Consider the following 111,022-nt stretch of genomic DNA (forward strand, 5'->3'; position numbering starts at 1 on the left):
ATCAGGGCCTCGACGACCGCGTCGGGCACCTCCGCCGCAGCAACGACGGTCGGGCTCCGCATCCGAATGTCATCCGCGTAGAGCGATGCCGCCAACGAGGCTCGCAGCGGCAGGCGCGCGCCGCGGGCCGCCGCCGCAGTGCAGAACGCGAGCAGATCCTCCCGGGGTTCGACGACGATGCCGAAGCCGGCATAGAACGGGCCGGCATCGAACAGCCTCATCCCAATCACGAGATTCTCGGGCGCCGAGGCTTCGAGGCCCTCGTCAAGAAGCCAGAGCCGGCGACCCGAGCAGAGCAGGTCCTCAAGCCACACGCCGGCGTGCTCGTGCCAGTCGGCCACCCGGAAGAGTGAGACGAATGCGCTGCCCATCCTGCCGGCGACGTGCTGCTCGGATGGCGCCAGAGAGGCAAGGCGGTCGCGGAGGAAGCCGTCGAACACCCGCCGTCCGCGCTGGTTTGGCTCGAACAGCGCGACGTCGCACAGCATGTCGAAGACCGTCTCGTCTTCGAGCAGCGCGTCGTCGACGAGGCCGAGCTGCTTGGCGGCCCGATCGAGATCGGATTTCTTGCAGGAGCGAACGGCCTGCGCGAGGACGGCCTGTATTGATCGCCGGATCGGTCGATACTGAGCAAGGATCGCGTCTCGCGTCGTCGCACTCTCACCGGTCATGATCTTCCTCCATCCGCCAGGAGATAGGTCGAATGAGCAGCATCCGGGAGCGGCTCCAGGGCCGCTGGCGCATCACCGAGACCGGGACCTGGGACAACGACTATCTCGACCTCGTCGAGCCGGCCTTCATCGCCTTCGAGCCGAACGGAGCGGGTGAGTTCCGCTTCGGGGCGATCGTCGCGGCTCTCGACTGCGCCTACAGCCAGACCGATGTCGGCTTCCGGTTCGAGGGCTCGGACGAGGGAGACGAGATCTGGGGTGACGGCTGGGCAGAGTTCGACGGACCCGACACCATCCACGGCGAGATCGCGTTCGAGAACAGCGACGAGACCACCTTTAAGGCTCGTCGCTGGCCGAGATCATGACGCGGCCGGGCGGCGCTTGGTGGCACGACACGCAGCCGCCAAGCTGCTTGGCACCACCACCGAGTGCCTGCAGTGGGGAAAAATATCTGGAAATCATCAGGCAGTTGCATCGTTCGTCTGGCTGGCCTCCGATCGCCTTCGCGGCAACTACAGGCAGTTCGGGCATGGCTGGGCGACCCTGACCTTCGCGTTTCCGCGCCGTCCCGACTGCGAGCTTGAGCCAACGGAAGCCGCAAATCTAGCCGAGATCAAACCGAAATCTGTGACGGCCTCAAAGATAAGCAAATTATACATCTGAAATTAAAGTAAAATGGCATATCTTTGCAGCAGAACTTCGTCGCCCGGCTCAACCGTCTTGCCGATAACCGGATATCCTACTAGGTGACCGAGAAGCCTACGCGCATCGACATTCCCCGAGAAGGCCGACAAGGCCGCGATGGGCATCGCTTTCGAGGAGCTAATCCTGACGAAGCCCGGCAGCGTGCGACCATCGATGAGCCGACGGCCGGCACCGGCGGCCTGCTGCCGATCGCAGGCGAATGTCTCGCACGATCCGCGGAGCCACCTGGCCATGTTCGGCCAGGAGCCGAACCCGGAACCCTACGCGATCGGCAAGGCGGAGATGCTCATCAAGGGGCGCCTACGGGTTTGCCGGCCGGAATGACCCGTGGCGCCTCGGCGGCCGGTGTGCGAGCCGTGATGCGCTCGCCCGCCCCTCGTCGAAGCAGACGAGCGGCGCCTATGGTAACCGGCCCTCTGTCACCCGAGATTGATTCGTGTCCCTGATCCAGATCACCCACCACGATCTCGACGGCTACGGAGCCTCGACCATCGTCGCATCCTTCGCCCATCCGGACCGCATCGTGCACGTGCCCCGCTACGGCGACGTGGGACCCGTGGTGAACGTCGAGCTGAAGCGGCTGAGCCGCGCGCCCTCCGCCGAGACGCTGCTCCTCACGGATCTCGGGCTTGAGGAGGCGACGATCGCGTTCCTCCGTCGCTTCGCGGCTCTGAACCGGCGTCGCGAACCAGGCCAAGCTCACCGTCTGATCGTGCTCGACCACCACGCGTCGTCGATCGAGCAACTCCAACGCCAGGGCCTGGAACATCACTGCGATCCGGAGCGTCCGGCTCTGCGCCGGTTCGACTTCGACGATCCGAACCTCGTCGTGCTGATCGACGAGGCCTCAAGCGCGACGCGGATGGCTCATGAGCACCGTGCTCTGTTCGCGGGCCAGGAGGCGGAACCGGATCACGCCGCCGACCTCGCCACTCTCGTCGGCGCCGTGGACGCACTCGATCTATGGCGCAAGGGTGATCCGCTCTTTCCGAGCGGGTTGGCGCTCGACGAGATGTTCTGGGACAACGTGGCGACGCTGGTGCCGGCCGGGCATCCCGATCACGACCGCTTCATCGCGCGCCTGCTCATCGACGCGAGCGCAGCCATTCGCGGCGGCGCGACACCGGCCGAACTCGAACGTCTGGTCCCGCAGATCCGTCGCCGCATCGTCGATGATCTGATGGCCGGCGCGTCTGAGGACGACCCATCGCTGACGACCCGCATGCGCGTGGCCCGCCTGCTGGCACGCTCCGATGCGCTGTTCCATGCACTCCCGGACGGCACGCTGCTCTCGTTCGGCCTCGATCCCGGCACGTTCCAGCGCGTGTCCGACCTGATCATGGCCGAGGGTCGGGCACCGCGGCTGGTCAACGTGCAGCGCACCGGCACCTTGTCCTTCCGCTCGAACAACGGCACGGCGCTGGCCGGAGCGCGGCTGTTTCACGGTGGCGGCCACCGGGACGCCGCCGGCGGCAAGCTGCCGAGCGGGTCGGCCTTCTCGCTTCAGGACGCTGTGAGCCAAGTCGAGCCCGTCCTGGTGCCGCCCAAGTCAGCCCCGGAGGACAGCCCCTTCGCGGCGCTTCGAAGCTGGAAGGGCTGAGGTGACGGCCTCAAGCGGATCCGCCGTCGGTCCGATCCTCGATCGTGCGCTCCAGAGCTTCGGGAAAGGGGTCGCAACGTTCTGCAGCCCGTGCGGGTTCTCTGGCGGAGCGGGGCCGCGAGCGTGCTCACGCACCGCGATGGGCCTTTCAACGGGAGGGCAAGGTGAGCGCCAAGATCCTGGACGTCCACTTCGTGCATGAGGGCTGGAGCCGGTTCGGGATCGCGAAGGTTCGGCTGGCCGACGGCGCGGAGGTCACTCGGGAGATCGAGGATCACGGCAACTCCGTCGGCGTGCTGCCCTACGACCCCGACCGGCGTGTGGCCGTGCTCGTGCGGGAGCTTCGTGTGCCGGCCCTCTACACCGCGGGAAGTCAGATGCAGCTGGAAGCGCCTGCCGGCATCGTCGATGATGGGACGCCCGAGGAGAACGCCCGGCGCGAGGTGCTGGAGGAGGTGGGGCTTCGGCTGCACGAGCTGGAGCCCGTCGGGACGACCTACTCGTGCGCGGGCATCTCGACGGAGCGGATCCATCTCTTCCTCGCCGCCTACGGAAACGGGGATCGCGTCGGCCGAGGGGGAGGAGCGCCGGGAGAGCACGAGAACATCAAGGTCGTGGAGATGTCGCTGCACGAGCTGGGCGGTCTGGTGGATCGCGGCGAGCTGACCGACCTGAAGACGCTGGCTCTGGCGCTTGCACTCCGCTCGAGACACCCCGACCTGTTCCGTCCCTGATGAGCACCGGGTCGTGACCTCCGTGGCCTCCACGAACCCGGCCCTGGCCTCGATCGAGCCGAGCCGGCAGCGCGCCCGCTCCAAGGCCGGCTGGCACTCCCGCGAGCTGGAGCAGCGCCCGATCACGCCGCAATCGGTCCCTGTTACAAGTCTTTGATTTTAGGGATTTTTCAGACGAACCGGCATCCCCTTCGTCGGGACATGCTCTGTGCCGCACGACGTCGCGGTGCCGATGCCCGAGAAGGTCATCGCGGTGCGGGCGGGCGCAGGCTGGCTGGCGCGGCTCCGAGCCTGGCGACGCCGTCCGGGACGGACATACCGGCTCGCCGCGTCGCCCTCGGGCGTGGAGATTGCGCCGTGTGCGCCACGGGCCGCATCGCCAAGGATCGGGCCGGGCTCGTCGTGAGCACAGAAGGCGCCTCGAAGCGCGTCGAGCCGCGTGGACGCAGGCACGCCGCCGAGCCGTGATCTGGTCCTCGCCGACCGAAGCGAGGGTCAGGTCCGTGCTCCATCGTGTCCACCGTCTCAGGGACGATCATGCCGCCGTGGTCGTGCGGATCGCTTGGCGAAGGGAGAAGCGGGTCGGCTCATGGTCACGACCTCCCGCCGAAGGCCGGAGCCGCGCGCCTCCAGGGTGGTGCTCGATGCAGAACCCGTCAGCACCACAGAGCCGCGACCTTGCCACGCACGAGCGATCGGGAGAACGGCATCCACTCGCTGTGAACGGATGCCGCCTCCGATCCTCGATTTCATGGACCTTCCGCAACGAAGCGGAAGCCGCCTCGTTCGGCTCAGAGCCTGTTTGAGGTCTTGAACTCATGCGGGATTGTTGAGGGCGTTGGCGGCCAGGAGGCTGGCGACGCAGGCGAGCCTTCCGGTGGCAACGTCGAGGCGACCGGCGCGCTCACGGTGCAAGCCGCCCCAGTGGCTGAGCCAGCCGAAGGTCCGCTCCACGAGCCAGCGCCGCTCCAGAACGACGAAGCCCTTCTGGTGCGGATCCTTGTCGACGACACGGTGGCGCATGCCGTGGAGGTTGCACCACTCCCGGCAGCGTTCGGCCGTGAAGGCGCCGTCGAGAAGGGCCAGACGCAGGCTGGGCCACTTCTCCTTACCATCGTCCAGCGCTGGCCGCGTGTCGCGATCCTGCACGTTGGCCGGTACGACGGCCAGCGCCAGGATGTGCCCGTCGGCATCCACCAGCGCCACGCGTTTGCGGAGCTATGCGGGACTTTGGGTGACGGAGGCGGTCAGGCGGCGCGGTGATCTGGGCTGGCGACGACCTCGGTCCCATCCCGGAAGATGACGCCCGCCACCATCTTCGGCAACTGGTTCTCGCCCTTCAGTCGCCGCCAGGTCTTCGCGGCCGCCATGACGAGCTTGAACACCATCAGCTTGGCGGTCGTGGGCGAGAGCGCCCCCTTGGTGCGCACCGTGCGGTGGCGGACCGTGGCGAACACGCTCTCGATCGGGTTCGTGGTCCGAAGGTGATCCCAATGCTCGGCGGGCATGTCGTAGAAGGCCAGCAGGGCGTCGCGGTCCTTCGTCAGGCACTCGCTCGCGCGGGCATACTTGGCCCCGTACTTCTCGACGAAGACGTCCAGGGCCGCCTCGGCCTTGGCCCGGGTGGGCGCGCCGGAGATCTCGCGCAAGTCCTCCTTCATCGCCGACTGCAGCGACTTCGGCACCTTGTTGAGGGCGTTGGCGGTCTTGTGCTGTCAGCAGCGCTGATGGCGCGTGCCCGGTAACCCCTCGTCGAGCGCCTTCCAGAAGCCCCATGCCCCGTCGCCCACCGCGATCTTCGGCGCGATCGACAGCCCGCGCCGCTTCACGTCCACCAGCAACTCCCGCCAGCTCTGGGCACTCTCGCGCACCCCGACCTGGAAACCGACCAGTTCCTTCTTGCCCTCCGGCGTGGCGCCGATCAGGACCAGCATGCACTCGGCCTGCTCCTCCATCCGGGTCTGCAGGTAGACGCCGTCAGCCCAGACGTAGACGGAGTGACGGGCCGCGAGCTCACGGGCCTGCCAGCGGGCGTACTCGTCCGCCCAGCTCGCCGTCAGCCGGGCGATGACGGCCGGCGAGAGGTTCGGGGCGTCCTTACCCAGGAGGGCGGCGAGCGCCTCCTGGAAGTCGCCGGTGGAGATCCCGCGCAGGTAGAGGACCGACAGCAGGGCATCCAGGCTGCGGGTGCGCCGCGCCCACTTCGGCAGGAGGGCCGAGGAGAACCGGATCCGTTCTACGGGGCTCGTCGCGCCGCGATCCCGGATGCGCACCCGTGCGACCGGCACCGGGCCGATGCCGGTCTGGATCGCGCGCTCGGGGCCGTACCCATGGCGCACCAAGCGGGCGCGTCCGTCCGGCAGCCGCAGGTCCTGCATGGCCGCGAGGAAGGCCTCGGCCTCCAGCTCGACCGCCTGGGCGAGCAGGCGGCGGGCGCCGGCCCGCAACACCTCGGTCAGGGGATCGTCGATCTCATCCGGCTGACGAAGCCGCACGATGTTGGTAGGGCTGTTCATGGCGTATCGCTCTCTCTTGAGAGGTTCTGGCAGGCTCGACACCCGCCTCGATACGCCGCCTTCACACCCAGCGCGTCACCCAATCTCCCGCATTGCTCCCTGGACGAAAGAGCCCGAACGCTTCAGACTCGATCCGTCATACCGGCGCGCGATTGAGGTGACTCGGCTGGGTGTTCCCCGGGAACGAAGCAGCTGATTCAATTGGCTCCTGCCTGAGCGGGAGGTCGGAATGGGACGCGGTTTGCCAATCCGGGAGGATGTCGCGACGCCGACTGAGTTGAGGCGGCGGGCCAGGAAAGAGCCTCGCCGTTCGACAGCGCAGCGGATGCTGGCGATCGCCAATGCGCTGGAAGGCATGAGCCGCGCCGAGGCGGCGCGGGCGGCCGGGATGGAGCGCCAAGCTCTGCGCGATGCGGTGATCCGGTTCAATGCCGAGGGGCTGGCCGGGCTGGTGGATCGTCCGCACGGCCACAGGCGAGAGATCCTCAGCGAGGGTGAGCAAGCAGTTCTGGTGCATCGGATCCTGGTTGGGCCAGATCCCGAGCAAGGGGAGCCGTCGAGTTGGACGCTGCCGGACCTCTGCCGTTTCATCGAGGAGCGGTTCGACAAGACGATGTGCCCGCAATCCATGTCGCGGGTCGTGCGTCGGCTCGGGCTGTCGAAGCAGAAGGCCAGGCCCGTTCACCCGAAGCGGAACGCCCGTGCGGCGGCCGCTTTCGCCAAAGGGGGCTTCGCACCGCCGTAGCGGCGGCGGCCCAAGCCCATCCGGACAAGACGATCGCGCTCTGGTTCATGGACGAGGCGCGCGTGGGCCAGAAGGGCCGGACCGGCCATCGCTGGTGGGTGCGCGGCCAACGCCCACCAGGGCTGTGCGACAAGCGCCTCGCCTCAGCCTACATCTTCGCAGCCGTGCGGCCCGCCACAGGCGAGGAGTTCGCCCTCGTGCTGCCGCGGGTCTGCACTCAGGCCATGGATCGCTTCCTGGCCGACTTTGCGGCCAGCATCCCAGCCGACACCCACGCTGTGATGGTGCGGGACGGTGCGGGCTGGCACGATCCGCGCGCGGTGACGCTCCCGCCCAACCTCACCCTCGTGCCGCTGCCGCCCTACAGTCCCGAGCTGAACCCGGTCGAGCGTGTCTGGCTCTACCTGCGCGAGCGCTACCTCTCCCATCGGCTCCTCGCCGACGACGAGGCCGTCGTCGAGGCGTGCTGCCGGGCCTGGACTGCGCTCGCGGCAGAGACCGGCCGCATCAAGTCCCTCTGCGCCTACCCCTACCTGAAACAGATCAGTTCATAAGCGCGGCGGTATCACATCCTCCTCTACTTCGAGCATCGGTACACCTCAGCGTATATCGAGCGGCTGAACGGCTTGATCCGAAAGATGAACGTCCAGGGTGCGGGCTATGACTTCAGCACCTTGCGCGCCAAGGCGCTCTTGAAGCACCGGCGGGTCGAGCGCGATGTGGAGGGCCAGAAGCTCACCAACCGCCTCGCACGCACCCTTCCTCTTGGGCCCAGATTGATCCCCGTCTACGGACCCTGGCGCTACTACGGGATGCCGCTATCAACCCTGGAGGCCGATTTGGAGGCGGGGCTGCTGTAGGCCCCCATCAACCCCGAATGACGAAGAACCAAAAAAACTTCGCCGCGACGCTGACCGCCCCTCTCGCCAGGGTCGGCTCTGACAAACCCGTCGAGATCTGGTTCCAGGACGAGATGCGCTTGGGCCAGAAGAACGGCCTCGTGCGGGTCTGGGCGCGACGGGGATCGCGGCCGCGCCAGCCGGCTGACCAGCGCGACGAGAGGGCGTACCTGTTTGGAGCGGTCTGTCCAGCCCGCGGCACTGGAGCGGCCCTGGTCATGCCCCATGCCGATCTTGCCCCATGCCGATCTGGGGGCCATGCAGCATCACCGCGACGAGATCGCCCGCACGGTGGCGCGCGGCGCCCATGCGGTGCTGCTACTCGACCGCGCCGGCTGGCACACGAGCGCTCAGCTCGTCGTGCCCGCGACCCTGACGCTGATCTTCCTGCCCTCACGGGCACCTGAGCTCAATCCGGTGGAGACGATCTGGTTGTATCTGCGCCAGAACTGGCTCTCCAACCGAGTGTTCGACGGCTACGAGGCGATCGTCGAGGCCGCCTGTGACGCCTGGAACAAGCTCCTCGCGCAACCCGCAACCATCACCAGCATTGGCCGGCACGACTGGGCTTAATTCGGTCAAACCTAAAGGCCGTTGGTATAAGCGGGGCGGTATGATGAGACCTGTGCGCGAAGTGCTCGAAACACAACATCTTGGGTGTACCTGAGCCAAAACGATACCAGGGATGGTAGCTCCCCGGGCTCGCGCACAGGTCTCATGAGATATCCCATACGTCTTCGTTGGTATGGAGGCCGGCACAGCAGCGGCACGCGCCGACAACGGTGCCGCAAACCGTTCGCACCCGGGGCGCAATGCCGATCACCGCCAGCCCCATCTCCCCTCCCCCGGCGCACCCGACACGATTCGACCATGTGACCTTTGCCTTCAGAGCCCTTGCATGGATCCCGTTGGGGGGACTCGATGATCCAGGGGAATCGCTTCAGCTTTTTGATGGGTTTGCGGGTGTGCGTCGGAGGAGGGCTTCGAGGTAGTCGGGGTTGAGATTGGCGAGCTTTCTGCGGGTCTTGAGGCTGTGGCGATCGTGGGGTTCACGCACGAGGTTGACGGCCATGTGGCGCACCACCGCCATGTTCTGCGGGCCCGATCCGGTCCGCAGCCGCACGAGGTCGTCGTGGAAGACGACGTCGAGCACCCAGTGCAGACGGTTCTCGATCTGCCAGTGCGCGCGCACGGCGGCTGCAAAGGTCTTGGCGTCGAGCTTGGCCGAGGAGAGATAGTAGCGTTGCTCGCGTTCGATCTTGCCGGCGCGTTCGACCCTTGTCTCGATCATGCCGATCATCGCCAAGTGGGGCATGTGTGGCTCATCGGGGTAGCGGCGATCCGAGGTGAGCCAGCTGACGTCATGGCACACGCTGGCACGGCGGCGTTCGAGGCGGCCATGGTCGTTGTCGAGGATCTCGTGGGTGTCCGCGATTCCGTCGCCTGGATCGGCAAAGAAGCGCACGACGTCGTGGTGGGTGGCGGGGCGGTTGGCCTTGAGCGCCAGCAGATAGTCGCCGCCTCGGTTCACGATGGTCTCGGCGATGGCGGTCTGGGTGCCCATCGCATCGATGGTGACGAGGGCGCCCCGGAGTTCGAGCCGTTCCAGAAGGCATGGGATGGCGGTGATCTCGTTGTTCTTGTCGGCGACGGCCTCCTGGCCGAGCACGAGGCGCTGGCGAGCGGCCCAGGCCGAGACGGTGTGCAGGGCAGCCCGGCCTTTGGTCTTGGCGTGGCAGCGCCGGGAGGTCTTGCCGTCGATGGCGATGAGGTCGGGTTCGGCCTCGCGCAGGCTCGCGACCCAGGCCGTGAAGCAGTCCTTGAAGAGGTTGGCGTCGAGCGCGTTGACGACGTCGTTGAGGGTATCGTGGGCAGGCAGGCCGCGCGCGTAGGGCAGGAAGCGGCGCAGGAAGTCGAGGCGCTGCTCGCCCCACAGCCGGATCTCGACGAAGTCGTCCATGCCGCACAGCGTGGCGCACAGCACCAGCAGCAGGATCTCAGGGAGCGGGTAGATCACCCGCCAGTGCTGGCGCGGATCCTCCAGGGCTGAGAAGTGGGCGAGGATCGAAAGCGATGACGGCATGGGAGCCTCGCAGAACGCCAGGCCCCCGATGAATCACGATCCTCCTCGTCGCGCAGCCCAAACCCACTCCAAGGCTGAAGCGATTGCCCTGCTCGATGATCCAGACCCCGTTGCGTCCCGCGACGGCTTGCGCTACTGAGGCTTCGCGATCAGCACCCGTAGCTCAGCTGGATAGAGCGTTGCCCTCCGAAGGCAAAGGTCACACGTTCGAATCGTGTCGGGTGCGCCAACAACCTCAATGACTTAGCTTAGGTTGTAGGCTTGGTGATCGGTAGAACCGGAAGCACACCGGAAGCAGCTGCCACTCTCAGACGTTTTCCCCGCCGCGTGGTCGCCTTGGCGCAGAAGCGAATGGTGGTGCGGATTGCGATCCTGTTGGCGCGGCCAACTTGAGGCTGCACTGCGCGAAAAACCCCCAGGGACTGTCCGGAATTTCGTGTGGGGGCGGCGGGTTGAACATTAGGCCGCCATGGCCCGGGTGAAGCGCTCGCCGAAGATGACGGCGAACTGCGCCTTGGCCATGACCCACTCACGCGGTCCCATCTTCCACGCCTTCTCGGAGCGGTTCAAGACCAGGAAGAGCAGCTTCAGCGCAGCCTCGTCGGTTGGGAAGTGCCCGCGGGCGCGTACAGCCCGGCGCAGGGTGGCGTTCAGAGCCTCGATGGCATTCGTGGTGTAGAGGATCCGCCGAACCTCGCTGGGGAAGGCGTAGAACGGGATCACCTCGCCCCAGGCCCGTCGCCAGCTTTGGGCGATGGCCGGGTAGCGCCGACCCCACTCGCTCGCTTCGAAGGCCGCCAAGGCCGCCTCGCCGGCGGCGGCATCCAGGGCTCGATAGATCTCCTTCAGCGCGGCCGCCACGAGCTTGCGGTCCTTGTAGGAGACGAAGTCGAGGCTGTGGCGCAGGAGGTGGACGATGCAGGTCTGAACCAGCGCCTCGGGGAACACCGCCCGGATCGCATCGGGGAAGCTCTTCAGGCCGTCGAGCACGGCAAGCAGCACGTCCTCGACGCTGCGGTTCCTGAGTTCGTTCATGACCCGCAACCAGAACTTGGCGCCCTCGTTCTGCTCCAGCCACAGCCCGAGGATCTCTTTCGATCCGTCGGCGCGCACGCCGAGCGCGATGTGGACGGCCTTGTTCCGGACCACGCCCTCGTCACGCACCTTGATCCGTAGGGCGTCGAAGAACACGATCGGGTAGACCGGCTCCAGCGGCCGGGCCTGCCAGGCGGCGACCTCCTCCAGGACCGCGTCCGTTACCGCGCTGATCAGGTCGGGTGAGACCTCAATACCGTAGAGCTCGCGCAGGTGCGCGACGATCTCCCGAGTGCTCATGCCGCAGGCGTACATCGACACGATCTTGTCGTCGAAGCCGGGAAAGCGGCGCTGATACCGGGCGATCAGCTGCGGATCGAACGTCGCCTGCCGATCGCGCGGGATCGCCAGCGCGATCCGGCCGGTCTCGGTCGTGACCGTCTTGCGACCGTAGCCGTTGCGTGTGTTGCCGGCGTCCTCGCCCGCCAGATGATGGTCCATCTCGGCGTTGAGCGCTCGCTCGGCCAGGGCCTTCTTCAGCTCGTCCAGCAGGCCATCGGCCTCGAAAGCCGTCTTCGGATCAGCCCCGGCTAGGAGCTGGTCCAGGATAGCGTCAGGGATGTGGGGAGCTTTACGTCGTGCCATTGGGAACCTCCTTCGGGTCCACTATGGCAGCACCCACACGGAATTCCTGACAGTCCCAAACCCCCATCACTACGATCACGTTTTCACCGAAGAGGCCGTTCAGCTGGCGGCCATGTAGTCGGCCAGGGTCGTAGTGGTGTTGATCAGGCAGCGGGTCGAGGGGTAGCAGCCTGTAACCGCCACACCCGCCGTCCCCGCACTTTCGCGACCTCGAACCGGCTATCCTTGGACAGGCTGGACGAGAGGCTCGACTCGGGATGGTTCAGGCTGACGCGCGCACCCTTCGCCCGCACCGGCTCGACGAGGTCGATCGTCCGCATCGGCTTACCGTGCTCGCGCAGCACCTCCGCAGCGGCATCGGCTTGGCTGATCGTCCGCGCCGGGAGCGCCGCCGGCACGTGGGCCTCCTCGGCGAACAGGCCTTCCTCGATGGGTGTTTCCTGCAATCTCCTGAGCGCCCGGATGGCCTGCTCGTAGACGCCGATCCGAACGAAATCGGGGTTCTGCCTGAGCCGGTTCTCGGCCGCCTCTTTGAGGCGGATCAGCGTCTCAAGCTCGTTCCCTAGATGTTCGGTCCCGGCATGTGATGGTACAACTGCTGCCGCATGGAGGGACGCGCTATGGGACAGGTTCTCCACGGCAGCGCCACAACGACTGAGGCAGTCCGTCGGGCAATCCAAGCTCGTCAAGAGAGCGTGAGAGCCGCCGCCAAGCGCTACGGGGTCAGCCCGACCACCGTGCAGAAGTGGCGCTCCCGCCAGACCAGCACGGATACGCGAATGGGCCCGAAGGAGCCCCGCTCCAGCGTGCTGAGCCTGGAGGACGAGGCGGTCATCGTCGCCTTCCGGCGGCATACCCTGCTGCCGCTGGACGACTGCCTCTACGCGCTTCAGCCGACCCTTCCGCATCTCACTCGCTCGTCACTGCACCGCTGCCTGCAGCGTCACGGCATCAGCCGCCTGCCGGATGTCGACGGCGACAAGCCCAAGCGGTCGCGCTTCAAGGCCTACCCTATCGGCTACTTTCACATAGTCGCCGCCGTGCCTTACACGATCCACACGGTGCTGACTGATAACGGCATCCAGTTCACCGACAACCACCCGGTGAACGAGGAGGCCGAAGCCAAGGCTGCCGCCTATTGGGCAGAGCACGACTAGGGCGTCTCTGCAAAGGGGTTCACACGGTCGGGCCGAGCCCCCACGTGATCGGGATGCGACGCTTTGAACTGACCGACGCGCAGTGGGAGCAGATCGCCCCGCTGCTTCCGCCGCAGAAGCCGCGCACCGGCCGTCCTGCGGTGGATCACCGCCAGGTGCTCAACGGCATGCTCTGGATCCTGCGCACGGGCGCGCCCTGGGAGGACCTGCCGGCGCGCTACGGGGCGGTCGGAACCGTCTCGAGCCGGTTCTACCGCTGGTGCAAGGCCGGCGTATTTGACCGGGTACTGCAGCGCCTGCAGGCGCAGGCGGATGCCCGCGGCGACCTTGACTGGGACCTGCACTTCGTGGACGCGACGGTGGTGCGCGCCCACCAGCACGCCGCCGGCGCACGCCGGTCCGGCGCCATCGGGGGGTGAGGGGACGGTCGAGGGTGCGGGCGAGGCGCTCGGGCGTAGCCAGGGTGGGTTCTCGACCAAGCTGCATCTGCGTGCCGAGGGCGGGGGCAAGCCGATGGCGGCCGTCCTGACGGCTGGCGAGCGGCACGAGCAGTTTGCGCTGGACGCGCTGATGGACAAGGGCGCGGTGCGGCGGCCGGGGCGTGGCCGGCCCCGCCTGCGTCCGCGCCGGGCGGCCGGCGACAGAGGCTACTCCAGCCCATCCGCCCGCCGCCGGCTCAGGCAGCGGCGGGTCGAGCCGGTGATCCCGACCCGCAAGGATCAGCCGCGTCAGCCCGACTTCGACAAGGCCGCCTACCGGGAACGCAACAGGGGCGAGCGGCTGATCAACCGGCTCAAACAGTATCGCCGCATCGCCACCCGCTACGAGAAGCGGGCCACCAACTACCTCGCTATGGTCACCCTCGGCATGACAATGCTCTGGCTCACATGAGTTTGCAGAGACGCCCTAGCCGCGCATCTACCGCTGGCATTCCTTCGAATGGGCCTGCGAGCAGACCAAGATCGAACATCGCCTGACCAAGCCGCGCTGCCCGTGGACGAATGGTCAAGTTGAGCGCATGAACCGCACCATCAAGGACGCGACGGTCAAGCGCTACCATTGCACCAGCCACGACGAGCTGCGGCACCACATGCAGCTATTCGTGGAAGCCTACAATTACGGTCGTCGGCTCAAGACCCTGCGCGGCCTCACGCCCTACGAGTTCATCTGTCAGAGCCTGTTTGAACTCCTCCGCCGGGCGTTCCCATCTGTCTCATGTGCCAACACAACTTCCGCCTGGCAGGGCGGAGTGGAGAGCAGATGTGGACGGACCGACATCGGACGCGCCATGAAACGCGCCTGAAGGAGATGGTGCTGCAGGTGGGGCTGGACGAGGTGGCCCGCTTTCTGGAGCGAGGCGATCCGCCGAGCCGAGCGGATGCGACCCCGGCCCGCCACGTGTCGGCCGGGATCGCCTGGCACCTGCGGACGGGCGGCGGGCGCTGCCGGCCGGCTTTCCGCCCTGGCGCACGGTCTACGGCTGGTTCCGGCGATGGATCGCGAAGGGGAGCTATGCGGGACTTTGGGTGACGGAGGCGGTCAGGCGGCGCGGTGATCTGGGCTGGCGACGACCTCGGTCCCATCCCGGAAGATGACGCCCGCCACCATCTTCGGCAACTGGTTCTCGCCCTTCAGTCGCCGCCAGGTCTTCGCGGCCGCCATGACGAGCTTGAACACCATCAGCTTGGCGGTCGTGGGCGAGAGCGCCCCCTTGGTGCGCACCGTGCGGTGGCGGACCGTGGCGAACACGCTCTCGATCGGGTTCGTGGTCCGAAGGTGATCCCAATGCTCGGCGGGCATGTCGTAGAAGGCCAGCAGGGCGTCGCGGTCCTTCGTCAGGCACTCGCTCGCGCGGGCATACTTGGCCCCGTACTTCTCGACGAAGACGTCCAGGGCCGCCTCGGCCTTGGCCCGGGTGGGCGCGCCGGAGATCTCGCGCAAGTCCTCCTTCATCGCCGACTGCAGCGACTTCGGCACCTTGTTGAGGGCGTTGGCGGTCTTGTGCTGTCAGCAGCGCTGATGGCGCGTGCCCGGTAACCCCTCGTCGAGCGCCTTCCAGAAGCCCCATGCCCCGTCGCCCACCGCGATCTTCGGCGCGATCGACAGCCCGCGCCGCTTCACGTCCACCAGCAACTCCCGCCAGCTCTGGGCACTCTCGTGCACCCCGACCTGGAAACCGACCAGTTCCTTCTTGCCCTCCGGCGTGGCGCCGATCAGGACCAGCATGCACTCGGCCTGCTCCTCCATCCGGGTCTGCAGGTAGACGCCGTCAGCCCAGACGTAGACGGAGTGACGGGCCGCGAGCTCACGGGCCTGCCAGCGGGCGTACTCGTCCGCCCAGCTCGCCGTCAGCCGGGCGATGACGGCCGGCGAGAGGTTCGGGGCGTCCTTACCCAGGAGGGCGGCGAGCGCCTCCTGGAAGTCGCCGGTGGAGATCCCGCGCAGGTAGAGGACCGACAGCAGGGCATCCAGGCTGCGGGTGCGCCGCGCCCACTTCGGCAGGAGGGCCGAGGAGAACCGGATCCGTTCTACGGGGCTCGTCGCGCCGCGATCCCGGATGCGCACCCGTGCGACCGGCACCGGGCCGATGCCGGTCTGGATCGCGCGCTCGGGGCCGTACCCATGGCGCACCAAGCGGGCGCGTCCGTCCGGCAGCCGCAGGTCCTGCATGGCCGCGAGGAAGGCCTCGGCCTCCAGCTCGACCGCCTGGGCGAGCAGGCGGCGGGCGCCGGCCCGCAACACCTCGGTCAGGGGATCGTCGATCTCATCCGGCTGACGAAGCCGCACGATGTTGGTAGGGCTGTTCATGGCGTATCGCTCTCTCTTGAGAGGTTCTGGCAGGCTCGACACCCGCCTCGATACGCCGCCTTCACACCCAGCGCGTCACCCAATCTCCCGCATTGCTCCCTGGACGAAAGAGCCCGAACGCTTCAGACTCGATCCGTCATACCGGCGCGCGATTGAGGTGACTCGGCTGGGTGTTCCCCGGGAACGAAGCAGCTGATTCAATTGGCTCCTGCCTGAGCGGGAGGTCGGAATGGGACGCGGTTTGCCAATCCGGGAGGATGTCGCGACGCCGACTGAGTTGAGGCGGCGGGCCAGGAAAGAGCCTCGCCGTTCGACAGCGCAGCGGATGCTGGCGATCGCCAATGCGCTGGAAGGCATGAGCCGCGCCGAGGCGGCGCGGGCGGCCGGGATGGAGCGCCAAGCTCTGCGCGATGCGGTGATCCGGTTCAATGCCGAGGGGCTGGCCGGGCTGGTGGATCGTCCGCATGGCCACAGGCGAGAGATCCTCAGCGAGGGTGAGCAAGCAGTTCTGGTGCATCGGATCCTGGTTGGGCCAGATCCCGAGCAAGGGGAGCCGTCGAGTTGGACGCTGCCGGACCTCTGCCGTTTCATCGAGGAGCGGTTCGACAAGACGATGTGCCCGCAATCCATGTCGCGGGTCGTGCGTCGGCTCGGGCTGTCGAAGCAGAAGGCCAGGCCCGTTCACCCGAAGCGGAACGCCCGTGCGGCGGCCGCTTTCGCCAAAGGGGGCTTCGCACCGCCGTAGCGGCGGCGGCCCAAGCCCATCCGGACAAGACGATCGCGCTCTGGTTCATGGACGAGGCGCGCGTGGGCCAGAAGGGCCGGACCGGCCATCGCTGGTGGGTGCGCGGCCAACGCCCACCAGGGCTGTGCGACAAGCGCTTCGCCTCAGCCTACATCTTCGCAGCCGTGCGGCCCGCCACAGGCGAGGAGTTCGCCCTCGTGCTGCCGCGGGTCTGCACTCAGGCCATGGATCGCTTCCTGGCCGACTTTGCGGCCAGCATCCCAGCCGACACCCACGCTGTGATGGTGCTGGACGGTGCGGGCTGGCACGATCCGCGCGCGGTGACGCTCCCGCCCAACCTCACCCTCGTGCCGCTGCCGCCCTACAGTCCCGAGCTGAACCCGGTCGAGCGTGTCTGGCTCTACCTGCGCGAGCGCTACCTCTCCCATCGGCTCCTGGCCGACTACGAGGCCGTCGTCGAGGCGTGCTGCCGGGCCTGGACTGCGCTCGCGGCAGAGACCGGCCGCATCAAGTCCCTCTGCGCCTACCCCTACCTGCAACAGATCAGTTCATAAGCGCGGCGGTATGACGCGCCAGAAATCCGGCGAATTGAGCATGCCTCCGCAAGGTCGTTTTTACAGCGTCACAAATCGATGATGGCATTGTTCCATCAGGAGAAAATGCCTTCAATTCAACGATCGCATTAGGCGGGCTCGTTGGGCTTCTATCAACCAAAACATCCGATCGGACCTGCGAATGCGTTGATTTTATTTCTTGCTCGTGAGCAGCACTAGGGCCTGTCGTCACTTGATCCAGTCGAGAGTGGCGGCCAGACAAAGGATGCCCATGAAGCTGACGGCGGTCTTTTCGTAGCGGGTGGCGACGGCGCGCCACTCCTTGAGCCGGGCCCGGAGCCGCTCGACAATGTTGCGGTTGCTGTAGATCCACTCAGGACAGGCGAGCGGGGCCTCGTTGCCCTTGGTCGGGATCGCTGGCCGTGCACCGGCGGTCCAGATCGCCTCGCGAAAACGGTGGCTGGAGTAGCCGCGGTCACCCACCACCCACTGCGGCACGCCGGGCAGCTGATCGAGCAACGGGAGAGCGTGCGGCAGTTCATGCGCCTGGCCGGGCGCGAGGCGGAACGCGATCGCGCGTCCTCGCCCGTCGGCGATCACGCAGGCCTTGGTGCCATAGCCGCCACGCGAACGGCCAAGAGCTTCACGATGGTCTCGCTCGGCTCCAGATCCCCCCTTTTGGCCGCGCCCGCCGCCTTCTGGTGAGCCCGAATGCTCGTGGCGTCGAGAAACACCATGCCGAGCGCGACGCCGCGGGTCTGCACGAGGTCGAGCAGCCGCTCCCAGACACCGGCGCGCGCCCAGCGGATGAAGACCTGGGCGGCTTGCCACCAGGGACCCAGCTCGGCCGGGATGGCGCGCCAGGAGGCGCCGTTGTGATGCCGCCAAAGGATGGCTGAGATCGTGCGGCGCAGTTCAAGGGGCGGCGTCTTGCCTTTGGGCCGGCAGGCTTCCACCAGCGGCTCCAACTCGGCCCACTGGGCGTCCGTCAGCATCGCGTCTCCTCACTCAAAGCGGAGAAACGATCAACCACGCAATGAGTTCAAGCGACAACAGGCCCTAGCCGCCATGGCCGAGGCCGAGCGCGACATCATCACCGAGCGCACCAAGGGTGGGCGCGTGATGAAGGCCGGCCGCGGCGGCATCGCCTGCGGGCGGCCACCCTACGGCTACGTCATCGACCGTGAGGGCGGGCTGCAGGTCGTGCCGGAGCAGGCCGCGGTGGTGCGCCGGATCTTCGCCGAGCGCGAGGCCGGCCGGATCTTGCAGCAGATCGCCGACGGCTTGAACGCGGACCAAGTCCCCTCCCCTCGCGGGCGCGCCTAGCGCACGGGGCAGGTTAGCTACATCGTCAACAACCCGAAGTATCGGGGCGTCGTCGAATATCTCTTCTTCAACGGATCTGGCGAGACCTACGTCAAGACGGACAGTCTTCACGTCGCGATCGTCGATCATCCTCGCAAATCCGGACGCAAGAGAGCGCGATGAGCAACGACGCCGAAGCGTAAGGTGCGCACGAGCTGCCGCGTCGTGGCGGCCATCCTCGACCGCAAGCGCGTGCCGTGCATCTGCCCCGCTCAGCATGACGTGCGGGATGCGCGCGGCCGGCCGATCCGCGGGACGGGCGCTGTCGCCCGGACCACGGCTTTCAGCCTGGTGCGGGGCCGGCTGCACGAGCGGGCCGCCTGCGAGCGTTGCGCCCAGTGCTGGACGCGCATCAATGCCTGAGGTGGCTGAGATCGACGCGATCGACGCGCGGCTTGAGGAGCTGCGCCGGCAGCGGGCCGCTCTGGAGTACGTCGACGACTTCACCTTCTGGGGTGCGCAGAGCCGGGCGATCGATGCCGAGGTGCGCCGCCTGCAGGGCCGGCGCGTGGAGCTGAACGCCACCATCGAGCAGCGCCAGCACGTCCAGGGCTCGCCCTCCGAGATCGCGGGCTCCGTGGAGCGGACCGATGTCCGGCGAGGCTGACATCGCAACCCTGCTCCAGCTGCAGGCCTACGCCTGGGAGATCTGGTGGCGCGCCGCGTGGCAGGTTCCGGCCGCGCTGGTGCGTGAGGCCCGTCCTGGGTTGCGCGATGAAGCCTGACACGCTGTTCCGGCTCGTCCGCCTCGCCAAGGCGGCCCGGACCGCATAGAGTCCTCTCGCTCTGTAAAGAGGCGGGAGCCGGGGTGGGTTCAGCACCCCGAACCGCGAGGTGGTGGCCTCGCATGACCGCAGCCGGCCGGACAACGGTCACCCCGCCACCGCGCGCAGCGGCCGGGGCACCCTGCATCAGGTTATGCCCGAACACCATTCCGAGGCCGTGAAAAACCGGCCGAACCGCGACGTGCCAGCTCCCGGCGCGTCCCGGTGCCCCGCACCGGCCCTCCCTGGCCGGTGCGGGGCTGCCCTTGCTCACTTCCGCGAGGTGGTCCGCATCGGGTCGGCGACGCTGATCCGGGCGGACGCGCCCGACGTCCTGGCGGCCCTCGCCGCGCAGGCGCCGGGCACGATCGGCGGCGTGCTCGCCGATCCGCCCTATTGCAGCGGCGGCACCGCGGCCCGCGACCGAACATCTAGACGCTCTACGGGATGAGAGCGTCTTTGTAGAGGACACCGCCCTTCATGATGATGAGGAAGTGCTTGGCCGGGTCCGCCACAAGCGCGATGTCTTCGACGGGGTTGCCGTCGACGAGCAACAGATCGGCAAGAGCCCCTTCTTCAACCACTCCGAGTTTGCCCGGATAGGGGTTGCGCGGACCGGATAGTGCAAGGAGGTCGGCGTTGGTACCGGTCGCCATGCGTAGGATCGCGGCGTTGCCGTACCAACGGGCCAGGTGGGTCAGCATGGTTCCCTGTCGCACCGTCAGCGTGTCGGAGAACAGCAGGTCCGACCCAAACGCCGTCCTGACGCCGTGCGTCTTCGCCAGCCGGTACGCGGTGTCCGTGCCGGCGAAGACCTCGAGCAACTTGGCGCGACTCGGTCCCGTCAGCGGGACCGAGTCCTCGTCCCCGAGGAATGGCTGGATGCTCAGCCAGATGCCCCTCTCCGCCATGAGTGCGGCCGTCGCATCATCCATCAGATGCGCATGCTCGATACACCGCGCGCCGGCGGCGATCGCCCGCTGGATCGTCCGCGGCGTGTAGGCGTGCACGGCCACGTAGGTGTTCCAGTCCTCAGCGACCGCGACCGCTGCGCGCAGATCGTCCAAGCTGAACGTCGTCATGTCCAGCGGACTGCGCGGCGAGGAAACGCCGCCGCCGCCCACGACCTTGATCTGCGAGGCACCCTGCATGAGTTGCTCGCGCGCGCGAAGCCGGAGATCGGCGGCAGCGTCGGCAATTGCGGCAGCACCGGTCCGCTCCAGCGCGCTCACGGGGCCACCGGCACTCCTCGGCAGGTCGGATAACGGCCGCATGTCGCCGTGCCCGCCGGTCGTGGTCAGCATGGCGCCCGATGGATAGATGCGAGGGCCGACCGCCAATCCTTGGTCGATCGCCTGCTGCAGCGGGAAGGCAGGGCCGCCAAGGTCTCGGACCGTCGTGAAGCCCCGCATCAAGGTGCGCCGGGCCTCCGCGGCGGCGGCCAGGACGATGTAGCCGGGGTCTGCTGCCACTGCGGTCGCCAGAGGCAATCCAGCGAACAGGCAGTGCCAATGCGCGTCGATCAGGCCCGGCATCAGGACCCGGCCCCCACAATCGATCACGCGCGCGTCGTCCGGGGCGGGTTGGTTGCCGCTTGCGACAGCCTTGATCCTGTCCTTCTCGACGAGGACCTGGAGCCCGTCCCGCAATGCGTCCGACTGGCCATCAAACACGCGGGCATTCGTGAACAGGATGGGCGGCTGAGGCCGTGCCAGCGCTGGCTGTGCGAGGGCGGGACTGGGCAAGCCAGCAACCGAGACCGCAGCGGCCATGCCCGTGACGAAGCCGCGGCGCGACAGGCCCGCGCCGATCCGCCGCGCGAGGAACCGGATCTCTGGCCGATGGCAGAGGCACCCGAGGGGGAGGACTGGACCGGTCTCGCTGCCCGACGTGCATGACAGCATGTCGACCTCGCGCTTTGCCCGATGCGGCTGCGTCGCTGCACCTTATCCCATCGCTTCAGCGGCCGGACCAGCAGGATTACAGCGCGCTTCATCACACGCCTGTCGCCGTGACGTCATCCGCGCCGGGCTGCCTCGATCGCCGCGACGTCGTTCTTGCGCATGGTCATCGTTCTTGCGCATGGTCATCATGGCCGGATCGGCGCGTTTCGCCTCCTCGCCGCCCACGCGGCGGCGAGCCCACGCGGAGATAGTACCCCAGCGATCGTGCGGCCGAAGGCGCTATCCTGTGCGCCATTGCTGACGATCGCGTTCCCATTGATGGGCCCTTGCACCCCAGCGGCAATCCCGCGCCGCACCCGCGCGGCCGCGCCGGCGGATGCGCGCGCGGCCGCGGCAGCGGGGCCGATCGCCCGGTCAGATGCCGCCCGCGAGGTAGCCGCCATCCACGTTCAGCACCGTCCCGGTGGTGAAGCCCGCGGCCGTCGAGGCGAGGTAGACGGCCGCGCCCACCAGCTCCTGCAACTCGCCGAAGCGGCCGGCGGGCGAGCGCAGCAGGGCCGCGTCCTTGCGGGCCTGGGGCATCTTCTCGCGGTTGAGTTCGGTCATGAAGAAGCCGGGCGAGATCGCATTGACCCGCACTCCGTGCCGCGCCCATTCGGCAGCGAGCGAGGTGGTGAGACCGACGATGCCGTGCTTGGCCACCGCATAGGGGCAGGCGTTCGGCCAGCCGCGATGCGCAGCGAGCGAGGCGATGTTGATGATCGTGCCCGCACCCCGCGCCACCATCGCCCGCCCGAAGGCTTGGCAGGAATGAAACACGCTGGTGAGGTTCGTGTCGATCACCTGCCCGAACTCGTCCGGCGTGAAGTCGAGGGCGGGCTTGATGATCGTCATGCCCTGGCAGTTCATCAGCCCGTCGACCGTGCCGAGATCCGCCAGCACGGCGTCGGCCAAAGCCGCCACGGCGCCGGGCGCGGTCACGTCGACCTCATAGGCGCGCGCCTCGGGACAGAGGCGCTTGAGGCGCGCCAGCGCCGCGTCGAGCTTCTCCGGGCGTCGCGCCGCGATGGCGACGCGGGCGCCGGCCTGCGCGAAGCCGTGGGCCGCGGCCTCGCCGATGCCGCTGGAGCCGCCGATCACCAGGATCGTCATGCCGGCGAGGGAGAGGGAGGTCGAGCCGACGGGGAGCATGGTCAATCCTTCACTGCGGAACCGGCAAAGCCCTGCACGAGGTAGCGCTGCAGGACGACGTACAGGCACGAGGGAATCGCGGTCGCCACCAGGGTGGCGGCCATGATCTGCGCCCACTCGACCCGGAACTGCCCGAACATCTTGAGCACGCCCAGGGTCATCGGCTGCCGGGCCTGGTCCTGGATCAGGCAGAGCGCCCAGAGCACGTCGCCCCAGGCGAGCAGGAAGGCGAAGGTGACCGTGGCGACCAAGCCGGGCATCACGTTCGGCAGGATCACCCGCGTGAGCACCTGCAGCCGCGAGGCGCCGTCGAGCATCGCCGCCTGGTCGATCTCCACCGGGAGCGTGTCGATGTAGCCCTTCAGCATCCAGACGCTGAAGGGGAGCGTGATCGTCGACAGCGCGAGGACGAGGCCGAGGCGCGTGTCGTAGAGGCCCGCCCGGCTCAGCAGCTCGAAATAGGGCCCGACCAGCAGGACGCCCGGCAGCATCTGGCTGGTGAGGAGGATGGCCATCAGGGCGAGCTTGCCCCGGAAGGCGAAGCGCGAGAAGCCGTAGGCCGCGAACACGCCCACCAGCGACGAGACCAGCGCCGTACCCGAGGAGGTGATCAGACTGTTCAGGAAATAAACCGGGAATCCCTCCTGCTGCCAGATCTTGCGGTAGGCCTCGACGGTGGCCTGCCGCGGCCACAGCGTCGCCGGAAAGTCGATCACCTCGAGCGGCGGCTTCAGCGAGGACGAGATCACCCAGTAGAACGGGGCGAGGTTGTAGAGGAGCATCAGCCCCAGGATCAGGACCACGAAGGGCCGGCGCAGGCGGGGCATCGTCAGGCGTTCCTCGACATCGTGACCCGCAGGTAGGGGATCGCGACGATCAGCATGGCGAGCGCCAGCACGACTGCCATCGCCGAGGCGTAGGCCGGATTGAAGAACTCGAAATATTGCTTGAACGTCATGGTGGAGATGAGCTGCGTCGCGTCGCCCGGCCCGCCGCCGGTCATGCCGTAGACGGTACCGAACAGGCGCGCCTCCCAGATGAGGTCGAGCACCAGGGCGATGATGAGCATGTTGCGCAGGCCGGGCAGCGTCACGTAGCGGAACGACTGCCACGCCCCGGCCCCGTCGATCGCCGCGGCCTCGTAGAGGTGGCCGGGAATGGCCTGCAGCCCGGCGAGCAGGATCAGCATGACGAACGGGTAGCCGCGCCAGACCTCGGCCGTGACGACGCCGAAGAAGGCGAGCGACGGCGTGCCGAGCCAGTCGACCGGCTGGTCGATGGCGCCGAGCTGGAGCAGGACCGCGTTCGCCATCCCGGGCAGCGTGTCGAAGACGAAGCGCCAGATGATGCCGCCGATCACGTCCGGCACGGTCCAGGGCAGGATCGCGGCGACCCGGAACAGCCACTGCGCCGGCAATTCCGCGTTCAGCGCCAGGGCGACCGCGAGCCCGATGGCGAGATGGAGCGAGACGACGAGGCCGACATAGAGGAGCGTGGTCCAGAGCGTGGCGCCGAACTGGGGATCGGTCGCGAGCTGTCGGTAGGCGTCGAGGGAGAAGCCCGGCTCGCGGACCCAGACCAGGTTGAAGCTCTGAAGCACCGCGGTCACGGCCGGGAGGCCGAGGACCAGCAGCAGTAGCAGGATCGCCGGCCCGACGAACAGGAAGGGGAGCCAGCGCTCCCCCCGGCCGGCGGCATCCGCACCGGGAGATGGCCGCATCGCCTGGCTCAAGTCTTGCGCTGCAGGATCGCCTCGACCTGCTTGTGCGCGTCGGCGAGCGCCTGGTCCGGCGTCTTCGACCGCGTCACGGCCGCGTGCAGGCTCTGGCGGAAGGTCTCGTTGATCTCCGGCCATTGCGGAATCAGGGGCATGAAGGCGGCGTGGTCGAGTTCCTGCGCCATCAGCTTGGCCGAGGCGCTCGCCTGGATCTTCGGGAATTCCGCGTTCACGGCCCGCCGGGGCGAGAGCAGGTTGTTGTCGAGGTACCACTTCTCCGCCCTCTGCCGGTCGGTGAGGAAGCGCACGAGCCGCCAAGCCGCCTCGGCATTCGGGGTCTTCGGGTTGATGTGGAGGGACTTCATGTTGAGCGTCGTGCGGATGTGGTCCGCGGCGGGATCCTTCATCGGCACCGGGGCGACCTGGAGCGTGTTCCAGGCGTCGAGATCCTTGTTCATCTCGGCAGTGATCGGGTAGGCCCAGGCCGCCTCGAAGGCCATGCCGATCCGCTTGGTCGCCAGGAGCTGGCGGGCGGCATTGGCGTCGACCTGCAGCACGCCGGGCGGCATCACCTTGTCGTCGTTGATCAGGCCGACCACGAAGCCGAACGCCTCGCGCGCCGCCGGCTCGTCGAGGCGCGAGCGGGTGTAGTCGGGGTTGAGGATGTCGCCGCCGAAGCCGCGCAGCACCACCGGGAAGCGCAGGTCGAAGCCGCCCTGGCCCAGCACCATGGTGGTGCCCCAGCGGTCGACCTGCCCGCCGGGCCGGCTCGGCGCCGTCAGCCGCCTGGCGGCGTCGCGGAACTCCGTCCAGGTGCCCGGCGCGGCCGTCACCCCGACGCTCTCCAGCATCGGCCGGTTGTAGAACAGGACGATCGGCACGTAGGTCTGCGGCGCGCCGAAGAGGCCGCCTTTCTCGCCCACCACCTTGATCGCGGGCTCGTAGAACTGGCTCGCCCAGGCGGCCGCGCCCCCGTCCTTCTCCAGGAACGGGGTCAGGTCCATGAGCCAGCCCTCGCGGATGAACTGCTTGACCGGGTTGGAATCGAGCGAGAACACGTCCGGCCCCCGCCCGCCGCGGAAGGCCGTGGCGTAGCGCACGTCGCGCTGGCCGTAGGCCACCGGCTCGGGCCTGATCTTCACGTCCGGGTTCTCGCTCTCGAACTGAGCGAAGGCCTCGGCAAGGGAGCGTCCCCAGACCGGCTCGGCCAGGTGCCAGTCGGAATAGGTCAACGTAACCGGTGCGGCGGCGCGCACGACGGCCGGCGCCGCGAGCGCCCCGGCCACGAGCCCGAGCGCGTGGCGGCGCGTCAGCGTCCCTGGATCTCTCATCGCGTCCTCCCTGGGCCCGGTCCCGCGCGCCCACCCGAGCGCCACGGCGCTCCTCCCGGCCTTGTTGGCTGGTGTATACATTGACCAATCGCATCTCAGCAGAGCGCGGCGGTCCTGACAAGCGCGATCGTGCTGCCGGCGGCGATTCGGTCAGCCGGCGGGCGCCGGCATGCGCAGCCCGTGGGCGGCGGCGAGCGCGGCGAGCGCGTCCAGCGTCGCCGGATCGACCGGGATGCCGTCGCGGTCGCGGCGCTCGGCCTCGGCCCATTCGCGGTCGCCAGGCGCCATCACCGGACCGCCCGCCGCCGACGAGCCGCGCAGGGCCGCCAGGTAGCGCGCCATCCCGTCCCGGAAGACGTCCGGATCGATGAAGGCCGCCGGGCGCAGGGCCAGCACGAAGGCGCCCATCTCGCGCGGGCGCGTGAAGTCCGGGCCGGCCATCGGAGCGATCTCGTGGCTCAGGCGCATGCCCGACAGGACCGCGCTCAGGATCTCGGCGAGGCCCGCGAGCCCCGCGCCCTTGAAGCCGAAGGCGGCGCCGAGGGGGGCGAGCATCTCCGCCCGCTCTGCATCCGTGGTGTCGCGCCCCTGCGCGTCCGACGCGGTGGCCTCCGGCAGCGCCCATCCCAGGCTGCGGTAGAGCAGCACGCGATTGTAGGGGATCGCGCTCGTCGCCATGTCGAGCAGCCAGGGGCGGCCGCCCGCGACCGGGACCGCAACGGCGAGCGGGTTCGTGCCGTGGAACCGCTCGGCGCCGTCGTGCAAGCGCACGACGCTGTCCGAGTTGCAGGTCGCGAGCCCGATGCAGCCCGCCTCGGCGGCGGCGAGCGCGAAGGCACCCGCCGCCCCGAAATGCGACCCGTTGCGGATGGTCACGGCGCCGATGCCGAAGCGGCCCGCGAGATCGACGGCGCGGTCCATCGCCGCGTAGGCGGCCCGGGCGCCCTGCGCGTGGTCGGCGTCGAGCTGCGCGACCGCCCCCGCCTCCGCGAAGCGCAGATGCGGATGCCCGTTCACCCGGCCGCCCCGGATCGCGGTCTCGTAATGCGGCAGCAGACGGATGCCGTGGCTGTCGATGCCGAGCCGCGAGGCGTGCACCATGGCCCGCGTGGCCGCCGCCGCGCTCGCCTCGTCGGCTCCGGCCGCCGCCAGGGCCGCGTGCGCGAACGCGGCCAGATCCGCCATCGCCAAGCGCGGCCCGGCGGGGGACGGCCCCGATGCCGGCGCGGTCACGGCCGACACCCTCCGCGGAGCGGCCCGATCCCGGCCGCGGGGCATCCCGCAGGTTGACCCGCCATCCCTTCCTCCCGATCCATGTCTGATGCATGCATTCGACATTGCATCACACCGCACCGCGAGGATCTTGGCAATCCTCCCCGGGACGGCGAAGCTGGCGGGGACGGCTTGGGACCTGAGGAGCGCGCCATCACCCCGGTCGACGATGTGCGGCGGCAGGACCCCTCGCGGACGGTTGCGGGCGGGGCGGCGCGGCTTCACAGCCAAGCCTTCGAGATTCTGGCCGGGCGCGTGCGCTCGGGGAGCCTCCCGGCGGGCACGCGCCTCCTCGAATCGCGGGTCGCCGCCGAGTTCGGGATCAGCCGGGCCCCGGTGCGCCAAGCCCTCACGGCCCTCGCCGAGGCCGGGCTCGTCGCCCGCGGCGAGGGCCGCGGTTACGTCGTGCGCGGCCGCGACGGCGAGGCCGCGCCGGCGCGCGACGCACCCGCGCCGGTGCGACTCCGCTCGCAGGCGAGCTGGGAGGGAATCTACGGCGACGTCGAGATGAACATCGTGTCGCGCACGGCCCTGTGCGCGTGGCGGGTGGTCGAGGCCGATCTCGCCAAGCATCACGGCGTCAGCCGCACCGTCGCCCGCGAGGTGGTGGCCCGCCTCCACCAGCGCGGCGTGATCCGCAAGGACGCCCGCTCGCGCTGGTACGCGCCCGGCCTGACGCCGGACTACGTCGCCGAACTCTACGAGATGCGCTGGACGCTCGAACCCCTCGCCCTCGCGAAGGCCGCTCCCCTGGTCCCGCGCGACGTCGTGGCCGGGGCGCGCGCGCGGATCGCGGTGGCGGTGGCGCAGGCCGGCACGCTGGACGGACCCGCCCTCGACGCCCTCGAAGCGGATCTGCACGACGTGATCCTGGGCTATTGTCCGCACCGCACCCTGCTCGAAGCAGTCCGCCTGTACCAGTCGCTCCTGGTCGCCCACCGCTTCCTCTACCGGTGGAACCCGGCGCTCTACCCGACCGAGCCGTTCCTGCCGGAGCACCTGCAGGTTCTGTGCGCCCTCGACGCCGGCGACGCCGCGCACGCGGCGGTGGCGCTCGAAGCGCATCTGCGCGCCTCCCTCGCCCGCGCCAATGCCCGGCTTCAGGCGGTGAAGCGGGGATCGCGGCCGGAGCCCCTCCCCTACCTCAAGCCGCTCCCGGGATGAGGCCGGCCGCGGCGGGCACCCGCGGGGCGGGCCCGGGTTCCCGCTGGTCGCCCGCTCGTGGAGCAGCGCCCGATCACGCTGCAATCGGGCGCTGCTCCAGGTTTTTGATGTTGCCGCATTGTCTGCGACGAACCGGGATCCCTTCGTCGGAAAATGCTCTCGCCGTCGGCGGCGGACGCGGTGGTTTGAAGCCCATCCAAGGTCGCCGTGTCGCCCCCGGGCATTCCGCCCGGCGCGAACACGCCGGCAGGCGTCAGAGGAATCCGGTGGAGAACCAGGGCACGAAGGTCAGCACCAGCAATCCCAGGAACAGCGCCCCGAGATAGATCCAGATCCGCCGCATCCCGGATTCCGGCGAGACCTGCCCGATGATGCAAGCCGCGTAGTAGCAGAGGCCGAAGGGCGGCGCGAACAGGCCGAGCCCCATTGCGAGGATCACCACCATGCTGTAATGCACCTCGTGGATGCCGAACTGGTGGGCGATCGGGAAGAGCAGCGGCCCGAACAGCACGATGGCCGGGATGCCCTCCAGCAGGCTGCCCAGCACCATGAAGGCGACGACCGAGATCAGCAGGAAGCCGACCTGCCCGCCGGGCACCGCGGCCATCGCCCGGGCGAGATCGTGCGAGAACCCCGACTGGGTCAGCGCCCAGGCCATGGCGCTCGCCGCGCCGACGATGAACAGGATGGCGCCCGAGAGCGACGCGGTGCGCGTCAGCATGGGCAGCACCATCCCCCAGCGCAGGCCGCCCCGGTAGACGAGGAGCCCGAGCAGGAGCGAGTAGGCGATGCCGATGGTCGAGACCTCGGTGGCCGTCGCCACGCCCTCCACCACCGCCGTGCGGATGAGGAACGGCAGCAGCAGGGCCGGCAGCGCGACGAGCAGCGTGCGGCCCACCACGGAGGCGGGCGCCCGCGCCACCGTGACCGCATCCTCCTCGGTCCCGGCGCGGTAGCGGGCGACGACCGCCAGCACCAGGGCGAGCACCAGGGCGGGCAGGATGCCGGCGGTGAACAGCGCCGCGATCGACACCCCCGTGACCGAGGCGATGGCGATGAGGACGATGGAGGGCGGGATCGTCTCGCTCATCGCGCCCGAGGCCGCGAGCAGCGAGAGCAGCTCGCCGTCCTTCATGCCGCGGCGGCGCATCTCGGGAAACAGCACCGGGGCGACCGCCGCCATGTCCGCCGTCTTGGAGCCGGAGATGCCGGAGACGAGCAGCATCGCCCCCAGCAGCACGTAGGACATGCCCGCCTTCACGTGGCCGAGCAGCGAGGCCAGGAACTCCACCATCACGCGCGCCATGCCGGTGACCTCGACGAGCTGCCCGAGCAGCACGAAGAGCGGGATGGCGAGCAGGATCAGGCCGCTCATTCCCTCGTCCATGCGGCCGACCACGATGGTCAGCGGCGTCGACGTGACGGTGAGCAGGTAGGCGGAGGTGGCGAGCGCGAAGGAGAACGCGATCGGCACTCCCGCGAGGATGCCGAGGCCGAGGAGCCCGACGAAGAAGACGAGGAGGGCCCCGTTGCCCATGCCCGTCAGGAGCGGTGCGCCGAGGGCGAAGAGAGCGACGATCCCGGCGAGGACCAGCGCGACGCCGACGAGGTCGGCGAGGCCGTGGCGGGCGAGGCGCAGGGAGCAGCTCAGGAGCGCCGCCACGAAGCCGACCGGCACCGCGAGGGCGCGGATCGTCCCCGGCCAGCCGAGGGCCGGCGTCTCCACGAAGGACTGGTCCTCGGTGTAGTCGTAGGCCGCGTGCAGCAGCAGGACCAGGAAGACGAACACCGTTCCGACGGCGAGCGCCTCGCACCACGCCTGCACGCGCGGGGAGAGCTTGCCGACCACGAAGGTGAGCCGCATGTGCTCGCCGCGCTGGATCGCCACGACGGAGCCCAGCATCGCGAGCCACAGGAACAGGATCGAGGCGAGTTCGTCGCTCCAGATGATCGGGTGGCCGAGGGCCCGCGCGACGATGCCGGCGAACAGGATCACGACCTCGGCGGCGACGAGGAGGGCCGCCGGCACCGCGACGGCGCCGCGCAGGGCCCGCTCGGCGAGGGCGAGCCAGTCGGATGAGGAGGCGCAGGCCGCCCGGACCCCGCCCGGCAGGTCGGCCGCGGCGCTCATGCCAGGGCTCCCGTGACGGATTCGAGGGCCTTCCAGGCCTCGGGCCCGAACTTCGCCTTCCAGTCGCGGTAGAAGCCGGTCTGGGTGAGGCTCCGGCGGAACGCCTCCTTGTCGGCGCTCTCGAAGACCAGCCCCTTGGCGGTGAGCTGCGTCTTCAGGGTGCCGTTCAGCCGCGCAACGTCCTCGCGCTGCTCCATCGCGGCCCGGTCGAGTTCGCGCCGCACGATTTCCTGAAGGCCCTCGGGCAGGCGTCCGAAGGCGCGCCGGTTCGCCACGATCCAGAACGGGTCCCAGATGTGGTTCGTCTCGGAGACGTATTTCTGCACCTCGTAGAGCTTGCCGGCATCGATCGCCACGAGCCCGTTCTCCTGGCCGTCGACCAGCCGGGTCTGCAAGGCGGTGTAGAGCTCGTTGAAGTTGATCGAGGTCGGGCTCGCCCCGAGCGCCGAGAACAGCGAGGTGAAGATCGGCGAGACCGGGACGCGGATGCGGTAGCCCTTGAGATCCTCCGGCGTCCGGATCGGCTTTGCGGCCGAGGTGATCTGCCGGAAGCTGTTGTCGGCGGCCTTGGCGGCGATGACGAGACCGGCCTTCTCGATCTGGACGCGGACGTACTCGCCGATCGGCCCGTCCGCCCCGCGCCACGCCTGATCGTAATCCGCGAAGGCGAAGCCGACATTGGTGATCGCGGCCCCGGCCGCGACGGTCGAGATCACCGAGCCGGCGATGTTGAGGAACTCGATCCCGCCCGTGCGCACCTGCGTGATCAGGTCGGTGTCGGAGCCGAGCTGGCTCGCGGGGAAGAACTTCAGCTCCAGGCGGCCGCCGGAGGCCTCGCGGATGCGCTGCGTCGCCTGGTCGAGGCGGGCGTTGATCGGCTGGGTGAGGGATTGCCCGGTCGCGAGCTTGTAGGTGAACTCGGCGGCGAGCGCCGGCCGCGTGCGGACCGCGACCAGCGGGACGGCGGCGGCCGCGGTCAGGAAGCTGCGGCGCGACAGGGCGCCGCCCGGCTTGGATTCCGTCTCGTTCGACATGGTGTTTCCTCCGGCGCGCCGTCATCCGCCGAGGGGGCGGTGCGGCATCGTTTCTGTGCGGGGTCGGGGCCGCGGGCCGGTTTCGGCTCGGCGGCACGGGATCGGCGGGCGGTGCCGCCCTCGCGGAACGCGGCCGCGCGCTCCTCGTCCTCCCTGTCGGCGCCCCATGGCGAGGGGGCTCTTGTCGTTTCCTGCCCGACACTAGGAAGGGCGTTCATGTAGGACAATCCAGATTGTTTGCGCGTTCGTGTAGCGCAGCTAAACTGTCGGGATGCTGGTCCCTCTCCGCTCGATCATGGTCTTCCACGCGGTCGCCCGCTCGGGGAGCATCACCCGGGCGGCGGAGGAGCTCGGCGTGACGCCCTCCGCGGTGAGCCAGCAGATCCAGACCCTGGAGGTCGGCCTCGGCACCGCGCTGATCGGCAAGGCCGGCCGCAACGTCGTCCTGACCGAGGCGGGCGAGCGCTACTTCGAGATGATCGGCGGCGAGATCGACCGGATCGTCGAGGCGACGCAGCGCATCCAGGGCTTCCGGTCCGTCACCACGCTCACCGTGCGGGCGACGCCGAGCCTCTCGACGCAGTGGCTGCTGCCGCGCCTCGCCCGCTTCCTGGACGCGCATCCCGACATCGAGCTGCGCCTCGACGGCACCAACGAGCCGACCGCCTTCCAGCGCGAGAGCGTGGACATCGAGATCCGGCACGGCACCGGGGGCTGGCCGGGCCTCTACGCGGAGGGGCTGGTGGAGGAGAGCTTCCGGCCGGTCTGCGCCCCCGCGCTGGCGGGGGCCGGCAGCCTCGCGCCGGAGGATCTCGCCCGGCACCGGCTCATCCACTCGGTGAAGTCGCAGATGCAGTGGCCGCACTGGTTCAAGCTCGCGGGCGTCGCCCCGGCGCGCTGGCGGCGGCTGCTCTTCGACCGCACCCACATGGCCATCGACGCCGCCACCCGCGGGCTCGGCATCGCCCTCGAGAGCGACCTGATGCTGTGGGGGGCGCTGCGCGAGGGGCGCCTCGTCTGCCCGGTGCGCGAACCGCCCCGGATCACCCTGGTGACCCAGTGGGTCACCTGCCCGCCCGAATACCTGCGCCACCGGAAGGTCCGGGTCTTCCTCGACTGGATCCGGCAGGAGCGGGACGCCTGGGCGGAGGAGCGGGCGGCGACCCTTTAGCCGAGCTACACGATGCGCTCGGAAATCTGGATTGTCCTTCAAGAAGCGCGCTTCTAGCGTCCCCCCGTCACGACCTCGCCGCGCGGCGCCAGAGACCCGCCGAGGTTGCATCGAGGACCACCCCGCCGCACGGGCGCCGCTCCGGCCGCCCAGGCGCCGCGGCGGATAACCATCCGGTCCTCGCGGAGGAGGAACGCATGAACCTGTCCACCCTGCTCACCGCCCGCGCCTCGGCCGGACGGCCGGTCCGCGTCGGCCTGATCGGCGCCGGCAAGTTCGGCTCGATGGTGCTGGCCCAGGCCCAGCGCATCGAGGGGCTGCACGTCGTCGGCGTCGCGGATCTCAACGTCGGCCGCGCCCGGGACTCCCTCGCGCGGGTCGGCTGGCCCGCGGAGCGCTACGCCGCTCCCAGCCTCGGCGACGCGGTGCGCAGTGGCCGGACCTGCGTGCTCGAGGATGCGGGCGCCCTCAGCGCCTGCGACGAGATCGAGTGCATCATCGAGGCGACCGGGCACCCGATCGCCGGCATCCGGCACGGGCTCCAGGCCATCGAGGCCGGCAAGCACGTCGTCATGGTCAATGTCGAGGCCGACGTGCTCTGCGGCCCGCTGCTGGCCGAGCGGGCGCGCCAGAAGGGCGTCGTCTATTCCATGGCCTATGGCGACCAGCCGGCCATCATCTGCGAACTCGTGGACTGGGCGCGCTCCTGCGGCTTCGAGCTGACCTCCGCCGGCAAGGGCATGAACTTCGAGCCGCGCTACCGCTACTCCACGCCCGACACGGTCTGGGGCTTCTTCGGCTGGTCCGAGGAAGAGGTGCGCAAGGGGGATTTCAACCCCAAGATGTACAACTCGTTCACCGACGGCACCAAGGCGGCGATCGAGATGGCGGCGGTCGCCAACGGCACCGGGCTCGATTGCCCGGATGACGGCCTCGCCTTCCCGCCCACCGGCCTGCACGACCTCGCCCGCGTGTTCCGCCCGGTGGCGGATGGCGGCCGCCTGCCGCGCAGCGGCCTCGTCGACATCGCGGCGAGCCAGGAGCCGGACGGGCGCGAGGTGTTCAACAACATCCGCTACGGCGTCTTCGTCACCTTCAAGGCCACCAGCGAGTACACCCGGGCCTGCTTCCGCCAGTACGGCCTGCTCACCGATCCGTCCGGCTGGTACGGCTCGATGTGGCGGCCCTTCCACATGATCGGGCTGGAGACGAGCGTGAGCGTGCTCTCGGCGGTGCTGCGCCACGAGCCCACCGGCTGCTCGAAGGAGTTCCGCGGCGACGCGGTGGCCACCGCCAAGCGCGACCTCAAGCCCGGCGAGATGCTCGACGGCGAGGGCGGCTACGCCGTCTGGGCCAACGCCATCCCGGCCACGAAGAGCCTGGACCTGGGGGCGCTGCCGATCGGGCTCGCGCACAACGTCAAGCTCAAGCGCCCGGTCGGCAAGGACCAGGTGGTGCGCTTCGACGACGTCGAGCTGGAGAGCGATCTCGACGTGGTGGCTCTGCGCCGCCAGATGGAGGACGCCGTCCGCCAGGCGCCCTCGAAGGCGGCCTGACGCAAGACCGGGGGATCCCGGCTCCCCGGCATCCCCCGGCGCCGGACGAGGCACGGGCTTCCCCTCGCCCCGCAAGCGGGGCGAGGATACTCGCCACCCGGCAGGTGACTCCGCCGTCTCGATCTCCGGAACCCGCCCCGCTGCCCCCGCCATCCGACGCAGGACCAGCCCCATGCCCGCTCCCCATCCCGGACCCTTCGTCGTCATCGCCGAGTTCAAGGTGAAGCCCGGCGCCCTGAGCGACTTCCTCGCCCTCGCGCAGGACGATGCCCGCTCCTCGGTCGCCCATGAGCCGGGCTGCCGCTGCTTCGACGTGGCGGTGAGCAGCGACGACCCGCAGACGGTGGTGTTCTACGAGGTCTACGACGACCGCGCCGCCTTCGACGCGCATCTCGAAACCCCGCATCTCGCCCGCTTCCGGGACGGGTTCCCGGCGCTCGTCGCCGAGGAGCGGCCGGTGCGCTTCCTCCATCGCTCCTGCTGCGGCGCGGAGACGGCCTGATGGCACCCGCCGCGATCGGTTTTCTCGGCACCGGCATCATGGGCGCACCGATGGCGCGCCATCTCTGCCGGGCCGGTCACGCGGTCCGGGTCTGGAACCGGTCGGCGGACAAGGCCGCTCCCCTCGCAACGGACGGCGCCGTGCTCGCAGCGGATCCGCGTGCGGCGGTGCGGGAGGCCGAGGCGGTGATCTGCATGCTGAGCTCCGGCCCGGTCTGCGGCGAGGTCCTGCTCGGGCCGGAGGGCGCGCTCGCCGCCATGCGGCCGGGCAGCCTGCTCGTGGTGATGAGTTCGATCCCGGTCGAGACCGCGCGCCAGCAGGCGGAGATCGCCGCGGAAGCCGGCATCCTCTACGTCGATGCCCCGGTCTCGGGCGGCGAGGCGGGGGCGGTCGCCGGAACCCTCGCCATCATGGCCGGCGGCAGCCCGGATGCCGTCGCGCAGGCACGCCCGATCCTAGCCGCGATGGGCCGCCCGACCCATGTCGGCCCGGCCGGCAGCGGGCAACTTGCCAAGCTTGCCAACCAGGTCATCGTGGCCTCCACGCTCGTCACTGTGGCGGAGGCAGTCACCTTCGCGGAGCGCGGCGGCGCGGATTCCGCGAAGGTGCGCGAGGCCCTGCTCGGAGGCTTCGCCGACTCGACGATCCTTAAGCAGCACGCGTTGCGCATGATCGCGCGCGACTTCACGCCCGGCGGTCCGGCGAAGTACCAGCTCAAGGACACCGGCACGGCCCTCGCCCACGCGGAGAGCCTCGGCCTGAGCCTGCCGCTGCTGTCGCTGGTCGATCGCCTGTTCGCTGACCTCGTCGAACACGGCGACGGTGACCTTGACCACAGCGCCATCATCCGTGAGCTGTGGCGTCGCAACGACCTGCTCGGTTCAGTTTGACGGGCTGCTCGTCGCGTGTGACAGCGAATGCGGGGCGGGCCGCATGAGCGTGAACCCGAACGTGTCCGGGTGCACCTCCGACGCCGGGACGGCCTCTGACCGATCTCCGTCGTTGGCCCGATACCACGCTCGGCTCACATCGTCTTGCCTCGAGGCATATTTGCATCAAGGGCACTGATGTGAGCCGGCCTTTTCAGTGCGCCGCACAACGACACCAGCCAGCGGATGGGCCATATCGCCCGCAGGGTGCAGACGGAGAGAACGGCCAGGCAATCGAGTGATTGCGCCTCACAACAGCCGATCAACATCGACACTCTATCGGGGCTCCAATTAATTGCTGGATTGTTCGGACGATTGGGATTTTCTCCCGCAACCGCGGGCGTACCGTCATCGGAACTGATTCCATGCGCGAGCCACATGCGAAACGGCGGCGTGGGCAGAGGTGTTCGCCGAGTTCAAAAGGTTCGCTATCGGGTGACAAGCAGCCATTCCGCTGGCCCGTCTGCGTTCCTCGACCGGACAGGACGTCTGCGACTGTGAAGGCTGGGAGTTCCGGTCGGAAGATGCCCTGAGCGTGCAGGTCGGTCCGGCGAATCGCGAAAATCCGTTCCCCTCAATGTCACATCGCCTCGGCAAGCCTCGTCATGCCCCTGAAAGCTCATCGGGGGACGGGGTGATGACCAGCGCTGTTCCGGTGTTTGCCGGACTCTTCGGGGCGGGATTGGCCGCGAATGGGATCATGATGCTCTCGGCTCCAGAGGCATGGTACTTCGCCGTGCCGGGCGTGACATCGACAGGACCTTTCAACCAGCACTTCCTGCGGGACATCGGACTGATCTTCGTGCTGCTCGGCGCGACCTTTGCCCTCGGCGCTGCACGTCCCGAGACCCGGACGCTGCTCTGGAGTATGGCTGCCATCTGGCTCTCGGGTCACGCCTTGTTTCACTTCTGGGAGGTTGCTGTCGGCATCTGCGGACCGGAGGTACTTCCACGCGACTTTCCGGCAGTGACCCTGCCCGCGCTGATCGCGATCGCACTCAGCCTCTGGAGTGTCCGCCATGTCGAACGCTGACGATCCGACTGACGTCTTCGAGGCGGAGCGCCCGCGGCTCGTCCGACTCGCCTATCGCATGCTCGGATCGCTCAGCGAGGCGGAAGACATCGTCCAAGACGCCTGGCTCCGCTGGCGCAAGGTCGATCATGCGTCCGTCACCTCGCCAAGCTCCTTCCTGTCTCGTACCGTCACCAGGCTTTGCCTCGACGTCATGAAATCCGCCCGAGCGCGGCGCGAAACCTATTTCGGGACTTGGCTTCCCGAGCCCGTCGACCTGTCGTTCGATCAGGATCCGCAGGACGACCTCACCCTGACCTTGATGCTGGCGCTCGAACGTCTCTCCCCCCTGGAGCGTGCAGCCTTCCTTCTCCACGACGTGTTCGGCGTCCCGCTCGACGAGGTGGCGGAGACGATCGAACGGGAGGCCGCCGCCGTGCGCCAGCTCGCCTCCCGGGCGAGGAAGCATGTTCAGGCCGCTCGGCCGCGGTTCCCGGTGGACCCGAAAGAGGGCATGCGGATCGCGAAAGCCTTCTTCGAGGCGTCCTCGACTGGCGATGTTGCGGCGCTCCGAACCCTGCTTGCCGATGCCGTCGTCGTTCGCTCCGACGGCGGTGGCAAGGCACACGCCTTCCCGCAGCCGATCGCCGGGATCGACCGCGTGATTCGCCTCTATCAAGGCATGAAGCGCAAGGCGTGGATCCAGAAGGCGCAGAAGCTCCAGGATCTCTGGATCGACGGGCTGCCGGGCTACTTCAGCTTGGAACCCGGCGGAACATATCAAACCGTTGCCCTCGAGATCGAGGACGGTCTCGTTGTCGGCGTCTACTTCACGCGCAACCCGGACAAGCTGCGTCGGCTTGTGGACGTTTTCGGCGGCCGTGCTGCGACACCGACCGCTCACTGAGGGTCAGCGCCGCGCGATCGCGAGTTCGGTGCGGCAAGCGTTCGAGAACGCGCAGAGCGGGTCGAGTTCGCCCGCGTGGCGGATATCTGCGAACGCGGACAGATCCTTGTTCGGCGAGAAGTAGGTCTCGCCGATGCGATGCATGACGCGCTCGGCCTCGTCCAGCGTGCATGGATCGCCGAACAGCCTGATCGTGTTGACGATCGCGTAGAGGTTCACGAGCTTTGCCGGGTCGTCGAGCTCGTTCCGGAAGGCATCGGCGAACAGCTTGGATGCCTCCCGAATGAACTCGCCGTAGAGTGCCTCGCGACGAGCGCGGTCCTGTACGAGCTGCGTCGCCCTTTGTTGGGCATGCTGCGTCATCCAGGTCGACGCGAACGACGCCAACGCGCCGATGGCGGAGCCCGCGAGAGCCGCGAGGGCCGAGACATAGCCCGCATCCACTGGCGCGTTCCTTCTCAGGCGGAGCGCTTCGGCTGCGATGCGAGCCAATCGCCGAAGCGCTCGACAGTGATTCGAGCGCCGTCAGCGGGGGTCAGCGAGCGATCGTCGATGACGACACCGAAGTAGGGTGCCGTGTCGTCGGTCAGAACCTCCCGCTCTTCGCCCTTGCTCTGGAAGTAGCGCCTGACGAGTTCGGCGAGCGGCAACCGCTCCGGACCGGCGACCTCGACCATGGCATTCAGAGGCCGAGCCAGGGCAGCTTCCGCTACTCTTGCCGCCACATCAGCGGAAGCGACGGGCTGGATCGCGGCGGAGGTCGCGCGGGTCACACCATCCACGGTCGCTGCGCCGGCGATCGCGCCGACGAACTCGAAGAACTGGGTCGCACGCACAAGGGTCCAGGGAATACCGGCCGATGCGACCAGCTCTTCCTGAGCGAGCTTTGCCCGGAAATACCCGCTGTTCTGCAGACGTTCCGTCCCGACCACCGAGAGCGCAACGTGATGCGCGACCCCCGCGGTCTTCTCGGCCGCGGCGAGGTTGCGGCCGGATCGCGTGAAGAACTCCATCGCGGGCTCGCTCTCGAAGGAGGGCGAGTTCGCAACGTCGACCACCACTCTTGCGCCCCTCAGCGCGTCCGCGAGTCCTTCGCCCGTCACGGCGTTGACGCCGGTATTGGGCGAGGCGGCGAGGACCTCGTGGCCCTTGCTCTTCAAGTCGGCCACGACCTGCGATCCGATCAGTCCGGTTCCTCCGATGACAACGATCTTCATGTAGCCCTCCGTGCCCTGACTCGGCTCCGACCGGAGCGAACATGGGCCATGACGAGGAAGCCCCCGCGCCGTGTGACGTCGGCTTCGAGAAACCTGCGCACCGGCGGATCGGAGGCGGCATCAACACGAGTGGAAGTCTCAGGTCCGCGCGATCGCGCCCGTCGGAAATCGTTGGCAGCCGTGTCACAGGCGCTCCCGCCGACATCGTCCTGCTCGCATGGCGCGCATGTTGTTGTTCGGACAGGCCGGGCACCTGCGCCATGCAAAGGACTGAATATGACGAACATGGCGATCAGGGGCGCTGAGCCGGGAACGGCAAGGCCTCGGCGTCAGGGACCGGACGAGCTGGTTCCATCGCGCTACGCGCTGCGCATCGGCGAGATCGACGTGCTGGTGGTCAGCGACGGGGTGCTGCCGCTCCCAACCGCGATGCTGGCGCACAACGCAGACCCGGCCGTGCGGGCGGCTTGGCTGAACGACATGTTCCTGCCGGCGGACGCCTTCGACTGGCCGCTGAACGTCGTCGTGGTGCGCAGTGGCGGGCAGACCGTCCTCCTCGACGCTGGTCTCGGTCTGGACCCGAACTTGGATCTGCCGCGGGCCGGGCAGGTCGCCAAACGCCTGGAAGCCGCCGGCATCGATCTCGCCTCCGTGACCGACGTGGTGCTGACCCACATGCACATGGACCACATCGGCGGGCTGCTCGTTGACGGGGTGAAGGCCAGGCTGCGGCCGGACCTGCGGATCCACGTGGCGGCCGCCGAGGTCGAGTTCTGGGAGGCTCCCGACTTTTCCCACACCTCCATGCCGCCGGGTTTCCCGACCGCGCTTCGGTCGTCCGCCACGCGCTTCATGCATGAGTATCGCGGGTACCTGCGACCGTTCGAGGAAGAGGCCGAGGTGGCACCGGGCGTCGTCGTCCATCGCACCGGCGGCCATACTCCTGGGCACAGCGTGGTCCGTCTGGCGTCGGGCAATGACCGGCTGACCTTCGCGGGTGACGCCGTGTTCCCGGTCGGGTTCGAGCAACCCGAATGGCATAACGGTTTCGAGCACGACCCAGAGGAGGCCGCGCGCGTTCGGATCCGCCTTCTGCGGGAACTCGCCACGACCGGCGAGACACTGGTGGCCACGCATCTGCCATTCCCCTCCGTTGGCCGGGTGGCAAGGGACGGCGACGCCTTTCGGTGGGTGCCGGCCTTCTGGGACTACTGATCAGCTGCGAGGTTCGGTCCGAATGAGCGGGGCTACTGGAAACCCGCGCGTGGTGTTCAAAGGAGATCGGCATCCCCGGGACGATCCCGGGGATTGCCCCTGACGCAGCAAGCCGGTCCGAACTGGACACCCATCGCTCAGGCATCCTGATCCAAGAAGGGGGCACCGGCAGGCGACATGGCGCGAACCGAGCCGTTGCGCATGACAGCGCCCACCCGCGGTTCGGTTCCCGACGTCGGAGGAGCCCGCTCCGCCGTGCACGTGGCGCGCGAACGCCTGACCCGAAGCGGCCACACGCGGCGCCTCGGGCCGATGTCCGGTTCGGCGAGAGGCACTTCCTGAATACGATCCCCGAAATCCGTCCGGGTGACACCGGGATCTCACCGGTCCTGACACATCAATCCTGATCCTCCGCCAGGCGCGGCCGACAGCCTGACAGGCACGGCACCTAAGGGTCGTCCCGTGCCTGCAGCAAGCCGCTGGCGAGACAGCGGAAGGCTTCGATGGCCTTGGCGAGGACGGCGCGGGGGTCATCGGATGCTGCAACCCACAGGGCGGCGTTGAGTGCCGCTCCGTTGATCAAGCGGGCGGCGGCCTCGGCGTCCACCGGCCGCACCGTTCTCGCCTCGATGAGGGCCTGGATCGTCTCCGTCGTCGTGCGAAGACAGGCATTCTGGCCCGGCCACTGCGAGGGGTCGCCGAGGACCGCAGGTCCGTCCAGCAGCATGATCCGCTGGATCTCGGGCTCCAGCGCCAACTCGATATAGGCGACCCCTTCCTCCATAAAGCCGAGCCAGGGAGTCGCCGCCCGGTCCCGTACGGCACGCGCCTTGGCCAGCATCTCCGCGTCGAGCTCCTCGATCACGGCGCGCAGCAGACCCTTCTTGTCGCCGAAGTTGTGATAGAGCGCGCCGCGGGTCAGCCCGGCGGCGGCAGTCAAGTCGTCCATCGACGCCGCCGCGTAGCCCTTCGCGGCGAAGGCCGCCCGCGCCGCCCGGATCAGCTTGGCCCGGGTCTCCTCCATCTTCAGCGCACGCCGGCCCGCCGCCATCCCTGCCTCCGATGAAGCCCATACGGCGCGGATGTGAATTGACATACGCACCGTATGCTGAAATCCTCTCACATACGCGCCGTATACGACAGAGGCCCGGGTGCTGGAAAGGGCGGCACGGTGCGGATTGACCAGGAGACAGATCATGGCAAAGCGCGACGCAATCGTTCCGCCCGGTCGGCAGGCGCTCTACGAGAAGCATCGCTACTCCGCCGCGATCCGCTCAGGCGACCTGCTCTTCGTCTCCGGACAGGTCGGCAGCCGCGAGGACGGCTCACCCGAGCCGGATTTCACGAGGCAGGTCCGGTTGGCCTTCGACCGGCTGAGCGTCGTCCTGAAGGCGGCCGGCTGCAGCTTTGACGACGTGGTGGACGTGACCACCTTCCATACCGACCCGGAGACGCAATTCGAGACGGTGATGGCCGTGCGCGCCTCGGCGATCGGCGAACCGCCCTATCCCAACTGGACGGCCGTGGGTGTGACGTGGCTCGCCGGCTTCGACTTCGAGATCAAGGTCATCGCCCGCATTCCCGAGCTGATCTGATCGGGGATATGCAGGAGCCACTCTTGTGTGGTCCGGACGGGAGACGCGCTCGATCTGACGGCCGGCGAAAGCACGCGCCGATAGAATTCCGGCGACCCGGACGGTGTTGCACATGACGGTCGCCGCGGTTGCGGCGCCGGCGCACCCTCGTCTGAAACGACGACGGCACCGGCAATGCTCGTTGCGGTAGAGATTCGCGTCGGTCTCGCCCGCGCGATCCAGCCAGGCGTCGACTTCCGCGGCCAGCGCCGGCTCGGCGAGCTTCCTCCGCCCGTCGCCGAATGCCGTGTGGCGCGAGGCGTGCGCCTTCAGCGTGGTGCCGTCCACCGCCACGTGAGCGAACGGGACCAGTCCGGCCGCCCGCTCCTGGCGCAGCACCCGCACGAACAGGTCCGACAGGGCCAGGCGGTGGCGCTTGCGGGACTCGGCGATGGTGCGGGGAAGTCCGGTCGGTTCAGCCCGGTCACCGCCATGAGGTCGACGCGCTCCTCGCAGGCGCGGGCGCGCCGGCGCGAGGAGTACGGGCCCCGGCTGTCGCCGTAGAGCAGCAGGGCCACCATCATGCCCGGATGGCAGGGCGGGTAGCCGCGCTCTTGCAGGCCGGTGTCGAGGATGGCCGAGAGGTCGAGCGCCTCCCGCTCGCGGACGCCTCTGGTCTCATGCGCCCCAAGGTTGGCTTCGACAGGTTCACCGACCCACCCTGCTGACCCACCCCGCGTCCGATCCTGGGCCGGCTGGACCTGGAGACGCGACGCGTCGGCGGGATCGTGTCGAACGTCCCGCCGGCCGCGGTCTGCAAGATCGCGCGGCGCAAGCCTCTGCCGGGTGCCTGACCGACCTTCCCGGATGGCTCGCGCCCCACCCTGCCCTGCCCTGCTGCGAAGGCGCCAAGACGGGATGAGGGAGCCTGACCGCTTCAAGCTCGATCCGTCACCCACATACCGGCCCCCTCCCCCTGCACCAGACCTCGGTGCGTGGCCGCTCTTTTTGGAGCGTGGTTGATGGCCGGCTCTGCGGATGAAGTGCCGAGCGGGCTTGCCGTCAGGAGGCCGGCGAGGTGCCCGCCGCGCTCACGCTGGCGAGGGTCCGCGTTGTCTGGCGCTGCGACCGCAGCGGTCAGAAGACGGAGACGACGCGGATCCCGTACAGCTTCCATGGTTGGCAGCTGCCAATGATCCTCCTTGCCATGCCGGCGGCTCGGCCGAACGCCTTCACGACCGGCTGCAGGTCACCGGAGCGTGCCCGAGCACGGATTCACCATGATCCCAGTCTGGGCGAGTGGGATCGCATGCGCTCCGCCGGCATGGCTGGGATCCTGTGCAGCCGGCTTGGTTGGTAGCTGCCAACCGCCCTCCCCTTCACCTCGATGGCTCGGCCGCACGCTGCCTGGATCCCGCGGCCAGGACAGCGCGCCGTCGCGCCAAGTCGAACCGGCTCTGCCGCACATGGGACGCCTCATCAGCGTGAGCTGGTGATCCACGCCCCGGTCCGGCCGCTACTCCGCCGCGTGGTTTGCGTGGGCCATGCCGACAGCCCTTCGTGTCCGAGACCTGAAGCGAAAGCTTCGCCTGCGCGACTCCAGCACGCGCCCAACCCGAGCATGACGCGGGCATCGCGCAAAGCTCGAGCATTGTCCAACGACGTGGATCCCGGTGCGTCGCAGGACATGCGGCGAAATCAAAGACCCGGAGCAGCGTCCGGTTGCAACGTGATCGGGCGCTCTCTCGGCGCGGCTCTCTCGCCAGAGCCGCACGGCGTTCTCCGGCAGCCGCGGTCATGCGCCAGTTGAAGGACGATCCGGATCGAACAACCTTCGCCCCGAACCTTGGTGGCTCGCGTGACGAAGGAGTCGAGGAGGGCGCTCTTCCACCCCATCCGGAGGGCTAGCCTCGCTCCCCCCGCGACGTTTGAGAGCACGGCGCCATCTTGCGTCGCTGGCACATCTCCTCGTGCGGGTCCTGCCCGGCTCGCCCCCGACACGGCTCTGTGCGACGGTGCGGACGGGTGCCCTTCCTTTATCCCGGCGCGGGGCGGTCGTTGGGAGCGACGTCGGCGAGCGGCCCGGCCAAGCCCGAGCCTCGTGCCATCGGCACTTGGCGGCTCGGCGCAGGTTCATCATCACGCGCCAGCGATCCGACACCTGCTGGACCTCCGAAGCGTCCTGTATGCCTCCATCGATCGCATCGGTCGAACGATCCCGGGACGTCATGGTGGCACCCTGGCTGACGCCCAAGCCACGCGGCGAACGCGGACGCGCCCGTGGCATGGGCGACGCACGCGATCGTCCGCTCTCAGGGTGCCCAGCGCGTCGGGGGGCGGACCAGACATCCGCCGCCGGAGCCTGCCGGCACGTGCCGTCATGGCACAAGGGGCAGCCGGCGCGGCCTGGGCTCGCGCCGGCGCCAAGCATCGCAGGTATCCGGCCTCGATGGCGGCAAGCGCCCCGGGGTCTCGGTGAAGGTCTGTCGCGGCCAGTGCGGGTGGCAGCCGGACAGGCCGCGGAGCCGCGAGGCCGTCGGCGCGGTCCGTCCCGGCCCGGCAGGTCCACGCGGGGAGCGGCCATGAACGGGCGCGCGGCGGCGCAGCATCCCGGGACATCAGGTGCGAGGATGGCGGGCGTGGGCAACGATGATGACCCACTCAACGCACCGACGACGGATCCGGATCGCGACATGGACAGGCTCGGGCCGTCCTGAAGCAGCACACCGCCCCGTCTCCCTGCGGTTTCCGATGCAACGAGCGGGAGAGCCACGTTGCTTCACCGCTCACGCGCTTACCCCTTAAGCCTTGCCATTCGCAGCCGAATCTGGCCTCTTCACGGAATCTGGCAGGATAGGGTGCAAAATCCGTGACGAACGCCGCCACCGTGCGAAAGACTCGGCACCGTTCCACCGAGTCTGTCAGCGCCGCAATCGGTGCGCATGCCGACAGCCTGAGCTCCCAGCTTCAGGCTTTGTCGGAAGCGCTCTTCCCGCCCGTATCCCAGAAGACCCTTCGCCGATTCACGTCCGGCGAGGCCGCGAAGCTCCTGAAGGTGTCCGACTCGACGCTTCGGAAGATGACGCTGGCGGGCGAGGGCCCCATCCCGGAAACGACTCCCGCCGGGCGCAGGCTCTACACCCTGGCGCAGATCAACGAACTCCGCCGGCACCTTGCCACCGGGGTCCGTGGCCGGGAACCGCATGAGTTCCTCCCGCGCCGCGGCCGGGAGGACCATCTTCAGGTCATTTCCATCACGAACTTCAAGGGTGGCAGCGCCAAGACGACGACCTCGGCACATCTCGCCCAATATCTCGCGCTGCAGGGCTTTCGCGTCCTCGCCGTCGATCTGGATCCACAGGCCAGCATGTCGGCGCTGTTCGGCATCACGCCCGAAGCCGATGTGAAAGCCAACGAGACGCTGTACGCGGCGGTCCGCTACGACGAGCACCGTCGCCCCATGGCAGAGGTCATCCGCCAGACCTACTTCGATGGTCTCGACCTTGTCCCGGGCAACCTCGAGCTGATGGAATTCGAGCACGCGACGCCGATGGCGCTGCGGAGCAAGGGCACGCACGACATCTTCTACACCCGGATCTCGGCGGCATTGGACGAGGTCGCGGACGCGTACGACGTCGTGGTGATCGACTGCCCGCCGCATATGGGCTTCCTGACCTTGAGCGGCTTGTGCGCGTCGACGTCGATGATCGTGACGGTCCATCCGCAGATGCTCGACGTGTCGTCGATGAGCCAGTTTCTCCTGATGACCAACGATCTTCTCTCAGTCGTGGACGAGGCCGGCGGCGGTCTTCAATACGATTTCATTCGCTACCTCGTGACCCGCTACGAGCCGCAAGACGGCCCGCAGACCAAGGTGGTCGCCCTGCTTCGCAACCTCTTCGGCGACTACGTGATGACCAGTCCCATGGTGAAGTCGGCGGCGATCTCGGATGCCGGTCTGACGAAGCAGACCTTGTACGAGATCGGCCGGGAGAACATGACCCGCTCGACCTACGACCGGGCCATGGAGTCCCTCGACGCCGTGAACGGGGAGATCGCAAGCCTCATCAACGAGGCGTGGGGTCGCTGAATGTTGGTAGCTGCCAACCGGAGCACGGGACATTGAGCCGCAAAGCCACCATCGACAATCTCTTCATCCAGAAGCCGGCGACGCCGACAGGGTCTGTGGCCTCATCCCCGGATCGCGTCCGTACGGGCGCGATATCCGCCATGGGATCGTCGCTGAAGGAACTGACGGAAGGCGCGCGTGCCGCGACACGGCTGCAGGAACAGCTCGCCGCCGGCACTGCCGTCATCGAGATCGACCCGAAAGACATTGCTGGCTCGTTCGTGGCGGATCGCATTGCGACCGATGCCGATCCCCATTTCGATGAGCTGGTCGACAGCTTGCGGATGTCGGGACAGCAGGTGCCGATCTTGGTTCGTCCGATGGAGGGCGGGCGGTTCCAGATCGCCTATGGCCATCGCAGGGTGCGCGCCTGTGCCAAGCTCGGCATCAAGGTCAAAGCCGTCGTCCGCGACCTGACCAACGACGAGCTGGTGGTCGCTCAGGGCAAGGAGAACCTCGATCGCAAGGACCTGTCCTTCATCGAGAAGGCGTTGTTCGCGCGCCGCCTGGAGGATCAGGGCTTCGACCGCGCGGTCATCATGGCCGCATTGTCGACGGAGAAGGGCAATCTCAGCCGCTACATCACCGTCGCCCGTGCGATCCCGGAGAAGCTCGTGCAGGCCATCGGTCCTGCCGGAAAAGCGGGGAGGGCGCGCTGGACGATTCTCGCCGAACGGCTTCCCGGCCGGGAGCATCTGGCCGATGCCGCGACTGAAGCCCCGGAATTCACATCGCTCGACAGCGACGGCCGCTTCGCTGCCGTGCTGCGCGCGCTCAGTCAGCCCGGGCAGAAGGCGACGTCCTGGGCCTGCGGCAAGGCGGCCCGGATCGATCGCCGAGACGACAGAACCGTTCTGACGATCGACGAATCGATCGCGCCCGAATTCGGAGCGTACCTCGCCGATCGGCTGGAGGACCTGTTCCGCGATTATGTGAAGAGGAGAGACGAAGCCATCTGATCGGCGCCGGCACCGCCAGCTCGTAGCGGAGATCAATCCGGCAAAAGAAAAAGGCCCCCAGAACGTTAGTCCCGAAAGCCCTTCTCGACGTTTGGCGACTCAGAGAATCGCACTTCCGAACATGGCCGTCAAGAGTCGGACGCCGTTTTGGCGAGCGGATTTCCTTTGCCCGAACGAAGGCAAGGAACATGGCACACCCGACGGCGCCGTTTCGGCGTCGAACGATACCGCTTGGCCGGATGACGGCCCGAGCGACGGCCGTCGCATGCCCGGATAGTAATCCGGCCTGCGGGCGGAGGCCCTTCAGGCCGCTCGCAAGGCGCGACGATCCATCCCGCGCTTCCGGCTGCCCATGGCCGGCTGCGAGGGCGCTTCCCCTCCTCAAGCCCGGCCCTGCGGAAGCGCAGGGATCGGGTCCCGCCGCAGCCAAGTCAGACCGGCGGCACTCGCCCCCGGTGCTTGGCATGGCAGCCTCTGCCCTCCGGTCGCACCTCGGTGGCGCGGCGCAGACCACGCATCGGATCGAGCACAGCGCCCGGAATGGCGAACGCCATCGTCGGAACAATCAGGGTCGTCGGCTCGCGCCGGTGCCCGGCTTCGGACCCTCGTCGTCCGCGCACGCCCATGCCTCTGCCAACGCTGCCGGTCGACGTCCCCGCCCATCGCAGCGCCGGCTTGATGCGCGTCCCAGCCAGGGAGCGGGCCGATGATCACGCATGCGGTATCCGAACTGCTCCGGGACAGGCTCGTGCGGGCGGCTGGCAGGATCCAAGGCCGTGGCTGGCTCGTCTGTCTCGACGAACTGAACGCCCACGCGATTCAGGCGTACGGGGCGGGTCAGCTTCTCGACGAACATGCCGACCAGGTTTTTCAGGCCATCCAGAGCCGCAAGGAGCGGATGGCCGCATCCACGGCGGCGCATCGGTCCCGGAATAGGGCAGGGGGGGTCAAGGGCTGCGTCACGCCGCTGGGTGCCTTCGCTTACGACACGCTGGCGACGATGAGAGCGTCCCCGTCGTCCTCGCCGCAGACCGAGCCTCGCGGCGACCGCCCGACCGAGCCGCCAGGGACCGTCTCGGTCCCGTCGGTCCCGCGCAAGCGCCGGTTGCGGGTCTCCCACGAGGAGCGTCTCCAGCATCAGGCGCAAACCCGGCGCCGCTACTACAATGGCCACCGGCCTCCCTGGCCTGGAACTGTCAAGCAGGACTTCCACCCCGCGGAACTCAGCGCGATCGGCATCATCTTCCGCGACATCCAGGAGCATGACGTCTGCGACCTCGCCCTCGGGACGATCGCGGCACGTGCCCGTTGCTGCCGCCGCACGGTCCAGAGTGCCATCCGGTGGGCGGCTCATCGCGGCCATCTCTCGATCGAGGAGCGGGTGAAGGACACCCATCGCATCCGCCTCGCGAGCGATGCCATCCGTGCGTGGCTCGCTCGAGTGCGTCCGCTCGGTAGCGGAAATCGCAAAGAGACAGACGATCTTAATGTCCCTGACAAGGTGGCAGCCGCCCCCCGGCTTCCAGCGGACGACGTCCCGGAACGCCCACGGGAGGCCGCCTCGCCTGTGCTGCCGGCCATGACGAGATCGGCCGAAACAGCCTCCGCGCCCGCCCCTCGCCAGGACACCGCGGTGCCATCAGGATCTCCGGATCAGCCGCCCCGGCTTGACGCGATCATCGCCCGGTGGCGTGAGGCGATCGCGTGCAGGAAGTCCGAACGGACCGCCCGTGATCTGGCGCCGCTTGAGCCCGATGCGGTGCTCCAACCCGGCTAGTACCTTGTCAAGGATCAATTGATGGGTAGAGACTGCGCAGCTTGTCGCGAGCTTGACCGGCGGTGAAGTGCCAGTCCACCTTGGTCTGCCCGGCGTTGCGGGCCTCCTCCCAGCGGGCCAGCTGTTGAGTGAGCGTGTCCACCTGGGCGATGCGCCGGGCCAAACATTGCTGCCCCAGCGCGCTCAACTCGATCTCGGCCATGTTAAGCCACGAGCCGTGCTTGGGCGTGTGATGAAGCTCGATGCGCTCGGCCAGGCGGCGCGCCTCGGCGGCTGGGAAGGCCTCGTACAGGCTGGCCAGGGCATGAGTGTTGAGTTGATCCATCACCAGCACCACCCGCTCGGCCTCGCGATAGCGGCCGTCGAGCAGGTCGCGCACGACGCGCGCCCAGTCCACGCGGCGTCGCTGGGCGGTGACGGCCACGTGCCGCCAGCCCGCCAGCGGCTCACAGGCGAGGAACAGGCTCGCCACGCCGTTGCGCACGTAGACGTGATCGTGGCGCGCCACCGCCCCGCGGCGCGGGGGCAGCGCCGGGCGGGTCTCACCGATCAGTTGCTTGAAGCTCTCGTCCAGGCACACCACCGGCCGACGCGGATCATAGGGTCGGCAGTAGACCTCCAGCACGTCCTCCATGTGGAAGACGAACTCCGCCGAGTGCTTGGGCGGGATACACCACATCTTCCTCAGGTGCGGCTTGAGAGTGTTTTTTTGAGTGTCTGACGCACCGTCTCGTGAGACACGCCCGGCACGGGCTGCAGTTCGACCATGCGGCTGGCCAACAGGCGCAGCGTCCAGCGCGCCCGTCCTTGAGGCGGCGATGAACAGGCCAGGGCGATCAGGTGAGCCTCCGCTTCGCCGTCGAGCGCGCGGGCGTAGAGGCGCTGGCCCTTGCGGTAGGGGCTCAGCGCCCGCTCCAGCCCCTCCTCGACGAAGCGCCGTCGCACCCGCTCCACGCTCGCCGTTCCGACCCCGACCCCTGCGGCGATCCGCTCGTCGGGCCAGCCCGGTCCCGCGGCGCTCGCGTCAGCCTTGAGCAACACCTGCGCGTGCTTGAGACGGCGCACCTCGGCCTTGCCGCGCGACACCAGCCCAGAAAGCTCATCCCGCTCCGCCGCCGTGAGCGTCACAACGTACTTCTTCATCGCGCGCCTCCCGGGATCGCTCCCCACCAACGCGCAACTCATCAAATCAGCCCAGACAAGCCACTAGAGCGGCGCCCGATCACGCTGCGATCGGATTCGGGTGGCGATGCGGATCCCGACATGCCACTCGACCCGCTTCACGCATCGAGTGCCTCTACTTCACGCTGTCCGGGCTTGGTGCGATGGAAGGCCGTTCCGGCGGCGCGAGGCACGTTCGGATTCGGAATGACCGCGTAACGTCTGCGCACGGGGCAGTCTTCCGCCTGCGGACGAGCGGTCACAGGCGTCCCGGCGCGGTCGACGCCTCGTCGGGCGGCTCGCCGTAGGTGGTCGGATCGTAGCACATGCGGTAGCGCATCGACCGCGAGTCGATCGGCTGCCGGCACGCGCTGCAGACGACGACCGGCGTGAAATCCCGTCCGCAGGTCCGGTGCGTGAGCAGAAGCGGCGGCTCGTCGCCGGCGAGCCAGCGGTCGCCCCAAGCCATCATCATGATCATCGGCCCGTAGAGATCGCGTCCCATCTCGGTGAGCCGGTATTCGAACCGCTCCGGGCTCTCCTGGTACTTGTGCCGCTCGAACACGCCGCTCCCGACCAGGCGCGCCAGCCGGTCCGTCAGGATGTTGGGCGCGATGTTGAGCTCGGTCTGCAGTTTGTCGTAGCGCCGGCGCCCGAAGAAGGCTTCACGAATGACGAGGAAGCTCCAGCGATCGCCGATGATCTGCAGGGCCTTGGACACGGAACTCGGGCGCCCACGGTCGAACTGCGCGGGATCCGAGGCGCGGCGCGACCGCCGCGAGCCGTCGACGGGCGTCTTGCCGGCGCCCGGGCCGTCCCGATAGGCAACCTCCCGGACGCGGACCGGCTCCGAGCAGGCCGAGCAGGCCACGTACGGCCTCGACTCGCAGCCGCATCCCGCATGGATCAGGCGCAGGGGCGGACCCTCGGCACCGGCGAGCCAGCGGTCGCCGAACTGCATCAGGGCGATGAAGCTCGGGTAGAGGTCGAGCCCGGCCCGGGTCAGCCGGTACTCGAACCGCGTCGCCGCGTCCCCTGCCTGCACCTGGCGGAACACGCCGTCGCGCGTGAGCGCCTTCAGGCGCTCGGTCAGCGTGGCCCGCGGCATGTCGAGGGCAGCCCGGAAGGTCTCGAACCGCCGCGCGCCGAAGAAGGCCTCCCGGATGATCAGGAAGGCCCAGGCATCCGAGAGGATGCGGACCGTCCGAGCCACCGAGCAGTTGCGCTCGCGCAGGGTGGACGCGCTGCGCGTCTCCGCCCGCACGGGCTTCGCACGGCGTCCTTCCGGTTCCGGGGCGTCGTCCAGCACGCTCGCACTCCTCGCTCCGCCCGCCGCCTCGGGCGATCCTGCCCGGTCGCCGGGTCCTGCCGCCATCCCGGCGCGGGGCCGGAATCCCTCGCTTACGGCATCTTGGGTGCCGGCGCACGGTTGCACGGCCGCGCAGGGCCTATTGACGCCCTCCGCAAAATCAGTTCAGTTATGCAAGTTACGATCAGCGAGCCGATCCGAAACGGCGGCGCGGAGAGCCTTGCACAGGCCGGCTGACGATCAGGGAGGTGAACGATGGGACGGTTGGGTGCGTCCGTGTTCGCGCTGGCGCTCGTCTGGGCCGCGGGCCCGGCATCCGCAGAGCAGGCCGGGATCTCCGACGGCGTCGTGCGGATCGGGGTCCTCACCGACATGTCGGGGCAGTTCTCCCACGAATCCGGCGAGGGCTCGGTGACCGCCGTGCGCATGGCGATCGAGGATTTCGGCGGCAAGGTCCTGGGCAAGCCGATCGAGCTATTGACCGCGGATCACCAGAACAAGACCGACGTCGCTTCGTCGAAGGCGCGGCAATGGTACGATGTCGATAGGGTCGACATGATCGCGAACCTGATCAATTCGGGCGTGGCGCTGTCGGTCGTCAACGTCGCGAAGGAGAAGAACCGGATCGCCATCGTGAACGGCTCGGGCTCGTCGCGCCTCACCGGCGACGCCTGCACGCCCAACAGCATCCACTACGCCTACGACACCTATGCGCTGGCGAAGGGCACGGGCAGTGCCATGGCCAAGCAGGGCGGCGACAGCTGGTTCTTCCTCACCGCGGATTACGCTTTCGGCCACGCCCTGGAGGCGGACACATCGAGCGTCGTGAAATCGCTCGGCGGCAGGGTCGTCGGCAGCGTCCGGTATCCGGTCACCACCCTCGATCAATCGGCCTTCCTGCTCCAAGCCCAGAGCTCCGGCGCCAAGGTCGTGGCGCTGGCCGGGTCCGGAACGGTCTTCGTCAACGCCGTCAAGGCCGCGCACGAATTCGGCCTGACGCAGGGCACGGGTCAGTCCCTCGCGGGCCTGCTCGTCTGGATCACCGACATCCGCGAGCTGGGTCTCGAGACCGCGCAGGGACTCATCCTGACCAACGCCTTCTACTGGGACAGGGACGACGAGACGCGGGCATGGTCGAAGCGCTTCTTCGCCCGCATGAACCGCATGCCTCACATGGGCGATGCCGGCGACTACTCGTCGACGATGCATTACCTGCGCGCGATCGAGGCCGCTGGCACCGACACGGCGGGCGCCGTCATGGCCAAGATGCGCGAGCTGCCGATCAACGACTTCTTCGCCAAGGGCGGCCGCATCCGCGAGGACGGGCGCATGGTCCACGACATGTACGTCTACGAGGTCAAGTCGCCGGCCGAGTCGAAGGGCGAGTGGGATTATTACAAGCTGCGGGAGATCGTTCCCGGAGAGCAGGCCTTCCGGCCGCTGCGCGACAGCACCTGCCCGCTCGTTCAGAAAACGAACTGAGAACGCAGTCTCGTTCTGCAAGCGAGTGGGCCTGCCGGCCCCGTGACCCGGCGGCCGGATGCGTTCGCCGGGCCTCCCTGACACCATCGGATCCGCGTCATGCAGGGTTTCACCTTCCAGACGACCCCTTCGGTCCTCCTCGAGGCAGGCGCCTCCGCGAAGCTCGGGCCGCTGTTCCGGGATCTTGGATGTCGCGCGATCCTGCTGGTCTCCGACCCGGGCATCGCGCGGGCCGGCCTCCTCGACCAAGCGCTCGCCAGCCTGCGCGAGGCCGGGATCGAAGCGACGGTCTTCACCGATGTCGAGGCCGATCCGCCGGAGACGGTGATCGAGGCGGCGGTCGCGGCCGCTCGCGACGCCCGTGCCGACGGCATCGCCGGCCTCGGGGGCGGCTCCTCTCTCGACGCCGCCAAGCTCGTGGCGCTGCTCGCGCGCGGCGGTCAGGCCCTCGACGAAGCCTACGGCGTCGGGCTCGCCAAGGGCCCCCGCCTGCCCCTGATCCTCGCACCGACGACCGCCGGCACCGGCTCGGAGGTGACGCCGATCGCGATCGTGACGACGCGCTCGGGCGAGAAGAAAGGCGTCGTCGCGCCGCCGCTGCTGCCGGACTGGGCGGTGCTTGATCCGGACCTCACGCTCGGCCTGCCGCCGCACGTGACGGCCGCCACGGGCATCGATGCGATGGTGCATGCCATCGAGGCCTATACCAGCCGGCACCGGAAGAACCCGGTCTCCGACGCGCTCGCGCGCGAGGCCCTGCGGCTCCTCGCCGGCAACATCCGGGAGGTGTGCCGGAACGGGCAGAACCGGGACGCGCGGACCGCGATGCTGCTCGGCGCGATGCTGGCCGGCATGGCCTTCGCGAATGCTCCGGTCGCCGCCGTGCACGCGCTCGCCTACCCGGTCGGGGCGCAGTTCCACGTTCCCCACGGCCTCTCGAACGCCATGGTCCTGCCGGCCGTGATCCGGTTCAACGCGCCGGCCGCGGAAGACCTCTACGCCGAGCTGGCGGGGATCGTCGTTCCGTCCGCTCGCGGCTCGGCCGGGGAGCGGACCGCCTTCCTGGTGCAGGCCCTGTCCGACCTTGCGCCCGCCCTCGGCCTCGACGCCTCGCTGCGGTCGGCCGGCATCACGTCGGACCACCTGCCGCGCCTCGCCGAGGACGCGATGAAGCAGACCCGCCTCCTCGTGAACAACCCCCGCGCGCTGACCTACGACGACGCCCTCACGATCTACGGTGAATCGCTGTGAGCGCGCGCGCCTCGCCCCGGAGCCGCGCCGCCTTCAGGGCGTTCCGCGCGATCACGACCCGCTGGATGGACAACGACGTCTACGGGCACGTCAACAACGTGATCTACTACTCGTATTTCGATACGGCGGTGAACCAGTACTTGATCGAGGAAGGCGCGCTCGACATCGCGTCGAGTGCGGTGATCGGGCTCGTGGTCGAGACGCAGTGCCGCTACGCCCGGCCGATCAGCTTCCCGGACCGGGTGACGGCGGGGATCCGGGTCGGCCGCCTCGGGACGTCGAGCGTCCGCTACGAGATCGGGCTGTTCCGCAACCACGAGGACGTGGCCTCGGCGGAGGGACACTTCGTCCACGTCTACGTCGACCGCGCGACGACGCGGCCGGTGCCGCTGCCGGACGACCTGCGCCGCGCCCTCGCCCCGCTCGCCGATTGAGCATCCAGTCAGGGAGATTTCATCATGGAGATGTCGGGCGAGCGCCGCATCGAGGCCCCGCAGGAAGCAGTCTGGCGGGCTCTGAACGATCCGGAGGTCCTGAAGGCCGCGATCCCGGGATGCGACAGCCTGGAGAGGGTCTCGGACACCGCCTTCGCCGCGAAGGTCACGACCAAGCTCGGGCCGATCAAGGCGACGTTCAGCGGCCAGGTCAGCCTCTCCGACATCGTGCCGCCGAGGGGCTACCGCATCGCGGGCGAGGGGCAGGGCGGCGTCGCGGGCTTCGCCAGGGGCGGCGCGACGGTCGCGCTCGCGCCGGACGGCGACGCCACCATCCTGCGCTACAGCGTCGATGCGGCGGTCGGGGGCAAGATCGCCCAGCTCGGGGCGCGGCTGATCGATACCACCGCGCGCAAGCTCGCCGACCAGTTCTTCGCGCGCTTCGCCGCGATCGTGTCCGGCCCGGACGCGGGCGCGCCCCGGCAGGTCGCGTGACCCGGGGCCGGCCATGAGCGACATCGAGATCGGGATCGCGGACCGTGTCGCGACCGTGACGATCAACCGGCCGCAGCAGCGCAACGCCATGACGCTCGCCATGTGGCGGGAGATGGCCCGGCTCTTCGGCCGGCTGTCCGCCGACGCGCAGGTGCGCGGCATCATCCTCACGGGGGCCGGAGCGGACTTCTCGACCGGCGCCGACATCGCGGAGTTCGATCAGGTCCGCGGCGACGCCCGGCAGGCCGAGGCCTACGAGGTGGCGGTGGATGCCTGCAGCGACGCGATCCAGGCCGCCCGGCAGCCGACCATCGCGGCCCTGCACGGCTACTGCCTGGGCGGCGCCAACCACATGGCGATGGCCTGCGACTTCCGGGTGGCGGACGCGAGCGCGCGGATCGGCATCCCGGCCGCCCGCCTCTCGATCGTCTACGGCGTGCGCTCGACGCAGCGGCTGCTCGCGCTGGTGGGGCTTCCCGCGGCCAAGCGCCTGCTGTTCGGCGCCGAGCGGATCGACGCCGAGGAGGCATTCCGGCTCGGGCTCGTGGACCGCGTCGGCGCCGAGGCCGGCATCGAGGCGCGGGCGCTCGCCGCCACCATGGCGGAGAACGCGCCGCTCTCGATCGCCGGCGCGAAGGCGATCCTGAACGGTCTGGCGATGGGAACGGGGTCGCTCGACCTCGGTCACGCGGAGGCGCTGATCGCCGAGGCCGCTGATAGCCGCGACTACCGCGAGGGGCGCGACGCCTTCGCGCAGAAGCGCAAGCCCGCCTTCAGGGGGTGCTGAGGTGAAGCCCGCCGCGTTCGACTACCTCCGCCCCGCGAGCCTCGACGAAGCGGTCTTGCTCCTGGCACGACACGGGAGCGATGCGAAGATCCTGGCCGGCGGGCAGAGCCTGGTGCCGCTCCTCAACTTCCGCATGCTGCGGCCCTCCATCCTCGTCGACATCAATCGCGTCGCGGAACTGTCCTTCCTTCGCGCGGAGGGAGCGGGCCTGCGGATCGGCGCGCTCACGCGGCACCACGCCCTGGAGACCTCGCCGCTGGTGCGCGAGCGCTTCCCCGTCCTCACCGCCGCCATGGGGCACGTGGCGCACCTCGCGATCCGCAACCGCGGCACGACGGGAGGGAGCCTCTCCCACGCGGATCCCGCCGCCGAGCTGCCGATGATGGCGATGCTGCTCGACGCCGCCATCCACACCCGCTCGGCGGGGCAGGAGCGCGTCCACGCGGCGGAGGCGTTCTTCCTCGGTCCGCTGACGAGCGCGCTCGAGGAGAACGAGGTCGTCACCGAGATCGTCCTGCCGGGCCTCGCAGCCGGGACCGGCTGGGCGTTCGAGGAATTCGCTCAGCGCTCGGGCGACTTCGCGATCGCGGCCGTCGCCGCGACGATCCGCCTGGAACGGGGCCGGATCGCGGAAGCGCGCCTTGCGCTCATGGGCGTCGACGAGACGCCGGTCCGCCTGCGGGGGGTCGAGGCGGATCTGGCCGGCCAGGCTCCCTCGGCGGATCTCGCGCGGCACGCCGCCGAGGCCGCCCGCGACGCCGTCCGCCCCAACACCGACCTCAAGGCCTCGGCGGAGTACCGCCGGCACCTCGTCGCGGGCCTTGTCGAGCGCGCGCTCGCGACGGCCGTCGACCGGGCCAGGAACGCGCCACGATGAGCAACACCCGCGCCATCACCGTCACGGTCAACGGCCGTGTCCACCAGCGGAGCGTCGAGCCACGGCTCCTCCTGCACGATTTCCTGAGGCAGGATCTCGGGCTGACCGGAACCCATGCGGGATGCGAGCACGGCGTCTGCGGGGCCTGCACGATCCTCCTCGACGGCCATAGCGCGCGCGCCTGCCTGACCCTCGCCGTCCAGGCGGACGGGACGAGCGTCGAGACCGTTGAGAGCCTCGGCGGCCCGGAGGCGCTCTCGCCGCTGCAGGAGGCGTTCCGCGAGTTCCACGCGCTCCAGTGCGGGTTCTGCACGCCCGGCATGCTGATGACCTGCGTCGATCTCCTGCGGAAGTACCCGCTCGCCACCGACGACGAGATCCGCGAGGGCCTGTCCGGGAATCTCTGCCGCTGCACGGGCTACCAGCACATCGTCGAGGCGGTCCGGGCCGTCGTCGCGCGCCACGAGGAGATCCGTCGATGAAGATGCACGCCCTCTCGGGCGGCCGCCTCCGGATGCGCAGGAGCATCTTCGAGCCGGGCGCCGACCGCAGCGAGACGATCGAGCTTCCCGTCTCGGCCTTCCTGATGCGGCATCCGCAGGGAAACGTGCTGTTCGACTCGGGCTGCCATCCCTCGGTCGCCGAGAATGCCGAGGCACGCTGGGGCGGGATGGCGAAGCTGATGACGCCGGTCGCGCCGAAGGGCGACACCGTGATCGAGAACCTGCGCTGCGTTGGTCTCGGTCCCGACGACATCGACGTGGTGGTGTGCTCCCACCTGCATTCCGATCATTGCGGCTGCAACAGCTTCTTCCGGAAGGCGACGGCGATCTGCCACGCGCGGGAACTCGCCGCGGCACGGGCGCCGGACGCGCCGCAGATGGGCTACGTGCCGGCCGACTGGGATCCCACGCTCACCTTCCAGGAGATCGAGACTCAACACGACGTGTGCGGGGACGGACGCATCGTGCTCGTCCCGGTGCCGGGCCACACGCCCGGAACCATCGCCGCCCTCGTCAACCTCGACCGCGACGGCAGCTTCCTGCTCGCCTCCGACGCCGTGAGCGTGATGGCGACGCTCGAGCGGGAGGTCATCCCGAGGAACACGTGGAGCACCGAGGAGGCGCTCGCCTCGCTGGCCGAGATCCGGCGCATCGCGGCCGGCGGCGCCACGGTGCTGTGCGGCCACGACGACACGCAGTGGCGGACGCTCAGGAAGGGGGCCGACGCCTATGAGTGACCGCGCCCGGACAGGCCCGGATCTCCACGCGGAAGGCCTGCGGCCCCGCAACGTCGGCGCCCGCGTCAGGCGCGTCGAGGATCCCCGCCTCCTGACCGGCCAGGGCAGCTACACGGACGACCGGGTCGTCCCGCATGCCCTCCACGTCGCCTTCCGGCGCAGCGATCGCGCCCACGCCCGCATCCGGGCGATCGACACGCAGGCCGCCGCCATGATGCCCGGCGTCGCGGCCGTCGTCACGGCCGCCGATCTCGGCGACCTCGATCCGGTGCGCGCCGTCTCGCGCATGCAGGATTACCACGCGACAGCCCTGTACCCCCTCGCGAAGGACAAGGTCCGTTACGTCGGCGAGCCCGTCGTGGCGGTCCTGGCCGAGAGCCGCTACCTCGCCGAGGACGCCCTCGAACAGGTCGAGATCGATTACGAGGAACTCGGCACCGTGATCGACCCCCTGGCGGCGGCCCGGGACGACGCACCGCTCCTCCACGAGGAGGCCGGGACCAACGTGCTGGTCCGGCGCAGCTTCGGGCGGGGCGACGTCGACGCCGCGATGGCCGCCGCCCCGATCCGGGTTGGCGGCTGTTTCCGGATGCACCGCAAGACCCCGGTCGCCATGGAGAACCGCAGCTACCTCGCCGAGTACGACCGCGGCCGGCGGCAGATCATCCTGACCTCCTCGACCCAGATCCCCGGCATCGTGCGCGACCTCCTCGCCGAGCTCCTGGCGCTTCCGGCGCACGGCGTGCGCGTGGTGGCACCGGATGTCGGCGGCGGCTTCGGCGGCAAGGGATCCCTCTATCAGGAGGAGATCCTGCTCGCCGTGCTGGCGCGGCGCCTCGGACGCCCGGTGCGCTGGACGAGCGACCGGCTCGAGGACCTGATCTCGACGAGCCACGGCTTCGACGAGCGCGTGGAGGCCGAGCTCGGCCTCGATCGCGACGGGCGCATCCTCGCCCTGACGGCCGACGTGATCGGCGATACCGGGGCCTACTCGATCTATCCCTGGACGGCCGCGATCGAGCCGGTCCAGGTCGCGAGTTTCCTGCCCGGCCCCTACAAGGTGCCGGCCTATCGCGGATGCACGCGCGCCGTCTGCACCTCCAAGGCCCCGACCGGCCCTTATCGGGGCGTCGGGCGGCCGATCTCGACCTTCGTGATGGAGCGGCTGATCGACATGGCCGCGCGTCGGCTCGGCCTCGACCCGGCCGAGATCCGGCGCCGGAATCTCGTCCAGCCGGACGAGTTTCCCTACAAGATGGCGAGCGGCATCGTCTGGGACCGCTCGGCCTTCACCGAGAGCCTCGCGGCAGCCCTGGAGGCCGCGGATTACGAGGGCCTGCGGGCTGCGCAGGCCGCGGCCCGGGCCGAGGGCCGTCTCGTCGGGATCGGGCTCGCGACCTATGCCGAGCTGACCGGGATCGGCTCGCGCATCTCGGCCGCGCCCGGCATGCCGATCAACACCGGCACCGAGCAGGCGACCATCCGCCTCGACTCGACCGGCGCGGTGACGGCTGCCTTCGGGGTCGCCTCGCACGGGCAGGGCCTGGAGACGACGCTGGCCCAGGTGATCGCGGACGAGCTCGGCTGCCGGATCGAGGACGTGCAGGTCCTGCAGGGCGACAGCGCGGTCGTGGCGCACGGGACCGGCACCTATGCGAGCCGCAGCGCGGTCCTGGCGGGCGGCGCGGCGACGCTGGCCTCCCGCGACCTCAAGCTCAAGCTCCTGCGCGCTGCCTCCCACTTGCTGGAGGCCGGGGTCGAGGATCTCGACGCGCGCGACGGCGTGATCCGGGTGGCGGGGACCGACCGGAGCGCGAGCTTCCGGCAGGTCGCCAAGGCGGTCTATTCGGAGATGGGCCGTCTGCCGCGGGAGGCCCGCGAGGAACTCGAGAGCACGAAGGTCTACGACCCGTTCTTCGGCACGGCCACCTCGGCCACGCATCTCTGCCTGCTCGAGATCGATCCGGTCACCTTCAAGGTGCGCCTCGACCGCTTCGTGGTGGCGGAGGATTGCGGGCGGATCATCAACCCGATGATCGTCGACGGGCAGGTCCACGGCGCCGTCGCGCAGGGGATCGGGGCGGCCCTCTCCGAGGAGGTCGTCTACGACGAGAGCGGCCAGGTTCTGACTGCGAGCCTCGCCGACTACGTCATCCCGGGCGCCAGCGAGATCCCGCCGATCGCCATCGTGCATCTCGAAGCCGAACTGCCCGCCACGATGGGCGGATTCCGCGGCATGGGGGAGGGCGGGACGATCGGCGCGCCCGCCGCCATCGCCAACGCGCTCGCCGATGCGCTGTCCCACCTGCGCGTCGAGATCGATGCGCTTCCGGTCACGCCGGAACGGCTGTTCCGGCTCATCACGACCGCACAATCCCGGGGAGACTAGAATGGACCTGAACCTGAACGGACGCGTCGCTCTCGTCACCGGCGGCGCGAACGGCGTCGGCCGGGAGATCGCCCTGGCGCTCGCCGCCGAGGGCGCCGCGATCGCTCTGAACTACCGCTCTTCTGCCGAGGACGCCCGCACAGTCGCGGCGGAGATCGAGGCGGCGGGCGGTCGCGTGCAGACCTACGCGGCGGACGTCGCGGACCACGAGGCGGTCAAGGGAATGGTCGCGCAGATCGTCTCCGACTTCGGCTCCCTCGGCATCGTCGTCAACAATGCGGGCCTCGCCCTGCGCAACCGCTTCGTCGACACCACGCCGGACGAGTGGAAGCGCCAGATCGACACCTGCCTGTATGGGGCTATCCACACGGCCCACGCGGCCGCCGCCCATCTCGAGAGGAGCGGCCACGGACGGATCGTCAGCCTGATCGGGGATTCCTCGCGCGTCGGCGAATCCGGCCTGTCGATCGTCGCCGCGGCGCGAGCCGGCGTGATCGGCCTGATGAAATCCCTGGCGCGCGAGATGGGCCGCTCCGGCGTGACGGCCAACACCGTGTCCCTTGGCCTGGTCGAGACCGCGCACGACAAGGCCTGGGTCGACGCCAACCGCGAGAAGCTCGTCAAGTTCTATCCGACGCGCCGCCTCGGCCAGCCCGCCGACATCGCCCCGACCGTCGCGCTGCTCGCCTCCGACCACGGCGCCTGGATCACCGGGCAGGTCGTCAGCATCAGCGGCGGCTTCAGCATGGTCTGAGCGGCGGCGAACGAACCAACGGTCACGGGAGGATTCCATGCTGCGAACCGACCTGATCGCCCCGGTGCCCGAGCTGCTGAGACGGCAGGCGGAGGCACGGGGCGACAAGACGGCGTTCAGCGACGCGCGCGGGTCCATCAGCTACGGTGAACTGGAGGTGACCACCGCGCGTCTCGCCGGCCATCTCCAGGGATTCGGCGTTCAGCCGGGCGACACGGTCGGGATGATGCTTCCGAATTCGGTGGCGTGGGTCCAGGGCTGCTGCGCGACCCTGCGGGCCGGCGCGACCAGCGTCCCGATCAGCTACGAGGCGGCCGAGCCCGAGATCGCCTACCGTCTTGCCGATGCGGGGTGCGGGACGGTGATCACCACCGACGAGCGGGCGGAGACGGTGCTCCGCGCCGCGGCCGGGCGCCCGACCCGCCTGATCCTGGTCGACCGGGGGGCGGAGCGCCGCGACGGGATCCGCTTCGCAGACCTCGTCGGGACCGCGCCCGCCGAGGCCGTGCGCGACCCCGCGGCGATGCTCGACCCGTCCTTCATCATCTACACGTCGGGCACGACGGGCCGCGCCAAGGGCGTGAAGCTGTCGCAGCACAGCATGCTCTGGGTGACCGCCGCCTGCTGGGCGCCCATCGCCGGCCTTTCGGCCGAGGACGTGGTGCTCTCGCCGCTGCCCCTGTTCCATTCCTACGCGCTCAACCTGTCGGTCCTGAGCATCCTGGCGAGCGGCGCGACGGAGCATCTCTGCGAGAAGTTCTCGACCCAGGAGACGCTCCGGATGCTGGGGGAGGGGCGCTTCAGCCTCATGCCGGGCGTGCCGACGATGTTCAACTACCTCCTTCAGGCGTCCGGGCCGGACATCGCGGCCCTGCCCGGCCTGCGCCTGTGCGTCTCGGCCGGCGCCATCATGCCGGCGGCCCTCAATCGCGAGTTCGAGGCCCGCTTCGGGGTTCCGCTGCTCGACGGCTACGGGATCACCGAAACCTCCACCATGGTGACCATGAACTGGCCGACGGGCGGGCGCGTGCCCGGCTCGTGCGGGCTCCCGATCCCGGGCCTCGCCGTGCGGATCGTCGACGCGGTCGAGAATCGCGATGTGCCCATCGGCCAGGAGGGCGAGCTGATCGTCCGCGGGCCGAACCTGATGCTGGGCTATCACAACAAGGCGGACGAGACCGCGGCCGTCCTGCGCGAGGGCTGGTACCACACCGGCGACCTTGCGCGCAGCGACCTGAACGGCTTCCTGACGATCACGGGTCGGCTCAAGGAGCTCGTGATCCGCGGCGGGCAGAACATCGCCCCGGCGGAGATCGAGGAAGCGGCCGGCCTCTTCGAAGGGGTCGGCGATTGCGCGGTGGTCGGCATCCCCCACGACAGCCTCGGGGAGGTGCCGGTCCTGTTCATCGTCGTCAAGGAGGGGCACGACTTCGCGCTGCAGGAGCTGCACGACCACTGCCGGCAGCGGCTCTCCTCCTACAAGGTGCCGGAGGCGATCCACGTCGTCGACGAGATCCCGCGGACCGGATCGGGGAAGGTCATGCGCTTCCGGTTGCGCGAGCAGCTCACCTAGGAGCTCGCCCGCGCGGAGCGCTTCGACTGCCCTCGCGATCAGGCTCGGCTCGGCGGCAGCACCTGCGCCTGATCGAGGCGCGGACTGCGTGTTAACCTCGGCCCTGGATCAGAGTCGAGGCTCCCTCATGCGAATGGCTTTCGCTGCGCTGACCTTTGCCCTCGTGGCTACGACGGCCCCGCATGCTGCGGACGACCCAATCCTCACCGCAGCGGCCGACCTTGCCGGAGAGGTCATGTTCCGGGAATCGGGGGCTCCCGGCATGGTCCTGGTCGTCGTCCGCGGCGATCAGGTGCTGATCCGCGGCTACGGTGAGAGCGAAAAGGGGAAGGGTGCCAAGCCGGATGGCGCGAGCCTCGTGCGGCTCAACTCGATCGCCAAGGTTTTCACGACAGAAGTACTCGCCTCGCTTGCGGCCGAGAGAAAGCTCGCGCTGAGCGACCCTTTGCAGACCTTCGCCGGCGACGTGCGCGTGCCCGCCTTCAACGATCGGCCAATCACCTTGCTCGATCTGGCGACCTACTCGGCAAGCCTGCCACGCGAGATGGGCGATGCACCCGATGGAGCCAATCCCCGGGCCTGGCCGACCTCCGCCGACCGTTGGGCGTGGCTACCGAGCTATCGACTGCCATGGGCACCGGGCACCATCACCTCCTACTCGAACATCGGCTTCGACCTTCTGGCGGATGCCCTCGGGAAAGCCGGTGGCACTTCATATGCCAATCTGCTGCGACGCCACGTCACCGAGCCACTCGGCATGGCCGATACCGGGCTGGCCCCGACGCCCGAGCAATGCTCACGCCTGATGATCGGCTCGGGTCTCGGAGGGGCGGCGAGCTGCATCGATACGCAGGCCACCGGCGGGAGCGGCGGCCTGTACAGCACGGGCAACGACATGGCTCGCTGGCTGCGCCACAACCTCGACCCCACGAACGCGACGCTGGTCGTCAGCCACGCCGTCTACCGGCAGCGTCAATCGATGCCCGCCGCAATCGGCTTTGACGAGGGAGCGCCGATGGCTGGCCTCGGGCTCGGCTGGGTCGCCGTGGCAGCACGAGGTCTTGAACCGATGCTTCTCACCAAGAGCGGTGGCGGCGTTGGTTTCATGAGCTACTTAGCCTTTGCTCCCGGTCGAAACGCTGGCGTGTTCGTTGTTGTCAATCGCGCCGACTTCGGGATGTTTTCGCCCTTGACGGATGCTGCCAACAAGTTGGTCTCCAGCCTCGTCACGCGCTGATCGTCGAGGCCGGCCGCCGGCACGGCCGCTCTCCAACCGATAGCAGCCCTTGGAAGCGCGCCGATCGAGCCCGTAGCTGGTCGGCGCCTCGCCATATCGAGCCAAGCGAAGAGACCCTCGGCCGCTCAGCCTCAGAGACGAACAGCCTGACTTCTCAAGGCGCCGACACCCTTGGCTGGAGCTGCTGTCCGGCAGCGCCGGCCCTCGACTGTTGGGCCAGTGCGCGGTCGAGTTCGTGCAGAACCCAGCACTTCGCCCGTGCTTCGCGTGAGCGTTTCATGGCCGGCCCCCATGTAGGGTTGGAGCGCGGATGGGGAATGATAACGGCCGGGACCGGCTTCAGTTCACGGCGCGCAGCCGGAACCCAGATCCTCGCCTGCGTGCCGGCATCGCAATCGAAGACCATGCAGGTCATCGGTCCGTCCCTGCGACCGGAGAGCGAGGCCGCCTGATCCCGATGATATGCACTCATGGCCGAAGGCGTCTCCGCAAGGCCGCTCGCGAAGATCCTGGGCGCAGCAGGGGTGCGGTCAGCAGGGCGCTGAACGCCAAGCGGATCGAGCGCCGGCCGAGCTGATCCCGAGGGCGCGGCAGCGTGATCGGGCCGGTTCCGGCTCCTACGGGCGCTTGGCGATCCGCGATCCGTGCGACAGGAGCCGGCTCAGGGTCGCCGCCGCCTTGTCCAGGCTGGCGATGCGGACCGGCAGGTCGTCGTTGAAGACGCGCTGGACGGGGCCGGTCAGGCCGATGCTGTAGAGGACCGAGCCGTCGTCGAGGCGCACCGGAAAGCCGAGCGCCCCCAGCCCCTCGTCGATCTCCGAGATGCAGGTTCCGTAGCCCTTCGCGCGGACCCCGGCATAGTCCGCGAGGATCGCTTCGCGCGCCGTCCGGGTCTGGCTCGTCAGCGCGGTGAGGTCCCGCTCCAGCGCCCGCCGGATCAGGGCCTGATCCTGAAAGGCCAGGATCGCCTTCGCGGTCGCCGCGGCGTGCGGCGGCATCTCCAGGCCGGGCTGAACGTAGCTCCGCCACTGCACCTCGGGCGAGACGCTGAACACGACCCGCACCCCGTGCCCGATGAGCCGGGTGAGATAGCAGGTCTCGCCCCGCTCCGCCGTGAGCGCTTCGAGGGTCGGGCGCGCCAGCGCGATGATCCAGCCATCCTCCGCCGAGGTGTGCAGGAGCCGCACCAGACGGGTGCCGAGGCTGTAGGTGCGGTGCCGGCCCCCGCCCTCGATGAGCCCGGCCCGGAGCAGGCCCGCGAGCAGGCGGTGGGCGCTCGTCTTCGGCAGATCGAGGAGCGTGCAGACGTCGCTCATGGTGATCGCGTCCGGGAAGGTCGCGACCAGCTCCAGCACCGTCATGTAGCGGTCGAGTGGTCCGGCGCCGCTCGGCACCTCTTCCGTCCCGGTCTCCACGGCGGTCCGGATCCCGGACGGTGCGGCCAAATCGGGCAAACTGCCTGCCGAAGCGCGATTGACAATCTTCCGGGGCATCGTACCCTCAAACCGAAATACGGAACTAATTCCCGTTTATCGGAACTTATAGACCGGATCACCGGTCGTGTGAAGCTGCCGGGAGGGCGGATCATGGCTCAGACACGCAGGACGGCGCTCGCGCTCGCCGCCGCATTCCTCGCCGCCAACGCCGTCCGGGCCGCGGAGGAGCCGATCGCGATCGGCGCGACCGTTCCGACGACCGGGCCGCTCTCCCTCACGGGCAAGCTCTACTTCAACACGCTGACCATGGCGGCGGAGGACATCAACAAGGCCGGCGGCATCAAGGGACGGCCGATCAAGCTCGTGATCGAGGATGCGGGCGCCTCGAACAGCACCGCCGTGTCGGCCTTCGTGAAGCTCGTGCAGGAGACGAAGCCGCCCTTCGCCTTCCTGACGAGCTATTCCACGCAGAACCTCGCCGTCGCCCCCGAAGTCGCCAAGGCGGCGATCCCGGTGATGTATTCCGGCGGCGCGGACGCGGTCGCGGAGAACGGCAATCCCTGGATGTTCCGCATCCGGCCGACGGACAGCATCGCGGCCCGGGCGATGGTCCAGTTCATGACCGCCCGGCTCAAGGCGACGAAGCCCGGCATCCTCTCCATCCAGAACGATTTCGGCCAGGGCGGCGCCCAGGTCGCGGCGAAGCGGCTGGAGGATGCCGGCCTGACGGTGGCGGCGCGCGAGGCCTACGGCCAGAACGACAAGGACTTCTCCGCCCAGCTCCTGCGCCTGCGCTCGGCCGGGGCCGACGTGATCTTCGTGTTCTGCTACCCGGCGGACGGCGCGCTCCTGCTGCGCCAAGCCAAGGCGCTCGGCCTGAAGATGCCGATCGTCGCCTCCTCGGCGGCCTTCGTTCCGGCCGCCCTCCAGCTCCTCTCCCCGGCCGATCTCGACAACGTCTGGGGCGTGGTCGACGCCTTCGTCGATCCGAGCGTCGGCGGGCGCATGAAGGACTTCGCCGAGCGCTACAAGGCCAAGTTCGGCACCGACGCCGACGCCTACGGGCTCGCCTACTACGACGGCGCGATGCTGATGGCGGACGGGATGCGCGAGGTCGGCACCGATCCCAAGGCCCTGCGCGACTGGCTCGCCGGGGTGAAGACTTGGCCGGGCATCGGCCACGCCTACGCCTTCGACGCCAAGGGCAACGGGGTGCGCGACGTCGCGGTGGTCAAGGCGAAGCCCGGCAGCAAGACCCTCGAGGCGATCACCAGCGTCAAGCTCGATTGACGATGTCCGGAGGGCGGCGACGCGCGGCAGCGGCTCATGGCTGATCTCATCCAACTCATGACGAACGGGCTGGCTCTCGGCAGCGTCTACGCGCTCGCGGCGATCGGCTTCGTGATCGTGTACTCCGCCACGGGGGTCGTGAACTTCGCGGCCGGCCAGTTCGTCATGCTGGGCACCTTCGCGGGCGTGGCGACCCTGGTGAATGCGGGCTGGCCGCTGCCGGTCGGCTATCTCGGGGCGCTCGCCGTGATGGCGCTGTTCGGCCTCCTGTTCTACGCCGCGGTCTACCTGCCCCTGAGCCGCAGCCCGGTCGTCACCATCATCATCGGCACGGTGGCGATCGGCATCACGCTCCAGAACGCGGCCCTCCTCACCTTCGGCTCCTGGCCGTTCCGCCTCACGTCGCCCGTCGAGGGGATGATGCTGGAGGTCGGCGGCGCGGTGATCCCGCTCCACGCGGTCGCGGTCGTGGTCGCGACGGCGCTGCTGATCGGGCTGCTCTGGCTCCTTCTCAACCGCACCGCCCTCGGGATCGCCATGCGGGCCGTCGCGCAGGACGCCCGGACGGCCCGCCTGATGGGCCTGCGGGTCAACGCCCTCCTCGCCTTCACCTGGGTGCTGGCGGCCGTGCTCGCCGGGATCGCCGGGCTGATGCTCGGGCCGATGTGGTTCGCCGACGTCAACATGGGCGACCCGATCGCGCTGAAGGCCTTCGCGGCGACGATCATCGGCGGCTTCGGCAGCCTGCCGGGCGCCATCGCGGGCGGGCTGTTCGTCGGCCTCGCCGAGGTTCTGGGGGCCTCCTACATCTCGTCGGCCTACAAGGACCTGATCGCCTTCGGGGCCATGATCCTGTTCCTGCTCGTGCGCCCGCAAGGGGTGTTCGGCGAGCGCATCCAGGACCGGGGGTGAGGCTCGTGCGCTCCGTCCTCGCCCTCGCCGCGCTGATCCTCGCCGGCCTCGTCCTCTCCTTCACCGTCTCGGAATACACGCTGCGGCTCCTCAACATGGCGGTCATCGCCGCCGTCGCGGTGATCGGGCTGAACTTCGCCTTCGGCTATGCCGGGCTGATCTCGCTCGGTCATTCCGCCTTCGTGGGCCTCGGCGCCTACGGGCTCGCGATCCTGACCACCCGGGCCGGCTGGTCGCCCTGGCTCGCCGCCGTCCCGGCGGTCGCCGGCACCGGCCTCGTCGCCGCGGCCCTCGGCTATCCGCTCCTGCGCCTCAAGGGGCATTACCTCGCCCTGGCGACCCTGGGGCTCAACGTCAGCTTCAGCATCGTCGCGGCGAACTGGATCGAGCTGACCGGGGGCACGAACGGCATCGCCCAGATCCCGGGCCTGAGCCTCGCCGGCCACGCCCTGGACGGGGAGCGGACCTTCCTGTGGTTCGGGCTCGCGGCCCTCGCGCTGCTGGCCCTCGCCGCCCTCGCGATCCACGCCTCCCGCCTCGGCCGGGCGATGATGGCGGTCCGCGACGACGAGACCGCCGCCGCGATGACGGGGGTCAACGTGACGGGCGTGAGCGTCACCGCCTTCGCGCTGTCGGCGGTCTACGCGGCCATCGCCGGCTGCCTGTTCGCGGTCCACGTCCACTTCGTCTCGCCGGACGACTTCAACTACGCCCACGCGATCACCTTCCTGTCGATGCTGATCGTCGGGGGCGAGGGCACGGTGGCGGGCGCCATCATCGGGGCGGCCCTCCTCACCTTCCTGCCGGAATGGCTGCGCGTCCTCGGCGAGGGCTACCTCGCCTTCTTCGGCCTGATGATGCTGGCGATCCTGGTCTTCCTGCCGACCGGCATCGTCGGCCTCCTGCGGCGCTGGCGCCGCCCCGTCCGCCCGCCGGAGCCCGCGGCCGCCGGCCTCGACGGAGTCGTCCGGCCATGATGATGCCCGCCGGCACGAGCGCCCTCGACGCGACCGGGATCACCAAGCGGTTCGGCGGCCTCGTCGCCCTGGCCGAGGTCGATCTCAGGGTCGGGAGCGGCGAGTTCGTCGCCCTGATCGGCCCGAACGGCGCCGGCAAGTCGACGCTCCTGAACGTCCTCACCGGGCTCTCCGTCCCCACGGCCGGGCGCATCCTGCTGGAGGGGCGGGACGTCACCCGCCTGCCGACCCATCACCGCATCCGCGCCGGCCTCGGGCGGACCTTCCAGCACGGGCGCCTGTTCCCGCGCCTCAGCGTGGTCGAGAACATCATGGTCGGGGCCGCCAACCGGAAGGGGCGCAGCGAGGCGGCCCTGCGGGAGCACGCGCTCGCCCAGCTCCGCCGCATGGGGCTCGAACGCCTGGCCGAGCAGCCGGTCTCGGCCCTGTCCTACGGCAACCGGCGCATGGTGGAGCTGACGCGGGTGCTCGCCTGCGAGCCCCGGGTGCTGCTCCTCGACGAGCCGGCGGCGGGGCTCAACCTCGGCGAGGTCGAGGACCTGATGGCGCGCCTGCGGGCGATCCGCAGCGAGGACCGCAGCGCCATCGTTCTCATCGAGCACAACATGGGCATGGTCATGCGGCTCGCCGAGCGCGTCGTCGTGCTGAATTTCGGCCGCAAGATCGCCGAGGGCACGCCGGCCGCGGTGCAGGCCGACCCGGCGGTGCTCGCCGCCTATCTCGGCGAGGGGGCTGCCCATGCTGGCCGTTGAGGACCTCTCGGTCGCCTACGGTGACATCGTCGCCCTGCACGGCGTCAGCCTGGAGGTGGGAGCCGGCGAGACGGTGGCGCTGATCGGCGCGAACGGCGCCGGCAAGACGACGCTGCTCCAGACGATCTCGGGACTGAACGCGATCCGCGGCGGGGACATCCGCCTCGCGGGGGCATCCCTCGGGAGCGTCTCCTGCGAGAAGCGCGTCCGGCTCGGCATCGCGCACGCGCCCGAGGGCCGGCGCATCTTCCCCGGCCTCACCGTCGAGGAGAACCTCGTCGTCGCCACCGCGCCCTGGCGCCGGCCCGGCGGCTCCTACGCGGACGAACTCGCCTTCGCGTTCGACCTCTTCCCCCGCCTCAAGGAGCGGCGGCGCCAGCTCGGCTGGTCCCTGTCCGGCGGCGAGCAGCAGATGCTCGCCATCGGCCGCGCCCTGATGGCGCGCCCGAAGCTCCTCCTCCTCGATGAGCCCTCCCTCGGCCTCGCGCCGCGCCTCGCCGAGGAGGTCTACGAGCGCGTCGGGCGCATCCGGGCGAGCGGCCTCACCATCCTCGTGGTGGAGCAGAACACCGTGCTGGCCCTCGCGGTCGCCGACCGCGGCTACGTCCTCGAGACCGGCCGCGTGGTCCTCTCCGGCCCGGCGGCGGATCTGCGGAGCGATGCCCGGGTGCGCGAGGCCTATCTCGGCCGCTGACCCCTGCCGGACCGAGCGGCACCGCCCCGCGGCGATCCGGTTCCCATCCCGCCCGCCCGCCCGGCGCAGGCGCCAGGTCCAGGAGCTGACCCATGACCTATCCCGATCCGGCATCGCGCTCGAAGGCGATGCACGACCGCGCCCGCGCGAGCCTGCCAGGCGGGAACACGCGCACCACCGTGTTCATGAAGCCCTACCAGCTCTACGCCGAGCGCGGCGAGGGCTGCCGCGTGATCGATCTCGACGGCGTCGCCCGCATCGACTGCATCAACAACTTCACCTCGCTGATCCACGGCCACGCGCATCCGGTCGTGGTCGAGGCGGCGTGCAGCCAGATGCGCCTCGGCAGCGCCCCGGGGCTGCCGACCCTGTCGGAGGTCGAACTCGCCGAGCTGCTCTGCGGGCGCGTCGCCTCGGTGGAGCGGATCCGCTTCAGCAATTCCGGCACCGAGGCGGTGATGAACGCGCTGAAGGCCGCCCGCGCCTTCACCGGGCGGCCGAAGATCGCCAAGTGCGAGGGGGCCTATCACGGCTCCTACGATTATGCCGAGGTCAGCCTGGAGACGCGTCCGGAGACCTGGACCCAGGCGCCGCCGGCCTCTGTCGCCTATGCGCGCGGCACCCCGCAGGGCGTCCTCGACGACGTGATCACGATTCCCTTCAACGACATCGACGGCGCCGTCAGCCTCATCCGCGCCCACGGCCCCGACCTCGCCTGCGTGCTGGTCGATCCGATGCCGAACCGCGCCGGCCTCGTCCCGGCGGACCGGGCCTACATCCAGGCCCTGCGCGAGGTCACCCGCGAGGTCGGCGCGCTCCTCGCCTTCGACGAGGTGATCACGTTCCGCCTCGGCCACGGCGGCGCCCAGCCGCATTGGGGCGTCGAGGCCGACCTCACGACCTTCGGCAAGATCATGGGCGGCGGCTTCCCGGTCGGCGCCACCGGGGGCCGGGCCGAGGTGATGGCGGTGTTCGACCCGAGCGACGGCAAGCCCGCGCTTCCCGCCGGCGGCACCTTCTCGGCGAACCCGGTGACCATGCGGGCGGGTCTCGCCGCGATGGAGCTGCTCGACGAGGCCGCCTTCGCCCGGCTCGACGCCATGGGCGAGCGCGTCCGCACCGGCATCGACGAGGCCTTCCGGCGGAGCGGGGTGCCGGGCGGCGCCACCGGCCTCGGCTCGCTCCTGAAGATCCACTTCACGGACCGCCCGGTCCGCGACTACCGCTCCGCCCATGCGGGGCCCGCCGAGGCGGCGCGGCAGGCGGCCTTCTTCCGCGCGCTCCTCAACGAGGGCGTGCTGATGGCGAGCTACGGCCTGATGGCCCTCTCGACCCCGATGACCGACGACGACCTCGCGGCGATCCTCTCCGCGGTCTCCGCCGCCCTCGGCCGCGCCGCCGCGGCCTGACCGGCCCCCGTCCCGCCCCGGAAGACCGCCATGCCGCGTCCCGTCGATCCCATCACCCGCTCGGTCGTCGAGCACCGCCTCTCCTCCATCGTCACCGAGATGGGGGAGGCGATGCTCCGGACCTCCTACTCGCAGATCCTGAACTCGAGCCGCGACTTCTCGATCGGCATCACCGACACGCAGGGGCGGCTCGTCGCCCAGGCCGACCACATCCCGGTGCATGTCGGCGCGCTGCCCTGGGCGACCCGCGCCGTCGAGGACCGCTTCCGGGACGTGGTGCCCGGGGACGTGATCCTGATGAACGATCCCTATCACGGCGGGTCGCACCTGCCGGATCTCACCGCCTTCGTGCCGGTCTTCGACGGGGGCGAGCGCCTGTTCTGGACCGTGGTGCGCGCGCACCAGAGCGACATCGGCGGCTCGACCTACGGCGCCTACAACCCGGATGCCCGGGACATCTGGACGGAGGGGCTGCGGGTCCCGCCGATCCGGCTCGCCGAGGCCGGCCGCCTGCGCGAGGACCTCGTCGACCTCCTGGCGCTCAACACGCGCAACGGCCACGATTTCCGCGGCGACCTCGCCGCGATGGTCGGCGCCGCAACCCTCGGCGAGCGCCGGATGAAGAAGCTCTTCGCCGAGTTCGGCGGGCCGGTCGTCGTGCGGGCGGTGGAGGGGCTGTTCGATGCCGCCGAGCAGCGCGCCCGCGCGATCGTGTCGACGTGGAAGGACGGCGTGTACGAGGGCGAGGCGTTCCTCGACGACGACGGGCACGGCCGCCAGGACATCCGCATCCATGCCCGGGTGACCAAGCGCGGGAGCGACGTCGCGGTCGATCTCTCCGCCTCGGACCCGCAGACCACCAGCTTCGTCAATTCCTCGCACGCCAACATGCAGTCGGCCTGCGCGATGGCCTTCGCCTACCTGCTCGATCCGGACGTTCCCAAGAACGCGGGCGCGTTCCGGCCCCTCACGGTCAAGGCGCGCGAGGGCACCATCGTGTGGGCCGAGCCGGGCCGGCCGGTGACGATGTGCACGAGCCACCCCTCCGACGAGATCGTGGAGGCGATCGTCAAGGCGCTCTCGGGCGCCTGCCCCGAGCGGGCGATGGCGGGCTGGGGCCGGCGCTTCCGCATCGCGCTCCAGGGCGAGGATCCGCGCACCGGGCGCGGGTTCATCTGGCACATGTTCCACGCCCGGCCCGGGGGCGGCGCCTCCGCGGGCGGCGACGGCTGGTCCTCCGCCGGCGAGTGGCACACGGTCGGCGGCCTCAAGTTCGGCAGCGTCGAGTTCGCCGAGGTCCGCTTCCCCCTGCATTTCCGCCGCCACGAGTTCCTGCCCGATTCCGGCGGCGAGGGGCAGTTCCGCGGCGGTCTCGGCGCGGCCCTCGACCTCGTGGTCGAAACGGCCGGGCCGGCGCTCGCCAACACCGCCGGCGACGGCGTCCGCTACGGCGCCTGCGGCATGCAGGGCGGCCGGGACGCCGCCCCGCACGCCTACCGGCTCCTCTCGGAGGGGCGCGAGCCCCGGGTGCTCAGGACCAAGGAGACCGGCATCCCGGTCCGGCCCGGGGACGTCTTCGAGGTCCGCTCGGGCGGCGGCGGCGGCTGGGGCCCCCCGGAGGCCCGCGAGCCGGCCGCCCGGCAGCGGGACCTGGCCGAGGGATTGGTGAGCGCGCAGGGAGGCCGCTGAGGTGACGGAGTTCAGGATCGGGATCGACGTCGGCGGGACCTTCACGGATCTCGTGGCGATCGACCGCACCGGCAAGACCGTGTTCGCCAAGTCTCCGTCCACCCCCGCCGACCAGTCGCTCGGCGTGCTGGCCGGCCTGGAGGAGCTGGCCCGGCGCCTCGGCCTGCCGCTCCGGGAGATGCTGGGGCGGACCGAGCGGATCGTGCACGGGACGACGGTCGCCACCAACGCGCTCCTCGAGCGCAAGGGCGCCAGGGTGGCCCTCCTCACCACGGAAGGGCACCGGGACGTGCTGGAGATGCGGGAGGGCCTGAAGGACGACCGCTACGACCTTCGCTCGCCCCCGCCCGAGCCGCTCGTGCCGCGCTCCCTGCGCATCGGCGTCCGGGAGCGCCTGCGGGCGGACGGCTCGGTCGCGATCCCCCTCGACGAGGCATCCCTGGCCGAGGCGGTCGCCCGGGTGCGCGCCTCCGGGGCGACCGCCGTCGCGGTGTGCTACCTGCACGCCTACCGCAACCCGGCCCACGAGATCGCCACGGTCGAGCGGCTGGCGCACGAGCTGCCGGACCTCTACGTCTCGCGCTCCAGCGACGTGCTGCCCCAGATCAAGGAATACGAGCGCGTCTCGACGACGGTCGTGAACGCCTATGTGGGACCGGGCGTTCAGCGCTACCTCACCAATCTGGAGCGGCGCCTGCGCGAGGGCGGGCTCGCCGGCTCCCTGTTCATCATCCTGTCGCATGGCGGCATGGCCCCGGTCGAGGAGGCCGGGCGGCTCGCGGCGGCGACCGTGCTGTCGGGGCCGGCGGGCGGCGTGGCGGGGGCGCGGCGCTGCGCGGCGATGCTGGGGATCCCCGACCTGATCCCCTTCGACGTGGGCGGGACCTCGACCGACATCTCGCTGATCGTGGACGGGCAGGCGGCCCTGTCGAGCGCCCGCGGGCTGGCCGGCGAGCGGATCGCCCTGCGCTCCCTCGACATCGCCTCGGTCGCGGCCGGGGGCGGCTCGCTCGCGAGCTTCGGGGGCGGCCGCTTCCAGGTGGGTCCCGAGAGCGCGGGTGCCATCCCGGGGCCGGCCTGCTACGGCAATGGCGGCGCCGAGCCCGCGGTGACGGATGCCAACCTGCTCCTCGGCTACCTCGACGCCGCGACCTTCCTCGGCGGCCGCAAGCGGCTCGACCTCGCGGCCGCGCAGGACGCGGTCGACCGCCTCGCACCGCGGCTCGGCCTCTCCCGCGAGGAGACGGTGCTCGGCATCCACCGGCTGATCAACCTGAAGATGGCCGACGGCATCCGGCTCATGACCCTGCGCCGGGGCGTCGATCCCCGGCGCTTCGCGCTCCTGTCCTTCGGGGGCGCCGCCGGGCTGCACGCGGTGGAGGTGGCGCGCGAACTGGAGATCCCGCGGGTCATCGTGCCGACCGTCGCCTCGGTCCTCTCGGCCTGGGGCATGCTGGCGAGCGACCTGCGCTACGAGGTGAGCCGCACCCATGTCGGCGAGCGGGCGGCGGTGGACGACGACGGGCTGCGGGCGATCTTCGCCGGGCTGGAGGCCCAGGCGGCCGCCCGCATGCGCGAGTGGTTCGACGGGCCCCTGCGCGTCGAGCGCTCGGCGGAGATGCGCTACGGCGAGCAGGTCTTCGAGGTCGATGTGTCGCTCGACGACCTCGACTGGGAGGCGCCGGACCTCGTGGCCCGGGTCCACGAGCGCTTCCACGCCCGGCACGAGGAGCTGTTCACCTACGCCTCCCGGGACCAGGAGGTCGTCTTCGTCAACGCCCGCGTCGCGGTGGTGGGAGCGGTGCCCGCGGCGCCCGCCGAGCCGGCCGCGCCCTCGGCCGCGCCCGCATCCCCGGTCACCGAGCGCCTCGCCTCCCTCGGCGGGTGGCGCTCGGTGCCCGTCTACCGGATCGAGACCCTCGAGCCGGGCATGACCGTCACGGGACCGGCGATCTTCGAGGCGGAAACCACCACCGTCGTCGCCGGCGAGGGCGACGTCGTCACCGTCGACCGGTACGGCTGGCTCGACATCGCCCTGCGCCGCGAGGCCCCGGAGCCGGCCTGACCGGACGCCGCCCGGGCATCCGCTCGCTCGCGCCTCGCTCCGGCCGAGCGAGCGGATCGCCGTGCGGTAGACCTCCGCCGCGCGCAGGGGATCCTCCACCGTTCCGGTGGTTCTCCCGCACTCTGCGTGGATCAGGCAGCCAGGAGGATGCGGCGACGGAGGAGCGCGAAGCCGGCGCGGCCATACACGGTGCGCTTGAGCATCTTCAGTCGGCTGATCTGCCCTTCCGCTTGAGCGTTGCTCGACAGCGGCAGCGCCGCCCGGACCGCTGCCCCGCCCTGCGCCAGGCCGGCCGCGAAAGCCTCTCACGCAGCGACGCCGCAGGTCCGGGTTTCGCGCAACCATCTGTCGAACTCGCCGGCAGGGTCCGCCGGCCGGTCGCCGCCGAGTGCGTGTTACGAGCTGATTGACGCGTATGGCGTTCAGGGGGATGCCTTGCGATCGCCCCGCCTGCCCGTCCGACGTGTCCGATGAGGAATGGGCGCTGGTGGCGCCCTATCTGGCGCTGCTGCGGGAGGACTCGGCCCAGCGCGATCACGAACCCCGGACACATCTTGAGGCCGCGGCCGAGGCGTTCACCTCCAACCGAGCGCTGGAGCGACGTGCTTCAGAACGGCTTCGATGACATGGGCGTTGTAGGTCACGCCCAGCTGGTTCGGCACCGTCAAGAGGAGGGTATCGGCCTCCGCGATGGCTTCATCGGTCTTGAGTTCCTCGATCAGGTGCTCAGGCTCCGCAGCGTAGGACCGGCCGAACACGGCCCGCATGTTGTCGATGATGCCGATCTGGTCGCTGCTCTCGCCGCGCCCGAAATAGGCGCGGTCGAGATCGCTGATGAGCGGGAAGATGGATCGCGACACGGAGACCCGCGGCTCACGCTCATGCCCCGCCTCCGTCCACGCTTGCCGATAGCGGCGGATCTGCCGGGCCTGCTGGATGTGGAAGGGTTCGCCCGTCTCGTCCGCCTTGAGGGTCGAGCTCTGCAGGTTCATACCCTGCCGCGCGGCCCACACCGCGGTGGCATCGGACGCCGAGCCCCACCAGATCCGCTCGCGCAGCCCCTCCGAATGGGGTTCGAGGCGTAGCAGTCCGGGCGGGTTGGGAAACATCGGTCGCGGATGAGGCTGGGCGAAGCCCGTCCCCTTCAACAAGTCGAGAAACACCGTGGCATGCCGGCGTCCCATGTCGGCGTCACTCTCGCCATCGCGCGGGGCGTAGCCGAAGTGTCGCCAGCCATCGACGACCTGCTCGGGCGAGCCTCGACTGAGGCCGAGCTGCAGGCGGCCGCCGGAGATCAGATCCGCCGCCCCGGCGTCTTCGGCCATGTAGAACGGGTTCTCGTAGCGCATGTCGATGACACCCGTGCCGATCTCGATGCGCCTGGTCCTGGCGCCGATCGCGGCGAGGAGCGGGAACGGTGAGGCCAGCTGACGGGCGAAGTGGTGAACCCGGAAGTAGGCGCCGTCCGCGCCGAGTTCCTCTGCCGCGACCGCGAGGTCGATCGACTGCAGCAGGGTATCGCCTGCCGAACGGGTCTCCGACCGCGTCGTCGGCGACCAATGTCCGAACGACAGAAATCCGATTCTCTTCATCGTCGCAGCCGTGTTCCTGTTGGGCGAGGCGGGCGGTGCTCAGCCGAGGTCGCGTTGGGCGAAGGCTCGTCAGCCGCCGACCCGGGCATCCCACCCCAGCATCGTGAGATGGGCGACGGCCTCCAATGCCTCGCGGCTCGCACCATCGCGGGCCTGGAGCGACATCCCGTTCTGCACCGTGAGCACGAAGCGGGCGAGCGCGGGAACGTCGACCGAGGCACCGAACTCGCCCTCCGCGACCGCGCGATCAAGGCGGTCCTCGACCCGCTTGAGCCCCTGGGCGCGGGCCGTCCGCACGATCTCGCCGAGTTCCGCGTGCCCCTCGCTGCCGGCCGCCGAGAGCGTCACCATGCAGCCGAGCGGCTCTCCGCGTCCACATGATCCCGTCAACGCGGCGGCCGAGTCCATCAGGAGCGCCATGACGGCCTCGCGAGCGGTCCCGGCCGCCGCGAAGTTGGCCCAGACGGACGCCTCGTACTGCTCGCCGTAGTGGCGCAAAGCCTCGGCATAGAGAGCCTCCTTCGAGCCGAACGCCGCATAGAGGCTCGGCGAGCTGATCCCCATCGCGGCCGTGAGATCCGAGATGGACGTCGCGGCAAAGCCCCTGCTCCAGAACAGGCGCATCGCCTGTCCCAGAGCCAGGGCGCGGTCGAACGCGCGGGGCCGTCCGCGACCACGAGGCTGCGATGCCTCCGGCGGGCACGATGCGGGCGGAGAATTCTGCATCGATCGATATATAAACCGCTTGACCCCGACTCACAACGCGCCTAGCCATTTTTGTGTCGATCGTTACATAAAGGCTGGACCATGACCGATCTCGCAGGCAAGCGCGCCCTCGTGACGGGTGCTTCCCGAGGTATCGGCGCCGCCATAGCTCTGGCGCTCGCGGAGAAGGGGGCCGACATCGCCATCACCTACGAGCGCTCCGCCGACCGGGCGGCTGAGGTCGTCCGCGCCATCGAGGCGAAGGGCCGCCGTGCTGTTGCCATCCGGGCCGACAGCGCCGACGCAGCGGCCGTGAGGCGCTCGGTCGACGAAGCGGCCGAGAGGCTCGGGGGGCTCGACATCCTCGTGAACAACGCCGGCATCGCCCGGGGCGGCCCGGTGGCGGAGATGAGCCTCACCGACATCGACGCCATCCTCGACGTGAACGTCCGCTCGGTCGTGCTGGCCTCGCAGGCCGCCATCCCGCACCTCAAGGAAGGCGGCCGGATCGTCTCGATCGGCTCATGCCTCGGAGAGCGGGTCCCGTTCGCCGGGGTGACCGTCTACTCCATGTCGAAATCCGCCCTGCTCTCGTTCACGCGGGGGCTGGCGCGCGAGCTTGGTCCGCGTGGCATCACCGTGAACCTCGTGCAGCCGGGATCGACCGACACCGACATGAACCCGGCGGATGGCGCGCAATCGGACATGCAGCGGGCGATGACCGCCCTCGGCCATTACGGAAAGCCTGAGGACGTCGCAGCCTCGGTGGCCTTCCTGGCGAGCCCGGCTGCGCGCCAGATCACCGGCACCACCATCACGGTGGACGGTGGGGCGAACGCATGACCCTCTTCATCGGGCCCGGATCGACGCCAAGCTCCGCCGCGCGAGTCACCGCTCCGCCCTTCGACGGAGCGGTTCTCGTGCTCGGTCATGCGAGGCGCGCCGAGATCGACAGACCAATGCGGGGCTCGTCTGCCGGCCCGCTGAGTGGAGATGGCCAATCCGCGTGGAATTCACGGAACGCCGCCCGCACAACAGCCTGATATCGGCACCGCAGCGACCGGCTTCGCACCACGTCCGGACCTTCGATCAGGGCGACCGGAAGGGCTGCTCATCATCCGGCAGCGGACCTCCTGAAGCTGCGTCGATGGAGCGTCCATCGACGCACTCGCAGTCGAACCCCCGCGCGGTCGAAGGCGAAGCGTTCTGCAAAAATCGCTTCTTCCCGGACAGGCGCTTAGACGGGAAGGATCAGTCCGCGCTATTCAGGTAGGTATCGATTGGCCGGAGGATCTCGCCGCGCTCAATCGGTATGCAGGAGGCGGGGAATTCCTGCGTGAAGCTGGCGCCGCGGTCCTTGGCGAGAGTGAGGAAGCGATCGAGCTTGTTCATCGCGCCCGTCGCGATGTCGTGCAGCACGATCAGCGTCTCGGGCTGCGAGAAGCATTGCTGGAGCGCGCGCTCGACCCATTCCTCGGGGCGCGCCCAATCCTCCGGGATCGCGTTCCACAGGACGCAGGTGAAGCCGCCCCGGACCAGGACCTCGACCGCCTCCGGGTTCAGCAACCGTTTGTCGAGCAGGCCGCCGCCGCCGAAGGGCCGGAAGAACTTCCGCTCATGCGCGAGGTCGCCGATCAGCTCCTGCGTGCGCGCGATCTCGAACGTCGAGGTTCCCGCCGCGCGGCTCATCCCGAGCGGCACGAGGTGATTGTCGGTGTGGTTGCCGATCGCGTGGCCCTCGCCGTGCGCCCGCTCGCACAGGTAGCGGCGCTCGCGCAGCTTGTCGCCCAGCACGAAGAAGGTCGTCCGGATGTCGTGGCGACGCAGGATCTCCAGCACTTGCGGCGTCACGTCGGGATCGGGGCCGTTGTCGAACGAGAGCGTGATCTGAGTCATCGACCGATGTTCCTGAACGTCGTCACCCCGGCGAGGCGGTGTCAGCCCGCCTCGCCGGAGCGCGTCGCGAAGCGCCAATGCGCGGTAGAGCACGGTCGGCAGCGCGGCGGGCAACAGCACCCGCGCGATCGTCTGCAGCCGCGAGGCCCGCATGCTGCGGGCGACCGTGAGGTACTGGCGGTCGATGGTCTGGATGCCGGCCATCGTGCCGAGCAGGCAGGGAAGCGGTCGGCTGCTTCGGGAGACGTCCAGAACGCGTCTTGCAGGCTCACGTCGCCCACGGGGCGCTGTGGATCCGCGCGCACACGTTCGGCTTGCAGAAGGTGGGATCGAAATGCTCTATGTATTCGAAGTTGACCGTCCCGAACGTCGTCTGCGGCTTCTTCAAGGCCGACCGAAGCTGATCCTGAACGAATTCGTTCTTGAAGTTGCCCCGCGGCAAGGCGGCGATGGTCCGGGCCCGCTGCTCGGGCGTGTAGGCGTCATATCCAATGCCGAGCACATCCATCACGACGCCCGCCTTGGTGAGGGCGATCTCCGGCCGCATGTATTCGGGCACTCCGGGCGTCGTATGCAGGGCGATCGCTTCCCAGACGAGATCCGCCTTCGGCTCGGGAAGCCCGCGGCTCCTGAGGAATTCGCGGGCGGCGTCGGCGCCGTCGACCTCGAACCGCTTCGTGTCGGTGTGGTAGGCGTCGACAAGGCCCATGTCGTGGAACAACGAAGCGACATAGAGCAGTTCGGGGTCGAACTTCAGACCGTCACGAACGCCCTTCATCGCGCCGAAGACGTAGACCCGGACGGAGTGGTTGAACAGCATCTCCGATTCATGCTGCCGCACCAGTTCGGCGGCTTCGCGCGCGATCTTGCTGTCGGGGATCCTTATCCCGGAAATCTCGCTGATCATTGTCGAACTCCCATCCCTGCATCCACGATCTGACCTCTCCCTGCTGCAGCCGGAGGGACGCCGGGCGACAGCTCAGATCGCGGCGACCGGACCCCGTCTTCGGTGGTGACCGGCCGCATCCGCAATCTACCTCCCTCCATCGTCTCCGGAACCCGGGAGGGGCCTGCTTGGCGGGAAAGCCCTGCAAAGTGGCGGGAAAAGGCCGGTGACGGTGATTGGCTCGACGAGAAGCATCCGGCGCTGATCCCATCGATCTCCGACGATCACCGCCACGGTCTCATCCGGCATCGGCAGCATCGGTTGATGATGCGTGTCGAGGATCGACGTACGGATCGCGGGGTCCCGCCTGCATCTCCCGGAGACGCGGCATGACGGGTGACGGGTTGGGGCGGGCGCACACGACATCGGCGAGCGGCATGTCGGGGCGCGTCTTCAGCGCCTTGACCGCCTGGAAGAAGGTCCGCCAGAGCCAATTGTCCGAAATCTTCGTTGCAGGCGCAATCGGCGGCACGCTCGATCCATACCCGGACGGACAAGGCCGAGTGCCGTCTACTCGGCGGCTCTGAACGTGTCCGATCGCATGCGGAAGCTGTCGCGGTATTGCGCGGGCGAAACACCCAGCCGCCGGCAGAAGACCGCCCGCATCCGTTCGGGATTGCCGAAGCCGCAATCATAGGCGATGACCTTGAGGGGCGTCTCGCTGCCCTCCAGCAGGTTGCGCGCGGCGTCCACCCGCGCTCCCTCGACGAAGTCGTGCGGCGTCAGGCCGACGTCCTTGAACAGCCGCCACAATGATCGCTCGCTGGTCTGCGCGACGGTGGCGAGTTGCCGGACCGAGAGCGTCTCGCCGAGATGCTCCAGCACGTGCTGCTGCACTCTGGCGAGCGGCGAACCTGCGTCGGCAGGCGCCGCCAGGAAGGGGCTGAACTGCGACTGGCCGCCCTGCCGCTGGGCGATCACAAGGAGCCGCTTGGCCACGGCCTGAGCGATCACCGCACCGTGATCCTGTGCGACCAAGGCCAGAGCGAGATCGATCCCCGCCGTGACACCGGCCGAGGTGATGAGGCGGCCGTCGCGCAGATAGATCCGGTCGGGATCGATCCTCGCCTGCGGGAAGAGGGCGGCGAGATGCTGGGCGATCTGCCAGTGCGTCGTCGCCGCCCGCCCATCGAGCAGCCCGGCATGCCCGAGCGCGAAGGCGCCTGTGCAGACCGAGCCGTAGAGGTCCGCCTGTGCGGCGGCTTTCCTCAACCAGGCCGAGAGTTCCTCATCGGGCGGCGCGGCTGGAAGCTCTGGTCCGCCGGCGACGAGCACGATGGAGAAGGGCTGTTGCGCGTCCTCGAGGCTGTGGTCGGGGAGCAGGCGCATGCCGTTCGACGCGGTGACGGGCTCGCGCGTCCGCGCCACCAGCACGGTCCGGTAGGTCGCGCGCCCGCCCAGGACGCCGTTCGCCTCGGCGAAGACGTCCCCCGGGCCTGCCACGTCGAGCGCTTGCACGCCGTCATGGATCACGATCGCTGCTCTACGGTCGGGCATGGCCACCTCCGAGATCGCAGGCGTTTAGCACCCCCTCCCATGGCGTTGCGCCCGCATGGCGGGAAAGGCCGGGTGGTTGGCGGATATCACAGGGTCTGCCGCATTGCGTGGGACAGATCACCGACCCACGATTCGATGCAGGGCAATTCTCTGCATTCCGGTGCGACCGTTCAAGCATTGCACAGCAAACAGGAACAAACGATGTCGGCAAGTCTCTCACAGCATGCAGAGATGCGCGCATGCTGCCCTTCACGGCCGCCGCCATCTGATCCGGATAGTTGGCTCGATCGAACGCTCGCCGGCAGCGTCCCGGCCGGCGATCCTCCCGCGTCTCAGCGGTTCGGCCGAACCTGCCGCGACGGGAGCGACGCCGAGATGATCGACGGCAAGCGGCTCGGGCCGCTTCTCAGCGAACGGAGCCGCAAGCGATGATCGGGAGAGCATCATGACTTCGAAGACGAGGCGCATCTTGGCCAACGCTGCGGCGGTCGCGGCCGTGTTGGCCTCGGCATCGCTCGGGTCGCCGCCCGGACACGCGCACGAGCGCGAGACGGTCGAGCCGGCCTTCGAGCACGCGCTTCCCAACGTGCCGGGCAAGAGCCTGATCGCGGTGGTCGTCACCTATCCGCCGGGCGGCCGGTCGCCGCCCCATCGGCACGCCCGCTCGGCCTTCATCTACGCGCACGTCCTGACGGGCGCAGTTCGCAGCCGCGTGGGCGACGAACCTGCCAGGGTCTATCGCGCCGGCGAGAGCTTCTTCGAGGAGCCCGGCGCCCATCACCGGGTCAGCGAGAACGCGAGCGACAGCGAAGCCGCCAGCCTCCTGGCCGTGTTCATCGTCGACGCACAGGACAAGCCGCTGACCGTTCCTGATCCGGGAGCGGCGACAACGCCGTAGATCCAGGTCGGGCACAGGGGCAACCGACGACAGAGGGAGCGCCGCATGACACCCGAGAGTTCTGACCGTGATGCGGATCATCCAACGATGTTGGCGTGGCGGGTGCACGCGTTCGGCCCGCCGACGGTGATGAGCTTCGAGCCCGTGCCCCGGCCCGAGCCGGGAGCGGGCGAGGTGCTCGTCAGAGTGCACGCGGCAGGCGTCGGACCGTGGGATGGATGGATCAGAGCGGGGCGAAGTGTCCTGCCGCAACCCCTTCCCCTGACCCTGGGCTCGGATCTGTCGGGCGTCGTCGAGGCCGTCGGCCCGGGGGTGACCGCGTACGCTGCCGGCGACGAAGTCTTCGGCGTGACGAACCCCAGGTTCGTCGGAGCCTATGCCGAGTACGCCGTGGCCTCTGCCGCGATGCTGTCCGGAAAGCCGCGGTCGCTCACGCATGTCCAGGCAGCTTCCGTCCCCGTGATCGCCGTCACGGCCTGGCAGGGATTGTTCGAGCACGCCCAGCTCCAATCGGGCCAGACCGTGCTCGTTCATGGTGCGGCCGGCAATGTCGGGGCCTACGCCGTGCAACTCGCCCGCCGGGCCGGCCTTCACACGATCGCGACAGCCGGGGCGGCCGATCTCGCCTCCGTGAAGGATCTCGGCGCCGATCGGGTCGTGGACTACCGCGCACAACGGTTCGAGGACGAGGTGCACGAGGCCGACGCCGTTCTCGATCTGGTCGGTGGCGAGACGCAAGCCCGCTCGTTCGCGGTCCTGCGCCGCGGCGGCCGGCTGGTGTCCGCAGTCGCCCAGCCTGACCGGGCGCGTGCCGAGCGGCACGGCGTCAGGGCGGAGTTCTTCCTGGTGCGGGTGACGGCCGCGCATCTCTCCTCCCTCGCTGCGCTTCTCAATAGGGGAGAGCTCAAGACACGGGTCGGGGCAGTCCTTCCGTTGGCGAGGGCCCGCGAAGCCCACCTCATGCTGGACGGTGAGCAGGCGACACCCAAGGGCAAGATCGTGCTGGAGGTGGTGCCGGACTGAGCGGCCACCGATCGCACCGCAGCCGCAGGGCTCAGATCGCGCCGAACAGGAGGCGGCGCGTCGCCGCGGTCACGTCCGTTTCGCGCATCAGGCTCTCGCCGACCAGCACCGCGTTCAAGCCGCTCTCGCCGAGGCGGACCACGTCCGCGTGGCCGGCGATGCCGCTCTCGGCCACGGGAATGCGATCCTTCGGGATGCCCGGCGCGAGCCGGATCGCGGTCTCGAACGAGACCTCGAATGTCTTCAGGTTGCGGTTGTTGTTGCCAATCAGCCGCGTGCCGAGGGGGATGGCCCGTGCCAGCTCCTCGGCGTCGTGCACCTCGACCAGCACGTCCATGCCGAGATCGTGCGCGGCCTCGACGATCGCCGCCGCCTCCTCGTCGTCGAGGCAGGCCATGATCGCGAGCACGCAATCGGCGCCCCAGGCCCGCGCCTCGAGCACTTGGTAGGGCTCGAACATGAAGTCCTTGCGCAACACCGGCAGGGAGCAGGCGGCGCGCGCCTCCGCGAGATCGTCCAGCCGGCCCTGGAAGGAGGGCTCGTCGGTCAGCACCGAGAGGCAGGTCGCGCCGCCGGCCTCGTAGGCAGCGGCGAGCGTCGCGGGATCGAAACCGGCCCGGATCAGCCCCTTCGAGGGCGAAGCCTTCTTCACCTCCGCGATGAGGGCGGACCGTCCGGCAGCGATCTGCGCAGCGATGGCGTCGGCGAAGCGGCGCGGTGGGGATTGCGCCGCGGCACGCTTCTCCAAGGTTGCCGACGGCTGCCGTGCCTTGGCTTCCGCGATCTCGCGCCGCTTGTAGGTCTCGATGCGGTCGAGCACCGTCTGGGCGGTTCGGGCCGTCACAGGCATGGGAGTCCTCTGGACGTTCGAGACGACGAGGCCACCGCGCGTCGCCAAAGTCGCGACGGCTTGTTGTAATGGCCCTCGCCCGGGTGCCGTCCTTGTCGCGCGCACTCGCTACGGCAGTGTTTCAGCTCCGCAACTTCCTCGGGTTTTTTGCAATCCGCAGACATCCTCCTGCAACAGGACCTCCCGAGATCATGAGAAGATCACTCGCGGCCGGCCCGGGGAAGGGGATCTTCGCAGAACTGGCCTCACAGAGGATTCCGCGGACGATGATCAACGTTCCACTCCCTGAGCACGACGACCCCATCGCCGACACGAGGCCGCGGATCTCATTCGCCTCCCTCTCCGCCGGAGACGGCCATTGCGCGATCCCATCGATGGTCCCCGGCCAGTGATCCCGGTCCACAGCCAGCCCGATCGAGACACGCTCTCCGTCATCGGTGGCCGGCTGGCGGACCTCCTCGGCAGCGCTTGGCAGACCTTCGGGCCCCGCCGCGTCATCGCCGTGCCCGGTGGCGTGCCGCACGCGCCCGTCACCGGCCCGGTCCGGGCCTTCCGCCTACCCATGGCCGCTGCCATGCAGTAGCCTCGCCACCGGCCCGGTCCACAATACCGGTCAGATCACAAGAGCCCGCCAGCCTCATCACCGACGTGCAGAGGCCCGAGATGACCGCTCCCGAACTGCCGCAAGGCCTGATTGCCGAGGGGCGTTGCACCCCGGTGATCGTCGTCCCGGCGGCCGGCGCCAGCGGCGTCCCGCCCAAAATTCCGCGACTGCGCGATGATCGCCTGCTGCCCGCAGGAGACCCTGGGCGGGGAGGGACCGTGATCAAGATCTCGGTGGGCGGCGTCGAGATCAGCATGCTTCCGGCGGGAGGACCGCATCCGTGGCCCATCGTCCGGCAGCGGAGGTAATGGACCATGTTCGACAGCGAAATGGCAGCTCGGGTCTCAGGACAGGGCTTCTTCGCCGCACTCGACCAGAGTGGAGGATCCACCCCGGGCGCGCTGCGCCTCTACGGCATCCCCGACGACGCCTATCACGGCGAGGCCGAGATGTTCGCTCTGATCCACGAGATGCGGATGCGCGTCATGACGGCGCCCGCGTTCACGGGTTCCAAGGTGGTGGGTGCCATCCTGTTCGAGAGAACGATGGATGCGACCGCGGCAGGCAAGCCCATTCCAAGCTATCTCTGGCAGGATCGCGGCGTGGTCCCGTTCCTCAAGGTCGACAAAGGCCTCGCCGTGGAGGCGAATGGGGTTCGCCTCATGAAACCGATATCGGATCTTGAGCCGCTCCTCGTGCGCGCCGCCGCACTCGGCGTATTCGGCACGAAGATGCGCTCGGTCATCACCTTGCCCGACCGCGACGGGATCGCATCCGTGGTGAGACAGCAGTTCGACATCGCCCTTCAAATCGCCTCGCACGGCCTCATGCCGATCGTGGAGCCAGAAATCCTGATCGGGAGCCCCGACAAGCGACGTGCGGAAGCGATCCTCCTGGAGGAACTGACGACTGCTCTCGACGCGATCCCTGCCGGGACGCCGGTCATGTTGAAGCTCACCCTTCCCGACGTCCCGGACCTGTTTGCGCCGCTGACCGTCCATCCGCGGGTCGCGCGGGTGTTGGCTCTGTCGGGCGGCTACTCACGAGCCGAGGCCTGCCGGCGGCTTGCTGCCAATCATGGGGTGATCGCGAGCTTCTCGCGCGCGTTGATCGAGGACTTGACCGCCTCGATGAGCGATGCCGAGTTCGATGCGGCACTCACGAAGGCGATCGACGAAATTTACACGGCATCGGTGGAGAAGGCGTAGCGTCTGGAACCTGCCCTTATACTGAAAACTGCTTAATGCAGCTCCCTTCCTCGCGGCCTGGTCTCGGCCGCGAGCGGCCGAGTCGAAGCCCGCTGCCCCGGATGCCGAGGACGGTCTGCTGGCGCGCATGGAATTCGCAGTTCCAATCCCGCCTGAAATCTCGGGCAAGCATGATGATGCAGACTCCGGTATTCGGGCTCAGGCTTGACGAGAGGCACTGGCGACCGAGGTGGTTCGCGACCAAACAGGCCGCATCAGCGGTTCTGGCCCCCGCATCCGTGGACGTGCTGCGCCTCCCCTGGCGGCCGCCGCGAACAGGGGCTCGAAAACTCCGGGCTTGCGGACGCCGCCTTCCGGGGAAGCAGAATGCGACGCACCGCGCGGATCTCGGCTCTCCACAAGCAGGAGCGGCCTGTGTCGGGCGGCGCGCAGCACCGGAAGGCAGTCATACGGTTTCCGGATGATCGCTTTTCGCGATGCGGAAACCGGCCTCGCTCAGGCGCCGCGCGGGCTCGTGATACGGTTTCCGAAAGTGATCTTCCGGAAACCGTATCACATCGGACGAATAGCTGCCGCGTGAAACTTCGACGGGAAAGCTGCCCGCTCGTGGTTCGCGCAACAAGATGGCGGCCTCGATCGCACGGTCATTTCACGCGGTATGCGGATCTGAATTCTTCAGGAGAGTACTTGCGCCCCGAGGGATCCTTTATCGCGACATCATCGAATTTTTGCCTGCGCAAATAATTCGCTCTGTCCAGAGCCTCACCAACCGTCTCGCAGGGCGTTGCGATTCCACCTACGGGGGCTCGGGCTGTCACCAGGAAATACATCGACGCCTCCACCATGCCGGTGTAGATCGATGCATCTTCTCACGTGATGTTCCCTGAATGCGCGAACCATTTCGGGTTACATGAGCCGGCCGCGCCAGCCGGATCACCGCCCGGCAGAGTTGAAGGGCGGCGATCCTTCGGCTCCTGTGACGAGGGAGTGATGGATTTACTGGCCGCCGCCGTCCTCGCCGCCACCGCCGCCGAGGTTGGGGATGCCCCGCTCAGTGCTGTTGGAGTTCGAGGTGATCGCCGTGTCGGTCGCGAAATTGTCGGCGCCGAGGCCGCTTTGCTCCACAACCTCATCGGCGCCCGGGCCGGAATTCTCGGGGCTCCCTGGCACTCCCTGGACAATTTTCTCCTGACCGAAGAAGGGAGTGGTAACTCTATGCGGCCCAATCTCGCGGATTGGGGCAGGATTGTCTCCTGATTGCGCGACAGCGGGAACGATAAGCGCCAGCGCGAAACCAGCCAGAAACAGGTATTTCATCTGCATCTCCGGGTCCAATTCCGCCAGCCTTAGGTCTGAGCGGGCATCATCAACCTAGATCTACATGGCGAATTGACGACATGAGTCGCAACTTCGTGATGATCGTCCGTATTCAAACGTCATGCTGGCCTCGCCAGCAGGATCGCGGTCCGCCCCGCCATGCGCATCCGGGCGCCGATCACGACGCCTTTCGCGATCGACAGCATCCGGGCATGGGGTCGTTCGGGCACGCGGTGACGGCGGTGTTCCGCTCGTCGCCGGAGACCTGCTTGCGCTCGTCCGGTTCGCCGATCGTGGGCGTGCCGGGCATGCCGGCACTCGAGCCTCGGGGGCCGGCAACCGGGAAGGGCAGCGGGCCGGGGACGGTGGAATGACGGGAGGCCCGGCCCGCTGGTGATGGTGCGTGTATCCTCTGAGCATCGTGGAGGCACACAGCGACACGCGCCCTGTATGGTGCCAGCCGGACCGGTCGTCGTTCACTCAGGTGGAGCGTGGCTCGACGCCATCAACGCCACCCCCGCCCGAACTCCCATACCGCCACGCCTCGTCCGCGCCCTGGCTCGTTCCGCGGGCACCTCCACGGATGCACCCGCAGGGGCTCGGACGTGACTTCGTACACCGAGACGAGCCCGACGGGTTGCAGTCGCGATGCGCAAGCCGCGCGCTCGGGCGGCGTGGGAGCGGAGGGCGAGCGCGGCGATTCCAGCCCGGCGCGTCGCCGGGCGCAAGCGCCACGCGCTGGCCGACACGGAGGGCCGTCTGCTCCTGGCCGGGGTCTCGCGGCTGACCCGCACGACAGCCAGAGCGGTGTCGCGTTACTGCGCCCGGAGGAACTCGGTGCCGCTGAGCGTCACATCGAACCAGGCCTCGACCGCCTCACCGCTCATGACGCGTCGCTGTCTCGGATGCGCCCACCGACCGGGCCGTCAGCCGCCTGGACGCGGCCTCGGCACACCCATCACGGTTGGGCGACCCTGTTCTGGTACACCGTGAGGTGCGCGTAGGCAGCCGCGAGCAGGGGGGTGGTGACCCCGGCCTCCGCGGCGGAGCGCACGAGGTCGCCGATGATGGTCTCGACCTCGATCAGCCGCCCCTTCTGAAGGTCGCGGTACATCGACGAGGTCAGGGGCGAGGCCTTCGCGGTCAGTTGGTCGCGCGCAGCCGACAGAAATTCTTCGGATGGAGCGGTGCCAACCGCCCGCACCGTCGCGACGGCCTCGTCGATGACCGCGAGCGCGAAGGCTGGGCCGCCGGGCGCGACCTCAATCTCCCCGATCGATCCCCGCATCAGGCACGTGATGGCCCCGAGGGACGCCAGCAGGATCCACTTCTCCCACATCTCGCGCCGGATCTCACCAGACAGCCTCGGCGCGAGACCTCCCCCATGCATGAAGTCGTGGAGCGCCCGGATGCGAGGCGTGTCGCGGCCGTCGAGTTCCCCATAGGCGAGGTCCTGGAGCGGCGTAAGCTGGACCACGCGTCCCTCCTCATCGAGGATCGTCGCAATCTTGAGGGCGCAGCCGACCACGTTCTCAGGGGAGAAGCGCTGCGCCAGGGTCTCCATGTGGCGCATGCCGTTCAGCACAGGCAGGATCATCGTCTGCGGCCCGACCGCCGGGCGCAGGTCGCTCAGCGCCGCGTCGAGCTGATAGCCCTTGACCGACAACAGGACGGCGTCGAAGGGCGCATCGATCGTATCGGCCGTCGCGAGTTGTGGTTCGAGCGTCGCGTCGCCGTGCGGGCTCACGATCCTCAGCCCCGTCTGCCGGAGCTGACCGGCGCGCGCCGGGCGGACCAGGAAGGTGACGTCCCGCCCGGCTTGAGCCAGCCGGCCTCCGATGTACCCGCCGGTCGAGCCGGCCCCAACGACGAGCAAGCGCATGCTGGTCTCCTGCTGCGAGTAGGCGGGTTCGCGCTCTGACGCCGGCTGTCCGGGCGCAGGCCGGTGCGTGACGAAGCGAGGCGCCGCCGCACGCGATTTAAGGGCAATTGCCCATAAATGGCAATTCCGGTCAGCGATGCGCTTGGCCAGACGCCTCCGACGCCGGGTTTGTGGTGGATCTGAGTTCGATGGCCGTGACTTGGCGCATCACGGCCCGCAGCGTGGCCGCCTCGTCGTGGCCGAAGCGTGTTCGGAACCGGTCCTCGGCAGTTTTCCAGAGAGGCCTCGCCGAAGCGAGGAGCACGTTGCCCTCCGGGGTGAGCGCCACGACGCGCTTGCGGCCATCCTTCTTCGACACGCGGATCGTCACGAGACCGCGCTGCTCCAGCGGACGCACGAGGTGCCCGAGCGTTGAGCGATCCATCACAAGGAGGCTCGCAAGATCCTGGATCGGCAGTTCCCCGTTCCGATCGAGCTTGGCCAGGATAGAATACTGATTGAGGCCGAGGCCGACTGGCGCCAGAACCTCATCATAGAGACGAGTGAGGTGCCGGGCGGCCTGCCGCAGAGCGGAGCAACTGCAGATCTCCGGCAGTGCGTTCATTCCTACTCCTCTCCCATTGACGGCCTGTCTCGCGAATCCCGCAAGATGAGGGCAATTACCCCTGGAAGCAAGAGATCGAGATCCGCACGTTATCCCGACGAGCATGGACATCTCGGCTGGCGCTGACTCGCGACGGGACGCTCCCGGCTTCGTTCAGGCGCCGGCGTGACAGAGATAGATGTGCGCCGCCGCGCGCGGCGGCGGCCAGTGCGAGGTCGCGCGGCGCCACGCCGCGGACCGGGAATGGGGCGCCCGCTTCGTCGGCAGCGTGCGTGACGGCGACATGCCCGTCGATCGGCAGTCCGAGACGACCGGCGTCGGGGCGCTCGCCCCCGCCTATCAGGGCGAGCGCTTCCGGGCATGGCTCGATCTGCCGGCGCAGGCCGACCGCTTGATTCCTGATCTGCCGCAGGTTCTTGTCGCAAAACCGGCGACCGCCTTTGCGAACCCTGCTCGAAAACCGAGACGGGGAGAAGGACGGCGCGGCGGTCCCGATTCGACTCGGGGACCGGCCTTGCCGGCCGAAACCCGATGCGAGAGGGGCGGGGGCGGGCTCACGGTTCAGCCGCCGCCTCGGTCGGGTCTGCAACCGGTGAAGGCTTGGCGCGGGCATCGATCAGGTGCCGGATCCATCCGCCGACAGGGCCACGAGCTCGAAGGCCGGGACCTCGCGCCGGAAGCCCTTGAGCGTGAGGTTTCCCAGGGGTCTCGCCTCGGCGACGGCTTCGACGGCACTCAGCACGGGCCGGCTCACCACGATCTGCCCCGCCTGGGCCGCGCCGCAGAGACGGGAGGCCAGATTGGTGACGCTGCCGACGGCCCCGTACTCGAAGCGCCCCTCGAACCCGATCTGACCCAGCGTCGCATAGCCCCTGGCCAGGCCGAGCCCGACGCCGATCGTGTGACCGCGCGCCTCCCACTGCTCGGACAGCAGACCGACCTTCTCGCGCAGCGCGAAGGCCATCCGCACCGCGCGCTCGGTATGGTCCGGGCAGGGGCATGGATCGTTGAAGAAGACCATGATGCCGTCGCCGGCGAAATGCTCCAAGGTTCCCTCGTAGCGGAACACGGTCTCGCCGACGGTCGCGTGATACTCGCGCAGGACCTGGAACACCTCCTCGGGGGCGGCCGAATCCGTGAAGGCCGTGAAGCCGCGCAGGTCGCAGAACACCACCGTGATCTCACGCCGGTGCGCCGCCAGGAGCGCGTGGCCGTCGCGGTCGGCGGCCACGAGATCGGCGATCTGAGGCGAGAGGAAGCGCCGCAGCCGCCCGATCCGCTGGAGTTCGGCGGCCTTCACGGCGACCTGGCTCTCGAGGCTGCGGTTCACCTCGGCGAGGGCCGCTTTCTGCGCCGCAAGCTCGCGCGACTGCGCCCGCACCGTATCGGTCAGCGCCTTGAGGCGCAGCATCGAGCGGACCCGCGCCATCAGGGCCGCGTGCTCGTAGGGCTTGGTCAGGTACTCGTCCGCGCCGGCATCGAGGCCCTCGACCAGGTCGCGCGTCTCCGCACGGGCGGTGAGCAGCACGACGGGCACGTAGCGCAGCGCGTCATCGGCCTTGAGGCGGCGCAGGACATCCAGCCCGCTGAGGCGGGGCATCATCACGTCGAGGAGGATGAGGTCCGGCGGATGGGCGGCCGCCTGCGCGAGGGCCGTCTCGCCGTCCGGCGCCGTCCCGACATGGTAGCCCTGCGCCTCCAGGCGGACGCGCAGGATCTCCAGATTCTCAAGGCTGTCGTCGACCGCCAGGATGTGCGCCGGCACGGCCATCCGCTCCGCGTCAGGCTTCGACGAGCATCTGGCGCACGAGGCTCAGCACCTTGCGCGGGCTGAACGGCTTGGCGACGTAGCCGTCGCAGCCCGCCGCCAGCGCCCGATCCTCGTCCCCCGACAGGGCGTAGGAGGTCACGGCGACGACCGGGATGTGGCGGGTGGCGGGATCCGCCTTCAGGCGGCGCGCGGCCTCGTAGCCGTCGATCACCGGGAGCTGGATGTCCATCAGGATGAGGTCGGGCTGCTCGGTCTGGGCCGCCTCGACGCCGCGCCGCCCATCCGGGGCCTCGACGATGCCGTAGCCGGCGGCGGTGAGAAGGTCGCGCAGGATGCGCCGGTTGTCCTCCGTGTCCTCGACGATCAGGATCCGTTTCATCAGGCCGCCTCCCTCTCGATCTGCGTGCGGATCGGGAGGGTCACCCGGAAGACCGCGCCCTGTCCGACTTCCGATTGGACCTCGATCCGGCCGCCATGCAGGAGGACGAGCCGGCGCGCGATCGAGAGACCGAGCCCCGTGCCGCCCTGCTGGCGCGTGCTTGAACTGTCGACCTGCTGGAACTCGTCGAAGATGCGCGCCTGATCGGCGGGCGAGATGCCGGGCCCGGTGTCGGACACCGTGATGACGAAGCTCGCATCCACGGCCCGGGCGGCGATCTCGACGGAGCCGGATTGCGTGAACTTGATGGCGTTCCCCACGAGATTCATGAGCACCTGCGTGAGGCGCCGCTCGTCGCCCTGTCCGATCGGCAGGGTCTGCGGGATGTCGAGCTTCAGCGCGAGCCCCTTCGCCTCGGCGAGCGAGGCCGCGGCCAAGTTCACCGACTCGATCAGGGCGCCGAGCGCGTAGTCCTGAACGTTGAGGACCAGGAGACCGGCCTCGATCTTCGTGAAATCGAGGACGTCGTTGATCAGGCTCAGCAGGTGGCGGCCGTTGATCTGGATCCGCTCCAGGGCTTCGCTGGCCTTCTCGCTCAGCGGTCCGTAGAGGCCGTCGGCGAGGAGTTCCGAGTAGCCCAGCACCGCGTTGAGCGGCGTGCGGAGTTCATGGCTCATATTGGCGAAGAACTGCGTCTTGTGGAGGTCGGCTGCGGCGAGCTGCCGGCCCTTCTCGTCCACCTCCCGGAAGAGGCGCGCGTTGCGGATCGCGAGGGCGGCCTGATGCGCGAAGGTATGCAGGACGTGGTCCGAACTCCGCGGGGGAGCGGCGCCGTCGCGGGCCAGCAGCAGGAGGAAACCGAGACGGCCGTCGCTGTCGGCGAGGGTGATCAGCGTGGCCGCGCAAAATCCGTCCGCCACCCTCGCCGGAAATCCGCCGATCATGGTCAGATCGCGGATGCGGACGACCTCACCGGTGTCGTCGCCGGTCCCCGCGAGGGCATTCTCGGGCAGCGTCCCGCTGATCGCGCCGGCAGGCAGGCCATGGCTGCCGGCGAGGCGGAACGCGTTGTCGGGGCCCTCGACGAGGTAGACCGCGCTGGCCTCGGACCCCGCGAGGGCGGCGGCCCGCGCGGTGATCGCCTTGACGACGTCGTCGATCTGCAACGAGGCGACGATGGCCCGGCCGGTTTCCTCGAGGGCGCGCAGCTCGTTGACCGACTGGGCGAGATCGTGCGTCTGACGCCGGATCTCGCTCTCGAGGCGCGCGTAGGAGGTCGAGAGCGCATCCGCCATGTCGTTGAAGCGCGTCGCCAGCGCCTCGAACTCGTCGCCCGTGCGCACGGCGATGCGGTGCTCGAAGCGGTTCGCCGCGAAGTGCTCGGCCCCGGCATGGAGCGCGCGGATCGGCACCAGCATGCGGCGGGCCAAGAGCAGGCTGGCGCAGATCGCCACGATCAGGCCGACCGCGAGAAGCCAGACGAGACGGATCAGGAGGTCGCGCAGGGGGGCGAGCGCCTCGTTGAGGGGCTGCTCGACGATGAGCGAGGCCGGCAGCACGCCGAGATCGTGCTGCGTGGCCAGGACCGGCCGGCCCGCCGCATCATAGGCATAGGTCGCCGGACCGGGGGCCAGCAGCGTGAGCCGGTCGCCCACCGCATGGGGGCTGCCCTCCGAACGGGCGACGACGAACCCGTCCCGCGTGACGAGATCGGCGTAGCTCCCGGCCCCCGCGGTGGAGGCGGGGAGGCTCTCCGCCAGGGCGGCGAGCCTGACGCGCGCAAGCGTGGCGCCGGTTCCCGCGGCCGGGTGGGGCAGCAGGAGATTCGCATAGATCTCGCCGCCGACGATCTGGAGGTCCTGGAAACCGCGCCGCTGCGGCGCGGACCCGAAATCGCTCGGAACCGCGTGTCCCGGGCTGTTCGCCCGCCGGGCCCGGACGCGCTCGCGGCCCTCGTCGTCGATGAAGGCGAGCGCGAGGACGATCGGCGTCTGGTCGAGGAGCGCGATGTAGTCCTCACGGTGCTGAGCCAAGCTCTGGGCGCTCGCGCGCGTGACCCAGCCCACCTGCCGCTCGATCTCGGCGAGCCGCTCCTCGACGGAAGCGGCCGCCTGGGCCGCGTAGGCCGACTGGACATGGGCGACACGCGCGACGGTCTCCCGGTACAAGAACCATGTCTCGACGGCCGCATTGATCGCCAGAACCAGGGCGACGAGGCTGACGAGCGTGAGCACGTACTTGCGGAACAGGCTGCCCTGCCAGGACAGGCTCGGCGCCGACGAGAGGACGCCCTGCGCCCGCATCAGCAGGCTCCGCAAGGCCGGGCCGGCATCGACGGCCGGCACCGGCCGCGGATGACGCGGGCCACGATCGAACAGGTCAGAACGAACATTTGTTAATCGCAACCATGCGGCAATCGCGATCAAGAATTTGCACAGTAACCGAGTTTCGCGCGAGAATCTGCCTCTCTCCTGGGCTAGGGATCGCGATCATGTCCAACGGCTCCGGTTTCGGTCTGCTCCTGCGCTTGAATCCCCTGTTCTCCGACCTCGGGCCCGCGGTGATCGACTGCCTCGCAGGGCTGACGACCACGCGCACGGTCCGGGCCGGCGAGATCCTGTTCCAGGTCGGCGATCCCGGTGACGCCCTCTACGGCGTCCGGCGCGGCGAGGTCCGCATCGAGACGGGAACCGAGTCCGGACGGCGGATCGTGCTCAACAGCCTCGGCGCCGGAGACCTGTTCGGCGAGATCGCGCTTCTCGACGGGCGCGAGCGCACGGCCGATGCGGTAGCCTCGGTGGCGAGCGAGGTCTACGTCCTGCGGCGCTCGGACCTTCTCGCCTATCTCGCGCGCGAGCCCGACGTGGCCATCCGGCTGATCGGCCTGCTCTGCAACCGGATCCGCTACATCGCCGGACAGATGACCGAGATGGCGACGCTCTCGCTCGGCGCGCGGCTCGCCCGCCGCCTGACCGTCCTGGCCGAGGATTTCGGCAACGAGATCCAGATCTCGCAGGAGCAACTGGGGGCCTATGTGGGCGGCACCCGCGAGAGCGTGAACCGCCAATTGCAGGTCTGGCGCCGCGCCGGTCTGCTCGATCTCCGCCGCGGATGCGTCGTCCTGCGCGATGCCGAGGCGCTGGCCCGGGCGGCGCAGGAATCCCCCTGCGCGTGACCGGCCTCACGGCACCGTGCGCACCACCCGGAAGCCGTTGGCGAAGTAGCGGACATCGGCGTCGTAGCGGAAGCGCGCGGCGGGCTTCACGTAGGCGGCGGCGCTGTCGAACGAGCCGCCGCGCAGGACGCGCTGGCTGCACGTCCCGGTCAGCCAGGCCGAACCGTCCTGCGGGGCGCCCCGGTAGGATTCGTTCCAGCAATCCTCGACCCATTCGGCCGCGTTGCCGGCCATGTCGAAGAGCCCGAAGCCGTTCGGAGGAAAGCTCGCGACGCCGGTCGGCCCCCGGCCCGCAACCCGGCTGCATTCCCGGCAATTGGCCTTGCCCTCACCGACCTGAGCCCCCCAGGGGAAGGCGGTGTTCGCGCCGCCGCGGGCCGCGTATTCCCATTCGGCCTCGCTCGGCAGGCGGTAGGTCTGGTGCGTTCTCGCGCTGAGCCACGCCACGTATTCCTTGGCGTCGAACCAGCTCACATTCGTGATCGGGTGCGTGCCGGACTGCTCCTCCGCCGGGTTCGGCCGGTACTTGCAGGCCCCGGCCTCGACGCAGCTGCGCCACTCGTCGACGCTCGTCTCCCGGCGGGCGATCGCGAACGGGCGGGGGATGGTCACCCGGTGCACGGGGCGATCGAACGGGGACGAAGCCGCGCCCATCTCGAAGGTCCCGGCCCGCACGACGACGAGTTCGGGGCAGCTCTCGCAGTCCCGCAGGCTTTGCCCGACCGGCTGACCGCTCTCCGGCGCCGGCGCCGGGGCCCGGGGGGGCGCCGGGGGCGGCAAGGCCGCGACGGAAGGCGACGCGGCCGCGGGCGGCGGTGTGGGCGGGGGCGGCTGCACGACGGGATCGGCCGGTGGGCGGCGCGCCGGCCGGGCAGGCTCGACCGGGCCGGCGCGGTCCGCCGGGGCGGGGGACGGTGCTGCGGGCGGCGCGACGGCGAAGCGGAACTCCTCGATCAGGGAGGAGGAGATCCAGGGAACGCGCTCCGCCTTCGAGGCGCGCGACACGCCGATCCGGGTATGCGCGAAGGCCTCCTCGGCGGTGATGTTCGGCGCACGCAACTCCTTCCCGAGTTCGCTCACGAACAGGCTGACATCGCCGTCATCCTCGCGCACCACCTTTCCGGGCGGGGCCGAGAACAGGACCAGGCTGCCCTCGGGCGCGTCGACCGGAGCGAGGCCGGCGGACGAGGCGCGGAAGCGGCGCTCGAACGGGTTCTGCCGGGCCGCGTCGACCACGGCGATCTTCACGCGCGCGCCGCGCCGGTTCATCTCGCCCAGGATCGCATCGAGGCTGATGCCGTCCCGGCGAACTTCCGTCTCGGACCAGATCTGCGCATTCACCGGGATCAGGAAGCTCTGGCGCCCGACCTGGATGCCGTAACCACCGAAATAGAACAGTGCGGCGGCGCCCGCGTTGAGCTTGGCGTAGAACGTGTCGAGAGCCGCCTGGACGTCCTCGCGCCGCAAATTCTCGCGCAGATCGACATCGAAGCCGCCACGCCGCAATTCCTCGGCGAGGAGCCGCCCGTCCTTCACGATCGTCGGCAAGGGTCCTTGCGCATCGGGGTAGCGGCTGTTGGCGACGAGGAGAGCGAATCGCCGTCCCGCGCCGATCGGGTTCTCGGCTTGCCCGGGCCGCCCGCCGTGGATCCAGGCGACGAGCGCGAAGAGCGCGAGCAGGACGCGCAGGGCGCCGCCGCGGATGCGGCCGGGCGACCCCTCCCGAGGCTGCGGCTCCGGAGTGTTCCGAGCATCGATTCGTCCCGGCATGAACGATGACCTGCACGCATGTGAACGGACGACCGAGGATTACGGCACATGTGGAATTGATCCGCCCACAACAATCATTCAACCCATGTCCTCGCGCAATTCAAGCCCGGATCCAACGATCACGGGCCAATAATACTTTTTTTCCAATTGCTGCTCCTTCACCATCATCGTACGGATGCTGCACTCGTCCTGCTCGAACCGGACCGGCATCGCCCCCTTCGGGGAGTGCGGGCTCTGATCAGCCCGTGAGCGCGGGAGGCATCGTGACTGATCCGGGGAATCCACTCGCATACGGCTTGGCCGGGGCGGCGCTCGCTCTGCTGCTCACCGCGGGCGCCGTCTGTGCGCAGGAGCGCAAGGGAGGCCCGACGCCGGCCCCACCGGGGGCCGTCGTCTACTTCATCGACCTGAAGGACGGCAGTACGATCCCGCCGAAGGCGACGATCCATTTCGGCCTGCGGAACATGGGAGTGGCGCCGGCGGGCTCCGACCGTCCCAATTCCGGGCACCATCATCTTCTCATCGACGTGCCGATGCCGGCGCCCGACCGGCCGATTCCGAACGACTTCAGCCATGTGCATTTCGGCGCCGGCCAGACCGAGGCCGAGGTCGACCTGGCCCCGGGCGAGCACACGCTGCAACTCCTGCTCGCCGACAAGGACCATATCCCGCACAGCCCGCCGGTCGCGTCCGAGGTGATCAAGGTCCGGGTCGCCGCGCAGCCCGCCGCAGCGCCCGCCGCAGCGGTGAGCGGCCCCGTCCAGCAGCGTTCCTCGCCGCCCGGAGCCCGCGTGTACTTCGTTCAGCCGCGCAACGGCGCGGTCGTGGCGCGCAAGACGCTCATCCGCTTCGGCCTGACCGGAATGGGCGTGGCACCGGCTGGCTTCGACAAGGCGAATACGGGCCACCATCACCTGCTGATCGACACCACCCTGCGCTCACTCAACACCCGGATCCCGAACGATTTCGAGCATCTGCATTTCGGCCTCGGTCAGACGGAGGCGCTGGTGACGCTCCCCCTCGGCACGCACAGCCTGCAACTCGTCCTGGCCGATGCCGACCACGTCCCGCATGCGCCGCCGGTGATGTCCGAGGTGATCCGGGTGACCGTCACGCGGACCGGCCGCAAGCCGCGCGCCCACCGCCATCACGGCCGCTAGAGCATCTTCCGACGCAGTGGATCCCGGTTCGTCGCAGACAAGGCGGCAAAATCAAGGACCGAGAGCAGCGTCCGATTGCGATGTGATCGGGCGCTGCTCCAGGCGTCCGCCCGGGCGGTGCATGGCTGTCCGGGGACGAGAAGGGGGCCTCCCGCCTCGTCCGAGGCTCCAAGTGGCTGTTGCGCCAAGTAGCTGTTGCGCCAAGTAGCTGTTGCGCCAAGTGGCTGTTGCGCCTGTGCAAGCCGGAGCCGCAGACAGGAATCCTCGGCAGGAAGGACGACAGGCGTCGCGTCCGATCGGAGGCATTCTCTGCCGCTCCTCATGCTGAGGAGCGGTGTGCCCTCCGGCTCTCTCCCGCCCTCCTCCTGAAGTGCGGGCGAGCGAGGATCGAGGAGCGAAGCGCCCTCGAAGCGGAGGAGGGGAAGTCGGCACGGCCCCCTTGAATCTCTCCCCGGCCCATCGGGACCGGCTCACGGCGCTGGCGCCTCTCGCGGCCCGCTGGCCTCGGGCGCACGTCCGTCATGGGCAGGCACCCGCCGGGGCGGCGGGCGCCGCGCCGTCCTCACTTCTCACGCCACGCCTTGGCGATCTGCTCCATCAGCGGCTTCGTCAGGTAGGACAGGACCGTGCGGTCGCCGGTCTTGAGGAACGCGTCGACCGGCATGCCCGGAACCAGGCGGAGGTCGCCCAGCCGCGCCCGCTCGGCCTCCGGCACCCGGATGCGCGCCTTGTAGAAGCTCTGCCCCGTCTTCTGATCCTGCGTCACGTCCGCCGCCACGCGATCCACGACACCGCTGATCTCGGGCGTCGTGCGCAGGCTGAAGGCCGAGAAGCGCAGGATCGCCGCCTGATCGATGTGGACATGGTCGATGTCCTTGGGCTGGATCCGCACCTCGACGGCGAGTTCGTCGGCCTCCGGCACGATCAGCATCGCCGGCTCGGTCGGCGTGACGAGCCCGCCCACCGTATGCACCGTCATCTGGTGGACGATGCCGTCCTGAGGCGCGCGCAGATCGGTGCGGCGCAGCTGGTCCAGGGCGGCGGTCTGCTTCTCCTCGTATTCCTGCCACTTGCTGCGGATCTCGGCCAGGTCCTTGCTGACCTCGTTGCGCATGTCCTCGTCGATCTGGATGATCTGGAGCTGAACCTCGTTGATCTTGCCCCTGGCCTGCGCCATCGAGGCGTGGAGCTTGCCCCGGTCGCCGTCGAGCCGGGCGGCCTCGCGCTCCAGGTTCGTCAGGCGGGAGATCTGGACGAGGTTCTTCTCCCACAGCTCCCGGATGCCCTGAAGCTCGCGGGTCACGGCCGCGACCTCCCGCGCCTTGGCGGCCATCTGCTCCGTGGTGCCGGCGATCTCCTGCTCGAGCTGCGTGATCCGCTCGCGCAATTGCGACTTCTGGACCTGACGCGTCTTCGCCCGGGCCATGAACAGCCGGGTCTCGCTGTCGATCAGACGGGCCACCGCCTCGTCCGAGGCCCCCCGGGCCTGGAAGTCGGACGGAAAGCTCAGGGCCATGTCGCCGTCGCGCTCGGCCTCCTCGCGGGTCCGCTTGGCGGTCAGGGCGTCGAGGGCGCGCAGCACGATGTCGAGGTTGGCGCGCAGCTGCGTCTCGTCGAGGCGGATCAGGATGTCGCCGGCCTTGACGCGGTCGCCCTCGCGCACCCGCAGCTCGCCGACCGTGCCGCCGATCGGATGCTGGACCTTCTTGACGTCGCTCTCGACGACGAGCTGGCCCGAGGACACGACCGCACCGCCGATCTCGGTGAAGGTCGCCCAGCCACCGATCCCGCCGACCAGGACCGCGCCGATGAGAGCGGTCCAGCGGGCCTGCCGCCGGATCGCCGCGTGAGCCGGATCCGTCCGGGTGGGCGGCGCGGCGGACCGGGCGGAGCTCATCGAGAGGGTGGTCGGCATCACGCGGTCTCCTGTTCTTGATCGTGTTCTTGGGCGTCGTCTTCGGGCGTGATGAGACCTTAGGACGGACAGCCCGCCGCGAACCGTGACGCGCGTCACACTCGCGGGCGCTCGGGCGGGCGCCCCGATGGGGAGGCGGGTCCGGCTCAAGGACGCGCGTGCCGGTTGTAGAAACGCAGCAAGAACAACGATCTAGGGGGGCGGCAGGCGCACGGAGAAGCTGTGCTCGGCGACGCTTCTTCCGGCGCGCAGCAGGCTGAAGGTCGCGACGTAGGTTCCCGCCGGCCAGCCCCCGGCCGGACGCTTCTTGCCCACGAACATCAGAGATTGCGCACGCGGCTTGGCCAGCGGCGGCTGCCGGCCCGCCGAGAGGACGCGGCCGTCGGGCGTTCTGACGACGAGGCTCTGCACGTCGCCGGTATCGAGCCCGATCACCCGCACCCAGGCGACCAGGGCATCGGCCTGCGCGCCGGCCGTTCCGGTCGTCTCCGCCTCGACGGCCGCCATGCTCACCGGCCCGTCGGAGAAGCCGGCGTTGAGGATGGTGCCGGCCTGGTAGGCGAGCGGCCCGCGGAGGGCCTCGTCCCAGAGGCTGTCTCCCGCTCCCGTCCCCGGGCCTTCGGGTGCGAACGGGTCGAGAATCCGTCCGGCGCGGCGGACCGTGAAGTGCAGGTGCGGGAACTCGCTCGCGCCCGAGAGCCCGACCTGGCCGATCTCCTGGCCGGCCGCGACCGCCTCGCCGGGCCGGACCCTGAGGCTGCCCCGGGCGAGGTGGCAATATTGGGTCTCGTAGCCGTCCGGATGGGCCACGACGAGGCCGTTGCCGCACTCGACGCCCTCGACCGACGCGATTCCGCTCTCGCGCACCGAGACGTCCGGCGCATCGTTGCGGATGCGCAGGACGGTGCCGGCCGCCGCGGCCCGCACGCGGCCGAGCGGGCTTGCGGCCGCGACGCCCGAGGTCAGGCGGAAATCGGTCCCGTCGTGCCGGTCGTAGGTCCGCGGTCCGCCCGCGTAGTCGCGCGCCTCGGGACCGGGATCGTGGTCGACATGATGCTGGACGAAGCAGGTCCGGCCGGGCTCGCAGGCGAGCGGCAGCTGCAGGCGGAACGCCTCCGCCCGGACTTCGAGCGAAGCCAGGACGAGGCCGGAGGCGATGAGAAGGATGCGGCGGGCTTGCATGGTTCTGGACCTCGTTCGCGTGTCGTCGGGAGGAAGTGGCCGGGAGGAACTGCGCCGGCCCGCCATCCCGGATCCGGGGAACGCCGGATCTCGGGGGAGGCGGGGCGGCCGGGGAGAGGAGCCTCAGGCGCTCTGCGCGATGGGGGCGGGCACCGGGCGAACGGGCCGGGGCATGGCCGGAGCGTCGGCGCCGCCGGGCCGGCGCAGGACCGCGTCCTTGGGACCGAAGGCCTGCACTTGGCCGTCCTCCATCTTGAGCACCAGGTCGACCCCGGCGAGCGCGCTCATCCGGTGCGCCACCACGATCACCACGCCGCCGCGCGCCCGGATGCCGAGGATCGCCTGCGTCAGGGCCGCGTCGCCCTCGCTGTCGAGGTTGGCGTTCGGCTCGTCGAGCACGACGAGGAACGGCTCGCCGTAGAGGGCGCGGGCCAGGCCGACCCGCTGCCGCTGCCCGCCCGAGAGCCCGCTGCCGCCCTCGCCGAGTTCGGTGTCGTAGCCCTCGGGCAGGCGCTCGATGACGTCGTGGATCCCCGCGGCCTTCGCGGCCGCTTCCACGAGCGCCGGCGTCGCATCCGGGGCGAAACGGGCGATGTTCTCCGCGATCGTGCCGGCGAACAGCGTCACCTCCTGGGGCAGATACCCGATGTGGCGGCCGAGATCGTCCTGCGGCCATTGCTCGATCGAGGTCCCGTCGAGTTCGACCGCGCCCCGCAGCAGCGGCCACACGCCGATCAGGCCGCGGATGAGCGTCGACTTGCCCGATCCGCTCGGGCCGATCACGGCGACGGCCTGTCCGGCCTTCAGGCCGAAGCTGGCGTTGCGGACCGTCGGGCGCTGCGTGCCGCGCGGAGCGATGCTGACGCCGGTCACCTTGAAGACGTGGCACGGCGCGGGCCGGCCGGCCTTGCGGGGCGCGGCGGCCCCCTGCGTGGCCAGGGCCGTCAGCCGCTTCCAGGATTGCTGCGTCGCGACGACCGCCTTCCAGTTCGCGATCGTCGCATCGAGCGGCGCCAGGGCCCGTCCGAGCAGCAGCGAGGAGGCGAGCAGGATGCCGGTGCTGCCGTCGCCGCTGATGACGAGCAGGGCGCTGACGGCGAGCACGCCGGATTGCAGGGCCATGCGCGAGATCTTGGAGAGCGATCCCATGGCCCCGCCGACGTCCGAGACGCGCTGCTGGGCCATCAGGTAGTTCCGGTTGGCCTCGTTCCAGCGGGCGGCGAAATGCGTCTCCATGCCCATGGCGAGGATGACGTCGGCGTTGCGGCAGCCGGCATCCGTGACGACGCTGCGGCGCATGGCGTGGTCGCTCACCACCTTCAGGGGCTTCCGGGTGAGCCGGTCGGCCAGCAGGGTGACCCCGACGAGGAACAGGGCGCCGGTGAGAGCGGTCACGCCGATCAGCGGATGGAAGAGGAAGCAGAGCGCGAAGTAGAGGGGCATCCAGGGCAGGTCGCAGAGCGCGATCGGCGCGGGGCTCGAGAGGAAGCTGCGCAGCTGGTCGAGATCGTGCATCGGCAGATAGCTGCCGCCCGGCGCGGCCCCTTCGCGAGGGCCGTGCACCATGACCTTGAAGACGTGCGGGCTCAGGCCATCGTCCAGGACGGCGGCGAAGCGGGTCAGGATGCGACCGCGCATCGTCTCGAGAACGCCCTGGAAGGCGTAGAGCATCATGGCGAGCACGACGAGCCCGACGAGGGAGGGGACGGAGCGGCTCGGGATGACGTTGTCGCTCACCACCAGCATGAACAGCGAGCCGGTGAGGTAGAGCAGGTTCACGAGGCCGCTGGTCACCAACAGGCTGACGAAGCCCGAGCGGCAGCCCGCGAGCACGGATCCGACGTCTTGAGGGGCGGTCTTCATGGCGTCACTCCGTGCTGAGCTGGATGGGCCTCGGCACCCTCACCGGGCATCGGAACTGTATCGAACCGCCTCCGGCGTTCCGTGATGGGCATCACACGGGAGCCGTCGGGCCGCCGGACCGGTGATCCCATCGGCGCAGGAGGCCGGGTGCCGATCCCGCAGCGGCGGGCCGGATCGAGGCGGACGCTCCGGCGAACGGATCGGCAGACGATGAAAATCCCGCCGGCTCGGCACCGGCGGGACTGTTTCGTGCGGTTCTGCCGATGACCGGCCGCGGTCTCTCAGTAGAACGAGATGTCGCCGTGGGGGTCGCCGCCCTTGACGACGATGTCGTGGAAACCGCTGTCGGTGGAGGAGTTGTAGGTCACGACGAAGTCGCCGTCCTTCTGCCAGATGCTGTACTGGCCCTCGCCCGGTGCGCTGGTGTCGCCGGCATAGGTGTAGTTGCCCTTCAGGAAGATCTGGTCGGCATCGCTGAAGTCCGTGATCGTGTCGGCCTGGCCGGCATAGACGTCCCCGGTGTCGCCGGTCTCGAACTTGAACCAGTCCGCGCCCTCGCCACCCGTCATGGTGTCGACGCCCTTGCCGCCGTACAGATCGTCGTAGCTGCCGCCGCCCGAGAGCGTGTCGTTCCCGTCGCCGCCGTAGAGCTGGTCGTAGCCGTTCTCGCCGGCGAGGTAGTCGTTGCCGGTGCCGCCGTAGATCTTGTCGTTGCCGTCGTAGCCCAGGAGGGTGTCGTTGCCGGCGCCGCCGCTCATGTAGTCGTCACCCGTCCACCCATCGAGGTAGTCGTTGCCGCTCTCGCCGTACATGGAGTCGTTGCCGGCGCCGCCGTCGAGATGGTCGTTGCCGTCGTAGCCCAGGAGGGTGTCGTTCCCGTCCCCGCCATAGAGCTTGTCGTCACCCGTCCAGCCGTCGAGATAGTCGTTGCCGCTCTCGCCGTAGAGCTTGTCGTCACCGGCGCCGCCGTCGAGATGGTCGTTGCCGTTCCAGCCCAGGATGGTGTCGTTGCCGCCCTGCCCATAGGCGGTGTCGTCGCTGTTGCCCTGGCTGATGAAGTCGATGTAGTCGTTTCCGGCCGTTCCGAACTTCGTGGACATGATGAATTCTCCATCTTCTCGATAGATTGATCGGTCTTTGCGAAGGCCCCCAAACTGACGATGACGAACAATGACGTAGAGCGTGTCCTTGCAGGCTCTGGTGTTGTTCGGTCTCGCCTCTCTGCTTGAAGACGAGACATTGATTACGCCAGGGGGTGGATGAGGACTGTGATCGGCATCACACTCGGGGACCAAGCCAAGAGATCCGCTCTTGGGATCCGCTTGTGGGATCCGCTTTTGGGACCGCCCTTGGGCCGCGTGCCTGGACCGGTGCGTGGTCCTTCTGTCCCGAAGGGGTTCCCCGATCGGCCGGCGCCGATGGGTGATGGCGGCGATCCGAGACCGGACGGCGTCCGATCGAAGTCGCGTGAGAACGTGACCGCCACCCGCGCCGCGCGCACCCCGCCCCGGATGATACGGTTTCCGGAAGATCACTTTCGGAAACCGTATCACGAGCCCGCGCGGCGCCTGAGCGAGGCCGGTTTCCGCATCGCGAAGCGATCATCCGGAAACCGTATGATACCGCCGCGCTTTGGCGTTGACTCGAACGTGAGTTGGTTGTGCAGCGCGTCTGTGCTGGCCTGCGGCCTGTGCAGCAGGAGGCCGCGATGGCACGACCGGGCCTGACGATCCGCACCGATCTCGCCAGCGCCGCCGAGTTGCGTCGCCTGGCCCGGCGCGAGCCCCGCCGACGCACGATGCAGCGCCTCCTAGCCGTCGCCAACGCGCTGGAGGGCATGAGCCGCGCCGAGGCGGCGCGGGCGGCCGGAATGGAGCGCCAAGCCCTGCGCGATGCGGTGATCCGGTTCAATGCCGAGGGGTTGGCCGGGCTGGTGGATCGTCCGCACGGCCACAGGCGAGAGATCCTCAGCGAGGGTGAGCAAGCAGTTCTGGTGCATCGGATCCTGGTTGGGCCAGATCCCGAGCAAGGGGAGCCGTCGAGTTGGACGCTGCCGGACCTCTGCCGTTTCATCGAGGAGCGGTTCGACAAGACGATGTGCCCGCAATCCATGTCGCGGGTCGTGCGTCGGCTCGGGCTGTCGAAGCAGAAGGCCAGGCCCGTTCACCCGAAGCGGAACGCCCGTGCGGCGGCCGCTTTCGCCAAAGGGGGCTTCGCACCGCCGTAGCGGCGGCGGCCCAAGCCCATCCGGACAAGACGATCGCGCTCTGGTTCATGGACGAGGCGCGCGTGGGCCAGAAGGGCCGGACCGGCCATCGCTGGTGGGTGCGCGGCCAACGCCCACCAGGGCTGTGCGACAAGCGCTTCGCCTCAGCCTACATCTTCGCAGCCGTGCGGCCCGCCACAGGCGAGGAGTTCGCCCTCGTGCTGCCGCGGGTCTGCACTCAGGCCATGGATCGCTTCCTGGCCGACTTTGCGGCCAGCATCCCAGCCGACACCCACGCTGTGATGGTGCGGGACGGTGCGGGCTGGCACGATCCGCGCGCGGTGACGCTCCCGCCCAACCTCACCCTCGTGCCGCTGCCGCCCTACAGTCCCGAGCTGAACCCGGTCGAGCGTGTCTGGCTCTACCTGCGCGAGCGCTACCTCTCCCATCGGCTCCTCGCCGACGACGAGGCCGTCGTCGAGGCGTGCTGCCGGGCCTGGACTGCGCTCGCGGCAGAGACCGGCCGCATCAAGTCCCTCTGCGCCTATCCCTACTTGGAACAGATCAGTTCATAAGCGCGGCGGTATGAGAGCCTGTTTGACAGGGGTTGCAGCCTCTCCCACCCCAGCGGCGCTGGGCGACCGTCGATCGCCGGATCTCAGGATAAGGCTGGGAATGGGATGGAGTTTTTTCTAAAAATTATCGCCAATCCATATCAAAAATCGCCAGATATTTGAATTGGCAAATCCCTGATGATAGTCTCTCCAATCAAGACAATATAGTTAGCATCCCTATTCCTTGGGACGCGCGCGAAACTGCGTCACCGGCCCGTGCGGAGCATTCACCAGCTCCGCCATGCGAGCGTCGGCTCGGCGGAGCCGCCGGCAGAGCTCGCGGTTGATGTTCTGCATCACCATCGCGTATGCGTAGATGTCGGCCTTGTAATACGTGTACAGGTTCCGAGCCGTGAGTTCATACACAACGACGGAACTCTCGGCGATCAGGGTGGCCGACCGGTTCTGGACCTCGATGAGGGTCATTTCACCGAAAAAGTCCCCGGGTCCGAGACGATTGATATCGATCACGCATCCCGAATGTCCAAGCTTGCTCACCAGCAGATTTCCGGAGCGTACGATGTACATCGATCGCCCCGGTTCTCCCTCGGCGATCACCGTGGCGCCTGCCTCGAAGTGTCGTTCGACCAGCATCGAGATCAGGAGAGCCAGGCTCGCATCCGAGAGGCCGCCGAAGAAGGGCGTCTCGATCAAGAACGCCTTCAGCTCGGGCGAACCGGCAGCCATCAGCGGATCACCCCCGCGACGGGAACTCGGCCGCGCCGCATTGTCATGGCCCCTCGATCCGGAACGGCTCGTGGACGACCAGCGGACGCCCGCACTCCAATCCTCGCAGCCGGTCGGCCCTGCATCTCGCGGAGGCTCCCGACCGAGACGTCGTCGTGAGAGGGGCCGTGCGCGCAGCGATCCGGCACGTGCGGGGTCTCCTGGTTCCGCGCAGCGCCTCCTCTGGACCCACAGGGACGCGCATCGTTCAAGTTTACGGAAGGTGATCTCCGGAACACGAAGGGAAACCCTACCACGCAGGTTGGGTCCTGCCCAGCGCGTCAGCCAGTCGAGCCACCGTGTCCGGATATCCGGAGTGGAATCGACTCTCCGGAAAACGCTCGCAACCGGACATTCGCCCGGCGCCTCGCGATGGGCCGGTTCGGGTCAAGGCCCTTCCATTCAGCGATGACGCTGCCGGCGACGATTCGTCAGGATATCGTGACGCTGCAGAGAAGCAGGGGAGGGGGCCGACAGGTCGCCATGCGCCCCGCGGGTCCCGCTCATCGGTATCCAGGTGCCACGCGGGAGAGCCGCGCGGCGAAGAACTCGGCCAGGGCCTCCACCTTCGCGGGCCGCGCCTGCGCGCTCGGCGTCACGAAGGAGAGCGCCCCGCCCGGCAGGCACCACTCGGGCAGCAGCGCCTCCAGGCGTCCATCCGCGAGATACTCGGCCGCGATGAAGTCCGGCAGTTCCGCCACGCCGAGGCCATCGAGCAGCGTCGGCAGCAGCGCGTCGGCATTCGTCACCCGAAGTGGGCCGGACGGGACCACGGTCACCTCCTCGCCGCCCTCGCCCCTGAACCGCCAGACGCCCCGCCGGGCACGGTAGGCATAGCCGAGGCAATGCTCCGGCTTCAGGTCGGCCGGATGCGACGGCCGGCCGTGCCGCGCGAGATAGCCCGGCGCCGCGACGACCAGCGGCGCGACGGGCATGAGCCGCCGGGCGACCAGCGCGGAATCGGGCAGAGCCGCGATGCGCAACGCCGCGTCGAAGCCCTCGCCGACCAGATCGACCCTGGCGTCGGAGAGATGCAGATCGACCGCGATGTCCGGATAGAGCCGGAACAGCTCCGGCAGCAGCGGCGCGACCCAGCGCAGGCCGAAGGACATCGGCACCGCAAGCCGCACCGTGCCGCGCGGCCGGCTCGACAGCTCGCGCGCGGCGTCCTCCGCGGCCTCGGCCTCGCGGTAGGAGCGGGCGGCGCCCTCGACGACGCGCAGGCCGAACTCGGTGAGCGCGAGTTGGCGCGAGCTGCGGTTGAACAGGCGCCCGCCGAGCCGCTCCTCCAGCCGGCTCACCGCGCGCGAGACGGTGGCGACCGACACGCCGACGGCGCGCGCGGCGCCCGCATAGGAGCGCTCCTCCGCGACCTTGGCGAAGAGGGCCAACCCCTCGAAATCCGGCAGTTTCGACATCGACAAATCTGCAACGATGGTTTGCAGACGTTTCCCTATCGCAACCACGGCCGTGACGCCATCCTCCGCTCACCACCCGAACGGGAGTGCCCCGACCATGACCCAGAAGCTCACCGACAAGATCGCCGTCGTGACCGGCGGCACCAGCGGCATCGGCCTCGCCACCGCCAAGCGCTTCGCCCGGGAGGGCGCCCGCGTCTTCATCACCGGCCGGCGCCAAGCGGCGCTCGACAAGGCCGTGGTCGAGATCGGCCCGGCCGCCACCGGCGTGCGGGCGGACGCCTCGAAGCTCGCCGACCTCGACCACCTCTACGGGCAGGTGAAGGCCGAGGCCGGGCGCGTCGACGTGCTGTTCGTGAATGCCGGCGGCGGTTCGATGCTGCCGCTCGGCGAGATCACGGAGGCGCAATACGAGGACACCTTCGGCCGCAACGTGAAGGGCGTGCTGTTCACCGTGCAGAAGGCGCTGCCGCTGCTGGCGCCGGGCGCCTCGGTGATCCTGACCGGCTCGACGGCGGGCACCGAGGGCACGCAGGCCTTCAGCGTCTACGCGGCTTCGAAGGCGGCGGTGCGGTCGTTCGCCCGCAACTGGATCCTCGACCTGAAAGGCCGCGGCATCCGGGTGAACACGCTCAGCCCCGGCGCGACCCGCACCCCGGGCTTGGTCGAACTCGCCGGCCCGGACGCTGCCCAGCAGCAGGGCCTGCTCGACTTTCTGGCCTCCCGGATCCCGATGGGCCGGGTCGGCGAGGCGGACGAGATCGCCAAGGCGGCCGTGTTCCTGGCCTCGGACGATGCGAGCTTCGTCAACGGCATCGAGCTCTTCGTCGATGGTGGCCAAGCCCAGATCTGAGCCCGCTCACCCGCCGCGCCGAACGACCCGCCATCAGCGGGCGCCGAACAGCCACGGTGCGCGGACCGAAGCCCGCCGCTTCCCTGCGTCCAGCCGGATGGTCCTGCCGACGGCCTCGGTTCGCCCCCGCGAATCGAGGCCAACCCGCACGCTCATGGAGACAGGTCATCGTCACCGCATCCCATGACACCGCATCCCATGACGGAGACCGGCTCGCCCGATCTCCGCCGCGGCTCACCCGCTCGATCCGCTCCGAACGAACCATGAACATGACAGGAGGCTTGCCGTCTCGGCCGAAACCACGCGAGCTGTGCGGGACTGTGGATAACGCCTTTGCTCCCGTGCGCCAGCACACGGTCACCCGCGCAGCTTGGCCATAATACCCATTCGACAGCAAGGATATCCGCTGTTCATCGCCCTGCATCCGCCGTCGACGACGTATCGTCGACGCATCGCGGGAAGGCAGTCGAACCGCGATGAAATCAGGACAGGGCGATGGGCAAGTTCTGGATGATCTGTGTCGTGGCGGCCGCCGCATCGGCCGCACTGGTCGGAGCGCCCGGTCAGGCGGCGCAGCCGATCGGCGATTCACGCGAGGACGTGCGGGTGGATTTCGACCGATCAGCCGCGCAGATCGCGACGGACAAACCCGCGACGCACGAACAGCCTGCGCGCATGGTCCGGGTCGTCTACCCGTCGCCCTTCTCCGGGCAGCGACCGACGCTCGGTTCGATTCGGCCTTAAGGCTTCGGTAGCCTCCGGCGCATAGCCTGCGGGCCGCCTCCTCGCACCCGCCGCCTCTCATGGATGCGCCCAGCACCGCCCGCGTGACCGCGATCGTGACCCGGGTCAGCCTCCGGGCGGGCATGGAGGAGGCGTTTGCGGGCTGGCAGGCCGCGCTGACCCGGGTGGCTTGCGCGGCCCCGGGCTTCGTCAGCATCGAGGTCGTCCCGGTCGCCCCGCAGGCACCGGACTGGCACGTCGTTCAGCGCTTCCGCACGGCGGCGGCGCTCGATGCCTGGCGCCGCGGAGAGGCCCGGGCGGCGTGCCTCACGACGCTCCAGCCCCTGCTTCACCCTGACCACCCCGCCGCACCGGACGAGGCCGCGCCCGATTTCCACGCGCTGGCCAGCGTGACCGAGGTGATCGCGACCCGGGTGGAGCCCGGCCGGGAGCAGGCCTTCCGCGTCTGGGCCGAGGCCGCGCAGGCCGCGCAGGCGCGCTTCCCCGGCTACGCGGGCACGCTCGTCCAGGCGCCCCTGCCGCCGCGGATCCCGTACTGGACGGCGCTCGTGCGCTTTGCCACGCCGGGCCAGCTCGATGCGTGGCTCGGCTCGCCCGAGCGGCAGGCGCTGCTCCGGCGGGCCGACCCGGCGGTCGCGACCTGGACCAGCCGGCGGCTCGACGGCCCGTTCGCAGGCTGGTTTCCGGAGGAGCCGGGCGCCGCGCCGCCGGCCTGGAAGCAGACCGCCCTGGTCCTGCTGGTGCTGTTCCCGGTGGTGATGCTGGAGATCCGCTTCCTCAGCCCGCTCACCGCCGGCCTGCCGCCAGCGGTGGCCACGTTCGTCGGCAACGCGATCAGCGTGGCGCTCGTATCCTGGCCCCTGATGCGGATCGCAGCCGCCGGGCTCGGCTGGTGGCTCCACCCGGACCCGGGCCGTCGGCGGCGGATTGAGATCCGCGGCGCCTGCGTCATGCTGGGGCTTTACGCGGCCGAACTCACCATCTTCACCCTCTTGGCCTGAGACGAAAGCTTGGCCTGAGACGAAAGGATCTTCTGGATGACGGACGACGACAAGGACTTCATGGCCCGCGCCATCGCGCTGTCGGAGCAGACCTCGCTCGTGGAGAGCGCCGGCGGGGTGTTCGGCTGCGTGATCGTCCAAGACGGCAAGATCCTGGCGGAGGGCGCCAACCGGGTGGTCGCCGAGAACGATCCGACCTGGCACGGCGAGATGGAGGCGATCCGCAAGGCCTGCAAGGCGCAGGGCAGCTTCAAGCTGCGCGACGCCGTCCTCTACACCAGCGCGGAGCCCTGCCCGATGTGCATGGCGGCGGCCTACTGGGCCGGCATCAAGGCCATCTATTACGCCTCCACCAACGAGGACGCGCTCCGTTACGGCGATTTCGACGACAGCATGATCTACGGGGAGCTGAAGAAGCCGGTGGGCGAGCGCTCGATCCCGACCCGCCAGATCATGCGGGCCGAGGCGGTCGAGGTCTGGAAGAAGTATCACGCGAAGGCCGACCGGGTGCCGTACTAGGGCGTCTCTGCAAAGGGGTTCACACGGTCGGGCCGAGCCCCCACGTGATCGGGATGCGACGCTTTGAACTGACCGACGCGCAGTGGGAGCAGATCGCCCCGCTGCTTCCGCCGCAGAAGCCGCGCACCGGCCGTCCTGCGGTGGATCACCGCCAGGTGCTCAACGGCATGCTCTGGATCCTGCGCACGGGCGCGCCCTGGGAGGACCTGCCGGCGCGCTACGGGGCGGTCGGAACCGTCTCGAGCCGGTTCTACCGCTGGTGCAAGGCCGGCGTATTTGACCGGGTACTGCAGCGCCTGCAGGCGCAGGCGGATGCCCGCGGCGACCTTGACTGGGACCTGCACTTCGTGGACGCGACGGTGGTGCGCGCCCACCAGCACGCCGCCGGCGCACGCCGGTCCGGCGCCATCGGGGGGTGAGGGGACGGTCGAGGGTGCGGGCGAGGCGCTCGGGCGTAGCCAGGGTGGGTTCTCGACCAAGCTGCATCTGCGTGCCGAGGGCGGGGGCAAGCCGATGGCGGCCGTCCTGACGGCTGGCGAGCGGCACGAGCAGTTTGCGCTGGACGCGCTGATGGACAAGGGCGCGGTGCGGCGGCCGGGGCGTGGCCGGCCCCGCCTGCGTCCGCGCCGGGCGGCCGGCGACAGAGGCTACTCCAGCCCATCCGCCCGCCGCCGGCTCAGGCAGCGGCGGGTCGAGCCGGTGATCCCGACCCGCAAGGATCAGCCGCGTCAGCCCGACTTCGACAAGGCCGCCTACCGGGAACGCAACAGGGG

General features: G+C 69.3%; 104 protein-coding genes, 1 tRNA gene and 12 pseudogenes (2 of these 117 only partly in view). 73 read left to right on the forward strand and 44 right to left on the reverse strand.

The window, feature by feature from the left end:
* On the reverse strand, positions 1-671 hold the 5' portion of the coding sequence (locus ACE101_RS11140) for a DUF7986 domain-containing protein (protein WP_379129157.1). 70 nt of this gene lie to the left of the window's left edge; only the first 671 of its 741 coding nucleotides appear in the window; it begins with the start codon at positions 669-671; its stop codon lies beyond the left edge, outside the window.
* A 32-nt stretch (positions 672-703) separates the two neighbouring features.
* Between ACE101_RS11140 and ACE101_RS11145 the strand changes: the two genes are divergently transcribed.
* From ACE101_RS11145 to ACE101_RS11170, 6 genes are all read left to right on the forward strand, one after another.
* Positions 704-1,036, forward strand: a complete 333-nt coding sequence (locus tag ACE101_RS11145; RefSeq protein ID WP_379129159.1) for a hypothetical protein — start codon at positions 704-706, stop codon at positions 1,034-1,036.
* A gap of 19 nt (positions 1,037-1,055) precedes the next feature.
* On the forward strand, positions 1,056-1,334 hold the full coding sequence (locus tag ACE101_RS11150; RefSeq protein ID WP_379129160.1) for a hypothetical protein: 279 nt from the start codon (positions 1,056-1,058) through the stop codon (positions 1,332-1,334).
* 138 nt (positions 1,335-1,472) lie between these two features.
* A complete protein-coding gene (locus ACE101_RS11155; RefSeq protein ID WP_379129162.1) occupies positions 1,473-1,700 on the forward strand; it encodes a hypothetical protein in 228 nt (75 codons plus the stop codon).
* Positions 1,701-1,812: 112 nt separating this feature from the next.
* Entirely contained in the window at positions 1,813-2,976 is a 1,164-nt protein-coding gene (locus ACE101_RS11160) for a dimethylmenaquinone methyltransferase (protein WP_379129165.1), read from the forward strand.
* 164 nt (positions 2,977-3,140) lie between these two features.
* Complete coding sequence (locus tag ACE101_RS11165; RefSeq protein ID WP_379129166.1) at positions 3,141-3,710, forward strand: NUDIX domain-containing protein; 570 nt, start codon at positions 3,141-3,143, stop codon at positions 3,708-3,710.
* Positions 3,711-3,723: 13 nt separating this feature from the next.
* Complete coding sequence (locus tag ACE101_RS11170; protein WP_379129168.1) at positions 3,724-3,867, forward strand: hypothetical protein; 144 nt, start codon at positions 3,724-3,726, stop codon at positions 3,865-3,867.
* A 659-nt stretch (positions 3,868-4,526) separates the two neighbouring features.
* Here the strand turns inward: ACE101_RS11170 and ACE101_RS11175 are convergent.
* Positions 4,527-4,916 carry a transposase gene (locus ACE101_RS11175; protein WP_379129170.1) on the reverse strand — a complete coding sequence of 130 codons (390 nt, stop codon included), beginning with the start codon at positions 4,914-4,916 and terminating at the stop codon, positions 4,527-4,529.
* A gap of 41 nt (positions 4,917-4,957) precedes the next feature.
* Positions 4,958-6,226 (reverse strand): annotated as a pseudogene (locus ACE101_RS11180) (IS256 family transposase).
* A gap of 325 nt (positions 6,227-6,551) precedes the next feature.
* Between ACE101_RS11180 and ACE101_RS11185 the strand changes: the two are divergent.
* The 4 genes and pseudogenes from ACE101_RS11185 to ACE101_RS11200 all read left to right on the forward strand — a co-directional run.
* Positions 6,552-6,971 carry a winged helix-turn-helix domain-containing protein gene (locus ACE101_RS11185; protein ID WP_379126108.1) on the forward strand — a complete coding sequence of 140 codons (420 nt, stop codon included), beginning with the start codon at positions 6,552-6,554 and terminating at the stop codon, positions 6,969-6,971.
* 17 nt (positions 6,972-6,988) lie between these two features.
* Positions 6,989-7,525 (forward strand): annotated as a pseudogene (locus ACE101_RS11190) (IS630 family transposase); the annotation flags it as partial.
* Between the two features lie 84 nt (positions 7,526-7,609).
* On the forward strand, positions 7,610-7,831 hold the full coding sequence (locus ACE101_RS11195; protein WP_379129172.1) for a hypothetical protein: 222 nt from the start codon (positions 7,610-7,612) through the stop codon (positions 7,829-7,831).
* A 29-nt stretch (positions 7,832-7,860) separates the two neighbouring features.
* Positions 7,861-8,443, forward strand: a pseudogene (locus tag ACE101_RS11200) (IS630 family transposase); the annotation flags it as partial.
* Positions 8,444-8,810: 367 nt separating this feature from the next.
* Here ACE101_RS11200 and ACE101_RS11205 read toward each other — a convergent pair.
* A complete protein-coding gene (locus tag ACE101_RS11205; RefSeq protein WP_379128221.1) occupies positions 8,811-9,953 on the reverse strand; it encodes an ISAs1 family transposase in 1,143 nt (380 codons plus the stop codon).
* Between the two features lie 152 nt (positions 9,954-10,105).
* On the opposite strand from ACE101_RS11205, the gene ACE101_RS11210 reads away from it, so the two are divergent.
* Positions 10,106-10,182, forward strand: a tRNA-Arg gene (locus ACE101_RS11210).
* 230 nt (positions 10,183-10,412) lie between these two features.
* Here ACE101_RS11210 and ACE101_RS11215 read toward each other — a convergent pair.
* Both ACE101_RS11215 and ACE101_RS11220 read right to left on the reverse strand, forming a co-directional pair.
* Complete coding sequence (locus tag ACE101_RS11215; protein ID WP_379129175.1) at positions 10,413-11,633, reverse strand: IS256 family transposase; 1,221 nt, start codon at positions 11,631-11,633, stop codon at positions 10,413-10,415.
* A gap of 143 nt (positions 11,634-11,776) precedes the next feature.
* Entirely contained in the window at positions 11,777-12,271 is a 495-nt protein-coding gene (locus tag ACE101_RS11220; protein ID WP_379129178.1) for an HTH domain-containing protein, read from the reverse strand.
* Between ACE101_RS11220 and ACE101_RS11225 the strand changes: the two are divergent.
* The 4 genes and pseudogenes from ACE101_RS11225 to ACE101_RS11240 form a co-directional block, all read left to right on the forward strand.
* Positions 12,254-12,727 (forward strand): annotated as a pseudogene (locus ACE101_RS11225) (helix-turn-helix domain-containing protein); the annotation flags it as partial. The gene ACE101_RS11220 and the pseudogene ACE101_RS11225 overlap by 18 nt on opposite strands.
* A gap of 116 nt (positions 12,728-12,843) precedes the next feature.
* Positions 12,844-13,209, forward strand: coding sequence for an IS5 family transposase (locus ACE101_RS11230; protein ID WP_379129181.1), 366 nt, complete (start codon positions 12,844-12,846; stop codon positions 13,207-13,209).
* Positions 13,103-13,681 (forward strand): IS5 family transposase, encoded by a 579-nt coding sequence (locus ACE101_RS11235; protein WP_379129184.1) that lies wholly within the window; start codon positions 13,103-13,105, stop codon positions 13,679-13,681. The genes ACE101_RS11230 and ACE101_RS11235 overlap by 107 nt, the downstream gene beginning before the upstream one ends.
* 37 nt (positions 13,682-13,718) lie before the next feature.
* Positions 13,719-14,093: pseudogene (locus ACE101_RS11240) on the forward strand (integrase core domain-containing protein); the annotation flags it as partial.
* Between the two features lie 236 nt (positions 14,094-14,329).
* On the opposite strand, the pseudogene ACE101_RS11245 reads toward ACE101_RS11240, so the two are convergent.
* A pseudogene (locus ACE101_RS11245) lies at positions 14,330-15,598 on the reverse strand (IS256 family transposase).
* Between the two features lie 325 nt (positions 15,599-15,923).
* Here ACE101_RS11245 and ACE101_RS11250 point away from each other — a divergent pair.
* Together ACE101_RS11250 and ACE101_RS11255 are read left to right on the forward strand one after the other, a co-directional pair.
* Complete coding sequence (locus ACE101_RS11250; protein ID WP_379126108.1) at positions 15,924-16,343, forward strand: winged helix-turn-helix domain-containing protein; 420 nt, start codon at positions 15,924-15,926, stop codon at positions 16,341-16,343.
* A gap of 17 nt (positions 16,344-16,360) precedes the next feature.
* Positions 16,361-16,897 (forward strand): annotated as a pseudogene (locus ACE101_RS11255) (IS630 family transposase); the annotation flags it as partial.
* A gap of 228 nt (positions 16,898-17,125) precedes the next feature.
* Here the strand turns inward: ACE101_RS11255 and ACE101_RS11260 are convergent.
* Positions 17,126-17,892 (reverse strand): IS5 family transposase gene (locus tag ACE101_RS11260; protein ID WP_379129186.1). Its coding sequence is split into 2 segments (ribosomal slippage): positions 17,126-17,577 and positions 17,577-17,892, totalling 768 coding nucleotides; the frame shifts between segments, so codons are not numbered across the junction.
* Positions 17,893-17,965: 73 nt separating this feature from the next.
* On the opposite strand from ACE101_RS11260, the gene ACE101_RS11265 reads away from it, so the two are divergent.
* The 5 genes from ACE101_RS11265 (at position 17,966) to ACE101_RS11285 (ending at position 19,477) form a co-directional block, all read left to right on the forward strand.
* Entirely contained in the window at positions 17,966-18,223 is a 258-nt protein-coding gene (locus tag ACE101_RS11265; protein ID WP_379129189.1) for a recombinase family protein, read from the forward strand.
* Between the two features lie 204 nt (positions 18,224-18,427).
* On the forward strand, positions 18,428-18,625 hold the full coding sequence (locus tag ACE101_RS11270) for a hypothetical protein (RefSeq protein ID WP_379129191.1): 198 nt from the start codon (positions 18,428-18,430) through the stop codon (positions 18,623-18,625).
* Positions 18,618-18,869 carry a hypothetical protein gene (locus ACE101_RS11275; RefSeq protein WP_379129193.1) on the forward strand — a complete coding sequence of 84 codons (252 nt, stop codon included), beginning with the start codon at positions 18,618-18,620 and terminating at the stop codon, positions 18,867-18,869. The genes ACE101_RS11270 and ACE101_RS11275 overlap by 8 nt, the downstream gene beginning before the upstream one ends.
* Complete coding sequence (locus tag ACE101_RS11280; protein ID WP_379129196.1) at positions 18,853-18,987, forward strand: hypothetical protein; 135 nt, start codon at positions 18,853-18,855, stop codon at positions 18,985-18,987. Before ACE101_RS11275 ends, ACE101_RS11280 begins: the two co-directional genes overlap by 17 nt.
* A 322-nt stretch (positions 18,988-19,309) precedes the next feature.
* Positions 19,310-19,477 carry a hypothetical protein gene (locus tag ACE101_RS11285; protein WP_379129198.1) on the forward strand — a complete coding sequence of 56 codons (168 nt, stop codon included), beginning with the start codon at positions 19,310-19,312 and terminating at the stop codon, positions 19,475-19,477.
* Here the strand turns inward: ACE101_RS11285 and ACE101_RS11290 are convergent.
* The 6 genes from ACE101_RS11290 to ACE101_RS11315 all read right to left on the reverse strand — a co-directional run bounded on the left by ACE101_RS11290 (position 19,467) and on the right by ACE101_RS11315 (position 26,354).
* Entirely contained in the window at positions 19,467-20,930 is a 1,464-nt protein-coding gene (locus tag ACE101_RS11290) for a metal-dependent hydrolase family protein (RefSeq protein ID WP_379129201.1), read from the reverse strand. The two genes, ACE101_RS11285 and ACE101_RS11290, sit on opposite strands and share 11 nt — an antisense overlap.
* A 414-nt stretch (positions 20,931-21,344) precedes the next feature.
* Positions 21,345-22,121 carry an SDR family NAD(P)-dependent oxidoreductase gene (locus tag ACE101_RS11295; protein WP_379129203.1) on the reverse strand — a complete coding sequence of 259 codons (777 nt, stop codon included), beginning with the start codon at positions 22,119-22,121 and terminating at the stop codon, positions 21,345-21,347.
* Between the two features lie 2 nt (positions 22,122-22,123).
* Positions 22,124-22,948 carry a carbohydrate ABC transporter permease gene (locus tag ACE101_RS11300; RefSeq protein ID WP_379129205.1) on the reverse strand — a complete coding sequence of 275 codons (825 nt, stop codon included), beginning with the start codon at positions 22,946-22,948 and terminating at the stop codon, positions 22,124-22,126.
* Positions 22,949-22,950: 2 nt separating this feature from the next.
* Positions 22,951-23,841 (reverse strand): carbohydrate ABC transporter permease, encoded by an 891-nt coding sequence (locus ACE101_RS11305; RefSeq protein WP_379129208.1) that lies wholly within the window; start codon positions 23,839-23,841, stop codon positions 22,951-22,953.
* A gap of 8 nt (positions 23,842-23,849) precedes the next feature.
* On the reverse strand, positions 23,850-25,169 hold the full coding sequence (locus ACE101_RS11310; RefSeq protein WP_379129210.1) for an ABC transporter substrate-binding protein: 1,320 nt from the start codon (positions 25,167-25,169) through the stop codon (positions 23,850-23,852).
* Between the two features lie 150 nt (positions 25,170-25,319).
* Entirely contained in the window at positions 25,320-26,354 is a 1,035-nt protein-coding gene (locus ACE101_RS11315; protein ID WP_379138597.1) for an Ldh family oxidoreductase, read from the reverse strand.
* A gap of 219 nt (positions 26,355-26,573) precedes the next feature.
* On the opposite strand from ACE101_RS11315, the gene ACE101_RS11320 reads away from it, so the two are divergent.
* A complete protein-coding gene (locus tag ACE101_RS11320) occupies positions 26,574-27,605 on the forward strand; it encodes a GntR family transcriptional regulator (protein ID WP_379129212.1) in 1,032 nt (343 codons plus the stop codon).
* Between the two features lie 253 nt (positions 27,606-27,858).
* On the opposite strand, the gene ACE101_RS11325 is transcribed toward ACE101_RS11320, so the two are convergent.
* Positions 27,859-29,736: a TRAP transporter large permease gene (locus ACE101_RS11325; RefSeq protein ID WP_379129214.1), complete on the reverse strand. Its 1,878-nt coding sequence runs from the start codon at positions 29,734-29,736 to the stop codon at positions 27,859-27,861.
* Entirely contained in the window at positions 29,733-30,770 is a 1,038-nt protein-coding gene (locus ACE101_RS11330) for a TRAP transporter substrate-binding protein (RefSeq protein ID WP_379129216.1), read from the reverse strand. The genes ACE101_RS11325 and ACE101_RS11330 overlap by 4 nt, the downstream gene beginning before the upstream one ends.
* A gap of 271 nt (positions 30,771-31,041) precedes the next feature.
* Between ACE101_RS11330 and ACE101_RS11335 the strand changes: the two genes are divergently transcribed.
* The 6 genes from ACE101_RS11335 (at position 31,042) to ACE101_RS11360 (ending at position 36,847) form a co-directional block, all read left to right on the forward strand.
* Positions 31,042-31,941: a LysR substrate-binding domain-containing protein gene (locus ACE101_RS11335; RefSeq protein ID WP_379129219.1), complete on the forward strand. Its 900-nt coding sequence runs from the start codon at positions 31,042-31,044 to the stop codon at positions 31,939-31,941.
* 197 nt (positions 31,942-32,138) lie between these two features.
* On the forward strand, positions 32,139-33,497 hold the full coding sequence (locus ACE101_RS11340; RefSeq protein ID WP_379129222.1) for an NAD(P)H-dependent oxidoreductase: 1,359 nt from the start codon (positions 32,139-32,141) through the stop codon (positions 33,495-33,497).
* Between the two features lie 172 nt (positions 33,498-33,669).
* Positions 33,670-33,999, forward strand: coding sequence for a putative quinol monooxygenase (locus ACE101_RS11345; protein WP_379129225.1), 330 nt, complete (start codon positions 33,670-33,672; stop codon positions 33,997-33,999).
* Positions 33,999-34,889, forward strand: a complete 891-nt coding sequence (locus ACE101_RS11350) for an NAD(P)-dependent oxidoreductase (RefSeq protein WP_379129227.1) — start codon at positions 33,999-34,001, stop codon at positions 34,887-34,889. Before ACE101_RS11345 ends, ACE101_RS11350 begins: the two co-directional genes overlap by 1 nt.
* Before the next feature lie 676 nt (positions 34,890-35,565).
* Positions 35,566-35,961, forward strand: coding sequence for a hypothetical protein (locus ACE101_RS11355; protein WP_379129229.1), 396 nt, complete (start codon positions 35,566-35,568; stop codon positions 35,959-35,961).
* Complete coding sequence (locus ACE101_RS11360) at positions 35,948-36,847, forward strand: sigma-70 family RNA polymerase sigma factor (RefSeq protein ID WP_379129232.1); 900 nt, start codon at positions 35,948-35,950, stop codon at positions 36,845-36,847. Before ACE101_RS11355 ends, ACE101_RS11360 begins: the two co-directional genes overlap by 14 nt.
* Before the next feature lie 3 nt (positions 36,848-36,850).
* On the opposite strand, the gene ACE101_RS11365 is transcribed toward ACE101_RS11360, so the two are convergent.
* On the reverse strand, positions 36,851-37,291 hold the full coding sequence (locus ACE101_RS11365) for a hypothetical protein (RefSeq protein ID WP_379129235.1): 441 nt from the start codon (positions 37,289-37,291) through the stop codon (positions 36,851-36,853).
* A gap of 14 nt (positions 37,292-37,305) precedes the next feature.
* Positions 37,306-38,064 carry an SDR family oxidoreductase gene (locus ACE101_RS11370; RefSeq protein WP_379129236.1) on the reverse strand — a complete coding sequence of 253 codons (759 nt, stop codon included), beginning with the start codon at positions 38,062-38,064 and terminating at the stop codon, positions 37,306-37,308.
* A 285-nt stretch (positions 38,065-38,349) separates the two neighbouring features.
* Here ACE101_RS11370 and ACE101_RS11375 point away from each other — a divergent pair, with 285 nt between their 5' ends.
* A complete protein-coding gene (locus ACE101_RS11375; protein WP_379138599.1) occupies positions 38,350-39,279 on the forward strand; it encodes an MBL fold metallo-hydrolase in 930 nt (309 codons plus the stop codon).
* Positions 39,280-39,727: 448 nt separating this feature from the next.
* On the opposite strand, the gene ACE101_RS11380 is transcribed toward ACE101_RS11375, so the two are convergent.
* Positions 39,728-40,330, reverse strand: coding sequence for a TetR/AcrR family transcriptional regulator (locus tag ACE101_RS11380; RefSeq protein ID WP_379129238.1), 603 nt, complete (start codon positions 40,328-40,330; stop codon positions 39,728-39,730).
* Positions 40,331-40,475: 145 nt separating this feature from the next.
* Between ACE101_RS11380 and ACE101_RS11385 the strand changes: the two genes are divergently transcribed.
* Positions 40,476-40,874, forward strand: a complete 399-nt coding sequence (locus ACE101_RS11385; RefSeq protein ID WP_379129240.1) for a RidA family protein — start codon at positions 40,476-40,478, stop codon at positions 40,872-40,874.
* Between the two features lie 195 nt (positions 40,875-41,069).
* Here the strand turns inward: ACE101_RS11385 and ACE101_RS11390 are convergent.
* Positions 41,070-41,521: pseudogene (locus tag ACE101_RS11390) on the reverse strand (transposase); the annotation flags it as partial.
* Between the two features lie 2,201 nt (positions 41,522-43,722).
* Between ACE101_RS11390 and repA the strand changes: the two are divergent.
* The 3 genes from repA (at position 43,723) to ACE101_RS11405 (ending at position 47,718) form a co-directional block, all read left to right on the forward strand.
* A complete protein-coding gene (gene repA, locus ACE101_RS11395) occupies positions 43,723-44,943 on the forward strand; it encodes a plasmid partitioning protein RepA (RefSeq protein WP_379129242.1) in 1,221 nt (406 codons plus the stop codon).
* A 32-nt stretch (positions 44,944-44,975) separates the two neighbouring features.
* Complete coding sequence (gene repB, locus ACE101_RS11400; protein WP_379129244.1) at positions 44,976-45,941, forward strand: plasmid partitioning protein RepB; 966 nt, start codon at positions 44,976-44,978, stop codon at positions 45,939-45,941.
* 706 nt (positions 45,942-46,647) lie between these two features.
* Positions 46,648-47,718 (forward strand): hypothetical protein, encoded by a 1,071-nt coding sequence (locus ACE101_RS11405; RefSeq protein ID WP_379129246.1) that lies wholly within the window; start codon positions 46,648-46,650, stop codon positions 47,716-47,718.
* Positions 47,719-47,725: 7 nt separating this feature from the next.
* Here ACE101_RS11405 and ACE101_RS11410 read toward each other — a convergent pair.
* Together ACE101_RS11410 and ACE101_RS11415 are read right to left on the reverse strand one after the other, a co-directional pair.
* Positions 47,726-48,861, reverse strand: a protein-coding gene (locus ACE101_RS11410; protein ID WP_379129248.1) for an IS630 family transposase whose coding sequence is annotated in 2 segments (ribosomal slippage) — positions 47,726-48,429 and positions 48,429-48,861 — 1,137 coding nt in all. Because the reading frame shifts where the segments join, the coding sequence is not laid out codon by codon here.
* A 277-nt stretch (positions 48,862-49,138) separates the two neighbouring features.
* Positions 49,139-50,188: a winged helix-turn-helix transcriptional regulator gene (locus ACE101_RS11415; RefSeq protein WP_379129250.1), complete on the reverse strand. Its 1,050-nt coding sequence runs from the start codon at positions 50,186-50,188 to the stop codon at positions 49,139-49,141.
* 255 nt (positions 50,189-50,443) lie between these two features.
* Here ACE101_RS11415 and ACE101_RS11420 point away from each other — a divergent pair, with 255 nt between their 5' ends.
* From ACE101_RS11420 to ampH, 12 genes are all read left to right on the forward strand, one after another.
* Positions 50,444-51,670, forward strand: coding sequence for an ABC transporter substrate-binding protein (locus ACE101_RS11420; protein ID WP_379129252.1), 1,227 nt, complete (start codon positions 50,444-50,446; stop codon positions 51,668-51,670).
* A gap of 99 nt (positions 51,671-51,769) precedes the next feature.
* Entirely contained in the window at positions 51,770-52,921 is a 1,152-nt protein-coding gene (locus ACE101_RS11425) for an iron-containing alcohol dehydrogenase (protein ID WP_379129254.1), read from the forward strand.
* On the forward strand, positions 52,918-53,355 hold the full coding sequence (locus tag ACE101_RS11430) for an acyl-CoA thioesterase (protein ID WP_379129257.1): 438 nt from the start codon (positions 52,918-52,920) through the stop codon (positions 53,353-53,355). Before ACE101_RS11425 ends, ACE101_RS11430 begins: the two co-directional genes overlap by 4 nt.
* Before the next feature lie 24 nt (positions 53,356-53,379).
* Positions 53,380-53,850: an SRPBCC family protein gene (locus ACE101_RS11435; protein WP_379129259.1), complete on the forward strand. Its 471-nt coding sequence runs from the start codon at positions 53,380-53,382 to the stop codon at positions 53,848-53,850.
* 13 nt (positions 53,851-53,863) lie between these two features.
* On the forward strand, positions 53,864-54,637 hold the full coding sequence (locus tag ACE101_RS11440; protein ID WP_379129261.1) for an enoyl-CoA hydratase/isomerase family protein: 774 nt from the start codon (positions 53,864-53,866) through the stop codon (positions 54,635-54,637).
* Position 54,638: 1 nt separating this feature from the next.
* Positions 54,639-55,514: an FAD binding domain-containing protein gene (locus tag ACE101_RS11445; RefSeq protein ID WP_379129263.1), complete on the forward strand. Its 876-nt coding sequence runs from the start codon at positions 54,639-54,641 to the stop codon at positions 55,512-55,514.
* On the forward strand, positions 55,511-55,996 hold the full coding sequence (locus tag ACE101_RS11450) for a (2Fe-2S)-binding protein (RefSeq protein WP_379129266.1): 486 nt from the start codon (positions 55,511-55,513) through the stop codon (positions 55,994-55,996). The genes ACE101_RS11445 and ACE101_RS11450 overlap by 4 nt, the downstream gene beginning before the upstream one ends.
* Positions 55,993-56,754, forward strand: coding sequence for an N-acyl homoserine lactonase family protein (locus ACE101_RS11455; RefSeq protein WP_379129268.1), 762 nt, complete (start codon positions 55,993-55,995; stop codon positions 56,752-56,754). The genes ACE101_RS11450 and ACE101_RS11455 overlap by 4 nt, the downstream gene beginning before the upstream one ends.
* The gene (locus ACE101_RS11460) at positions 56,747-59,143 is read left to right on the forward strand and encodes a xanthine dehydrogenase family protein molybdopterin-binding subunit (RefSeq protein WP_379129270.1); all 2,397 of its coding nucleotides are present in this window, start codon (positions 56,747-56,749) and stop codon (positions 59,141-59,143) included. Before ACE101_RS11455 ends, ACE101_RS11460 begins: the two co-directional genes overlap by 8 nt.
* Before the next feature lies 1 nt (position 59,144).
* Positions 59,145-59,897, forward strand: coding sequence for an SDR family NAD(P)-dependent oxidoreductase (locus ACE101_RS11465; RefSeq protein WP_379129273.1), 753 nt, complete (start codon positions 59,145-59,147; stop codon positions 59,895-59,897).
* 37 nt (positions 59,898-59,934) lie between these two features.
* Positions 59,935-61,470 carry a class I adenylate-forming enzyme family protein gene (locus ACE101_RS11470; protein ID WP_379129276.1) on the forward strand — a complete coding sequence of 512 codons (1,536 nt, stop codon included), beginning with the start codon at positions 59,935-59,937 and terminating at the stop codon, positions 61,468-61,470.
* Between the two features lie 127 nt (positions 61,471-61,597).
* Positions 61,598-62,707, forward strand: a complete 1,110-nt coding sequence (gene ampH, locus ACE101_RS11475) for a D-alanyl-D-alanine-carboxypeptidase/endopeptidase AmpH (protein WP_379129278.1) — start codon at positions 61,598-61,600, stop codon at positions 62,705-62,707.
* A 617-nt stretch (positions 62,708-63,324) separates the two neighbouring features.
* Here the strand turns inward: ampH and ACE101_RS11480 are convergent.
* On the reverse strand, positions 63,325-64,122 hold the full coding sequence (locus ACE101_RS11480) for an IclR family transcriptional regulator (RefSeq protein ID WP_379129280.1): 798 nt from the start codon (positions 64,120-64,122) through the stop codon (positions 63,325-63,327).
* A gap of 171 nt (positions 64,123-64,293) precedes the next feature.
* Here ACE101_RS11480 and ACE101_RS11485 point away from each other — a divergent pair, with 171 nt between their 5' ends.
* The 8 genes from ACE101_RS11485 to ACE101_RS11520 all read left to right on the forward strand — a co-directional run bounded on the left by ACE101_RS11485 (position 64,294) and on the right by ACE101_RS11520 (position 73,931).
* On the forward strand, positions 64,294-65,433 hold the full coding sequence (locus ACE101_RS11485; RefSeq protein ID WP_379129282.1) for an ABC transporter substrate-binding protein: 1,140 nt from the start codon (positions 64,294-64,296) through the stop codon (positions 65,431-65,433).
* Positions 65,434-65,469: 36 nt separating this feature from the next.
* Positions 65,470-66,345, forward strand: a complete 876-nt coding sequence (locus ACE101_RS11490) for a branched-chain amino acid ABC transporter permease (RefSeq protein WP_379129284.1) — start codon at positions 65,470-65,472, stop codon at positions 66,343-66,345.
* Positions 66,342-67,322 (forward strand): branched-chain amino acid ABC transporter permease, encoded by a 981-nt coding sequence (locus ACE101_RS11495; protein WP_379129286.1) that lies wholly within the window; start codon positions 66,342-66,344, stop codon positions 67,320-67,322. Before ACE101_RS11490 ends, ACE101_RS11495 begins: the two co-directional genes overlap by 4 nt.
* Positions 67,319-68,074, forward strand: a complete 756-nt coding sequence (locus ACE101_RS11500; RefSeq protein ID WP_379129288.1) for an ABC transporter ATP-binding protein — start codon at positions 67,319-67,321, stop codon at positions 68,072-68,074. Before ACE101_RS11495 ends, ACE101_RS11500 begins: the two co-directional genes overlap by 4 nt.
* On the forward strand, positions 68,061-68,768 hold the full coding sequence (locus ACE101_RS11505; RefSeq protein ID WP_379129290.1) for an ABC transporter ATP-binding protein: 708 nt from the start codon (positions 68,061-68,063) through the stop codon (positions 68,766-68,768). Before ACE101_RS11500 ends, ACE101_RS11505 begins: the two co-directional genes overlap by 14 nt.
* A 92-nt stretch (positions 68,769-68,860) precedes the next feature.
* Positions 68,861-70,177 carry an aspartate aminotransferase family protein gene (locus ACE101_RS11510; protein WP_379129292.1) on the forward strand — a complete coding sequence of 439 codons (1,317 nt, stop codon included), beginning with the start codon at positions 68,861-68,863 and terminating at the stop codon, positions 70,175-70,177.
* Between the two features lie 30 nt (positions 70,178-70,207).
* Positions 70,208-71,866, forward strand: a complete 1,659-nt coding sequence (locus tag ACE101_RS11515; RefSeq protein WP_379129294.1) for a hydantoinase B/oxoprolinase family protein — start codon at positions 70,208-70,210, stop codon at positions 71,864-71,866.
* Between the two features lies 1 nt (position 71,867).
* Positions 71,868-73,931 carry a hydantoinase/oxoprolinase family protein gene (locus ACE101_RS11520; RefSeq protein WP_379129296.1) on the forward strand — a complete coding sequence of 688 codons (2,064 nt, stop codon included), beginning with the start codon at positions 71,868-71,870 and terminating at the stop codon, positions 73,929-73,931.
* 131 nt (positions 73,932-74,062) lie between these two features.
* Here the strand turns inward: ACE101_RS11520 and ACE101_RS11525 are convergent.
* Positions 74,063-74,320 (reverse strand): annotated as a pseudogene (locus ACE101_RS11525) (ISL3 family transposase); the annotation flags it as partial.
* A gap of 41 nt (positions 74,321-74,361) precedes the next feature.
* Between ACE101_RS11525 and ACE101_RS11530 the strand changes: the two are divergent.
* Positions 74,362-74,478, forward strand: a pseudogene (locus tag ACE101_RS11530) (IS5/IS1182 family transposase); the annotation flags it as partial.
* A gap of 28 nt (positions 74,479-74,506) precedes the next feature.
* On the opposite strand, the gene ACE101_RS11535 reads toward ACE101_RS11530, so the two are convergent.
* Both ACE101_RS11535 and ACE101_RS11540 read right to left on the reverse strand, forming a co-directional pair.
* Positions 74,507-75,523, reverse strand: a complete 1,017-nt coding sequence (locus ACE101_RS11535; protein WP_379129298.1) for an LLM class flavin-dependent oxidoreductase — start codon at positions 75,521-75,523, stop codon at positions 74,507-74,509.
* A gap of 69 nt (positions 75,524-75,592) precedes the next feature.
* Entirely contained in the window at positions 75,593-76,249 is a 657-nt protein-coding gene (locus tag ACE101_RS11540) for a TetR/AcrR family transcriptional regulator (protein WP_379129301.1), read from the reverse strand.
* 81 nt (positions 76,250-76,330) lie between these two features.
* Here ACE101_RS11540 and ACE101_RS11545 point away from each other — a divergent pair, with 81 nt between their 5' ends.
* The gene (locus ACE101_RS11545; protein WP_379129304.1) at positions 76,331-77,071 is read left to right on the forward strand and encodes a 3-oxoacyl-ACP reductase family protein; all 741 of its coding nucleotides are present in this window, start codon (positions 76,331-76,333) and stop codon (positions 77,069-77,071) included.
* A gap of 408 nt (positions 77,072-77,479) precedes the next feature.
* Here ACE101_RS11545 and ACE101_RS11550 read toward each other — a convergent pair whose 3' ends face one another.
* The 4 genes from ACE101_RS11550 to ACE101_RS11565 form a co-directional block, all read right to left on the reverse strand.
* Positions 77,480-78,328 carry a polysaccharide deacetylase family protein gene (locus ACE101_RS11550; protein WP_379129307.1) on the reverse strand — a complete coding sequence of 283 codons (849 nt, stop codon included), beginning with the start codon at positions 78,326-78,328 and terminating at the stop codon, positions 77,480-77,482.
* Positions 78,329-78,392: 64 nt separating this feature from the next.
* On the reverse strand, positions 78,393-79,031 hold the full coding sequence (locus ACE101_RS11555; protein WP_379129309.1) for an HD domain-containing protein: 639 nt from the start codon (positions 79,029-79,031) through the stop codon (positions 78,393-78,395).
* Positions 79,032-79,308: 277 nt separating this feature from the next.
* Positions 79,309-79,542, reverse strand: a complete 234-nt coding sequence (locus tag ACE101_RS11560; RefSeq protein ID WP_379129311.1) for a hypothetical protein — start codon at positions 79,540-79,542, stop codon at positions 79,309-79,311.
* 38 nt (positions 79,543-79,580) lie between these two features.
* Entirely contained in the window at positions 79,581-80,567 is a 987-nt protein-coding gene (locus tag ACE101_RS11565; RefSeq protein ID WP_379129313.1) for a GlxA family transcriptional regulator, read from the reverse strand.
* Between the two features lie 445 nt (positions 80,568-81,012).
* Between ACE101_RS11565 and ACE101_RS11570 the strand changes: the two genes are divergently transcribed.
* Both ACE101_RS11570 and ACE101_RS11575 read left to right on the forward strand, forming a co-directional pair.
* Complete coding sequence (locus ACE101_RS11570; RefSeq protein WP_379129315.1) at positions 81,013-81,465, forward strand: cupin domain-containing protein; 453 nt, start codon at positions 81,013-81,015, stop codon at positions 81,463-81,465.
* Positions 81,466-81,510: 45 nt separating this feature from the next.
* Positions 81,511-82,488 (forward strand): NADP-dependent oxidoreductase, encoded by a 978-nt coding sequence (locus tag ACE101_RS11575; RefSeq protein ID WP_379129317.1) that lies wholly within the window; start codon positions 81,511-81,513, stop codon positions 82,486-82,488.
* A gap of 31 nt (positions 82,489-82,519) precedes the next feature.
* Here ACE101_RS11575 and trpC read toward each other — a convergent pair whose 3' ends face one another.
* The gene (trpC, locus tag ACE101_RS11580) at positions 82,520-83,338 is read right to left on the reverse strand and encodes an indole-3-glycerol phosphate synthase TrpC (RefSeq protein WP_379129320.1); all 819 of its coding nucleotides are present in this window, start codon (positions 83,336-83,338) and stop codon (positions 82,520-82,522) included.
* Positions 83,339-83,696: 358 nt separating this feature from the next.
* Between trpC and ACE101_RS11585 the strand changes: the two genes are divergently transcribed.
* From ACE101_RS11585 to ACE101_RS11595, 3 genes are all read left to right on the forward strand, one after another.
* Positions 83,697-83,921 carry a hypothetical protein gene (locus ACE101_RS11585; RefSeq protein WP_379129323.1) on the forward strand — a complete coding sequence of 75 codons (225 nt, stop codon included), beginning with the start codon at positions 83,697-83,699 and terminating at the stop codon, positions 83,919-83,921.
* Positions 83,922-84,001: 80 nt separating this feature from the next.
* The gene (locus ACE101_RS11590) at positions 84,002-84,250 is read left to right on the forward strand and encodes a hypothetical protein (protein WP_379129325.1); all 249 of its coding nucleotides are present in this window, start codon (positions 84,002-84,004) and stop codon (positions 84,248-84,250) included.
* A 6-nt stretch (positions 84,251-84,256) separates the two neighbouring features.
* Entirely contained in the window at positions 84,257-85,150 is an 894-nt protein-coding gene (locus ACE101_RS11595; RefSeq protein WP_379129327.1) for a fructose bisphosphate aldolase, read from the forward strand.
* Positions 85,151-86,146: 996 nt separating this feature from the next.
* Here the strand turns inward: ACE101_RS11595 and ACE101_RS11600 are convergent.
* Positions 86,147-86,467, reverse strand: a complete 321-nt coding sequence (locus tag ACE101_RS11600) for a hypothetical protein (protein WP_379129329.1) — start codon at positions 86,465-86,467, stop codon at positions 86,147-86,149.
* 80 nt (positions 86,468-86,547) lie between these two features.
* On the opposite strand from ACE101_RS11600, the gene ACE101_RS11605 reads away from it, so the two are divergent.
* Together ACE101_RS11605 and ACE101_RS11610 are read left to right on the forward strand one after the other, a co-directional pair.
* Entirely contained in the window at positions 86,548-86,841 is a 294-nt protein-coding gene (locus ACE101_RS11605) for a hypothetical protein (protein WP_379129332.1), read from the forward strand.
* Between the two features lie 291 nt (positions 86,842-87,132).
* Positions 87,133-87,291: pseudogene (locus ACE101_RS11610) on the forward strand (IS5/IS1182 family transposase); the annotation flags it as partial.
* A gap of 134 nt (positions 87,292-87,425) precedes the next feature.
* Here the strand turns inward: ACE101_RS11610 and ACE101_RS11615 are convergent.
* From ACE101_RS11615 to ACE101_RS11635, 5 genes are all read right to left on the reverse strand, one after another.
* Complete coding sequence (locus tag ACE101_RS11615) at positions 87,426-88,349, reverse strand: ketopantoate reductase family protein (RefSeq protein ID WP_379129335.1); 924 nt, start codon at positions 88,347-88,349, stop codon at positions 87,426-87,428.
* 130 nt (positions 88,350-88,479) lie between these two features.
* Entirely contained in the window at positions 88,480-88,953 is a 474-nt protein-coding gene (locus ACE101_RS11620; RefSeq protein ID WP_379129337.1) for a MarR family winged helix-turn-helix transcriptional regulator, read from the reverse strand.
* 616 nt (positions 88,954-89,569) lie between these two features.
* Complete coding sequence (locus tag ACE101_RS11625) at positions 89,570-90,724, reverse strand: adenylate/guanylate cyclase domain-containing protein (protein WP_379129339.1); 1,155 nt, start codon at positions 90,722-90,724, stop codon at positions 89,570-89,572.
* 10 nt (positions 90,725-90,734) lie between these two features.
* Positions 90,735-91,103, reverse strand: a complete 369-nt coding sequence (locus tag ACE101_RS11630; RefSeq protein WP_379129341.1) for a response regulator — start codon at positions 91,101-91,103, stop codon at positions 90,735-90,737.
* Positions 91,103-93,406 carry an ATP-binding protein gene (locus tag ACE101_RS11635; RefSeq protein WP_379129344.1) on the reverse strand — a complete coding sequence of 768 codons (2,304 nt, stop codon included), beginning with the start codon at positions 93,404-93,406 and terminating at the stop codon, positions 91,103-91,105. The genes ACE101_RS11630 and ACE101_RS11635 overlap by 1 nt, the downstream gene beginning before the upstream one ends.
* Before the next feature lie 188 nt (positions 93,407-93,594).
* Between ACE101_RS11635 and ACE101_RS11640 the strand changes: the two genes are divergently transcribed.
* Entirely contained in the window at positions 93,595-94,278 is a 684-nt protein-coding gene (locus tag ACE101_RS11640; protein ID WP_379129347.1) for a Crp/Fnr family transcriptional regulator, read from the forward strand.
* A 6-nt stretch (positions 94,279-94,284) separates the two neighbouring features.
* On the opposite strand, the gene ACE101_RS11645 is transcribed toward ACE101_RS11640, so the two are convergent.
* Entirely contained in the window at positions 94,285-96,048 is a 1,764-nt protein-coding gene (locus tag ACE101_RS11645) for an SUMF1/EgtB/PvdO family nonheme iron enzyme (protein WP_379129349.1), read from the reverse strand.
* Between the two features lie 263 nt (positions 96,049-96,311).
* On the opposite strand from ACE101_RS11645, the gene ACE101_RS11650 reads away from it, so the two are divergent.
* Entirely contained in the window at positions 96,312-97,208 is an 897-nt protein-coding gene (locus tag ACE101_RS11650; RefSeq protein WP_379129352.1) for a DUF4399 domain-containing protein, read from the forward strand.
* Between the two features lie 562 nt (positions 97,209-97,770).
* On the opposite strand, the gene ACE101_RS11655 is transcribed toward ACE101_RS11650, so the two are convergent.
* The 4 genes from ACE101_RS11655 to ACE101_RS11670 form a co-directional block, all read right to left on the reverse strand.
* A complete protein-coding gene (locus ACE101_RS11655) occupies positions 97,771-99,123 on the reverse strand; it encodes an HlyD family type I secretion periplasmic adaptor subunit (protein ID WP_379129355.1) in 1,353 nt (450 codons plus the stop codon).
* Between the two features lie 192 nt (positions 99,124-99,315).
* Positions 99,316-100,305, reverse strand: coding sequence for a M23 family metallopeptidase (locus ACE101_RS11660; RefSeq protein ID WP_379129358.1), 990 nt, complete (start codon positions 100,303-100,305; stop codon positions 99,316-99,318).
* A 123-nt stretch (positions 100,306-100,428) separates the two neighbouring features.
* Entirely contained in the window at positions 100,429-102,168 is a 1,740-nt protein-coding gene (locus tag ACE101_RS11665; RefSeq protein WP_379129360.1) for a type I secretion system permease/ATPase, read from the reverse strand.
* A gap of 281 nt (positions 102,169-102,449) precedes the next feature.
* The gene (locus ACE101_RS11670) at positions 102,450-103,268 is read right to left on the reverse strand and encodes a calcium-binding protein (RefSeq protein WP_379129363.1); all 819 of its coding nucleotides are present in this window, start codon (positions 103,266-103,268) and stop codon (positions 102,450-102,452) included.
* Positions 103,269-103,876: 608 nt separating this feature from the next.
* On the opposite strand from ACE101_RS11670, the gene ACE101_RS11675 reads away from it, so the two are divergent.
* Positions 103,877-104,395, forward strand: a complete 519-nt coding sequence (locus ACE101_RS11675) for a winged helix-turn-helix domain-containing protein (protein WP_379129366.1) — start codon at positions 103,877-103,879, stop codon at positions 104,393-104,395.
* 17 nt (positions 104,396-104,412) lie between these two features.
* Positions 104,413-104,949, forward strand: a pseudogene (locus tag ACE101_RS11680) (IS630 family transposase); the annotation flags it as partial.
* Between the two features lie 216 nt (positions 104,950-105,165).
* On the opposite strand, the gene ACE101_RS11685 reads toward ACE101_RS11680, so the two are convergent.
* On the reverse strand, positions 105,166-105,675 hold the full coding sequence (locus ACE101_RS11685; RefSeq protein ID WP_379129369.1) for a cyclic nucleotide-binding domain-containing protein: 510 nt from the start codon (positions 105,673-105,675) through the stop codon (positions 105,166-105,168).
* A gap of 542 nt (positions 105,676-106,217) precedes the next feature.
* Entirely contained in the window at positions 106,218-107,132 is a 915-nt protein-coding gene (locus tag ACE101_RS11690) for a LysR family transcriptional regulator (RefSeq protein WP_379129372.1), read from the reverse strand.
* A 97-nt stretch (positions 107,133-107,229) separates the two neighbouring features.
* Here ACE101_RS11690 and ACE101_RS11695 point away from each other — a divergent pair, with 97 nt between their 5' ends.
* The 6 genes from ACE101_RS11695 to ACE101_RS11720 form a co-directional block, all read left to right on the forward strand.
* Complete coding sequence (locus ACE101_RS11695; protein ID WP_379129374.1) at positions 107,230-107,985, forward strand: SDR family NAD(P)-dependent oxidoreductase; 756 nt, start codon at positions 107,230-107,232, stop codon at positions 107,983-107,985.
* Between the two features lie 495 nt (positions 107,986-108,480).
* Positions 108,481-108,729 carry a hypothetical protein gene (locus tag ACE101_RS11700; protein ID WP_379129377.1) on the forward strand — a complete coding sequence of 83 codons (249 nt, stop codon included), beginning with the start codon at positions 108,481-108,483 and terminating at the stop codon, positions 108,727-108,729.
* A gap of 83 nt (positions 108,730-108,812) precedes the next feature.
* On the forward strand, positions 108,813-109,730 hold the full coding sequence (locus ACE101_RS11705) for an antibiotic biosynthesis monooxygenase (RefSeq protein ID WP_379129379.1): 918 nt from the start codon (positions 108,813-108,815) through the stop codon (positions 109,728-109,730).
* 36 nt (positions 109,731-109,766) lie between these two features.
* Positions 109,767-110,249 carry a nucleoside deaminase gene (locus ACE101_RS11710; RefSeq protein ID WP_379129382.1) on the forward strand — a complete coding sequence of 161 codons (483 nt, stop codon included), beginning with the start codon at positions 109,767-109,769 and terminating at the stop codon, positions 110,247-110,249.
* 53 nt (positions 110,250-110,302) lie between these two features.
* The gene (locus tag ACE101_RS11715; protein WP_379129181.1) at positions 110,303-110,668 is read left to right on the forward strand and encodes an IS5 family transposase; all 366 of its coding nucleotides are present in this window, start codon (positions 110,303-110,305) and stop codon (positions 110,666-110,668) included.
* A protein-coding gene (locus tag ACE101_RS11720; protein WP_379129184.1) for an IS5 family transposase crosses the window boundary here: on the forward strand, positions 110,562-111,022 show its 5' portion. It continues 118 nt past the right edge of the window; only the first 461 of its 579 coding nucleotides appear in the window; the start codon lies at positions 110,562-110,564; its stop codon lies beyond the right edge, outside the window. Before ACE101_RS11715 ends, ACE101_RS11720 begins: the two co-directional genes overlap by 107 nt.

This window comes from Methylobacterium carpenticola (genome assembly GCF_042748905.1).
Classification (GTDB): Bacteria; Pseudomonadota; Alphaproteobacteria; order Rhizobiales; family Beijerinckiaceae; genus Methylobacterium; species Methylobacterium carpenticola.

Excerpts from the sequence above, each read along its gene's own strand:
- ACE101_RS11380 (WP_379129238.1), bottom strand. The coding sequence starts at position 40,330 with ATGGCGGCGGGCCGGCGTGCGCTGAAGATGGAGGAGACCCGGGCCAAG.
- ACE101_RS11145 (WP_379129159.1), top strand. The coding sequence starts at position 704 with ATGAGCAGCATCCGGGAGCGGCTCCAGGGCCGCTGGCGCATCACCGAG.
- ACE101_RS11425 (WP_379129254.1), top strand. The coding sequence starts at position 51,770 with ATGCAGGGTTTCACCTTCCAGACGACCCCTTCGGTCCTCCTCGAGGCA.
- ACE101_RS11695 (WP_379129374.1), top strand. The coding sequence starts at position 107,230 with ATGACCCAGAAGCTCACCGACAAGATCGCCGTCGTGACCGGCGGCACC.
- ACE101_RS11230 (WP_379129181.1), top strand. The coding sequence starts at position 12,844 with ATGCGACGCTTTGAACTGACCGACGCGCAGTGGGAGCAGATCGCCCCG.
- ACE101_RS11485 (WP_379129282.1), top strand. The coding sequence starts at position 64,294 with ATGGCTCAGACACGCAGGACGGCGCTCGCGCTCGCCGCCGCATTCCTC.
- ACE101_RS11660 (WP_379129358.1), bottom strand. The coding sequence starts at position 100,305 with ATGCAAGCCCGCCGCATCCTTCTCATCGCCTCCGGCCTCGTCCTGGCT.
- ACE101_RS11195 (WP_379129172.1), top strand. The coding sequence starts at position 7,610 with ATGAACGTCCAGGGTGCGGGCTATGACTTCAGCACCTTGCGCGCCAAG.
- ACE101_RS11280 (WP_379129196.1), top strand. The coding sequence starts at position 18,853 with ATGTCCGGCGAGGCTGACATCGCAACCCTGCTCCAGCTGCAGGCCTAC.
- ACE101_RS11710 (WP_379129382.1), top strand. The coding sequence starts at position 109,767 with ATGACGGACGACGACAAGGACTTCATGGCCCGCGCCATCGCGCTGTCG.
- ACE101_RS11250 (WP_379126108.1), top strand. The coding sequence starts at position 15,924 with ATGCTGGCGATCGCCAATGCGCTGGAAGGCATGAGCCGCGCCGAGGCG.
- ACE101_RS11700 (WP_379129377.1), top strand. The coding sequence starts at position 108,481 with ATGGGCAAGTTCTGGATGATCTGTGTCGTGGCGGCCGCCGCATCGGCC.
- ACE101_RS11510 (WP_379129292.1), top strand. The coding sequence starts at position 68,861 with ATGACCTATCCCGATCCGGCATCGCGCTCGAAGGCGATGCACGACCGC.
- ACE101_RS11470 (WP_379129276.1), top strand. The coding sequence starts at position 59,935 with ATGCTGCGAACCGACCTGATCGCCCCGGTGCCCGAGCTGCTGAGACGG.
- ACE101_RS11565 (WP_379129313.1), bottom strand. The coding sequence starts at position 80,567 with ATGCCCGACCGTAGAGCAGCGATCGTGATCCATGACGGCGTGCAAGCG.
- ACE101_RS11330 (WP_379129216.1), bottom strand. The coding sequence starts at position 30,770 with ATGTCGAACGAGACGGAATCCAAGCCGGGCGGCGCCCTGTCGCGCCGC.
- ACE101_RS11455 (WP_379129268.1), top strand. The coding sequence starts at position 55,993 with ATGAAGATGCACGCCCTCTCGGGCGGCCGCCTCCGGATGCGCAGGAGC.
- ACE101_RS11315 (WP_379138597.1), bottom strand. The coding sequence starts at position 26,354 with ATGGCGGATCTGGCCGCGTTCGCGCACGCGGCCCTGGCGGCGGCCGGA.
- ACE101_RS11675 (WP_379129366.1), top strand. The coding sequence starts at position 103,877 with ATGGCACGACCGGGCCTGACGATCCGCACCGATCTCGCCAGCGCCGCC.
- ACE101_RS11570 (WP_379129315.1), top strand. The coding sequence starts at position 81,013 with ATGACTTCGAAGACGAGGCGCATCTTGGCCAACGCTGCGGCGGTCGCG.
- ACE101_RS11555 (WP_379129309.1), bottom strand. The coding sequence starts at position 79,031 with ATGATCAGCGAGATTTCCGGGATAAGGATCCCCGACAGCAAGATCGCG.
- ACE101_RS11550 (WP_379129307.1), bottom strand. The coding sequence starts at position 78,328 with ATGGCCGGCATCCAGACCATCGACCGCCAGTACCTCACGGTCGCCCGC.
- ACE101_RS11490 (WP_379129284.1), top strand. The coding sequence starts at position 65,470 with ATGGCTGATCTCATCCAACTCATGACGAACGGGCTGGCTCTCGGCAGC.
- ACE101_RS11155 (WP_379129162.1), top strand. The coding sequence starts at position 1,473 with ATGGGCATCGCTTTCGAGGAGCTAATCCTGACGAAGCCCGGCAGCGTG.
- ACE101_RS11300 (WP_379129205.1), bottom strand. The coding sequence starts at position 22,948 with ATGCCCCGCCTGCGCCGGCCCTTCGTGGTCCTGATCCTGGGGCTGATG.
- ACE101_RS11545 (WP_379129304.1), top strand. The coding sequence starts at position 76,331 with ATGACCGATCTCGCAGGCAAGCGCGCCCTCGTGACGGGTGCTTCCCGA.
- ACE101_RS11540 (WP_379129301.1), bottom strand. The coding sequence starts at position 76,249 with ATGCAGAATTCTCCGCCCGCATCGTGCCCGCCGGAGGCATCGCAGCCT.
- ACE101_RS11185 (WP_379126108.1), top strand. The coding sequence starts at position 6,552 with ATGCTGGCGATCGCCAATGCGCTGGAAGGCATGAGCCGCGCCGAGGCG.
- ACE101_RS11465 (WP_379129273.1), top strand. The coding sequence starts at position 59,145 with ATGGACCTGAACCTGAACGGACGCGTCGCTCTCGTCACCGGCGGCGCG.
- ACE101_RS11630 (WP_379129341.1), bottom strand. The coding sequence starts at position 91,103 with ATGAAACGGATCCTGATCGTCGAGGACACGGAGGACAACCGGCGCATC.
- ACE101_RS11350 (WP_379129227.1), top strand. The coding sequence starts at position 33,999 with ATGGCACCCGCCGCGATCGGTTTTCTCGGCACCGGCATCATGGGCGCA.
- ACE101_RS11635 (WP_379129344.1), bottom strand. The coding sequence starts at position 93,406 with ATGCGGGCGCAGGGCGTCCTCTCGTCGGCGCCGAGCCTGTCCTGGCAG.
- ACE101_RS11715 (WP_379129181.1), top strand. The coding sequence starts at position 110,303 with ATGCGACGCTTTGAACTGACCGACGCGCAGTGGGAGCAGATCGCCCCG.
- ACE101_RS11665 (WP_379129360.1), bottom strand. The coding sequence starts at position 102,168 with ATGAAGACCGCCCCTCAAGACGTCGGATCCGTGCTCGCGGGCTGCCGC.
- ACE101_RS11215 (WP_379129175.1), bottom strand. The coding sequence starts at position 11,633 with ATGGCACGACGTAAAGCTCCCCACATCCCTGACGCTATCCTGGACCAG.
- ACE101_RS11375 (WP_379138599.1), top strand. The coding sequence starts at position 38,350 with ATGGCGATCAGGGGCGCTGAGCCGGGAACGGCAAGGCCTCGGCGTCAG.
- ACE101_RS11615 (WP_379129335.1), bottom strand. The coding sequence starts at position 88,349 with ATGCGCTTGCTCGTCGTTGGGGCCGGCTCGACCGGCGGGTACATCGGA.
- ACE101_RS11405 (WP_379129246.1), top strand. The coding sequence starts at position 46,648 with ATGATCACGCATGCGGTATCCGAACTGCTCCGGGACAGGCTCGTGCGG.
- ACE101_RS11205 (WP_379128221.1), bottom strand. The coding sequence starts at position 9,953 with ATGCCGTCATCGCTTTCGATCCTCGCCCACTTCTCAGCCCTGGAGGAT.
- ACE101_RS11670 (WP_379129363.1), bottom strand. The coding sequence starts at position 103,268 with ATGTCCACGAAGTTCGGAACGGCCGGAAACGACTACATCGACTTCATC.
- ACE101_RS11345 (WP_379129225.1), top strand. The coding sequence starts at position 33,670 with ATGCCCGCTCCCCATCCCGGACCCTTCGTCGTCATCGCCGAGTTCAAG.
- ACE101_RS11335 (WP_379129219.1), top strand. The coding sequence starts at position 31,042 with ATGCTGGTCCCTCTCCGCTCGATCATGGTCTTCCACGCGGTCGCCCGC.
- ACE101_RS11640 (WP_379129347.1), top strand. The coding sequence starts at position 93,595 with ATGTCCAACGGCTCCGGTTTCGGTCTGCTCCTGCGCTTGAATCCCCTG.
- ACE101_RS11450 (WP_379129266.1), top strand. The coding sequence starts at position 55,511 with ATGAGCAACACCCGCGCCATCACCGTCACGGTCAACGGCCGTGTCCAC.
- ACE101_RS11690 (WP_379129372.1), bottom strand. The coding sequence starts at position 107,132 with ATGTCGAAACTGCCGGATTTCGAGGGGTTGGCCCTCTTCGCCAAGGTC.
- ACE101_RS11275 (WP_379129193.1), top strand. The coding sequence starts at position 18,618 with ATGCCTGAGGTGGCTGAGATCGACGCGATCGACGCGCGGCTTGAGGAG.
- ACE101_RS11355 (WP_379129229.1), top strand. The coding sequence starts at position 35,566 with ATGACCAGCGCTGTTCCGGTGTTTGCCGGACTCTTCGGGGCGGGATTG.
- ACE101_RS11385 (WP_379129240.1), top strand. The coding sequence starts at position 40,476 with ATGGCAAAGCGCGACGCAATCGTTCCGCCCGGTCGGCAGGCGCTCTAC.
- ACE101_RS11340 (WP_379129222.1), top strand. The coding sequence starts at position 32,139 with ATGAACCTGTCCACCCTGCTCACCGCCCGCGCCTCGGCCGGACGGCCG.
- ACE101_RS11265 (WP_379129189.1), top strand. The coding sequence starts at position 17,966 with ATGGCCGAGGCCGAGCGCGACATCATCACCGAGCGCACCAAGGGTGGG.
- ACE101_RS11420 (WP_379129252.1), top strand. The coding sequence starts at position 50,444 with ATGGGACGGTTGGGTGCGTCCGTGTTCGCGCTGGCGCTCGTCTGGGCC.
- ACE101_RS11655 (WP_379129355.1), bottom strand. The coding sequence starts at position 99,123 with ATGCCGACCACCCTCTCGATGAGCTCCGCCCGGTCCGCCGCGCCGCCC.
- ACE101_RS11505 (WP_379129290.1), top strand. The coding sequence starts at position 68,061 with ATGCTGGCCGTTGAGGACCTCTCGGTCGCCTACGGTGACATCGTCGCC.
- ACE101_RS11620 (WP_379129337.1), bottom strand. The coding sequence starts at position 88,953 with ATGAACGCACTGCCGGAGATCTGCAGTTGCTCCGCTCTGCGGCAGGCC.
- trpC (WP_379129320.1), bottom strand. The coding sequence starts at position 83,338 with ATGCCTGTGACGGCCCGAACCGCCCAGACGGTGCTCGACCGCATCGAG.
- ampH (WP_379129278.1), top strand. The coding sequence starts at position 61,598 with ATGCGAATGGCTTTCGCTGCGCTGACCTTTGCCCTCGTGGCTACGACG.
- ACE101_RS11500 (WP_379129288.1), top strand. The coding sequence starts at position 67,319 with ATGATGATGCCCGCCGGCACGAGCGCCCTCGACGCGACCGGGATCACC.
- ACE101_RS11515 (WP_379129294.1), top strand. The coding sequence starts at position 70,208 with ATGCCGCGTCCCGTCGATCCCATCACCCGCTCGGTCGTCGAGCACCGC.
- ACE101_RS11460 (WP_379129270.1), top strand. The coding sequence starts at position 56,747 with ATGAGTGACCGCGCCCGGACAGGCCCGGATCTCCACGCGGAAGGCCTG.
- ACE101_RS11645 (WP_379129349.1), bottom strand. The coding sequence starts at position 96,048 with ATGCCGGGACGAATCGATGCTCGGAACACTCCGGAGCCGCAGCCTCGG.
- ACE101_RS11360 (WP_379129232.1), top strand. The coding sequence starts at position 35,948 with ATGTCGAACGCTGACGATCCGACTGACGTCTTCGAGGCGGAGCGCCCG.
- ACE101_RS11625 (WP_379129339.1), bottom strand. The coding sequence starts at position 90,724 with ATGGCCGTGCCGGCGCACATCCTGGCGGTCGACGACAGCCTTGAGAAT.
- ACE101_RS11595 (WP_379129327.1), top strand. The coding sequence starts at position 84,257 with ATGTTCGACAGCGAAATGGCAGCTCGGGTCTCAGGACAGGGCTTCTTC.
- ACE101_RS11535 (WP_379129298.1), bottom strand. The coding sequence starts at position 75,523 with ATGAAGAGAATCGGATTTCTGTCGTTCGGACATTGGTCGCCGACGACG.
- ACE101_RS11305 (WP_379129208.1), bottom strand. The coding sequence starts at position 23,841 with ATGCGGCCATCTCCCGGTGCGGATGCCGCCGGCCGGGGGGAGCGCTGG.
- ACE101_RS11435 (WP_379129259.1), top strand. The coding sequence starts at position 53,380 with ATGGAGATGTCGGGCGAGCGCCGCATCGAGGCCCCGCAGGAAGCAGTC.
- ACE101_RS11290 (WP_379129201.1), bottom strand. The coding sequence starts at position 20,930 with ATGCTGTCATGCACGTCGGGCAGCGAGACCGGTCCAGTCCTCCCCCTC.
- ACE101_RS11310 (WP_379129210.1), bottom strand. The coding sequence starts at position 25,169 with ATGAGAGATCCAGGGACGCTGACGCGCCGCCACGCGCTCGGGCTCGTG.
- ACE101_RS11325 (WP_379129214.1), bottom strand. The coding sequence starts at position 29,736 with ATGAGCGCCGCGGCCGACCTGCCGGGCGGGGTCCGGGCGGCCTGCGCC.
- ACE101_RS11590 (WP_379129325.1), top strand. The coding sequence starts at position 84,002 with ATGACCGCTCCCGAACTGCCGCAAGGCCTGATTGCCGAGGGGCGTTGC.
- ACE101_RS11575 (WP_379129317.1), top strand. The coding sequence starts at position 81,511 with ATGACACCCGAGAGTTCTGACCGTGATGCGGATCATCCAACGATGTTG.
- ACE101_RS11605 (WP_379129332.1), top strand. The coding sequence starts at position 86,548 with ATGAGTCGCAACTTCGTGATGATCGTCCGTATTCAAACGTCATGCTGG.
- ACE101_RS11685 (WP_379129369.1), bottom strand. The coding sequence starts at position 105,675 with ATGGCTGCCGGTTCGCCCGAGCTGAAGGCGTTCTTGATCGAGACGCCC.
- ACE101_RS11370 (WP_379129236.1), bottom strand. The coding sequence starts at position 38,064 with ATGAAGATCGTTGTCATCGGAGGAACCGGACTGATCGGATCGCAGGTC.
- ACE101_RS11295 (WP_379129203.1), bottom strand. The coding sequence starts at position 22,121 with ATGCTCCCCGTCGGCTCGACCTCCCTCTCCCTCGCCGGCATGACGATC.
- ACE101_RS11235 (WP_379129184.1), top strand. The coding sequence starts at position 13,103 with ATGCCCGCGGCGACCTTGACTGGGACCTGCACTTCGTGGACGCGACGG.
- ACE101_RS11440 (WP_379129261.1), top strand. The coding sequence starts at position 53,864 with ATGAGCGACATCGAGATCGGGATCGCGGACCGTGTCGCGACCGTGACG.
- ACE101_RS11600 (WP_379129329.1), bottom strand. The coding sequence starts at position 86,467 with ATGAAATACCTGTTTCTGGCTGGTTTCGCGCTGGCGCTTATCGTTCCC.